We start from the raw sequence: 110,525 nt of genomic DNA, 5'->3' as shown, positions 1-110,525 counted from the left end.
CGCCGGCGTCTCGGCGGCCTTGGACGCCGGCACGTCGCACGGCCGGATCCGCAACTCGCTGAAGAACGTCGACGGCGTGGCCCAGCTGACGATCCACGCGACCACCGCGGCCGGCGACATCACCGCGCGCGGCCTGTGAGGCTCTGCTCGCGAGGGCAGCCGACGCTGCCCGCGTTACCGCCCGGGTGCCGCTGGACCCGGTGATCGGCCCGTGTCACCGTGGGACGATCACCGGGTTCGGCCCCGGGTGGAAAAGCGCGGACGGGCCGCGTGCGCCCCGTCCGGGATGGCGGGTGATCGTGAAAGCCCATCGGCCCGATGACCGCGAGCGGGTGCCCCGCGGCCGCCCGGCGACGCCCGTGCGCCACCCCGAGGTCGCGCAGTTGCTGCGGCTCAACCAGCTGGCCGGCAACGCGGCCGTGACGTCCCTCGTCGTGCAGCGGGTCCGGCTTTCCGGCGCGGACGAGACCCGCATCAAGAGCCTGAAGAAGGCGGACAAGAAGCTGGCCGCCGCCGCCAAGAAGCGGATCAAGGATTTCACCAGCACCGACAGCGGGCTCTGGAACGTGCTGAGCACTTTTCCGGCCGATTCGAAGGTTCCGGCGCCGGTGTGGAACGAGTACCTCGACCAGCTGTACCGGGCGCTCGGGGAAGGTGCGTCGATGGGCGCGCTCACCGATCTCTGGGGGCGGCTGAACGAGAAGTACGGCGAACGACCCCCGGGGAAAGGTGGCTTCGTCCCTTCACTCGACGAGGTCAAAACGGCCCGGGGAAACCTTTCCTCGCAACCCGCCAAGCGCGTTGCCGAGGAGAAAGAGAAGGAGAAGGAGAAAGCGCCGGCGGCGTGGACCGACTTCTCCCCCGACGCCCGGCGCCAGCTGATGGACATGTGGGCGAAGTGGCAGCAAGGGGGAGTCGACGCCAAGACCTTCTACGACGACTTCTACAAGCAGTCCGACGTTAAGCAGGGGATGCCGGCCCCTTCCGCGGGCGAGTACATCGACGCGCTCGACGCCCGGAAGCTGCGCGGGAGCACTTCGGACGAGGACATCAAGAACTCGCGTTCCGGTTACCCCCTGCAGCTCGCCGACAAGGGAAACCTGCCGAGCACCCGCGTCTACCTCAACCCGCACCCGCGGCACATCGCGGAGGTCTACGAGTTCGTCAAGGCACGCATCCACCCGTTGCCGGAGGTCACCTGGGTCAAGCTCGCCGACCACGCGCGGGCCACGACGGTGCGGGACGTCATCGTCGTCTACCTCTCGGCCAAGGACGCGGAGAAGGCGGTGGTCGACCTCCTCGCGGACTACCAGAGGCGGTACCCCGGCCACTTCCTCGACGAGGTGCCCCGCCTGACGCTCCGCCGCCTTCCCGGCGTCGGCGTCGGTGCCGAGCCGCCCACCCCCCACGAGCTGGACAAGATGCTGGACCAGCACTTCGAGGAGATCGGCTACGACGAACGGCAGAAGCACGGTCGTACGTCGCGCCAGTTCTCGTTCTCCACCTACCGCTCCGAGCTCGTCGTGCGGGCCATCCAGGACTCGGGTGGCGTGGTGGCTCGGTTCCAGTCGCTGGTCGCGGACTACTTCGCCCGCGCGGGCATCGATCTCGCGAATCCGGACCGGCAGGGGACGCCCGACCCGAGCGTCCTGCCGTTGCTGGACATGGTCTGGAAGTACGAGAACGTCGACACCTGACGGTAGCGATCGGTGCGTTCCGTAACTGGACTGGACCAGTGAACTGACCTTCGTCCCGGCTGGTCACCCCCCGTTCGGCACGGTAAGTAGTTGTTCTTCCCTAATTGGTCTGGACCACGTACCGTCTTCGCAAAACGGCGCAAAACACCGGCCTGGTCCCCGCCGTCGGTGTTGGTGTCCGCCGTCCCGCACCTGGCTCAAGGGAGAGCAATGTCCAGAAAGAGATGGCACCTCCTCGGTCTGTTCACCGCGGTCGGCGCGATCGCGGTCGGTCTCGTCACCGTGCCGGCGAGTGCCGCCGGCGGTGTCGGCGCCAGCTTCACCAAGGGCTCCGACTGGGGCACCGGGTACGAAGGCAAGTACACGATCAGCAACGGCTCCGGCGCGACGCTGCCGAGCTGGACGGTCGAGTTCGACCTCCCGTCCGGCGCGAAGATCGCCTCCCTCTGGGACGGCAGCTACACCGCCTCCGGGCAGCACGTCACCGTCAAGAACAGCTGGAACGGCAACGTCGGCAACGGCTCGACCGCCAGCTTCGGCTTCAACGTCAGCTACTCCGGCACCTACGCCGCCCCCTCGAACTGCAAGCTGAACGGCGGTTCCTGCGACGCCGGCGGCGGGAACCCGACCACCACGCCGACGACGCCGACGCAGCCGACCACCACCCCCACCACCCCGACCACGCCCACCACGCCGCCGACGACCACCACGCCGCCGCAGCAGGGTGGGCTGAAGAACGTCGGCTACTTCGTGCAGTGGGGTGTCTACGGGCGCAACTACCACGTCAAGAACATCGAGACTTCGGGCTCGGCGAGCAAGCTGACCCACATCAACTACGCGTTCGGCAACGTCAAGAACGGGCAGTGCACCGCGAACGACGACCCGTACGCCGACTACCAGAAGACCTACGACGCCGCGGGCAGCGTGGACGGCGTCGCCGACACCTGGGACCAGCCGGTGGCCGGCAACTTCAACCAGCTGCGCAAGCTGAAGAAGCTGCACCCGGGCCTCAAGATCATCTGGTCGTTCGGCGGCTGGACCTACTCCGGCGGCTTCGGCCAGGCCTCGCAGAACGCCGCCGCGTTCGCGCAGTCCTGCTACAACCTGCTCAAGGACCCGCGCTGGGCGGACATCTGGGACGGCATCGACATCGACTGGGAGTACCCCAACTCGTGCGGCCTCTCCTGTGACACCAGCGGTGCCGCGGCCTACAAGAACCTGATGGGCGCGCTGCGGGCGAAGTTCGGCTCGTCGTTCCTGATCACCTCGGCCATCACCGCCGACGGCAGCAGTGGCGGCAAGCTCGACGTCGCCGACTACGGCGGCGCCGCGCAGTACGTCGACTGGTACAACGTGATGACCTACGACTACTTCGGCGCGTGGGCGGCGCAGGGTCCGACGGCCCCGCACTCGCCGTTGACCAACTTCACCGGCATCCCGACGCCGGGCTTCTACTCCGACGCGGCGATCCAGAAGCTGAAGAGCAAGGGCGTCCCGTCGAGCAAGCTGCTGCTGGGTATCGGGTTCTACGGCCGAGGCTGGACCGGCGTCACGCAGTCGACCCCGGGTGGCACGGCGACCGGCCCCGCGCCGGGTACGTACGAGCAGGGCATCGAGGACTACAAGGTCCTCAAGAACACCTGCCCGTCGACCGGTACCTTCGCCGGCACCGCGTACGCCAAGTGCGGCAGCAACTGGTGGAGCTACGACACCCCGTCGACCATCGGCGGCAAGATGTCCTACGCCAAGCAGCAGGGTCTCGGCGGTGCCTTCTTCTGGGAGCTCACCGGTGACACCACCGGCGGCGAGCTCATCACCGCGATGAAGAACGGCCTGTCGTGACGCGCCGGTGGCTGCCCGCACTCGGGCTGGCGGCCGCGGCCGCCACGATCGGCGCGATGTTCGTGATCGCCCCGGCGAACGCGGCGGGTGGCGTGTCCGCGACCTTCTCGAAGGGCTCCGACTGGGGCACCGGGTACGAGGGCAAGTACACGATCGCCAACGGCTCGGGCTCGACGCTCGCGTCCTGGACCGTCGAGTTCGACCTGCCTTCCGGCGCGAAGATCTCGTCGCTGTGGGACGGCAGCTACACCGCGTCCGGCCAGCACGTCACGGTGAAGAACTCGTGGAACGGCAACGTCGGCAACGGCGCCAGCGCGAGCTTCGGCTTCAACGTGGCGTACTCCGGTTCGTACGTCGCGCCGTCGAACTGCAAGCTGAACGGGGGTTCGTGCGCCGCCGGGGGCACACCACCCACCACGACCACACCGCCGCCTACGACGACGCCCCCGCCCACGACCACCCCGCCGCCGGGCACCGGTGGCAAGGGTGCGCCGTACCTGTACCTGGGCTGGGGCAGCCCGCCGAACCCGCAGACGGTGATGAACGCGACCGGCGTCAAGTGGTTCACCATGGCGTTCATCAACGCCTCCGGTGGCTGCAACCCGGCGTGGGACAGCAGCCGTCCGCTGTCGGGCAGCGCCGACGCCACCGCGATCTCGCAGATCAAGGCGGCGGGTGGCCAGGTCGTCCCGTCGTTCGGCGGCTGGAGCGGTAACAAGCTCGGCCCGAACTGCTCGACGCCGGCCGCGCTGGCCGGCGCGTACCAGCAGGTCATCAACGCCTACGGGCTGAAGGCGATCGACATCGACATCGAGAACTCCGACGAGTTCGAGAACGAGGCCGTGCAGGACCGCATCCTGAACGCGCTGAAGATCGTCAAGCAGAACAACCCGGGGATCCAGACGATCCTGACGTTCGGCACGTCGACGACCGGCCCCAACTACTACGGGAACCGGCTCATCGACCAGTCGAAGGCACTGGGCGCGAACGTGGACGTGTACACGATCATGCCGTTCGACTTCGGCGGCGGCGCGAACATGTACAACAGCACGGTGAGCGCGGCGAACGGCTTGCGCGACAAGCTGAAGTCGACGTTCGGGTGGAACGACGCCACGGCGTACAGCCACCTCGGCATCTCGGGCATGAACGGGCTGTCGGACCAGCAGGAGCTGACGGATCTGTCGACGTGGACCCAGATCACCAACTGGGCCAAGACGAACAAGATCGGCCGCCTGGCGTTCTGGTCCGTCAACCGCGACCGCGGCTGCCCCGGCGGCGGCGTGCAGTCGGCGTGCAGCGGGATCGCGCAGAACGACTGGGACTTCACCAAGGTGACGGCGGGCTTCTGACGTCGTCGTGAACGACGGCCTCCTTGCCGGCTCCCCGGGCCGGCAAGGAGGCCTTCTTCGTTCAGAGCGTCTTGACCGCGTCCCCGATCGCCTGGTCCAGGATGGACACCCCGAGCGAGATCTCCTCCTCGGACGCCGTCAGCGGCGGGGCGATCCGGAACACCCCACCCATCCCCGGCAGCTGCACGATGTTCATGTGCAACCCCAGCTCGAGGCACCGCCGGGTCACGCGGGCGCCCAGCTCGTCCGAGCTGCGCTTGGTTTCGCGGTCCACCACCAGTTCCAGCCCGGCCAGCAGGCCGCGGCCGCGGATGTCGCCGACCACCTCGTGGCGGGCCGCGATCTCCTCCAGACCGCGGCGCAGCAGCGCGCCCAGGGAAAGCGCTCGCGCGTCGAGGCGGTCACGGGCCAGGACGTCCAGGACCGTGTTGCCGACCGCCGCCGGGAGCGGGTCCGACACGTGCGTGGTGAAGAACAGGAAGCCGCGGTCGTGGGCCTCCTGCTCGATTTCGGCGCTCGTCAGCACCGCGGCCAGCGGCAGGCCCGCACCGAGCGTCTTGGACAGCGTCAGGATGTCGGGGACGACGCCGTCGCGCTCGAACGCGTACCAGGTGCCCGTGCGGCAGAGGCCCGTCTGGGCTTCGTCGAGGATCAGCAGCATGCCGCGTTCACGGCACTTCTCGGCCAGCGCGGCGAAGTAGCCCGGTGGCGGCTCGATGACGCCGCCGGAACTCAGGATCGGCTCGGCGAGGAACGCGGCCAGGCTGCCGACCGACTGCGCGTCGATCAGCTCGAAGCCGAAGGCGAGCTGACGCCGCCAGTCCAGGTCACCCGCGGCGTCGGTGAAGTCCGGGCGGTACGCGTTCGGGGCCGGGATGGCGAAGTTGCCGGGTGCGGCCGGGCCGTAGCCGCGGCGGCCGGCGCTGTACGTCGCGCTCGCCGCGGCCTGGGTCATGCCGTGCCACGAGCGGGCGAACGAGACGATCTCGTGCTTGCCGGTGACGAGCTTGGCCAGCCGGACGGCGGCCTCGTTCGACTCGGCGCCGGTGGTCAGCAGCAGGGCCTTTTCCAGCGGTGACGGCAGCGTCTCGGCGAGGCGCCTCGCGAGATCGACGACCGGGCGGCTCAGCATGCCGCTGAACAGGTGGTCCAGCTTCCCGACCTGCCGCCGGACGGTCTCGACGATCTCCGGGTGCGAGTGCCCGAGGATCGCGCTCATCTGGCCGGAGGTGAAGTCGAGGATGCGGCGGCCGTCTTCGGTGAAGACGAAGCTGCCTTCGGCGCGGTCGATGATTTCGGGGGTGAACGTGCCGCCGTACCGCACGAGGTGCCGGTCGGCGTCGTCCCAGAAGGGTGCGGCCATGGCTTCGACGGTAAATCCGTGCCGAGCGCCACGTCCATCTCACGATTCCGGCTTTCCTGTTCGGTTTTGCCGGACAAGGATGGCGGCATGCTGAACCCGTGGCGCCTGCGGCTGCTGAGCAGGCTCGACACCCTGGGCACGGTCCGCGCGGTCGCGCAGGACGCCAACCTGAGCGCGTCGAGCGTGTCGCAGCAGCTTGCGGTGCTCGAAGCGGAAACCCGCACCCAGCTGCTGGAACGCACCGGCCGCCGGGTCCGGCTGACCCCGGCCGGGCTGGTGCTGGCGCGCCGGGCGCGGGCGATCCTCGACCACATGGACACCGTCGAGGCGGAACTGCGCAGCCTCGGCGGCGAGCCGGCCGGCCTGGTCCGGCTGGGCGCGTTCCAGAGCGCGATCCACACCCTCGCCGTGCCGGCGGTGACCCGGCTGGCACACCCGCACCTCGAGGTCCAGCTGCTGGAGCTGGAGCCGCACGAGAGCATCCCGGCCCTGCGCGGCGGCGACGCCGACGTCATCATCACCACGACCGACTTCGTCGAGCAACCGCTCGGCCCGGACCTCGACATCGTCCCGCTGGCGACGGACCCGATCGTGCTGGTGACCCCGTCGGAAGCACCCCGCGGCCCGGCGGTCCTGTCGGCCTACGCGGACGCGCCGTGGGCGCTGGACGTGCCGCAGTCGTACATGGCGAACCTGACGCTGCGGCTGTGCCGCGAGTCGGGGTTCGAGCCGCGGGTGGTGTGCCGCTTCAGCAACTACCTGATGACGCTGCAGCACGTCGAGGCCGGGCTGTCGATCGCGCTCCTGCCGGGCCTGGCGGTCGACCGCCGCTACCGGGTCGCGACGCGCGAGCTGTCGACCCCGGTGACCCGCACGATCACGGCGGTGGTCCGCCGCGGGACGCCGTTGCGCGCGGGGGTGAACGTCGTCCTCGACGCCCTGCGCCAGCCGCCGGACCTGCCGGGACTGGCTGCTTGGGGCGGTGAAGGCGCAGACTGATCGGGTGCGCGTGGCGATCCGGGTCGCCGGGGTGGTGCAGGGCGTCGGGTTCCGGCCGTTCGCCCACCGGCTCGCGCGGCGGTTCGGGCTCGCCGGGTTCGTCGGGAACGACGCGCACGGCGTCTTCGCCGAGGCGCAGGGCGCGCCGGACCTGGTCCGGGCCTTCGTCGCCGCGTTGACGGCCGAAGCGCCGCCCCTGGCCGTCGTCGATCGCGTCGAAGCCCGGGAGATCCCGCCCGCTGACGGCTCCGGGTTCGTCATCGTCGCCAGCCCGGGCGGTAACGCTGCCGACACGCTCGTCTCGGCCGACTCCGCCACCTGCGCCGACTGCCTGCGGGAGCTGCGCGACCCCGTGGACCGGCGGTTCCGGTACCCCTTCGTCAACTGCACGAACTGCGGCCCGCGGTTCACCATCGTGCGGGGGGTGCCCTACGACCGGCCGCTGACCACCATGGCCGCGTTCGCGATGTGCGCCGAGTGCGCGCGGGAGTACGCGGACCCGGCCGACCGGCGCTTCCACGCGCAGCCCGTCTGCTGCCCGGCCTGCGGGCCGTCGCTCCGGTTCGAACCCGGCGGCGGTGACCCGATCTTGGCGACCGCCGAAGCCCTGCGTGCCGGGCAGGTGGTCGCGATCAAGGGGCTCGGTGGCTACCACCTCGCCGTCGGCGCGTGGCACGAGGAAGCGGCGAAAACCCTGCGTGCGCGCAAGCACCGCGAGGACAAGCCGTTCGCGGTCATGGTCGCCGATCTGGACCAGGCCCGGGAACTCGCCGAAGTCGACGCCGTCGCCGCGCGCGTCCTGGCGGGACGGCGACGGCCGATCGTGCTGCTGCCGAAGAAGACCGAGCTCGCCCAGGCCGTCGCGCCGGGGAACCGGCGGATCGGGCTCATGCTGCCCTACACGCCGCTGCACCACCTGCTCCTGCAAGAAACCGGCCCGATCGTGCTGACCAGCGCGAACGTCTCCGACGAGCCGATCGTGTACCGCGACGAGGACCTCGGCCGCCTCGAGGACATCGCCGACGCGTACCTCACCCACGACCGGCCGATCCACGTCCGGACCGACGATTCCGTGGTCCGCATCGTCGGGACGAAACCCCAGCTGCAACGGCGTTCCCGCGGCTACGCCCCTGAGCCGATCCGGCTCGCGACGAAGAAGCACCTCCTCGGCGTCGGTGCCGAACTCAAGAACACCTTCTGCCTCGCCAAGGGCCACCACGCCTTCGTCTCGCACCACATCGGCGACCTCGAGAACTACGAGACGCTCAAGGCGTTCACCGAGGGCATCGAGCACTTCAAGCACCTCTTCGCCATCGATCCCGTGCTCGTCGCGCACGACCTGCACCCCGATTACCTGTCCACGAAGTACGCGCTCGACCTGGACCTCGAGCTGCTCGGCGTGCAGCACCACCACGCCCACATCGCCGCCTGCCTGGCCGACAACGGCGAGGACGGGCCCGTGCTCGGCGTCGCCTTCGACGGCACCGGCTTCGGGCCGGACGGCACCATCTGGGGCGGTGAGGTCCTCCTCGCCGACTTGACGTCCTATCGGCGGCTCTCGCACCTGAAACCGGTCGCGATGCCGGGAGGCACCAGCGCCATCCGCCAGCCCTGGCGGATGGCGGCGTCCTATGTGGACGAACTCGGCCGGCCGGCCCGCGAAGACGTCGTCAAGCTCAAGCGCAGTGGCCTCAACTCACCGTTGACGTCCAGTGCCGGACGCCTCTTCGACGCTGCCGCCGCGTTGCTCGGCGTCCGGGACACCATCACCTACGAAGGCCAGGCCGCCATCGAGCTGGAACAGCTGGCCGATCCGGCCGAAACGACCGCCTACCCCGCCCGGATCGACGACGAGATCCACGGCGAAGACCTCATAGGCGCCCTTCTGGACGACGACGCCACGAAACCGAAGCGAGCCGCGCGGTTCCACAACGGCGTGGCCGACGCCATCGTGCGGACGTGTGACCGGCTGCGGGACCACAGCGGCACCGTGGCGCTCTCCGGTGGCGTGTTCCAGAACGTCCTCTTGCTCGACCGGACCGTCGAAGGCCTGGAAGACCGGGGATTCCGGGTGCTGACCCACCGGAACGTGCCCACCAACGACGGCGGGATCAGCTTCGGGCAGGTCGCCGTAGCCAGTCGTACCAGTCGGTGAGGCCGTCCCCACGGGTGGCGCTGACCTGCAGCAACGCCGCTGACGGGTTCACGCGGCGGACGTCCCGCTCGAACTCGGCGACGTCGAAGTCCACGTACGGCAGCAGGTCGACCTTGTTGAGCAGGACGAGGTCCGTCGCGGCGAACATGTGCGGGTACTTCACCGGCTTCCCGGGTCCCTCGGTGACCGAGAGGATCACCACGCGGGCCGCCTCGCCGAGGTCGAACAGCGCCGGGCAGACCAGGTTGCCGACGTTCTCGATGAACAGCGTCGAGCCGCGCGCCGGGGCCAGCGCGTGCAGCGCCCGGTGCAGCATGGCCGCGTCGAGGTGGCAGCCCGCGCCGGTGTTGATCTGCACCACCGGTGCGCCGGTGGCCTTGATGCGCTCGGCGTCGAGCAGCGTTTCCTGATCGCCCTCGATCACCGCGCAGGGAACACCGAGAGCCCGGATCGTCCGTTCCAGTAACGTCGTCTTCCCGGCACCGGGCGAGCTCATCAGGTTGATCGCGAAGACGTCCGACGCCCGCAGGTGCGCGCGGTTGTGCTCCGCGAGTTCGTCGTTCTTCGCCAGGATGTCCTGCTCCATGACCACCGTGTGGGTGTGGTCGGTGATCCGGACGGCCGAATCGGAGCAACCGCAGGTGTCACACATGGCCGACCTCCACCGAGGCGATGCGCAGCTCTCGGCCCGCGAGGACCGAGACGTCGGCGCTGCCGCACGGGCACAGCAGGATGAAGTCGTCGAGGGTGAACTCGCCGCCGCAGTCGCGGCAGCGTGCCCGGCCGGCCGGTTCGGCGATGTCCAGGCGGGCGCCTTCCAGCGAAGTCCCCGCGCACAGGACGTCGAAGCAGAACCGGACGCTGTCCGGGACCACGCCGGACAGCCGCCCGATCTCGAGCCGGACGCACGTCACCGGCGCCTCGCCGAGGCGGGCGACGATCGCGTCGAGCACCGACTGCGTGATCGCCATTTCGTGCACTAGCAGATCCTCGGCAGCGGGTCGCCGACCAGCAGGTCCACGATCCGGGTGCCGCCGAACGCGGTGTTCAGCAGCACGATCCCGGGTGGGTCGGCGGCGACGCGCCCGATCACGGCGGCGTCCGCGCCCAGCGGGTGGGCGCGCAACGCCGCGAGTGCGTCGGCGGACTGGGCGCCGTCCACGACGACCACGATCCGGCCTTCGCACGCGACGTACAGCGGGTCGATGCCCAGCAGCTCCGACGCGCCGCGGACCGCTTCGCGCACCGGGACGGCCTTCTCGTCGACGACCACGGCCACGTCGGCGGCCTTCGCGATCTCGTTGAGGATCGTCGCGACCCCGCCGCGGGTCGCGTCCCGCATCGCGCGCACGCCGGGCACCGCGGCCAGCAGCCCGGCGACCAGCTCGTGCACCGGCGCGGTGTCGGACACGAGATCGGCGTCGATGTCGAGCTCGCCGCGGGCCAGCATGATCGTGACGCCGTGGTCACCGATCGGCCCGGAAACGAGGACGGCGTCTCCGGGCTTCACGGTGGCCACGCCCAGGCCGGTGCGCGTGAGCACGCCGACCCCGGCGGTGTTGACGTACACGCCGTCGGCCTTGCCGCGCTGGACGACCTTGGTGTCGCCGGTGACGATCCGGACGTCCGCCGCGCGGGCCGCTTCCTTCATCGAGCCGACGATCTTGAGCAGGTCCTCGACCGGGAAGCCTTCCTCGAGGATGAACCCCGCGGTCAGGTACAGCGGCCGCGCGCCGGACACCGCGAGGTCGTTCACCGTGCCGTTCACGGCCAGGTCACCGATGTTCCCGCCGGGGAAGAACAGCGGCGAGACGACGAACGAGTCCGTGGTCAGCGCCAGTTTCGCGTCGCCGATGGTCAGCGTCGCCGCGTCTTCGAGGGGCTCCAGCAGTGGATTGCGGAACGCGTCGAGGAACACCGCCTCGATCAGCGTGTGCGTCGACTTGCCGCCGGCGCCGTGCGACAGCGTGATGCGCTCCTCGCGGACCTTCGCGCGCCGGCGCCGGGCCCGCTCGATGCGGTCGAGGACCTGCTGCTCGCGTTCGGTGGTGGTCATGCGCGGCTCGCCTCCCGGACGCGCTGACGGCTGAAGCGGCCGAAGTTGTAGTACGCCGCGCAGGCGCCTTCCGGTGAGACCATGCACGTCCCGATCGGCGTTTCCGGGGTGCACGCGGTGCCGAACACCTTGCACTCCCAAGGCTTCAGCACGCCCTTGAGCACCTCGCCGCACTGGCACGCCTTCGGGTCGGCGACGCGCAGGCCGGGGATCTCGAAGAGCCGCTCGGCGTCGAACTTCGCGTACTTCGGGCGGATCGCCATCGCCGAGTGCGTGATGAACCCGAGGCCGCGCCATTCGAAGTAGGGCCGCAGCTCCATGACCTCGTTGATGGCCTTCAGCGCGACGACGTTCCCGTCCCACGGCACGACCCGGGAGTACTGGTTTTCGACTTCCGACCGGCCCGAGGCGAGCTGGAGCATCAACAGGTAGATCGACTGCAGGATGTCCAGGGGCTCGAACCCGGCGACCACGACGGGCTTGCCGTAGTCGCGCGCGATGAACTCGTACGGACGGCAGCCGATCACCGTGGAGACGTGGCCGGGGCCGATGAAGCCGTCGAGCCGCAGGTCCGGGGAGTCGAGGATGGCCTTGATGGCCGGGATGATCGTGACGTGGTTGCCGAACACGGAGAAGTTCTCGATGCCTTCGGCGGCCGCGCGCAGGAGCGTCATCGCGGTGGACGGCGTGGTCGTCTCGAACCCGATGGCCATGAACACCACGCGCAGGTCCGGGTTCTGCCGCGCGATCTTCAGCGAGTCCAGCGGCGAGTAGACCATCCGGATGTTGGTGCCTTCGGCGTTCGAGTCGAAGAAGTTCCCGCCGGAGCCGGGCACGCGCATCATGTCGCCGAACGACGTCATGAGCACGCCGGGCTGCCGGGCGATGTGGATGGCGTCGTCGACGCGGCCCATCGGGATCACGCAGACCGGGCAACCCGGCCCGTGCACCAGCGTGATGCTTTCGGGCAGGTAGTCCTCGAGGCCGTGCTTGTAGATGGTGTGCGTGTGCCCGCCGCAGACCTCCATGAACTTGTACCGGCGGCCCGGCTCGCACAACGACGTGATCTTCGCGGACAGCGCCCGCGCCTTGTCCGCGTCGCGGAACTCGTCGACGAAACGCATGACGACCCCTATTCGATCCGAGATTCGAGCAACGCGGCCATTTCGTCTTCGTACGCCTTGCCGATGCTTTCGAGGAACTCCAGCGCGGCCGCGGCCTCGGCTTCGTCTATTTTGGACAGCGCGAACCCGACGTGGATGAGGATCCACTCGCCGGGCACCGGCGGGTCGTCTTCGAGCAGGCCGATGTTGATGGTGCGCTTGACACCGCTCACCGACACCTTCGCGAGGTCCGGGCGCTCCTCGCTGATTTCGATGATCTCGCCCGGGATCCCGAGGCACACGGTTCAGACCTCCGTGGTCTGCAGTTGCGGACTGGTGCCCCAGGCGAGTTCGGTCACCGCGCGGACGGCCGCCGGAACCGCGGCTTCGACCTGCGGTGACAGTCCGATCCCGCCGTCGAGGCACGCCGGCTCGCAGCCGACGAGCAGCACCCGCCCGGCGTCGCCGCCGAGCAGCCGGAGCAACCGGAACACCGCGTCGGGCTGCATGCCGTGTGCGTCGATCGACGACGTAGTGAGGTCGTCGGTGTCGGCCTCGATGAGCGAGAGCGTGCCGGGCGGGCGGCCGTGCGGGGTCGCGTCGAGCAGGATCGTCGTGTCGTAGCCGCCCATCAGGTCGTAGGCGAGGTGCATGCCCGCGATGCCGTAGTCGGCGATCTGCACCCACGGCGGCAGGTCGGCCCGCTCCAGCTCCTTGATGACTTCGACGCCGAAACCGTCGTCGCCGAGGAAGATGTTGCCGATGCCGGCGACCAGTACTCGTGGCCTCATTCCGGGACCTCCAGGGGTTCGATTTCGTCGGGGGAGAAGTACCGGTACCGGCCGTGCGCGTGCTGCAGGTCGGCGCCGGGGTCGTCGTCGAGGGTCACCGCGACGTGCGTCGCACCGTCCACATCGGACAACACGACCCGGACGGTGGCGGTCTTGCCGGTGAGGAACATGTCCTGGGCGTCGGCGCCCCGCAGGTTCGGGCGCAGGCGCACGCGAGACCCTTCGGCGACGCGCACCCCGGCGACGACCACCGACGGCGGGACCGGCCGCACGGACCGGATCGCGCCGTGCAGCCGCTCCAGCAGCTCGGGCGGCATCGCGTCGACGCGGTCCACGATGGCCGCCGCGCGCGGGTCGGTGGCCCGGGCCTCGCGCTTCTCCTCGTCGGTCAGCGCCATCGTGCGCAACGTCAGGATCTCGTCGATCTCGGTGCCGTCGAAGAGCTCACCCGGGCTTTCCGGCGCGATGGCCGGGTCGTCGTAGAGGATGATCGGCGACGCGAGCACCACCGTGCTGCGCGAGGTGTCGCCGATCAGCACCGGCCACAGCCGTTCTTGCCGGCAGGCTTCGACCGCGGGTTTCGCCCACTCCGGCGGGTCCAGCATCGACAGGAAGTGCCCGGTGTCGACGCTGAGCACCAGGTGGGCGGCGAGCAGCGCGTGCCGCAGGGCGTGCTCGCGGACGCCGTCCGAGCGCCACGACGTCGTGTTGTACACCTCGACGCGCAGCCGGGCACCGCCGAACGGCCCGTCGAGCGGGTCGACGCGGGCGGTGAGGACACCGGACAGTCCCCGCCGCGCTTCGAACGGCCGCTCGGCGGGGAGCTCCGAAAACGGCAGCTCGAAGTCGATCTCCTGCTCGTCGGCTTCGTCCCACTCGGGCCGGGTCAGCGTCTGGAGGAATCGCAGCTTGACGCGCAGAATCGTGCGGTCGAGGGGCTCGACGACGCACTCGACGCGGGCGGACGCGTGCTCGCCGATCTCCGCCGACGCGTACGACGGCGGCACCAGCACACCCCACTGCCAGCGCACGCGGTTCTTCGGCGCCGACGCCCGGTACGGGTAGAGGAGGTAGCCCTCGTAGAGCACGGCGTCGCCGACCGCGCGGGCCTGGTCGAGGATGTTCACGGTCCACCGGCCAGCAACTGCTCGACGGCGGCTTCGCAGGTCGGGATCGCGTGCCGCGCCTGGTACTCGAGCAGCGCGTCCACCGTCCGGTGCGGCAGCTTGAGCCACGCGACGTCCGGGAAGTACCGCGCCATCAGCTCGTCCCAGACGGCCACCGGCAGCCGGCACTCGGCCTGCGTGTGCCACGGCACCTGCTCGACCCAGAACCCCGGCCCGCCCTTGCCGAACACCGTCCCGCTGAACAGCAGCACCATCGGCACCACGCCCTCGGAGAGCGCGTGGAAGTACTTGCCGGCCGCGACTTCGAGGTCGTAGGTGCACGGCACCTCGGCGTCGACCTCGGTGGCGCCGCTGAACCCCGGCACCGTCACCGAGACGGTCGCGAACTGGAACGGCTTCAGCGTCTCGCCCCACCGTGACCGCTCGCCGAAGAGGTGGGTGAGCAGCTCCGACTCGCCGTCGGCGTACCGGCGGCGCTGCGGCTCGATGCGGATCTGGACGCGCAGCACCATCGCGTGGACGGGCTGCCCGCTCAGTTCGGAGATCCGCAGCCTGAACGCCAGCGTCGGGGACGCGGCGTAGCGCAGCGGCCGGACGTCGACGCAGTCGAAGGTCAGCTCAGCCATCGCCGCGCTCCCGCAGCCGGGCGAAGAAGCCGTCGATGGCCTCGTGCGCTTCGGTGCCGCCGTCGAAACCGCGCCAGGTCGAGCGGACCAGCCCGACCAGCTCATAGCAGACGTCGATCGGCACGAGGAAGGCCTCGAAACCGTCTTCGAGCTGGTTCACCAGCAGCGCTTCGACGTCGTCGGCGACGTCGGCGAGCAGGTCGTCGCCGGTGCCCAGCGGGAGCAGGGACTCCGTCGCGCCCGCCGGGCTCGGGTAGAAGGCGACCGTGCGGTCCTGCACCGAGTTCCGGAACAGGAACGCCGTCTTGACCGGGATCCCGGCGGACTCCCACAGCGCCGGGCCGGGGCCGAAGCGGGGCAGGTGCCGAACCCGGTCCGGCACCGCCCGGTGCCGCTTCCCGCCCGCGCCGCGGTGGGTGAAGAGCAGGTAACAGCCCCGGCAGGTGCACAGGATGGTCCGGGATTCGAGGTCGATGACGTGCCCGTGCTCCGCGCCGACCGGTTCCGCGCACATCTCGCACTTCTCACCCGGCGCGGCGCGCCGGGCGGGCGTGCGGAACCTGCGCAGGCCACCGGTCACGAGACCTCCACCGGACACAGGGGCAGCAGCGGCCGCCCGGCCGGAGCGGCATCCACCACCCCTTCGACGACGACGTCGGAGATCTCCGGCGCCGCTTCCCGGACCACGCGCTCGATGGCGTGCTTCGCGGTGACCGCCGAGGACGGGCAGCCGTCGCACGAACCCCGCAGCCGCAGCCGCAGGACGCCGTCGTCGATCCCGGCGAACTCGACGTCCCCGGCGTGCGAGCCGAGGTACGGCCGGACCTTGTCGAGTGCCTCGGCGACCCGCTCGTACGTCGACCGCGGGTGCAGGTCGTGCAGCACGAGCAGGCCGCGGACGAGGTCGTCCTCGGCCAGGCGGTCCAGCAAGGGCGGGCCGGCGAGCTCGACGATCCGGGCCAGGCCGGCGCCGTAGAACTCGAGCAGCGTGTGGACGAGGTCCTCGGCGAGCTCGGCGTCCTTCCCGCCGAACTCGCCCAGCAGCTGCTCGATGCGCGCGCCGACCTGGTCGACGCCGGTCATCCGCCGAGCTCCCCGCCGAACGCGTGCGGGGTGTGCAGCCGTTCCAGGACCTTGCCCTTGCCGGTGTACATGTGGACGCCGCACGGCAGGCACGGGTCGAAGCTGCGGACCGCGCGCATGATGTCGATGCCCTTGAAGTTCTCCTGCGTGTTCTCCTCGAAGATCGGCGTGTTCTGCACGGCGTCCTCGTACGGCCCGGGCGTGCCGAAGCTGTCGCGCACGCTGCCGTTCCACGGCGTCGGCGGGTACGGGTGGTAGTTCGCGATCTTGCCGCCCTTGATCACCATGTGGTGCGAGAGCACCCCGCGGACCGCCTCGGTGAAGCCGCAGCTCACGCCCTCGTCGGGGACCTTGAACGGCGCCCACGTCTTGGTGTTGCCCTTGCGGACCTCACCGAGGGCCTGGTCGGCGAAGTGCAGCGCCAGCGCGGCCGAGTACGCCTGGAAGTACGTCCGGGCGCGGTTGCGTTCGAGCGCGTTGCTCCACTGCGGGATCTTCCACTCGAAGGTGACCTCGGGCTTGGTCGCCGTGCGCGGCAGGTTGATCACGACGCTGTGGCCGGTCGACTTCAGGTACGGCGTGTCGACGAGCCCGGCCAGCGCGGTCACCCACAGCCGGGCGATCGGGCCGCCGCCGGTGTCGAGGGCGAGGTGGTCCGTGCCGTCGAACCAGCGCGGCGACATGGTCCACGAGTACTTGCTGTCGAAGTCCCGCTTCGCCGGACGCGGGATGGTGTGCTGGTTCCACGGGTGGCGCTGGTCGACCGGGTTGCCCAGCGGATCCTTCGTGACGAACATCGGCTGGTCGGTCCAGTCCTCGTAGAAGGAGCTGCCGAGCAGGATCCGGATCCCGAGGTTGATGTCGACCAGGCTGGTCGTGACGAGCTTGCCGTCGACGACCACGCCCGGCGTCACGAACATCTTGCGGCCCCAGGCTTCCATGTTCTCGTAGGTGAAGTCGCAGTGCTCGGGATCGTTGAGGCTGCCCCAGCAGCCGAGCAGGACGCGCCGCCGTCCGACCTCTTCGTAGCCGGGGAGGGCTTCGTAGAAGAAGTCGAAGAGGTCGTCGTGCATCGGCAGGCAGCGCTTCATGAACTCGACGTACCGCATGAGCCGGGTCAGGTAGTCGGTGAACAGCTGCACGGTGGCGACCGTGCCGACGCCACCGGGGTACAACGTGGACGGGTGGACGTGCCTGCCCTCCATCAGGCAGAACATCTCGCGCGTGCTGCGCGACACCTGCAGGGCTTCGCGGTAGAACTCGCCTTCGAGCGGGTTCAGCGAGCGCATGATGTCGCCGATGGTGCGGTAGCCGTGGTCGCCCGCGTGCGGTGCCTCGGTGCGGTTCGCCAGCTCGAGGACGCCGGGGTTGGTCTCGGCGACCATCTTCTCGCAGTAGTCGACCCCGACCAGGTTCTCCTGGAAGATGTTGTGGTCGAACATGTATTCGGCGGCCTCGCCGAGGTTGATGATCCACTCGCCGAGGTGCGGCGGGCGGACGCCGTAGGCCATGTTCTGGTTGTAGACCGAGCACGTCGCGTGGTTGTCGCCGCAGATCCCGCAGATCCGGCTGGTGATGAAGTGCGCGTCGCGCGGGTCCTTGCCCTTCATGAAGATGCTGTAGCCGCGGAAGACCGACGACGTGCTGTGGCACTCGACGACCTTCTTCTGCGCCCAGTCGATCTTCGTGTAGATCCCGAGGCTGCCGACGATCCGGGTGATCGGGTCCCACGCCATCTCGACGAGGCCGGTTTTTTCCTTCATCTCGGTCATGACCGCGCCCCCGCCTGGTAGCCGGTGTCGAGCTTCTTGCCCCGGTGCCGCCACTTGGGCTCTTTGTCGAGCTTGCGCTCGGTGATCTTCCGCAGCCGCCGGATCACCGACCCGTACGCGCCGCTGGCCAGCGATGACACCTGCGCGCCCGGCGGCTCGTCCATGAACGGCATGAACTTGTCCGGGAAGCCCGGCATCGTGCAGCCGATGCAGATGCCGCCGACGTTCGGGCAGCCGCCGACGCCGTTGATCCAGCCGCGCTTCGGCACGTTGCACTTCACGACCGGGCCCCAGCAGCCCAGCTTGACCAGGCACTTCGGCGAGCCGTACTCCGTGGCGAACTCGCCTTCCTCGTAGTAGCCGCCACGGTCGCAGCCCTCGTGCACGGTCGCGCCGAAGAGCCACTGCGGCCGCAGGTGGTCGTCGAGCGGGATCATCGGCGCCTGCCCGGCGGCCTGGTAGAGCAGGTAGGTGATGGTCTCGGACAGGTTGTCCGGGTGGGTCGGGCAGCCGGGCACGCAGACGATCGGGATGCCGGCCCCGGACTTCCAGTCCCAGCCGAGGTAGTCCGGCACGCCCATGGCGCCGGTCGGGTTGCCCTCCATCGCGTGGATGCCGCCGTAGGTCGCGCAGGTGCCCGCGGCGAGCACGGCCAGCGCCTTGGGCGCCAGGCGGTCCAGCCACTCGCTGGTCGTCATCGGCTGGCCGGTCTCGGGGTTGTTCCCGAACCCGCACCAGTAGCCCTCCTCCTTGATCGCCTCGTTCGGGATCGAGCCCTCGACGACCAGGACGAACGGCTCCAGTTCGCCGCGATCGGCTTTGTAGAACCATTCGATGAACGTGTCGGCCCCCTTGTCGGGGCCGCATTCGAAGTCGATCAATGGCCAGTGGACCGCGATCTTGGGCAAGCCGGGCAAAGCGCCGAGGACGATTTCCTCGATGCTCGGTTGCGTGGCGGCGGTGAGTGCGACGGAGTCGCCGTCGCACGAGAGGCCCGCGTTGATCCAGAGGATGTGGATGGGCTGTTCTTCGGTCTGTTCTGCGGCGTGCGTCACGGCTGATCACCCCTGGCGAGGTCGTCGAGCGCGCCGAGGGTCAGCTCCCACAGCGCGTGGTAGAGGGTCGTCTGGGCTTCCTGGATGCGGTGCACGGACGGGGACGGGACGACGAAGAGGTGGTCGATGCTGTCCAGCTCGGCCATCTTCCCGCCGTCGTAGCCGGCGATGCCGACGGTCACCATGCCCCGCCGGGCGGCTTCGTCGAAGGCTCGCACCAGGTTCGCGGAGTTCCCGCTGGTGGACAGGCCCACCGCGATGTCGCCGGGCCGCCCGAACGCGGCGATCTGCCGGGCGAACACGACGTCGAACCCGATGTCGTTGGACAGGGCGGTCACCACCGCGATGTCGTTCGTCAACCCGAAGGCGGGCAACGGCTTCGCGTCGCCCGCCGGGCTGAGGAACAGGCTGGCGAGGTCCTGGGCGTCGGTCGAGCTGCCGCCGTTGCCGAAGGCGAGCAGCCGGCCGCCACCGCCGAACGCGCGCGCCACGTCCTGGGCACACGCGAACAACCGGTCGCGGTCGGCCGCGAGGACGTCGCCGCGCAGGGCGACGATCTCGCGCACCTTGTCCACAGTGGACTGCTCGACCTGGCGCAACACGGCCTCGACGTCACCGGCACCCGAATACAGGAACGGGTACAGCGCTTCGAGACCGTCGGCGACGGGGCGTTCCCGCGTCATCACGGTTCTCCCGCGGCTAAGACACTCCCAAGCGTGCGATGGCTTCCCCGGCGTGCACGAGGACGCGGTCGCCGACGCGGGCCTCGACCAGTGCCACACTGACCTCTTCCCGCGTGGATCCGGTGTCCACGACAGCGAGCTCGTGCTCGAGGAGCTCGACCACGGTCACTTCGACCGCGGTGTCGGAGCAGGTGATGCACACCCCGTCGTGGCAGACGGGGCCGGGACCTCTGTCGGCGTCACGGGCGCTCACGACGCCACCTCCGGGGCCAGTACGCCGGGGTGTTCGAAGAAGACGTGCACCAGTTCCCACAGCACGTGGTAGGTGGTCACGTGGACCTCCTTGACCACGCGCGGGTCGGTCGAGCGGGCGACGAGGACGTGGTCGAGCCCGGTCGTCGCGGCGATCGCCCCGCCGTCGCCGCCGGTCAATGCGACGGTGAGCATGCCGGAGTCGCGGGCGGTCTCCAGGGCGCGCCGGACGTTGGCGCAGGCACCGTCGGTGGAGATGCCCAGCGCGATGTCGGCCGGGTCGCCGATGATCCGCAGCTGGTGGGCGAAGACGTCCTCGAGGCCGGCGCGGGCGGCGACGCCGGTGACCGTCGCGACGTCGGCGGTCAGCGAGAGCGCCGGGAGCGCGCGCTTGCCGACGATCACCGGGTGGACGAACTCGACCGCGACGTGCTGGGCGTCGGTGCTGGGGCCGCCGTTGCCGAAGACCACGAGCTTGCCGCCGCGGTGGAAGCGCCGGGCCATGCCGTGGCACGCGGCCGCCACCGTCCTGGCGTCGTCGGCCAGGGCGAGCACAGGCGCCGTCCGTCGCTCGAAGAGGGCGTCGACGGAGTCCGGGTGATTCGGTGACCACGACATCGCGGCACTTCCTCGGGGCAGCTGCTCGGCGGTGGGAGCCCACTCAGGCTAGAGCTGTGAGTTGGATCACACAATAGATCGATGGGGGCCGGTACTACGCCGCGGAGAGTGACCGGCCCACCTGAACAGCCGGTCAGACGTGGTGCTCGCGGTCGTCCTGCAGGTGCTCCGCCCGGGCGAGCCACTGTTCCGCCTCATGACCGGCGCCGCGCGAGCGCAGCATCCGCGCCAGGCTCAGCATGCCCTGGACGTCGCCCGTCTGGGCCGCGCGGCGAAACCACTGCTCGGCCTCCGCGAAGTCCTCGCGGTGCTCGGCGAGGTGGCCGAGGTTGGTGAGCGCCGGGACGCTGCCGTACTCGGCGGCCTTGCGGTACCAAGCGGCGGCCTCGCCCTCGTCGCCGCGGTTGCGGGCCAGCACGCCGAGGTTCGTCATCGCCGCCGGGTCGCCGCGTTCGGCGGCGTCGAGGTACCAGCTCTCCGCTTCTTCGAGGTCGCCGCGGCGGTGCAGGAGCAGGCCGAGGCGGACGATCGCCTCGCCGTGGCCGCCGGTCGCGCCCTGGCGGTACCACGACTCGGCGTCCGCCGGCCTGCCGAGCCGTTCGGCCTGCCTGCCGAGCTGGCAGGTGGCGGCGAGGTCGCCGGCCTGCGCGGCCGAGCGCCACCAGCGGGCGGCTTCCGCGGCCTGGCCGCGGTCGCGCAGCACGATGCCGAGGTCGATCATCGCGCTGGTGGTGCCGGCGTCGGCGGCCTGCCGCAGCCACGACTCGGCCTCCTCGCCCCGGCCCTGTTCGCGGAGCAGGCGCCCGAGCGCGGCGATCGAGGGCAGGTCGCCGGTGCGGGCCGCCTCGCCGTACCAGTGCTGGGCCTCTTCGCGCTTGCCCTGCCGCTCGTAGGAGCGGGCGAGGTTCAGCATCCCGTGGGGGTCACCGGCCAGCGCCGCTTCGTGGTACCAGCGTTCGGCCTCTTCCTGGGCGCCGCGCTCGGCCAGCAGGTGGGCGAGCGACGTCATCGAGACGCGGTCGCCGCCCATGGCGGCCTTCCGGTACCAGGACTCCGCCTCGGCGAGCTCCCCGCGTTCGCGCATGGCCGAGCCCATCCTGGCCATGGCGACGACGTTGCCGCCTTCCGCGGCTTTGCGCTGGAAGAAATCGTCGAACTTCTTGAGCCGACCGGGCATCGGCTGCTCCCTCCGGATGGGTCCTGCTCCGGTAGTCGCAGTTCTGGGGCCCGGTGTGACACCGCAGGGGGTGGGCGAGATCACATTCGCGCCAGGTCGTCGTGTCGACGCGGTTGTCCCAGGCCGGCACGGGTGAGACTACGCCGCGCGCACCCGCAGGTGAGAGGGGAAAATCTTGGCGGCCCGCAGCTTTCGGCTCAGCGTGACGCAACGGATCCTGCTGGTAGTCGCGATCCTCGCGGTCGCGCTCTTCGGGTACTGGGTGACGAGCCGGGGCGCGGGTGCGACCCCGCCCTCCACGGCCGGCCCGGTGCCGGTCAGTGCCGCGGACGCCCAGAAGCAGCTCGACGAGCTGGCCATCGGCGCGCGAACGTCCATGGACGGCTACTCGCGCGAGAAGTTCAAGCACTGGGACAGCCAGGGCGCCGGCTGCGACACCCGCGAGGTCGTCCTCAAGCGCGACGGCAAGAACGTGCAGACCGACAAGGACTGCAAGGCGACGTCGGGGACGTGGACCAGCATCTACGACGGCGAGACGTGGACGAAGCCGACCGACGTCGACATCGACCACATGGTCCCGCTCGGCCAGGCGTGGGCCAGCGGCGCGAAGGCGTGGACGGCCGAGAAGCGCGAGCAGTTCGCCAACGACCTGACCCGGCCGCAGCTGTTCGCCGTCACCGACAACGTCAACCAGCAGAAGAGCGACAAGGCGCCCGACCAGTGGAAACCGCCGCTGGTGTCGTTCTGGTGCACCTACGCGACCGACTGGATCGTGGTGAAGCACCACTACGGCCTGACGATCACGCAGGGCGAGAAAACGGCCTTGACGGACATGTTGCGCCGCTGCTGAGCTGGCCGGCATGACGACTTTCGCGCTGATCCACGGGGGCGGCGGCAGCGGCTGGGACTTCCACCTGCTCGGCCCGGAGCTGGTCGCGCGCGGCCACGACTTCGTCGCGCCGGACCTGCCGATCACCGATCCGGACGCCGGGCTCTCCGACTTCACGGACACGGTGCTGGCGGCGCTGGGCGACGCGTCGGACGTGGCCGTCGTCGGCCATTCGTACGGCGGGTTCACCGCGCCGCTGGTCGCGTCGAAGGTGCCCGCCCGGCTGCTCGTGTACCTGGCCGGGATGATCCCGGCGCCGGCCGAGCCGCCGGGGGAGTGGTGGGGCAACACCGGTTACTCCTCGCTGTCCGGGCTGTCCGAGGCCGAGCAGTTCTTCAACGGCGTCCCGGCCGCGCTGGCCGAGGAGTGCCAGGCGCACGGCCGCGCGCAGGTCAGCAAGGAGGGCGACGAGCCGTGGCCGCTGCCGGCCCACCCGGACGTCCCGACCCGGGTGCTGCTCTGCCGCGACGACCGGTTCTTCGTGCCGGACTTCCAGCGCCGCATCGCTCGCGACCGCCTGGGCATCGAGCCGGACGAGATCGACGGCGGCCACTGCGTCACCCTCAGCCACCCGGCCCAGCTCGCCGACCGCCTGGTGAGTTACCTGTAGCGCCCGGGCGGCGAACCGGCGATCTCCTGCGTGCCGATGACGGCGAGCAACTCGAACAGGCCGGCGCTGTCCGTGCCGACGGCGGGGGTGAACCAGAGCAGCCGCTGCCGGCCGTCCTCGCTGAACAGGGTGAGGCAGTTGACCTCGATCAGCCCGAGTGACGGGTGCACGAGGCGCTTGCGGTCGTCCCGCCGGAACGCCACGTCGTGCTCGGCCCACCGGGCCGCGAACTCGGCGGAGGCGTCGTGCAGCGCACTGATCATCGAGCGGACTTCGGTGTCCCCGGCGTCCCGCCGCGCCGCGGCGGCCCGCAGATCGGCGACGAAGGCACGGGACTGGGTTTCGTGATCGGCTTCGGGGTACAGGCGCCGGGCGTCCGGGTCGGTGAACCACCGGTGGACGAAGCTGGCCCGGCGGCCCCGGAAGCCGGACTGGTCCCCGAGCAGCGCCACCGCGAGCGGGTTCTGCACGAGGGTGACGTGCAAGTCGGTGATGACCTGCGCCGGGGTGGCGGTCAGGCTGTCGAGGAGGTTGAGCATGCCGGGGTGGACGTGTGAGGCGGCGCTGTGCACGGGCACCGGGCGGCCCGCGAGGTGGTAGAGGTAGTCGCGTTCGTCGGCGGTCAGGCGCAACGCCCTCGCCAGCGCGGCGATCATCTGCTCGGACGGCTGGGAGCCTGCTCCGCGTTCGAGTTCGTTGTAGTAGTCCACTGACGCCCCGGCGAGCTGGGCGACCTCTTCCCGGCGCAGGCCGGGCACTCGACGCCGCGGCCCGGCAGGAAGCCCCACGTCGGCCGGGCGGATGCGGTCACGGCGCGAACGCAGAAAAGCGCCCAGCTCGGCGTACCTGGCAGAACCCGCGGAACCCACACCGTCCATTGTGCGCCCGACCGGGCCGGCGACCCACGGGATGACGTCCCCTGGTTGCGCCGGCCCGCGCCCCGCATCGTGGAGGGGCGTGATCCACCGCCTACCCAAGGAGACGCACATGCCTTTCGCCAACTTCAAAGTCCCCGCGGGCACCATCAGCGCCGAGGACAAGCAGAAGATCGTCGAGCGCACCACCGACCTGTATGCGGAGATCTACGGTGAACGCGCCCGCGCCACCACCGTCGTGCTCGTCGACGAAGTCGCCGACGGCGGCTGGGGTGTCGCCGGCAACGTCCTGACTTCCGCCATGCTCAACGGCGGCTGACGATCACCCGCGGCGGCCCGGCACCCGAGGCGGTGTTGGGCCGATCGGGTACCGGGAAACTTAAAGGTCTAGACCTATTGACTGTGTGGTCCAGGCCACTTAACGTCGTTTTCCAGCGGTGAACCCGCTTGCGTCACCTCCACCCCGGTCCCCACCCATGGAGGTTTCCCGTCATGCGCCCAGTCCGGGTCCTCGCGCTGGCGGCGTTCACCGCCGCCGGTCTGCTCGTCGCTCCCGCCGCGCCCGCGTCGGCCGCCGCTTTGCCCGCCTGCCAGCACTTCTACTCCGGCACCATTCCCGACCGGCCGGTCACCGGCGGGCACGGGCCCGGCACGCTCGTCGGCGCCGTCGACGTCGGGAACCGCTTGCCCGCGCCCGGTTCCGTCAGCGGCGGGCTCGGCGCCGACGGCAAGGTCACCTTCACCTTCGCCCGCGTTTCCGGCGCGAAGGCGTACCGCGCGTTCCGCAACGGCCAGGCCCTCCAGTGGATCAGCGACTGGGGCCAGCCGACGCTCACCGTCACCGACGCGAGCCCGTGCCAGAACGCCAACTACCAGCTCTACGCGATGACGGCGGAGGACAACTCGCCCGGCTCGCTCGGCCAGATCTCGACGGCCTACCGCCTCGACGCGGGCAACCGGCTCGCGACCTGGCGCATCCCCGCCGGCACCACGCTGAACTACCGCGTCACGTCCTACAACGACGTCGCCCAGACGGCGCTCGGCTACCAGGCCGGCCCGGGCTTCTGCGCGGTCGACGCCCGGATCGTCCCGTGGGGCACCCGGTTCTCCGTCCCCGGCTACGGCGAGTGCTATGCGGCGGACATCGGCAGCTGGATCAAGGATGACATCGTCGACGTCTGGCTGCCCGGCTCCCAGGCCGACGCCTGGGGCATCCAGCGGCTGACCCTGACCGTCCGCTGATCACCAGCGATCGAGGTGCAGCACCTCTTCCAAGGGCTGGCGCGCCGCCGGCTTGAACGTGTCGCCCGTGTAGAACGCCGTCGGGATCAACGCCGCCTGGTGCACGTTCTTCGGCAGTTCCAGCACCTCCGCCGCTTCCTGCTCGTACGCCAGGTGCAGCGTCGTCCACGCCGTGCCCAGCGTCACCGAGCGGGCCGCCAGCATGTAGCTCCACACCGCCGGCAGCAGCGAGGCCCACAGCCCCGCCTGGTTGCCCGCCGGCAGCTCCGCCGACGGCGTCTCCAGGCACGGCACCACCAGCACCGGGACGTCGCCCATCCGGTCGGCCAGGTACTCGACGCTGCTGCCGACCCGCTGCTGCACCGCGGCCCGCGCGGGGTCGTCGGCGAACAGCTTGCCCGCCGCGCGGTCCGAGGACAGGTACTCGCGGCACGCCCGGCCGTAGATCTCCCCGAGCGCCGCCCGCTGGCCGGCGTCGGTGACCACCAGCCACTGCCAGCGCTGGGTGTTCGAGCCGCTCGGCGCCTGCAGGGCCACCTGCACGCAGTGTTTCACCAGGTCGAGCGGCACGGGCCGGTCGAAGTCCAGTCGCTTGCGCACGGTCCTGGTGGTGGTCAGGAGCTCTTCGGGCGTCATCATCGGCCCATCATGCCGGGCTCACCAGCGATCGTGCACCAGCGGCCGGATCAGCTCGTCGTACGTTTCGCGGACGCCCGCCTGCGCCTCCGCGGACAACGGGGGCAGCGCCGCCGCCGCGGTGTTCGCCGTGGCCTGCTCGGCGTTGCGCGCGCCCGGGATCACCGTGCTCACCCCAGGCTGGTCGATGATCCAGCGCAGCGCGAACTGCGCCAGCGCCTGGCCGTCGGGCACCAGCCCGCGCAGCCGCTCGACGGCGGCCAGTCCGGCCTCGTACGGGACGCCGGAAAAGGTCTCGCCGACGTCGAACGCCTCGCCGTGGCGGTTGAAGTTCCGGTGGTCGTTCTCGGCGAACGTCGTCGAAGCCGTGTAGCGCCCGGACAGCAGGCCCGACGCCAGCGGCACCCGCGCGATGACGCCCGCGCCCGCCTCGGCCGCGACCGGCAGCACGCGCTCCAGCGGCTTGAGCCGCAGGCAGTTCAGGATGATCTGCACCGACGCGACGTGCGGCCGCGCCAACGCCGCCAGCGCCTCTTCGCACGTCTCGACGCTCACGCCGTACGCCTTGATGCGGCCTTCCTCGACCATCGCGTCCAGGGCGTCGTACACCTCGTCGGAGGAGTACACCGGCGTCGGCGGGCAGTGCAGCTGCACCAGGTCGAGCGTGTCGACGCCGAGGTTGCGGCGCGACCGGTCGTTCCACTCGCGGAAGTTCGCGGCGACGTAGTTCTCCGGCACCTGCTCGGCCCGGCGGCCCATCTTGGTCGCCACGAAGACGTCGCCGCGGTCGGCGAGGAACCGGCCGACCAGCCGCTCGCTGCGGCCGTCGCCGTAGACGTCGGCGGTGTCGAAGAAGGTGACACCGTTGTCAGCGGCCGCGTGCAGCACGGCCAGCGCGTCGTTCTCGTCGACCTCGCCCCAGTCGGCGCCGAGCTGCCAGCAGCCGAGCCCGACGACGGACACCTCGCGGCCCAGCCGGGCGATCTTGCGGTTCTCCATGCCGCGATCCAAGCACACCGCCCGCCTATGATCGGCCGTCATGGCCATGACTTCGGGTCCGGACGGACTGGGGACGCGGCTGCGGCACGTCCTCGAGGTCCTCGACGGCGACGTCGCCCGGTTCCTCGCCGACATCGGCCTCGACGGGTACCGGCCGCGCTACTCGCCGGTGGTGCGGGCGCTGCTGGCGCGGGGCCCGCTGGCCATCCGCGACCTCGCCGCGGAGATGCGCGTGACGCACTCGGCGGCCAGTCAGACCGTCGCGCAGATGAACCGCGCCGGGCTCGTGGCGCTCGAACCGGGCGCCGACGCCCGGCAGCGGATCGTGTCGCTCACCGCGAAGGCGCGTGACCTGCTGCCGCTGATCGAAGCGGAGTGGGCGGCGACGACCGAGGCGTCGGAAGCGTTGGAAGCCGAGCTGCCCTACTCGCTGCGCGAGCTGCTCGACGCGATCGTCGAAGCCCTCGACCGGAAGCCGTTCCGGGAGCGGATCGGGGAGACCGAAGCCGCGCGCGAGCTGCGCTGATCAGGCGTCCGAGACCCGGAAGACCGCCCAGACGAACTTGCCGCCGTCGCAGCGTTCGAAGCCCCAGTCCACCGACAGCGCCTGGACCAGCACCAGCCCGCGGCTGCGTGCCTCGGCCGGAGACGGGGCACGCAGCTCGGGCAGCAGGGCGCCGGTGTCGTACACGCGCAGGGTCAGGAGGCCGCCGGCGTACTCGAGCTCCATCCGCTGCGGCCGCTCGCCGTGCTCGAAGGCGTTGGTGACCAGCTCCGACGTCGCCAGCAGGACGTCCTCCTGCCGGCGCTCGCCCACGCCGAGGCCGAGCAACGCCGCCCGGACCTCGTGCCGGGCCCGCGCCGGGGCGGTGACATCGGCCGGGAGGAGCACCCTCAGCGGGGCGGTGGCCGCCGCGGTCTGCTGCGGCATCTTCGACGTCGTCATCCGGTCCCCCTCCCAGTGAGTTCGGTACCGCCCGCGAAGTACCCAGGCGGCTGAGCGGCTAATCAGGTGCCTTCGGCCAGCTCGGATTCGTCCAGGCCCGAACGCAGCTTCTTGAGCGTCGCGGCCAGCAACCGCGATACCTGCATCTGGGAGACCCCGACGCGGCGCGCGATGTCCGATTGGCTCATCCCGGAGCCGAACCGCAGCGCGACGATCTTGCGCTCCCGGTCGGGCAGGCTCTCCAGCATCGGCCGCAGCGCTTCCCGCAGCTCGGCCTGGCCCAGCTCGGCGTCCGGCGCCCCGAACCGGGTGTGCGCCGCGTTCTCCAGGAGGTGGTCGAGCGAAGCGCCGTAGCGGCCCTGACCGGCGCGAAGACCCTCGTAGACGTCTTCGATGGGCACGCCGAGGCGGCCGGCGATCTCACTCGGCTTCGGCGCGCGGGAGAGCTGCACGGTGAGCTCTTCGCGTGCGGCCGAGATGTTCGCGTTCAGCTCCTTGAGCCGCCGCGGCACGCGCACCGACCAGCTGTTGTCGCGGAAGTGGTGCCGCAGCTCACCGGAGATGGTGGGCACCGCGAACGCGAGGAAGTCCGTCCCCTGCCCGGGGTCGAACCGGTCGACGGCGTGGATGAGCCCGACCGTGGCGATCTGGACCAGGTCCTCCATCGCCTCGTCGCGGTTGCGGAACTTGCGGGCCAGGTTGCGCGCGAGCTCCAGGTGGGCTCGCACGAGGGTGTCGCGGATGCGGTCGCGTTCCGGCGAAGTCGCCGGCAGCCCGGCGAGCTGGGCGAACAGCGCGCTGACGTCCGGTTCGTCCCCGCTGCGCTCGGCGGGACCGCTCACGAGTCCGCCACCTGGCTTTCCCGGACCAGGTCGACCCGGGACAGGTAGCGGCCGTCCTCCGGCGTGATGGTGCGCTCGGCCGTCGTCGCGAGCGCGGTCAGCAGCTGCCAGGAAAGTCCGGTGTCGTCCTCGTGGTCCGGGGAGTCCGAAAACACCGAGACCGATACCTCGATGCGCGGCCCGTTCCACGAAAACACGCAGGTGAGTTTTCCGTCCGCGCTGGCGGGGAGCAGCAGCGAGCACGCTTCGTCCACCGCCATCCGGAGGTCCTCGACCGCGTCGAGGTCGAAGTCCTGGCGCATCGCGATGTCGGCCACGATGGTCCGCAGCGTCGGCACGACGTGCGGGATCGCAGCCGTCCGCACCTCGATGACCTGCGCGCCTTCCGGGACGAGCGGGGCGTTGTCCTCCACGTTTGTTCCTTTCTCCGCACTCGCGCTCCAGGGGTCGGCGGTGTCCTGTTCACGCCCGGTCGCGAGATGCCCGTGGGGTGAGCAAACCAAACCCGGGTTTGATCCGCTCCACCGGCGGGCATGTAGCGATCGACGTGCTGATGCCGGGAAAGGCGGGAACGACATGGCTGACGTGAGCCGGCTGCCCAATGTGGTTGCCGAAGAGTGGGAGTGGCAGCTGAACGGCTCGTGCCGCGGCGCGGACAGCAGCCTCTTCTTCCACACGGACAACGAACGGGGTTCGGCGCGGGAGCGACGCGAGTCCCGGGCCAAGGCCATCTGCCAGACCTGCCCCGTGCTGGCTCAGTGCCGCACCCACGCGATGACCGTGCAGGAGCCGTACGGCATCTGGGGTGGCCTCGGTGAGATCGAACGGCGGCAACTGTTCCTCCGCCAGCGACGGGCCGCGCGGAAGGCCGTCGGCGCCCACTGACCAGGCAGGATTCGAACGCACGTGAACAGCTCGTACGAAAGGGCGGCGGCCGTGGCGGGCTCGGCCGCTTCCTGGGTTAGGGTTGGCCCCGGAGTTGCCTTGACCGTGTCCGGCGCGGGGTTCTGCCCCGGGCTGTGGAAGGCACGGTGACACGGTTGCCGCTTGAGACAGCAGGCGCGTACCCGGCGCAGGAGCAGCGCCTGACGAGGAGAAACTGCATGCCCGCAGCCGACCAGAACGCCACCCCGCCCGGGTTCGGCATCACGCTGGACACCGACGCGACGGAGCCCCGGGTGGTGGTCACCGGCGAGCTCGATCTGCTCACCAGCCCGCAGCTGCAGGAGGCCCTGGCGGGGCTGATCGCGGACAAGCGCGCGCAGCGGGTCGTGGCCGATCTGACCGGGGTGACCTTCTTCGATTCCTCCGCGCTGAACGTGGTGCTCCGCGCACAACGCCAGGCCGGCGAGCAGGACGTCGAGCTCGAGGTCGTCCCGAGCCCCGCGGTGAGCCGAGTGATCGAGCTCACCGGCGTGGCCGAACACCTGAGCGTGTCGGAGGACCCCCAAGCCTGACCGCCCGCTACGGTTCCGCGGACCGATTTTTCGGCGTGGACCTGGGGGGCGGCACGATGATGGGGCGGACGCACGCCCTGACCGGCTGGTGCGCGGGCTTGGCCCTGGCGCCCGCGGTCGGGGTGGGCTCGGTGCACCAAGCGGTGGTCTTCGCGGCCACCACGGCGGGCTTCGCCCTGCTGCCCGACCTCGACCACCCGGGCGCGAGCGCGTCCCGCCTCCTCGGCTGGCTGACCGGCGCGTTGTCGTGGCTGCTTCGCCGTGTGTCGGCGGCGTTCTACGCGCTGACGAAAGGCCCGCGCGACGAGAAGGTCACGGGCCAGCACCGCCACCTTTCGCACACGGTCCTGTTCGCGGCCGGCCTGGGCCTGCTGACGTCGTGGGGCACCGAAACCGGCGGCCCGTGGGCGGTCGTCGGCGTGGTGGTCTTCGGGCTGATGCTGGCCGAAGGAGCGTTGGGCGACTGGCTGCTCCCGGTGAGCGGAGCCGCGGTGGCGTGGTGGTTCTTCACCGCCCCACCGGACCGCGCGGGCGAACTGGCGTCCATTTCGGGCTGGCTCGGCATCGCGGTCGCGGCCGGCTGCCTGACACACTGCCTCGGCGACGCGCTCACCGAGTCCGGCTGCCCGTTCCTGTTCCCGATCCCGATCGCGGGCGAGACCTGGTACGAGCTGGGGCCGCCGAAGGCCCTCCGGTTCAAGACCGGCAAGAAGGTCGAGAAGCGGCTGGTCTTCCCGGTGTTCGTGGTGCTCGGCGTGCTCCTGGTGCCGGGCGTGTGGGACTGGACGGTCAGCACGGCCGAGCGGCTGTTCGTCCCGCCGGCGTCCCAGCAGGCGACCACACCCTGACGCGGCCGCGGTGCGAGGCGTCGGAATTTCTCCTGGAAGACTGGACGTTGAATCGGAACGGCGCACCCGTTTGCGCCGATGCGGAGCGACCGTTCCGGTCGTCGACGAGGAGAGCTTGATGGAGAAGATGCGCGCGGACGCACGGCGCAACCGGGCCAAGGTCCTGGCCGCCGCGGAAGAGGCGTTCGCCGTCGACGGGCTGGCGGTGCCCCTCGACGACATCGCGCGGCTGGCCGGCGTCGGGGCCGGCACCGTCTACCGGCACTTCCCCAGCAAGGAAGCGCTCTTCCAGGCGGTCGTCCTCGAGCGCATCCAGCAGTTCGCCGAGGAAGCCCGCGGACTCGCCGAAGCGGACGACCCCGGCGAGGTCTTCTTCGACTACTTCGTCCGCGTCATCGGCCAGGCGTCCCTCAACCGGGCCATCTGCGACGCGCTCGCCGAGTCCAGCGGCCACGCCTTCAAGGCCGGCGCGGGCGACGACTTCCGCGCGGGCTTCGCCAAGCTCCTCGAACGAGCACAGGCGGCCGGCGCCGTCCGCCGCGACATCGACGGCGACGACCTGCGCGCCCTCATCGTCGGCTGCCTCGCCGTGGAGCGGTACGCGCCGGGCAGCGCACACTTGGTCCGCGTGGTCGTCGATGGCCTGCGCACATCAGCCGGTCAGGCTGAGGTCGCGTAGCTTCCGCAGCGGCGAGCACACGAGGATGGCCGCCGACGCGAGCACCCCGGCGGCGGCGATCTGCAGCGTCGTCCGCGTCCCGAACGCGGTGGCGAGTGCACCGCCGAGCAGGCTGCCCAGCGGGACGACGCCGAGGATCAGCGTGTGGGTGATCGAGTTGACCCGGCCCAGCAGCTCCGGGGGCGCGACCGCCTGCTGGAAGCTCATCCCGAACACGTTCAGCACGATGACGCCGTAGGTCGCGAAGAACCCGGCGGTCACGTAGCAGGCGAGCGCCAAGCCGCGGCCGGTGAACGGGTAGAGCTGGTAGGCCAGGCCGTACAGCACCCCGGCGCCCCACAGGGCCCGCGCCTGGCCGATCCACCGGCCGAGCCGTCGCGCGGTGAACCCGGCGGTCAGCGCGCCGGTCAGCGTCGCGGTGCCGAGAAGCCCGATCGCCCAGGCGGAAAGCCCGACGTCGCGGGACAGGAACACGATCACGACCGCCAGGTGCACCGACTGGAAGAGGCTCGACACCGCGCCGTGCGCGCTGATCGCCAGCAGGATGCGGTGGCCGCGCACCACTCGCAGTCCTTCGCCGATCTCGCGCAGCAACCGCCGCGGCCGCGGATCGGGACGCACGTCCGGGGTCTCGATGCGGCGCAGCCACAGCGCCGACGCCAGGTAGCTGACGGCGTCGGCGGCGAGCGCGGTCGCGGCGCCGAGCGCCTGGACGATCAGCCCGGCCAGGCCGGGGCCGGCGACCGCCGCCATCGACAGGTTCGTCTGGAGCCGCGCGTTCGCCTCCGGCAGCTGCTCGCGCGGCACCAGCCGGGGGACGTACGTCTGGTGCGCGATGTCGAAGAACACGCCGAGCAGCCCGGCACCCAGGACCACCAGGAGCAGCTGGGGCAGGCCGAGCACGCCGAACAGGGCCGCGACCGGGACCGTCGCGATCAGCGCCGCGCGCCCGGCGTCGGCGGCGATCAGCAGCGGGCGCTGGCGGATCCGGTCGCACCAGGCGCCGACCTGCAGGCCGAGCACCAGGTAGGGCAGCGTTTCCGCGGTGCGCAGCAGTGAGACCTCGAAGACCGACGCGCCGAGGGTGGAGACGGCCAGCAGCGGTACCGCCAGCACGTCGATCCGGCTGCCGAACTGGCTGGCGAGGTCGGCGAGCCACAGTCGCCGGAAGTCGCGGTTCCCCCGAGTCCCCACGATTCCAACCTGGCACATCGGGTAACACGAAGTAAGATCAACGCGAGTTAGTCCTCGTACCTGCGCTGCGCGTGGCGAGGGGGTGCCCGCATGAGTGGCCGACCTACCTGGGGTTCCGCCGCGGTCACCGGGCTGGCGGGCTTCGCCAGCGGGCTGCTCGTGGCCGCGCTGCTCATCGCCGGCCGGTCGGCGCCCCAGCCCGCCGAAGTCAGTACGCCGCCGCCCAGCACCGTGTCCGCTGTGCCCGTCACCGTGACCGCGTCGGTGCCGCCGTCCACCGTCACCTCGGTCGACACGCCGTCGCCGACGACCACTACGAGCCGGGTGGAGGTCACGGTGACCTCGACGCCGACCTCGGTCACGCCGACCTCGACGTCGCCGGGGCAGCCGCTGACCAGTGGCTGGCGCGACTGACGGTGCAACCGACCGGCCGCCGATCCCGTCTGGCCGTCATGCGAAGGATTCCGTGGATCGCCGTGGTCCTGCTCGCCGCGGCCGGGTGCGGGGCGGAGCCGGAGGTCGCCTGCACGGCGATCGGCACCCCGGTCGGCATCGGCCTGTCCGTCCCCGACCCGGCCGGCATCACCCGCGCCACGCTCGACGCCTGCTGGGGCGGCCAGTGCGTCACGCGCCAGGTCGAGCTCTTCCCCGAGACGGCGGCCGGGGCGACGGCGTGCACCGGGACCGGGCCGGACGCCGCTTGCGGCGCGTCGATGGTCCCGACCGGCGGCCTGCACGGCTTCGCCGACGTCCCGGGCCTGCCCGCCGAGCCGGTGCGGGTCACCGTCCGGTTCGACGACGGCAAGCCGCACGGCGTCGAGGTGACGCCGTCGTTCAGCGAGCCGAACGGCCCCGCCTGCGGGAAGGCGGGGCCGCAAGCCCAGCTCCTGGTGGGAGCCGGCGGCGAACTGCGGGTGCGTTAACCGACGTCCCGGCGCTTCCAGCCGGCCAGCCCGGCCCCCAGCGCGACGGCCGCGACCGCGAGCAGCCAGACGATCGGCGTCGCCGCGAACTCCTGGCCGGGCAGCTTCGGCGGGTGCTGGAACGGCGAGACGTCCAGCACCGCCTGCGGCAGGTTCACCACCGGGCCGAACAGGCTGAGCAGCAGCGCCAGCGCGCCCACCGCCCACGCCGCGGCGGAGTACGCGGGCAGCAGGCCGAAGATCGCCACCGCGAGCGCGACCACCACCCAGGCCGCGGGCAGCTGGACGAGCATCCCGGCGAGGGTGTCGCCGATCGAGCCGCCGACGTCGCCGGTGCGCAGGCCGTTGGCCAGGCCCATGAAGACCCCGCCGACGAGCAGCAGCGACGCCGTGCCGAAGAAGGCGAACACCAGGTGGCTGCCCGCCCAGCGCAGCTTGCCGACGCTGGTGGCCAGCACCGGCTCGAGCCGGATCGCGGTTTCCTCGCCGCGCATCCGCAGCGCCGCCTGGACGCCGTACAGCGACGCGACCATGGCGAACATCCCGGCCATCGCGGCGAGGAACGCCTGCGTCAGCGCGTGGCTGCCGCCGAGCCGCTCGAAGATCTGCTGCGCCTGCGGGCTCGACCCGACGAGGTCGCCGATGCCGCTGGCGATCGACCCGAACACCGCGCCGACCACGGCCACCCCGATGAGCCAGCCGAGCAGCGGGCCGCGGTGCAGCCGCCAGGCGAGCGCGAGCGGCGACCGCAGGCCGGGTGCCGCCCGCGCGGGACCCGGCCGCGGCGGCAGGATGCCGACACCGACGTCGCGGCGGGGTAGCAGCCAGTACCCGAGCGCGCCGACGACGAGCGCGAACGCGACGGGCAGCAGGAGCACCCACCAGCGGTCGCCGGCGAAGGCGCGCACCTGCTGCACCCAGCCGATCGGCGACAGCCACGACAGCCAGCGGGCGTCCACAGTGGAGTCCCCGGCGCCGCGCAGCAGGAAGGCGGCGCCGACCACGGCGGTGCCGATCCCGTTGGCGGTGCGCGAGTACTCGGCGAGCTGGACGGCGACCGCGGCGACGGCCGTGAACACCAGCCCCGCCAAGGCTTCCGCCGCCCCGAAGGCGACCGAACCGGCCGCGGGCAGCCCGGCGCCGGTCAGGCTGCCCGCCTGGACCAGCCCGATCAGCACGCTCGCGCCGCCGGCCACCAGCAGCGCCGACGTCAGCGCCGCGTACCGGCCGACGACCGCGGACGCCAGCAGCTCGGCGCGGCCGGTGTCCTCCTCGGCGCGGGTGTGCCGGGTGACGGTGAAGACCGCCATCAGCCCGGTGAGCAGCGCCAGGAACCCGCACATGCGCCAGGCGATGAACCCGCCGGCCGTGGTCAGGTCGAACGGCGGCCCGTAGAGCAGCGCGTACGACGGGTTGGCGTTGGCGCCCGCCTGCAGCGCGAGCCGGTCGGCCACCGTCGGGTAGAACTGCGTGAACGTGTTGACCGTGCTGGCCGGGACGACGCTGAGCAGCACGATCCAGACCGGCAGGACCACGCGGTCGCGGCGCAGCGCGAGCCGGGTGAGGTGCCAGGTGCCCGCGAGCTCGTGCGCGGGCGCGGTTTCGGCTTCGGCGCGCGCGAGGGTCGCGGTCATTTCGCGCTCGCTTCGGTGGTGTAGTGCCGCAGGAACAGCTCTTCCAGCGTCGGCGGCTGGCTGACCAGGCTGCGCACGCCGACCTCGGTGAGCCGGCGCAGGGCCTCGTCGAGCGAGCGCGTCTCGACGTCGAACCGGACGCGGTTGCCCTCGACCTTGAGGTCGTGGACGTTGGCGAGCTTCGTCAGCCCGTTCGGCGGGCCGGCCAGCTCGGCGGTGATCGACGTCCGCGTCAGGTGGCGCAGTTCGGCGAGCGTGCCGGACTCGACCGTGCGGCCGTTGCGGATGATGCTGACCTTGTCGCAGAGGGCCTCGACCTCGGCGAGGATGTGGCTGGAGAGCAGCACGGTCCGGCCCTGCTCGCGCTCTTCCTGGATGGCGTACTGGAACGTCGCCTCCATCAGCGGGTCGAGCCCGGACGTCGGCTCGTCGAGGATCAGCAGGTCGACCCGCGAGGCGAGAGCGGCGACGATGGCGACCTTCTGCCGGTTGCCCTTCGAGTACGTCCGCCCCTTCTTCTTCGGGTCGAGGTCGAACCGCTCGATCAGGTCGGCGCGGCGCTTCTCGTCGAGCCCGCCGCGCAGGCGCCCGAGCAGGTCGATCACCTCGCCGCCGGAGAGGTTGGGCCAGAGGTTGACGTCGCCGGGCACGTAGGCCAGGCGGCGGTGCAGGCTCGCGGCGTCCTTCCAGGGATCGCCGCCGAGCAGCCGAACTTCCCCCGAGTCCGCGTGGAGCAGGCCGAGCAGCACCCGGACGGTGGTCGACTTCCCGGCGCCGTTCGGGCCGAGGAAGCCGTGCACCTCCCCAGCGGGTACCAGCAGATCAAGGCCGTCCAAGGCCTTAGTCCGGCCGAACGACTTGTGCAGGCCGGTGATCGCGATGGCGTTTTCCATGCTTCGGAAGCTACACTGGTTTCACAAAGTTGTGAAGTTAAGAAAATGTCTAGATTGAGTGATCTTGCTGGGGGCTTACGGGAGGATGGGCCGATGACGACGCCTGACACGAAGCGAGATGAGGACGCCGTCCGCCGGTACGTCGAGAGCCTCGGGCTCGTGCTCTCGCAAATCGGGATGCAGCGCATGCCCGCGCGGGTGTTCGCCGCGCTGATGACCGCCGACGACGCCCGGCTGACCGCCGCCGACCTGGCGTCCCAGCTGTCGGTCAGCCCGGCCGCGATCTCGGGTGCGGTGCGCTTCCTCGAACAGATCGGCCTGGTCGCCAAGGAACGCGAGCCCGGCGAGCGCCGCGACCACTACCGCCTCTACGACGACCTCTGGTACGCCACCTTCCTCAAGCGCGACCGCATGATCATCATGTGGCGCGACGCGGCCGACAACGGCATCGACGCACTCGGCGAAGACACCCCGGCCGGCAAGCGGCTCGCCGAGATGCGCGACTTCCTGTCGTTCATGCTGGTCGAGCTCAATGCCATGTACGAGCGCTGGCACAAGCTGCGCGAAGAGAAGAACGCCTCCTAGCTTCGCTCCGCTGGTCTAATCCCGTCATGGTTCTCATCGCCCAAGCCGTCTACGTCAAGCGGACGACCCCGCGCCTCCCGGGCGCCGCCGGGCCCACCGAAGGGCTCGTCCCCGGTGACGGCGAACCGTTCCGCCTGGCCGTCCTCGGCGAGTCCACCGTGGACGGCGTCGGCGCGGCGGACCACGAGGAAGCGCTCACCGGCTGCCTCGCCCGCGAGCTCGCCCGCGACGGCCGGGCGGTGCGCTGGCAGGCGGTCGGCCGGACCGGCGCCAACGCGAGGACCGTCCGCGCCGAGCTGGTCCCGCTGATCCGCCCGGCCGACCTGGTCGTGGTCGCCCTCGGCGTCAACGACACCATCGAGCTCCGGACCGCCCCGGCCTACCGCCGCGACCTGCTCGCCCTCGTCGTCGAGCTCCGGCGGCGGCTCGGCCCGGTCGACGTCGTCCTGGCCGGGGTGCCGCCGATGTCCCGCTTCCCGGCGCTGCCGCGCCCTCTGCGTGACGTCCTGTCGGCGCGGTCGTCAGCGCTCGACGCCGCCGCCGCGGAGCTCGTCCGCGTCCCCGGCGTCACGCACCTGCCGATGGACCCCGCGCTGCTGGACCCCGCGGCCTTCGCTTCGGACCGCTTCCACCCCGGGCCGGCGGGCTACGCGCGGTGGGCGCAAACGCTTGCTGACCACATTGGGTGATCGCCCGGCGCCGGTCCGTCGATCTTCGAAGAAAATCCCCGATTCGTGTATCTGGCCGTCCTGCCACTGCGTCCTGTGGAGCAGCCGAGGACGGAAGAACACGACAGGGGGTGTCGGGTTCGACGGAAAACGCGGTGACCGGGAGCCGAGGGGGCTGCCGGACACCGTCGGCCGGGTGCCCTTCGGGGGAGGGGACACCTGGCGGGACCCGTTGGGGAGCGGGTCCTTGAGGGAGGGGAGCACCGGCCGGTGCGGGCGCATCCGCGCCGGCCGGTGCCTCCCGCAGCGACCATTGACCGCCAGCGCGAAGTAAGTGACTTGATGTATCCGAGATCCACCTGCACGCTCCTTCCCCCCGAAGGACCCGCGATACTGCCAATGCCGACTCGAAGACTCTTCCGAAGAGGGGCAGATACCGTGACCGACGTGCAAACCACAGAGGTTGACCCACCGTGGGAGGGCCTGACCGGCGCCGAACTGCACGCCGCGTGCATGCAGGCCGCGCGGGACGGTGACCGCCGGGCGATGGATCGCCTCGTCGCCGAGCTCACCCCGCTCGTGTGGCACGTCGCCCGCGCCAACGGCCTCGACCGCTCGGTCGCCGAAGACGTCGTCCAGACCGTCTGGCTGGCCCTCTTCAGCCAGCTCGGCAAGCTCCGGGACCCCAAAGCCCTCGCCGCCTGGCTGATCACCACCACCCGCCGCGAGGCCACCCATCCGTTCGGGCGCCGCATCCAGCCCGTTCCGTTGAGCGACGAAGTCGCCGACGCCATGCCGAGCACCCAACCGGCACCCGAAGACGAAGCCGTCCGCGCCGACCGCGACCGCCGGGTCTGGCGCGCCTTCGTCCGGCTGCCCCACCGCTGTCAGGAACTGCTCCGGCTGACCGTGCTCGCGGGTCGCGCGGAGTACCAGCTCGTCGCCGAGGCGCTGCGCATGCCACGTGGCAGCGTCGGACCGACCCGAGGACGCTGCCTCGACCAGATGCGCGATCTCCTCGCCAGTGAAGGGGGAAGCCGATGAACGACCTCGGAGCGCCGGGTGAGGCCTTTTCCGATGACCTGATCCTGGCCGGTGTCGGCCGCTTCCTCGACGAGCTGGACCCGCCGCCCGGTGACCTGGTGCAGCGGGTCCAATTCGCGCTCGCGCTCGAGGACCTCGACGTCGAGGTGGCCCGGTGGGAGCGGCTCGACGACCTCGCCGGCGTCCGCGGCAGCGGCACGGGCACGATCACGTTCACCGTCAGCGACCTGACGGTGATGATCAACCTGACGAAGATGGGCAAGCTGCACCGCATCGACGGCTGGCTGGTGCCGGCCGGGCAGTACGGGGTCGAGGTGCGCGTCGCCGAGCACGGCACGTCGTCGACGACCGCCGACGAAGGCGGGCGGTTCGTGCTCGACAACGTGCCGCGCGGGACGACGCAGATCCTCGTGCACCTCGGGGACGTCTCGTGCCGCCGGACGGTCGTGACGCCGACCGTGGTGCTCTAACCGAGGAAGTCGGCCAGGGGGACGGGGGTGAGCCCGTCCTTCTTCGCCTGCTCGACGAACGCCGTGTAGTCCTCTTTGAAGGTCTTCCGGAAGTGCATCAGCACGATGTCACCGGGCTTGAGCTTGTCGCCGGCCTGGAACTGGACGTGCCCGTCGTTGACCGCGGCCGTCCACAGCACGGCCGCGCGCATCCCGCACGCGGCCGCCGCGCGCAGCGTGTTCTGGTCGTAGTTGCCGAACGGCGGGCGGAACAGCGACGGCCGGACCCCGAGCGACGCCTGGAAGTCGTCGGCGTCCTCGCAGATCTCCTTGCGCTGGAACTCGTACGGCTTGCCCTTGAGGTTCGGGTGGTCGACCGTGTGGTCGCCGAGCGTCGCGCCGGTGGCGTCGAGGATCTGCTTGAAGTAGGCCTCGTGGCCCTTCACGTACTTCTGGTTCAGGAACAGCACGGGGTGGGTGCCGTTCTGCTGCATCAGCTTCAGCGCTTCCGGGTCCTTGACCGCGCCGTCGTCCATCGTCAGGAAGACGTACGGCTTGTCCGTCGTGATCCGCTTGACCACCGGGACCTGGCCGTTCTCGACCGCCGGAGCCTTCTGCTGGACCGTGCCGAACGGGTACGGGCCCGGTGCCGTCGCGCCGGGGCCACCGCCGGGTGCCGGGTTGGGCTGGCTGGTGCCGAACTCCCGCTGGTCCGGCTCGGCCGCCGAGCACGCCGTCAGCGCCAAGGCCGCCGCGACGGCGATCGCCGCTGCTCGTTTCATCTCGCGTCCCCCTTTCCGCGGTGGTCAAAAGACCACCCGAAAGAGTGACGTGGGACGGCGGCGGGAAGTTGCGCCGGGCGATCTTGGTGTGGCCCGGCGCACCCAGGTCAGCGCCCGGTTTCGGCCGCCTTGACGAGCTTGCCCGAGAACAGCCGGATCACCGCGCGCAGCCCGGCGGCCAGTGCCGGGCCGCTGCCCTTGACCGGCTCGGTGAACGACCCGGTCCACCGCAGGTGCGTACCGCCGTCGGCGGTGGGCGTGAGGAGCACCTCGGCCCGGTAGTCCTTGATCGGGTTGGCGCCGAAGAACGTGTAGACGTGCCGGCGGCCGGGCTCGTACTCGACTGTCTCTTCGCGGATCAGCACCGGCCACAGCCCGACCTCGCGGACGGCGCCGACGCCGGGGCCCGGCCGCTTCCAGCGGGCCTGCACGATGAGTGGCTTTCCCCACTCCGCCCAGCGCGGTCCCTCGGCCTCCCGGGCGAACAGCGCGTCGGGCGGCGCCGTGCTCGTGCGGTTGACCTCGAACGAGTACTTGCGGCCCACCGGAACCTCCCACGTTGTTGACAGGTTGATAATTAAGCCTGCGGGAGAGCGTAGGTCAAGATGGGGGCGTGAGCACGCCGCGTCCCGACCTCGCCGCGCCGCACTGGCTGACCCAGCTCCTGCGCAGCAAGCCGGTCCCGGTGCCGTGGAACATGGTCGCCCGGGCCGTCATCGCACTGGCCGTACCGCTCGCGGTGGGGTACGCGGCCGGCGACATCGCCGTCGGCGCGCTCATCTCGACCGGCGCGCTGCCCGCCGTGCTGTCCGAATCGGCCGGGCCCTACCGCTACCGCGCGCGCCGCCTGGGCGGGGCGGCGCTCGCCGCGACCGCCGGGTACCTGGTCGGGCTGCTCACCGGCGGCGTACCGGCGCTGTCCGTGCCCGCGGTGATCCTGGTCGCCGCGGTGTCCGCGCTGATCAGCGCGGCCGGCAGCAACGCCTCCGTCGCCGGGCTGCAGATGTTCGTCTTCTGCGTGCTCGGCACCGGCCAGCACGCGACCGGCGTGCGCGCCGAAGTCCTCTTCGGTTTCTTCTGCATCGGCGCCGCCTGGAGCTTCCTGGTCGCGCTGGTCAGCTGGACGTTCCGGGCGACCAGCCCGGAACGCACCGCCGTCGCGCACGTCTACGTCGAGCTGGCCGCGATGCTGTCCGCCACCGGCGAAGAGGTCTCGCGGGTGGCCCGCCACCGGCTGACCACGGCCATGAACACCGCCTACGACCAGCTGCTCACCGCGCGCTCGTGGCTGTCCGGCCGCGATGCCGCCTACCGGCAGCTGCTCAACCTGCTTTCGGCCACGACACCCGCGGTCGAAGCGTCGGTGGCGCTGGTCCACGTCGGCCGCCGCCCGCCGCGGGAGGTCATCGACCACTTCGTCGCCCTGTCGGCGTCCGTCCTGGCCAGCCAGCCGCTGCCGGCACCGCCGCCGATGCCGCCGGGGGAAAGCGATCCGCGGCTCGCCGCCCTGTACGCGGGCCTGGTCCGGATCGGCAAGGGCGACGACCGCAAGCGCCGCGAGCCGACGCCCTGGTACCGGCGCCTGCGGACGTGGGCGGGTTCGCTCGCGTCCGGCCCGCTGACCTGGATCGCCGCGCTGCGGCTGACCCTGTGCGTCGCGATCGCCGAGGTCGTCGGCCTGCTGGTGCCGTTCGAGCGGTCCTACTGGATCACGCTGACCGTCGGGATCGTGCTCAAGCCCGACTTCGGCTCGGTCTTCGGCCGCGCGGTGCTGCGCGGCATCGGCACGCTGGCGGGCGTCGGGATCGGGGCCGTGGTGCTCGCCGCCGGCGGCCGCGGCTGGGTGCTGGTCGCGCTGATCGCGATCTTCGCCGGCGGCGTCGCGGTCGGAAAGGTGCGCAACTACGGCATCCTCAGCGCGTTCGTGACGCCGTTGATCATCCTGCAGATGGACCTGGCCAACACCGGCAGCTGGAACGTCGTGGTGGCGCGGCTGATCGACACCGCGCTCGGCTGCCTGATCGTGCTGGTCTTCGGCTACCTGCTGTGGCCGGGCAGCCGCCGTCCCCAGGTCGGCGGGCGGCTGGCCGACGGCCTCGGCGCCGTCTCGAAGTACGTCTCGCACGCGCTGGTCGAGGCGTCCTCGGGGGAGGCGCGGCTGGCGCGGTCGCGGGCCCGGCGGGGCGCCTACCGGGCGCTGGCGGACCTGCGGACGGCGTTCCAGCAGGTCGTCGTCGAGCCGTCGGCGAACGGCCGCCAGGCGGTGGCGTGGTGGCCGGTGATCGCGGCGCAGGAACGCGTCGCGGACGCGGTCACCGAGGTCGGCGTGACGATCGGGCGCGGAGCCCCGCCGCCGGACTCGGCCGACGTCGAGCTGCTCACGGCCGCGCTGGACGAGCTGGCGTCGTCGATCCGCGAGCAGCGCGAACCGCGGTCGATGCCGCTGCCGGACCACGAACAGCTCGCCGGCGTGGTCGACCAGCTGGAGTCGGCGTTCGACGCCGTCCGAGGCCCCGACCTGGCGGAACGCACCCCGCCGCGGCTCGTCCGGCGGTTCCTGCCCTACCACAGGCGCACGTGACGTCCGTGCTGTTCAATTGCCCCATGGGAATCGACTTCGACGCGTTGAAGGGCAAGGCCGAAGAGGCCCTGCGCGAGCACAACGACAAGATCGAGCAAGGCCTGGACAAGGCCGCGGACTTCGCGAAGTCCAAGTTCGCCGGCCACGACTCGCAGATCGACGGCGGCGTCGAGAAGGCCAAGGACTTCCTCAACAAGTTCGACGACACGCCCGACAACCCGCCGGCGCGGTAGCTACTGCACCTCGCCGGTGGCGATCCCGTCGGACAGCCCGGTGATCCGGCCGCCGCGCTCGCCGAGCGCGATCAGGCCCTGCCGGGCGTCCGGCGCCGCCAGGCTGATCCGGACGCCCGCGCGCTCGGCGTCCAGGTTGGCGGCGAGGGCCTGCGCGCCTTCGTAACCCGCGTTGATCGTGGCCGCCAGCCCGCCGGTCGACGCGAGCGAGCCGCGCGCGGCACCGAGCCGGCCGAGCGCGTCGTCGACGATCGGCAGCAGCGCGTCCCGGTTGCCCTCGGTCATCGCGCGGACGAGGTGCGGGTTCGAGCCCGCGACCCGCGTGCCGTCGCGGTACGACCCGGCCGCCAGCGACATCGCGAGCGGGCCGCCCTCGGCGCCGATCGTGGCCAGGATGGCCGCGAACAGGTGCGGCAGGTGCGAGATCCGGGCGACGGCCTCGTCGTGCGACTCCGCCGGCAGCGGGACGACGTGCGCGCCGACGTCGAGCACGAGCGTCGCCACCTCGGCCCAGGCGTCGAGGTCGGTGTCCTCCTCGACCGCGACGACCCAGGCGGCGCCCTGGAACAGGGTGGCCTCCCCGGCCAGCCAGCCCGAGTTCGACGTCCCGGCCATCGGGTGCCCCCCGACGTACCGCGTGTACGGCACGCGGCGGCGGACCGCGTCCAGCACCGGCGCTTTCACACTGGTCACGTCGGTGAGCAGGCAGTGCGACGCGTGCTGGTTGACCAGGCGCAGCAGGTCTTCGACGGCCGGGAGCGGCACGGCGAGCACGACCAGCGCGTCGTCGGCGGCGGCCCGGTGCAGCGCGGCTTCGACGTCGGTCGTGACGTCGTAACCCGCTCTGCTGGCCGCGTCGGCGTCCCCTTCGGAAACCGCGGCGCCGAACGCCGTGCGGCCGCTGGCGGCCGCCGCGCGCAACAGCGAACCGCCGATCAGCCCGAGCCCGATCACGCATACGTCTCGCACGGGCCCCATCCTGCCAGTGCCGGACACTTATCGGGCTACAGCGCGGCGGCGAGCCTCGTTCCCTGGTCGATCGCGCGTTTCGCGTCGAGTTCCGCGGCGACGTCGGCCCCGCCGATCAGGTGCACCGGCAGCCCGGCCGCGCGCAGTTCGTCGGCGAGGTCCCGCACGGGCTCCTGACCGGCGCAGACGACGACCGTGTCGACTTCCAAGAGGCGCGGGGCGCCGTCGACGGTGATGTGCAGGCCGTCGTCGTCGACCCGTTCGTAGCCGACGCCGGGGATCTGTTCGACGCGTTTGGCCTTCAGCGCGGCCCGGTGCACCCAGCCCGAGGTCTTGCCGAGCCCGGAACCGATCCCGGTCTTCTTGCGCTGCAGCAGGTACACCTGCCGCGGCGACGGCTCCGGCTTCGGCTGCCCGAGCCCGCCCGCCGCCTCCTCCGGGTCGGTGACCCCCCACTCGGCCATCCACGCGTCGCGGTCCAGCGCGGGCGAAGCCGCGTGCGTCAGGAATTCGCTGACGTCGACGCCGATGCCGCCGGCCCCGATCACCGCGACCCGCGCGCCGACCGGCTTGCCGTGCTTCACGACGTCGACGTAGGACAGCACCTTCGGGTGGTCGATCCCGGGCAGCGACGGCACGCGCGGCGCGACGCCGGTGGCGAGCACGACCTCGTCGAAGCCGGTCAGGTCGGTGGCCTTCGCGCGCGTCCCGAGGTGCAGCTTCACCCCGGTGACTTCGAGGCGCCGCCGGTAGTAGCGGATGGTCTCGGCGAACTCCTCCTTGCCGGGGATCTTCCGCGCGATGCCGAACTGGCCGCCGATCTCGTCGTCGGCCTCGAACAGCTCGACGCGGTGGCCGCGTTCCGCCAGCGCGGTCGCGGCGGAGAGCCCGGCGGGCCCGGCCCCGACGACGGCGACGTGCTTCACCCGCCGCGTCGGGGCGAGGGTCAGCTTCGTCTCGTGCCCCGCGCGCGGGTTGACCATGCAGGACACGAGCTTGCGCTTGAACGCGTGGTCGAGGCAGGCCTGGTTGCAGGCGATGCAGGTGTTGATCTCGTCCTCGCGGCCGCTCTCGGCCTTCCGGATCCACTCCGGGTCGGCGAGGAACGGCCGCGCCATCGACACGAGATCGGCGTCGCCGCTGCTCAACGCCTCTTCGGCGACCTGCGGCATGTTGATCCGGTTCGACGTGACGACCGGGATCCCGACGTGCGGCTTGAGCTTCCCGGTCACCCAGGTGAACGCGGCGCGCGGCACCGACGTGACGATCGTCGGCACCCGGGCCTCGTGCCAGCCGATGCCGGTGTTGATGATCGTCGCCCCGGCGGCCTCGACGTCCTTGGCGAGCGCGACGACGTCCTCCCAGCGCTGGCCGCCCGGGACGAGGTCGAGCATCGAGAGCCGGTAGACGATGATGAAGTCGGCGCCGACCTTTTCCCTGGTGCGCTTGACGATCTCGACGGCGAACCGGCGGCGCTTCTCCGGCGTGCCGCCCCAGGCGTCGGTGCGTTTGTTGGTGCGCTCGGCCAGGAACTGGTTGATCAGGTAGCCCTCGGAGCCCATGATCTCGACGCCGTCGTAGCCCGCTTCGCGCGCGAGGGCGGCGCACTCGGCGAAGGCGTCGATCTGCTTGCGGACGCCGTAGCCGGTCAGCGCGCGCGGCCGGAACGGGTTGATCGGCGCCTTGATGCTCGACGCGGACACGCTCAGCGGATGGTAGGCGTACCGGCCCGCGTGCAGGACCTGCAGCGCGATCTTGCCGCCGGCTTCGTGGACGGGCGCGGTGAGCTGCCGGTGTTCGCGCGCCTCGGCCGACGTCGTCAGCTTGGAGGCGAGCGGTAGCAGCCACCCGGTTTTGTTCGGCGCGAACCCGCCGGTGACGATCAGGCCGACGCCGCCGCGGGCGCGTTCGGCGTAGTACTCGGCGAGCTCGGGGAAGTGCGCGGCCTTGTCTTCGAGGCCGGTGTGCATCGACCCCATCAGGACGCGGTTGCGCAGCGTCGTGAAGCCGAGGTCCAGCGGGGCGAGCAGGTTCGGGTACGGGCTCATCGGGCGTCCTTGGGGTGGTGGAGGGCGGCGAGGACTTCGTCGAACCACTCGACCTGGCCTTCTTCGACGCGGATGCCGCCGCGCAGGACCAGGTACTGGTGCAGGTGCCGGCCGTGGAGGGCCGCGGGCGCGGGGAAGTCGCGCTTCTCGATCTGGCGGTAGACGTCGAGGCGCTCGGCGTGCTGCGCGCGGTGCCGGACGATCTCTTCGGCGACCTTCGCGGGATCGCCGAAGGTCGCGCCGCGGATCTTCACGGCCAGCTCGACCGGCCCGGCCGACGGGTCCGGCTCGGCCAGCCAGCGGACGAGTTCGGCGCGCCCGCTTTCGCTGACCGTGTAGACCTTCTTGTCCGGCCGCCCCGACTGCGCGACGACGTCGACGGCCACCCAGCCGGCCTCTTCCATCCGCTTCAGCACGCGGTAGATCTGCTGGTGGGTGGCGCTCCAGAACAGCCCGATCGACTTCTCGAAGCGGCGCGTGAGCTCGTAGCCCGAGCCGGCGCGCTCGGACAGCGAGACGAGGATCGCGTGCTCCAGTGCCATCCCTGGAGGGTCCTATGCAACGAGTTGCAGTGCAACGAGGCACACATCACTTCACCCCTTGAGGGGGATAAATCGGGTCGACTGAACGCAGGAAATGACCAGGATGGAGAGAGTGCACCCGGTACTCGAACTGATCTCCGAACGGCTGGCGACGGGCAGCGTCCCGGGCGAACGCACCGACGGCCGGCGCCTCGCGCTCGCCATCGAAGGCGGCAGCAGCCGCGGCACCTACTCGAGCGGCATGGCACTGGCGCTGGACGAACTCGGCGCCGTCCCGGTGTTCGACGCCGTCTACGGCTCGTCGGCCGGCGCGCTGAACGGCGCCTGGCTGCTCAGCGGCTGTTCGTCGACCGGCGTGCGCACCTGGTGGAACCCGGTCGTCATGCGCCGCATCATCAACCCGCTGCACACCCTGCGCGGCCGCGCGGTGATCGACCTCGAATACCTCGTCCACCAGGTCTATTCGGTGCTGGAGCCGATGGACTTCCCGGCGATACTGGCCAACCCGGTGACGTTCCACCCGCTGGCCACCGACGCCGACACGGGGGAGTCGACCGACCTGCACCCGTTCCTCGACGACGTCGACGCGATCAAGGTCGCGCTCGCGGCGTCGTCCTGCATGCCGGTACTGGCCGGGCCCCCGATCCCGATGGCGGGCCGCCGGTTCGTGGACGCGGGCGTCGCCGAACCGATCCCGTACCGGACGGCGCTGGCCCAGGACGCGACCGACGTCCTCGTGCTCCGCACCCGCCGCGCCGACGAGCTACCGCTGCCGCCGCCGCGTGCTTACGACGTCGTCGTGCCGAGGTTCCTGCGCCGCCAGGCGCCGGGCGCGATCCCCGCGTGGCGCGACACCTACCGCCGCGACGTCGAGGACGAAGAAGTGCTGGCGTCCGACCCGCGGATCCTCAGCATCCGGCCGCCGGCGGGCTCGCCGGACGTGGCTGTCCTCGAACGCGACCCCGAGGTGCTGCGCAAGGCCGTCGAGCTGGGCAAGAGCGCGGTCCTCGACGTGCTGGAAAGCCTGCGCGAAGCGTCTTAAGGCTTGCGCGCGACCCCGCCGATCACCCGGGATTCGGACGGCGACCCGGCGAACACGGTCCGCTCGTCGGGGTGCCACGAGGGCGCGTAGACGAGCCCGGGCGGCAGCATCGGCCAGCCGCCGAAGAAGCGTTCGAACTCGGCCATCGGCCGCAGGAAACCCGGGTTCGTCGTGGTCTCGTAGTACTCGAGCAGGTCGACCAGCGCCTGCCGCTCGTCGTCGTTGACCGGGTTCTCGTTGGTCATCTGCGACAGCACCAGCAGCGAGCCGGACGGCAGCCGGTCGCGGTAGAAGTCGAGCAGGTAGTCCGGGTTCTGCTCGTCCTTGACGAAGTGCATGACGGCGTTGACCACCAGCGCCATCGGCTCCCGGACGTCGATGACGTCGGACGCGGTGACCCGGTCCCAGAGGTCCTCCGGCTGCAGGAAGTCCGCGGCGATGGCGTGGTGGCGCTCGGGGTCGGCGGTGTCGGCGAGCAGCAACGTCGAGTGCGCGAGCGCGATCGGCTCGTTGTCGATGTAGAGCACCCGCGTGTCCAGCTGCGCACTGGTGTCATCTGCGACCTCGTGGACGTTGCCCGCGGTCGGCAGGCCGGAGCCGATGTCGACGAACTGCCGGATGCCCTCGCGGACGCACTGGCGGACCGCGCGTCCGAGGAACTGACGGCTCGTCAGGCAGTACTCACCCATCAGCGGCAGCCGGGCGCGGACCTTCTCCGCGAACTCGCGGTCGATCGCGTAGTGCGTGTTCCCGCCGATGAAGTAGTCGTAGATCCGGGCCGCCGAGGGGCGGTCCAAGCTGCTTTCGACGGCTTTCAGCGCGTCGTCGTGGTTGATCATGCCGGTGCCAGAGCCTCCCGATAGGCGTTCACCGACTCTGTCAGGCGGTCGAGCTCGGCCCGCAGCCGGGCCACGCCCGCGTCGTCCAGGCTCATCGCGGTGCCGATCACGTCGGGGATGCTCTCCGCCTTCTCGCGCAACGCTTTCCCGGTGTCGCTGAGGCTGACGCGGACCGACCGCTCGTCGTCGGCCTGCCGGTTCCGGACCACCAGTCCCGCGGTCTGCAGCCGCTTGAGCAGCGGCGAGAGCGTGCCCGAGTCGAGGTTGAGCTCGGCGCCGAGTTCCTTCACCAGGCGGTGGTCCTGTTCCCAGAGCGCCAGCATGACCAGGTACTGGGGGTAGGTCAGGTCGAGGTCGTCCAGGACGACCCGGTACAGCGACGTCACCGCGCGCGACGCCGAGTACAGCCCGAAGCAGAGCTGGTCGTCCAGCCGCAGCGATGCCATGGCGCCTCCTCTCGTGACTCTCCATGCTCCCCGACATCAGGCTGCGCGGCAACTGAAGTGCCCTGCATCTCATTGGGTGTCATTTGGTTGTGCACAACTCAGTTGAGAGCTACCTTCATGGCATCAGCTCGCTTCACCCCGAGGAGGACGACATGACCGCCAACCCGCACAACTTGGCCCTCGAACCGGCCGCGCAGGCGTTCGCCGAGGCCACCGACACCCCGCCGTACCTGTTCCAGCTGCCGCCCGCGGAAGGGCGCAAGGCCGTCGACGGCGTCCAGGACGGCGACGTCGCCATGGCCGCCGCGTCGATCGAGGTCATCAAGGTGCCGGGTGGCCCGACCGGCGAGGTCGAGACCCGGATCGTCCGCCCCGAAGGCGTCGAAGGTCCGCTGCCGGTGATCGTCTACATCCACGGCGCGGGCTGGGTGTTCGGCGACTTCCACACCCACGAGCGGCTGGTGCGCGAACTCGCGGCCGGCGTCGGTGCCGCCGTCGTGTTCCCCGAGTACGACCGTTCGCCGGAGGCGCGCTACCCGGTCGCCATCGAGCAGAGCTACGCCGTGGCGAAGTGGGTTGCTTCCGACGGTGCTTCGCACGGGCTGGACACTTCGCGCATCGCGATCGCGGGCGACTCCGTCGGCGGCAACATGACCGCGGCGCTGACCCTGCTCGCCAAGCAGCGCGGCGACGTCACCTTCAAGCAGCAGGTGCTCTTCTACCCGGTCACCGACGCGAACTTCGACACCGAGTCGTACCTGCAGTTCGCCGAGGGCTACTTCCTCGGGCGCGAAGGCATGAAGTGGTTCTGGGACCAGTACACGACCGACCCCGCCCAGCGCGCGGAGATCACCGCGTCGCCGCTGCGCGCGTCGCTCGACGAGCTCGCCGGCCTGCCCCCGGCCCTCGTGATCACCGGCGAGGCCGACGTCCTCCGCGACGAAGGCGAGGCCTACGCGGCGAAGCTGCGCCAGGCCGGCGTGCCCGTCACGGCCGTCCGGTACCAGGGGATCATCCACGACTTCGTGATGGTCAACGCGCTGCGCGAGACCCACGCCGCCGAGGCCGCGATCACGCAGGCCATCACCGTGCTGACCCGCGCTTTGGGGAAATAACTGAGAAATCGCTGAGTCCGGCGCACGTTGCGGCCCTATGACAGAAGTCACAGGGCCGCAACTTGTCCGTGGGCTCAAACGTGATATATACGCGAGTCCCGGGGGGTTCCGGGTGCGCATTCACTGCCCGCCCGGAAGGACCGACCCATGAGCTTGAGCAGCATCCGGCTGGATTCGCCGGTCAACATGGTTGTGGTCGTCGTGCTCACGCTGCTCGCGATCATCGCGGTCCCGTGGTTCTGGGACCGCTGGAAGCGCAAGCGCCTGTGGCGCAGCGCCACGATCCTGCTCGCGGTCGTCCTGCTGGTCTTGACCACCGGCATGGCGGGCAACATGATCGGCGGCTTCTTCCCGACGGTCGGCTCGCTGATCGGCACCGGCGTGTACTCCGGCCAGGGCACCGACGCCGAGGCGGCGCAGAACGGCGAGGACCTCGAGAAGCTGCGCGACACGGGGGTGGCGCACGCGAAGGAGGGCAAGGGCACCGTCGTCCACATGAAGGTGACGGGCCGCCGCACCAAGCTGACCCGCGACGTCACGGTCTACCTGCCCCCGCAGTACTTCGACGCGGCGTACAAGGAACTCCGGTTCCCGGCGATCGAGTGGATCCCGAACTACCCGTCCGGCCCCGAGGTCTTCGCCGTCTACGGCATGCCCCAGCAACTCGACGCGGCGATCGCGCGCAAGGCGCTGCCGCCGACGGTGGTGATCGTCCCCGACCCGACGGGCGTCCCGAAGGTCGGCCACGACACCGAATGCGTCGACGAGGTCAACGGCACGGCGAACGACACGTACCTGACGGCCGACCTGCGCGACTGGGCCCTGCAGAAGCTGGGCGTCGCCCCGAACCGCCAGGCGTGGACCATCGCGGGCTGGTCGTCCGGCGGTTACTGCGCGATGAACCTGGTGACCCGCCACCCGCAGTGGTACGGGCAGGCGGTCAGCGTCAGCGGCTACGACAAGGCCCAGATCGACGCCGAGACCGAGGACCTGTTCCACGGCCGTCAGGACATCAACGACGCCAACAACGTCCGGGTCAACGTCCGCCTCCACCCGTCGCCGGTGCAGATCCTCGCCGTTTCGGGCGAGAAGGAGAGCTACGAGAGCTACGCGATCGACCAGATCCGCGCCGCGGCCCGGCCGCCGCTGCAGTTCACGTCGTGGCGCATCCCGGACGCGGGCCACAACATGAACACCTTCAAGTCCCAGATCCCGGACCTGCTGGCCTGGATCGGCGCCCACACGGCGGGCCCGGCCCCGGCCGGCCGCCAGGCGGAGACGACGGGTGGCGTCCTGCCCTGGCCGTTGCCGCGTTCCGGCGCGCACGGAGCCCTGGCCGACACGGACCAGTAGCTTCAGCCGAGGAGCGCGGTGACGATCGCCGTCACCCGCTTCGAGCCGGCCGCGTAGTCGACCGAAGCGGGGTGCTCGCTGAGCACGACCACGATGTAGCGGTCCCCGTCGCCGACCACGCCGGAGGTGTGCAGCACCCGCGTCGGCCGGCAGCACGACCAGCCCTGCTTGACCGCCCACGGCCGTCCCCCGGCGGCGTCCGGGATGCCGAAGTACTGCCGGAACCCGTCCGACCCCCGCTCGGTCGCGTCCCGCAGGGCGGCCATGATCGCGCCGGGCGCGTGCTCCAGCAGGTACTGGTAGATCCGCACGACGTCCCGCGCGGTGATCCGCGTGTCACCCCAGCGCCCGGGATCCGCGGGCGGCCGCGTCCCGGTGAGCCCGAGCTTGGTGGCCCAGCGCGTCACGATCGCCGGCCCGCCGTAGGCCGACCAGAACCGGCTCGCGAGCTCGTCGTCGCTGCGGGACAACATCTTCTGCACCGACGCGGTGGGCCCGCCCCCGTCGAGCACGGCGAGCGCGATCAGCAGCTTCACCAGCGACGCCGACGTGTACCCGCGCTCCGCCCGCACCGAAGCGGTCGTCGCGCCGCTCTGCCGGTCGAACACGACGGCGCTGGCGGTCCCGCTCGGCATCAGCCGGTCCAGTTCGGCGGTCTCCACCTTCGGCGCGCTCTCGGGCGCGGCGCTCTTGCTGGGCGTGGCGCTCTTGCCGGGTGTCGGCGTCGGCGTGTTCACCGGCGAATCCGACATCGTTGTCAGCGGTTCCGCGACCGCGAGTGGCGCGGGCGCCGCCGGGACGTCGTGACGCGCGGTGATCACCACCGCGCCGACCGCCCCCAGGCACAGTCCCACCAGGAAGATCCCGCTCAGCTTGCGCATGCTCCGGATTGCCGGGAGCACCGCGCGCTGTTCGCCGAAACGGGTGAATCTGTGGGATAGCTCTCGCCGCGCACCGATTCCGCGAACGCGCAGGCGGCCCGCGGGCAAGCACCGTCGTTTCGCTCACCGTGTTCGCGGGGTACCTGAGGGCGGTGACGATCGTCACCACCCGCTGGGAAGGACTGGAGTCATGGTTAACGCGAAAGGCGCACGCATCCGGGTTCGCGGCCTGCAGCCGGCGCAGGTGCTGGCCGGACTGGCCGGGATCGCGTTCCTCGTCGTCGGCATCATCGGATTGACCAGGACGGGCTTCGGCAATTTCGCCGGCCACCACGACGCGGGGTTCTGGCGGTTCTCCGCCAACCCGCTCATGAGCCTGGTCCGCGTCGTGACCGGCGTGGTCGGCCTGCTGCTGGCGTTCGGCTCGTTCCGGGCCCGGACGTTCGGCTGGCTGCTCTTCATCGGTTACGGCCTGCTGTTCGTGTGGGGCCTGATGATCGACGGCCTCATCTCGAACAACCCCTTCGCCACCGCCGGCAACCCGATGGACATGGGCCCCGCCGACACGTGGCTGCACCTCGGCGTCGCGGCGCTCGGCCTGCTGATCGCGGTTCTCCCCGCCCGCCGCACCATCCTCCTGCCCGAGGACGAGACGGCCGGCGAGCCGGCGATCGCCGAGCAGCGCACCGAGATCATCGACCGCGACCGCACCGACGACGTCGCCGCCCAGCCGCGCCGCCGGTCGTTCCTGCGCCGCAACCACGACGAGCGAGGCCCGGAGGCCGCTCGTGAAGAGCGTCCGCCGGGCCTCGCCCACTAAGCAGTTCGTGGTGGTTCAGTAGGTGGTGCCACCGGAGCCGGAGTTGCTGCTCCCAGCACCGCTGTCAGCCGGAGCCTGGTTGGCGGCGGAGCTGGGGGTGGTCCCGACCTTGCAGCCGTTGGGCTCGATCACGAACCACGTGCCGTTGACGCCCATGCCGTTCGCGTCGCCCGGCTTCAGGTCCTTCGCGAAGGTGTAGACCGGCCAGCCGCCGATGGTGACCTGCTCGGTGCCGTCCGCGCGCTTGATGCTGCCGAGCAGCTTCGAGTCGATGCCCTGCAGTTCGACCTTGCCGTTGTTCGAGAGGACCGCGGGCCACGTCTTGGCGCAGTCACCGTTGCAGGCGGACGTCTTGGCCTTCTTGGTGTCCTTCGTGAAGAGGTAGAGCGTCATCCCCTTCTGGTCGACGATCGCGTCCCCGAGCCCGTCGATCTTGCTCGCGCTGAGCTTGACGACGCCGGCTTCGGCCGCGGCCTGCCCGGCCTTCCCGCCCTTGGCGTTCGCGGCGTACCAGGCGCCACCGACACCCTGCCCGGTCGCGTCCCCGGCCTTGGTGTCCTTGGCGTAGCGGTAGAGCGCCCACCCGCCGACGGTGATCTGCTCGGTGCCGTCGGACCGCGTCACCTTGCCGACGAGGCTCTTGTCGACACCCTCGACCTGCACGTCCCCGGTCGACAGCACCGGCGGCCAAGCCTTGGCGCAGTCACCGTCGCAATTGGACTTCGGCGGCTTCGCCGTGTCCTTGTCGAACCGGTAGAGCGTCATCCCGTTCTGGTCGGTGATCACCTGTCCGACGCTGGCGACGTCCGCGACGACGAGTTTCGACTCGTTCGACGCGGGGGCGGCGTTGCCGACCTGGCCGTTGGCGAGCTGGCCGCCGCCGGTGCCCCCGGCCGCTGCGGGGGCGATGACCGGCTGAGCAGTTTCGGCACCCGAGCAAGCGGTGAGCACTGCCAGCCCGGCTGCCGCCGCGGCGACGGAGACGGCGATGCGCGTGCGAAGCATGGAAGTTCTCCTTGTGTCCGTTGGGTTTTCCCGCCGCTCGGTGCGGCCTGATACCCACTACACGGACACCCGCCGGAGCCGGTTCAAAGTTTTTTCGCCGGCTCCTGAGCTGCGGGTCCTGACCCGAGCGCGCGGTCGACCAGTACCCCCGCGGCCCCGGTGTACCCAGCGGGATCGAGCAGCCCGTCGAGCGCGGCCGGCGTCAGCACCCCGGTGACGGCGGGCAGCTCGTCCAGCACCTCCCGCAGCGGCCGGTCTTCGCGCACCGCCCGCTGGGAAGCCTCACCCAGCAGCTCCTTGGCCTTGGCCTTCCCGAGCAGCGGCGCGAGCACGGCGGAGAGCCGCTCGGAGACGATCAGCCCGTGCGTCGACGCCACGTTCGCCCGCATCCGCGCCGGCTGAGCGCTGAGCCCCCGCGCCAGCTCGACGGCGGTGTGCGCGGCCCCACCGGTCAGCCGCAGGCACTCACGCACGAGCTGCCACTCGGCATGCCAGACCCCGGCCGACCGTTCGTCCTCGGCCAGCATCGACTGCGTGACCCCGGCGGCCAGCACCGGAACCTGCAGCGCGGCCGACCGGATCAGCGTCGCGAGCACGGGGTTCCGCTTGTGCGGCATCGCCGACGACCCACCCCGCCCACCGGCGGCCGGCTCGACGACCTCACCCAGCTCGGTCCGCGTCAACGTGGCCACGTCGACGGCCACCTTCCCCAGCGCACCGGCGACGAACGCGAGCGCACCGGCGAGGTCGGCGACCGGCGTCCGCAGCGAATGCCACGGCAGCACCGGCACGGCCAGCCCGGTCTCCTCGGCGAACGCGGCCACGAGCCGCTCGGCGTAGTCATCGCCGACGCCGCGCTCGTCCGCCAGGCGGGCGTACTCCACGTACGCCGCCAGCGTCCCCGCCGCCCCGCCGAGTGAGACCGGCAGCCCGCCGTCGAGCAGCCGCCGGATCCGGACGGCCGCGTCCAGCACCAGCTGCCGCCAGCCCGCGGCCTTGAGCCCGAACGTCGTCGGCACCGCGTGCGCGGTCAGCGTGCGCCCGGCCATGGTCGTGTCCCGGTGCGCGCGCGCCAGCTCGGCCAGCGCCTCGGCGGTGGCGTCGAGGTCGGCGGCGAGCGGCCGCAGCGTCCGGTCGGCGACCAGCATCATCGCGGTGTCGAAGATGTCCTGGCTCGTCGAACCGCGGTGCACGTACTCGCCCGCGCTCCCGCCGACCGCCGCGGTCAGCGCCTTCACCAGGCCGACGACCGGGTTCGCGGTCGCCCGCGACCCCCGCGCCAGCTCGACGACGTCGATCCGCGCACTGCCCGCCGCTTCCGTGATCGCGTCCGCGGCCTCGGGCGGTACCGTCCCGAGCCGCGCCTGCGCCCTCGCCAGCGCCGCCTCGGCGTCGAGCAGGGCGCGCAGCCAAGCCTCGTCGCCGGTCGATGTTTCGGCCGGCGTACCGGCCCGTACCGGGGACAGCAGTCCGGAGTCGGGGTCGACGGTCATGACGTCAGCATCGCACGCGCCCGGCCTCGGCGACCGTCGCGCGGTGCGCGTCTGGCACCCTCACCTGCCATGACCAGCGCTCCGTCCACCGAGGACACCGCCGACGCCGAACCCCGGGGCTTCGCCGCCGAGCGGCTGACCTTCTTTTCGGACGCCGTCGTCGCCATCGCGATCACGTTGCTGGCGCTCGAGCTGCCGCTGCCGGAGGGCGCCACCGGCGCCGAACTGCTGCGTTCACTCGGCCATCACCAGTCCGAATACGTCTCCTTCCTGATCAGTTTCGTCGTGATCGGCGGCCACTGGCGCGCCCACCACCGGCTGTTCGACCACGTCAAGACCCTCGACGGCGGGCTCGTCCGGCTCAGCTTCGGCTGGCTGCTGACGCAGGTGGTCATGCCCTTCGCCACGAAGGTGATCGCCGAAGACGGCGGGTTCGAATTCCGCTTCGTCTTCTACGCGCTCGTCCAGGTCGTCGCGCTGACGCTGTTCCTCCTCATGGCCCGGCGCATCCAGCTGAACCACCACTACCGCGCGGACACCCCGCCTGAACTCTTCGGCAAGGTCTACCGCGGGGTCGGCACGATGGCCGCCGCCTTCGCCGTCTCGATCCCGGTCGCCTTCTTCACGCACTGGGCCTACGCGTGCTGGATCGTCGTTCCGCTCGTGGTCAACCTCCTCTTCCGCCTCCGCCGTCGCGCGGATGCCGCCTGAGCCGCTACTCGCCCGTCACGCCGTCGATCCGCTCGCGGACCAGGTCGGCCTGGCCGCAGTGCCGCGCGTACTCGCCGATCATGCGCAGCATCAGCCAGCGCAGGGCGAACGGTTCGCCCGTGCTGCGGCGGATCCCGGTCTGGTCCATCGAGCTCGCCGCGACGATCTCCCGCGACCGCGCGCACTCGGCGTGCCACAGGGCGAAGGCCTCGTCCACATCGCCGTCGAGCGAGGTGAAGTCCTGCTCCGGGTCGTCGTCGGAGTAGTACAGGTTCGGGAGGTCCTCGCCGGCGAACTGGATCCGGAACCACCAGCGTTCGACGCCGGTGAGGTGCCGCAGCAGCCCGTGCAGGGTCAGCGTCGACGGTGGTACCGAGCGCTCGGCCAGCTGTGCGGGGTCCAGCTCGGCGCACTTCAGCTCGAAAGTGCGCCGGTAGTAGTCGAGGGTCTCGGTGAGGGCCTGCCGCTCGTCGGCGACGGGTGTCAGGTCCTCTCGCGGCCCGGTCAACCGGGCCGGCGCCGCGACGGGGGTGGTGTGTTCGGTCATGCGCGGAGCGTGCCACAGGGGTCCGACAATTTTCGGGGCGCCCGGGCGTCCGGTGACCGGGCAACGAGCGGGAAACCCCAGTTCAGACACGGTTTCGAGAACCCGGTAACGAATTTCGGGGACGGCCGATCTGATCTTCGTCACCCCCGCTGCGCACACCGGTTCCCCACGGTCGGAGCGGCACCCCTCGGTTCGGAACCAGGAGATCAAGACGATGCAGCGAACCGGACGAAGAACCGCAGTACTGGCCGCGCTGACGACCGCGGCCCTGATCGCGGCCCCCGCCGTCGCGTCCGCGGCGCCCCCGCCCAGCTCGATCGACGTCAGCGCGACCACCGTGCACGCGGGTGACACGCTCACGGTCACGGAGCAGCTGTACAACCCGACGGACTTCACGGTCACCGGCGCGAAGGCGGCGCTCTACGCCAAGGAGAAGCCGGTCGTCGACGTGCTGGACCTGGTCTCCTGCACCGGCGCGATCGCGTGCTCGCCGTACCTCAGCAGCTTCCGCGGCGGCGTCGGCGACCTGGGTGCGGGCGAGAGCAAGACCGTGACGTTCACCTTCCGCGTGAAGGAGGACGCCGACCCCGGGCAGTTCACCCTGCAGCACCAGTTCGCCGGCGACAACTACGCGTTCGGCATCGAGGACGGCCCGGTCGTCACGATCGCCGCGCCGAACGAGGCCGACGTCAAGGTCGCGCTGACCGGGACCGCCCGCGCCGGCCTGGTCGCCCGCGTCGACTACGTGATCACGGTGTCGAACACCGGCCCGGCGACCGCGACCGGCGTCCGCGTGACGGCCAACGCGGGCTCGGGCCGCACGGTCACCGCCCTGACCGGCTGCACCCGCGCCGGCACGGCCCTGACCTGCACGATCGGCAACCTCGCCCCGGGCGCCTCGGCCACGGCGAAGTTCAGCTCCGAAGGCGGCATCTTCGCCTGGGGCGCGTTCACGGCCACGGCCCAGCGAGCGGCCAGCACCCCGGCCGACCCGGCGGCGGCCAACGACAAGGCGTCGAAGAAGTGCACGGCCTACACCGGCCTGTTCGTGCAGTGCTGAAGCTCGTCCACTGAGGAGCGTCACAACCTGAAGGCCGCCGAGCGGGCGCGTTGCCGCACCGCTTCGGCGGTTTCTTCAATCGTCTGGTCCGTCGTGTCCATGACGTTCCGTTCGAGCTCACCCAGCCCGCTGAACGCCGCGTGCATCCCGGTGAGCGGCTCGACGTCGGTGAGTTCGGGCGCACTCCGCGCGGTCCCGCGCGCGAGGGTGGCTCGCAGGTCCGGCCGCAGAACGACGTAGAAGAGGTCCAGACCGGAGCGCTTCGCAGCCTCGCGGAACGGCTCCAGCGCCCACGGCCCGACGACACCGTCGAGAACGACGTCGTAGCCACCCCGCGCGTACCCGCACGCGGCCTCGGCGATCACCCCGAGCACGACCTCGTTCTGCCGAGCGGCCTCGGGCAGGTACGGCGCCACGAACCCGGTCCGGATCCACACGTAGAAGCTGTCGGTGTGCAGGTGCACGGTGTCCTGCGCCGCCCCGTCGGCAACGAGCCGCGCAACGGTCGACTTCCCGGCCCCGGGCGGCCCGGTGAGGATCAGCAGCGAACCCAGCATCCCCGCATCATGGGCGGCCCACCGGCCGAGAACCAGTCTTGACCTTCCGGAGGACCTCAGCCGCACCCCGGCCTGCAGGCGGCGCACCAGGGCCTGGCTAAACTGAGGGCGCGGGCCGTTAGCTCAATTGGTAGAGCTGCGGACTTTTAATCCGTAGGTTCTGGGTTCGAGCCCCAGGCGGCCCACTTCTCACCTCGGCCAGCTCCACCGCAGGCCGCGGATACCCGGCGGCGCGCCGGCCGTGAACACGTGCGCCGGCGAAACCGGGGACACTTCGGTGACGTCCCGCTCCGGACCGCCGGAAGAATCCAGTCGATACGCGTGGCAGGTCACCGGCACCGCACCCGGCGCGAAGTGGACCTCGAGCAAGTGCTCGGTTCCCGGGTGGCGGAAGCGGCGGTCGTAGCTGGTGTCCGGGACGCCGTCGCAGTACTCGAACTCGTACTCCAGGATCGCCGTCTCGCCGATGGCGAGCGCCCGGTGGGGTACCAGCTCGCTGACCACGAATCCGGGCTCGGCCTGCACCTCCGTGCGCACCGCGTGGCAATACCGCGTCGAGACCAGCCGCGGTGGGCGGCCCGGCGTGCAGCCGCGCAGGACCACCACCTTGGCCTGCACCGGCTCCGTGACCGCGCGGACGACTTCGCGGACGCGCAGCCGGGTCAACGCGCGGGTCGCGTCGACGTGCAGGGCTTCGTGGAGGCTGAGCACGACCAGCGACGTCTCATCCGCCGCGTCGAAGGAGTGCAGCACGGACAGAACACGCGCGCGGGGCTCCCACAGGCGCTCCCAGCCCACCGCTCCCGAAACCCCGGGTCCCGCGTCGAACGGGCGGGCCAGCAGGTCGGTCAGCGCGTCCGCGGGCAGGCCGAGGACGCTTTCCAGCACCGAAACCGCGCGCAGCGACTCGGGACGTTCGGGCCGGGTGCGGCCGGTGCGCCAGTAGCTCAACGTCGTCGTGCTGACGGGCACGCCGGCGGCGGCGAGCCGCCCCTTGAGGCGGGCCAGTCCGAGCCCGCTGTGGTCGATGGCCAGCGTCAGCGCCCGGCTGAACGGGCCGGTGGCGAGCGCGTGCGCCAGCTCCCGCCCGGCTGGCTCGGGTACCGCGAACAACGGCATCCAGCTTCCTCAAGCGTCGATGCGGCCGAGGGTTCGCCCGGCGGGTCGCGGCGGATCGCGCCTGGCCGGCGACGGGCGTTCCCTCGGGTTTAACAGCCGCGGTGGGCCGGTGTCACCCGACGAACGTCGGCTGTGTGGATCAAGCGGACGCCGCCGGAAAGCGCAACCCGCCGAAGGAACCGTCCTGTTCCGTTGATCGGTTCGGGACTTCCAGCGGATTACCGGAAACGCAGTGCCCGCTTACGTTCGGTGAGTCCCCTCCGGTCCCCCAAGGAGTCCCGAAATGCGTGAAAACCCCGGCCGGTTCGTCCGCGCCGCCGCCGTGCTCGCCGGTTCCTGCGCCGTTCTGACGACGCTCGCCGCCGCACCCGCGTCGGCCGCCCCCGTCACGCCGCTCTCGCCCGACGCGCAGCCGTCGATCATCGGCGGCAGCACGGCGCAGAACCCCGGCTACATCACCCGGTTCAACGGCCACGCCAACGGTTACACGTTCTTCTGCACCAGCACGCTGATCGGCGCGCGCTGGGTCCTGACCGCCAAGCACTGCATGTACGACAACAACGGGCAGCGCCTCTCCGACATCGACCTCTACGTCGGCTCGAACAGCGCTTCCGGTGGCGTGCACGCGAAAGCGGCGTCGACCTACCTGTACTCGGGTGGCGACCTGGCCCTGATCAAGCTGAACACCAACGGCGGCAGCACGTTCGCCCGGCTCGCGGCCAGCTCGTCGGACGCGAACGAGGGCGACACCGCCCGCGTCTACGGCTGGGGCGCGACCCAGTCCACCGACGAGGGAAGCCACCAGTCGAACGTACTGAAGCAGGCGTCGGTGCAGATCTCCGACACCGGTGCCAGCGACTACTTCGGCGGTCCGGCGATCGAGGCCTCGACCCCCAACGGCGCGGTCGCCGGCGGCGACTCGGGTGGCCCGATGCTCGATGGCGGTGTCCAGGTCGGTGTGTGCTCGACCAGCGACCGCTCCAGCACCACCACCTACGGCAGCGTCGCGGCGGGCCGAAGCTGGATCCGCCAGGTCAGCGGGGTCTGAGCGATCATGCGGACACTGCCGACCCGTACCAGGCAGCAGGCCGGGTCCTGATCCGCGAGCCCGTGGTCACCCGGTGGCCACGGGCTCGTTAGGCTCGGTCGATGGACGAAACCCGGTGGCTCGTCGTCGTCCGTCACGCCAAGTCGGACTGGTCGGAAGATCTCCCCGACCACGAACGCCCCTTGGCGCCGCGCGGGATTCGGGCCGCGCCCAAGCTCGGCCGCTGGCTCGTCGAAGCCGGCCACGTCCCCGAACTCGCCCACTGCTCCACCGCCCGCCGCACGCGCGAAACGTGGCAGCTCATCGCCGGAGAGCTCCCCACCACACCGCCCGTGACCTTCGACGAAGACCTCTACGGCGCCGACGTACCCGAACTGCTGAACGCCGCGAGCCGGACGCCGCCCGAAATCACCACCGTCGCCCTCGTCGGGCACGAGCCCGGCGTCAGCGAGCTGACCCTGCACCTCGCCGGACACGGTGAGGAAACCCGCGATGTCCAGGCGAAGTTCCCCACCGGGGCCGCCGCCGTGCTCGCGACCACCGATCCCTGGGACGAGCTCGCCACCGCGAAGCTCGTCGCCTTCTTCCGGCCCCGCGACGCCTGAAAATCGTCCGTCCGTAGGACGCGCGCTCCGTGTCGGAAGTGGCACCGTGAGTACTCGTGGCGGGATTGATCGGGGCGCGGGTGCGCCGCACGGAAGACCTTCGGCTGCTCACCGGCCGCGGGCAGTTCGTCGATGACGTCGAGCTGCCGCGGATGCTCGAGGCCGCCGTGCTGCGGTGTCCGCTGCCGCACGCCCGGATCACGCGGATCGACACCCGCGCCGCCGCGCGGCAGGCGACCGTGCTCACCGGGGCCGAGGTCAAGGCCGCCGTCGAAGCTCCGCAGCCGGTGATCTGGCGGAACGTCCCCGACATGCGCCTCACCGACGCCTACCCGCTCGCCGTCGATCGCGTCCGGTACCCCGGGCAGGGCGTCGCCGTCGTCGCCGCGGGAGATCGGGCCGCCGCCGAGGACGCGCTCGAGCTCATCGACGTCGAGTACGAGGAACTGCCGGCCGTCAGCACCCTGGAAGAGGCGCTCGCCGAAGGCGCGCCGCGGCTCTACGACGACTGGTCCGACAACGTCTGCGCACGCACGACCGTCGCGACCGGGGACGTCGCCGCCGCGTTCGCCGAGGCCGACGTCGTGCTCGCGGAATCCTTCCGGTTCGCGCGTCAGATGGGCGCGCCGCTGGAGACGCGGGGCGTGGTCGCGAACTGGGATCCCTTCACCGGGAAGCTCGACGTCTGGCTCGCGACTCAGGCGCCCAACCTCGCCCGTGAACTCCTCGCCGAGGTCCTCGGTCTGCCCGCGGGCAAGATCCGCGTGCGGACACCGGACGTCGGCGGCGGGTTCGGCACCAAGTTCGACTTCTACGGCGACGAAGTACTGGCCGCCCTGCTCTCGCACCGCACCGGGCGGCCGGTGAAGCTGATCGAGGACCGCGTCGAGAGCTTCGCCGCCACTGTGCACGCCCGCGAGCAGAAGATCGACGTCGAGTACGCCGCGAAGGCCGACGGCACCATCACCGGCGTGCGCGGCACCGTCCACGGCGTGCTCGGCGCCGAACTCGGCACGATCGCGTTCGGCCCCTGCTTCACGGCCGCGGCGTGCCTCACCGGCCCGTACGCGATCCCGGCGGTCGAAATGGACGTCGTCGCCGTCATGACCAACCGGACGCCGTACGGCTCCTACCGCGGCTGGGGCCTGCCGAAGGCGAACTTCGTGCAGGAGCGCATGGTCGAGCTGCTCGCCGCGCGCCTCGACCTCGACGCGCACACGGTGCGGCGCAAGAACTTCGTTCCCCCGGAAGCGTTTCCGTACCAGAGCCCGGTGTTCGTCTACGACAGCGGGCGCTACGCCGACTGCCTCGACCTGTGCCTCGAAGCCGTCGGGGAAGCGGCCTGGGCGGAACGCGTCGCCGAGGCCAGGGCGCGCGGTGCGTGCGTGGGGATCGGGTACTCGTTCCACAACGAGATCACCGCGTTCGGTCCCAGCCGGATCGTGAACCTCAGCGGGCTGCGGCACTCCGGGTTCGACGAAGAGGTCGTGCGGATCGACGCCACCGGCCACGTGACCGTCCACACCGGACAGTCGGCGATGGGGCAGGGGCTGCACACCGCGCTGGCGCAGATCGCCGGCCACGCGCTCGGCGTCCCGCTCGACCACGTCACCGTCGTCTCCGGCGACACGGAATCCTGTCCCTACACCGGGTACGGCACCGGCGCGAGCCGCGCGGCCGCGGTCGGTGGCGCCGCCGTGCTCACCGCGGCGACGCGGCTCAAAGCGAAGGTGCTGCGGATCGCCGCGAGCCTCCTCGAAGCCTCGCCGGACGACCTCGTCGTCGACAACGGCCGGATCTTCGTCGGCGGCGTCCCGCACCGGTCCGTCGGCCTGGCCGACGTCGGCGACGCGGCCTACCGGCGGCTGGAAGGACGGCTGCCCGAGGACGAATCGCCGACGCTGCAAGAGCGCGAGGTCTACGACCCGGTCAACGTCGCCACGGCGTTCGGCTGCACCGCCGTGCTCGCCGAAGTCGATCCCGAAACCGGCGTCGTGACCCTGCTCGGCTACCTCATCGCGCACGACTGCGGCACGGTGATCAACCCGCTGATCGTCGACGGCCAGCTGCACGGCGGCGCGGCGCAGGCCATCGGTGGCGCGCTGTACGAGGAGCTCGCTTTCGACGACGGCGGCCACCTGCTGACCCGGACCTTCCGCGATTACCTGGTTCCTTCGGCGACCGAGATCCCGCCGTTCACCCTCGCGCACATGACCACGCCCGCCGACCACATCCCCGGCGGCTTCAAGGGAATGGGCGAGGCCGGGGTGATCGGCGGCGGCGCCGCGATCGCGCACGCGGTCGAGGACGCGTTGCGCGACTACGACGTCAAGATCACCGCGTTGCCGATCACGCCACCCGGGCTGCTGGCCGCGATCAAGCAGGGCGCGCGGTGAAGGCCGCCGCGTTCGAGTACGTCCGGGCGGAATCGGTGACGGACGCGATCGCCGCACTCGCCACCGGCGGCTCGCAGGTGCTGGCCGGCGGGCAGAGCCTGGTGCCGTTGCTGAACATGCGGCTCGCGCGGCCGTCGCTGCTCGTCGACATCAACGCTCTCGACGAGCTCGCGTACGTCCGCCGCGACGGTGAGCACGTCGAGATCGGTGCGCTGACCAGGCAACGCGCTGTCGAGACCTCGGAGGTCGTGCGGCGGGACGTGCCGCTGCTCGCCCAGGCGCTGCGGCACGTCGGCCACGTCGCGACGCGCAACCGGGGCACGCTCGGCGGCAGCCTCGCGCACGCCGACCCGGCGGCCGAACTGCCCGCCGTCGCGGTCGCCCTCGACGCGGAAATCCTGGTCCGCGGGCCGGGCGGCGAACGCGTGATCGGCGCGCGCGAGTTCTTCGAGGGTCCATTCAGGACGGTGCTGACGCCGGGCGAGCTGCTGACCGCGGTCCGGTTCCCGGTGCGGCGGGCGGAGTGCGCGATCGAAGAACTTTCCCGGCGCAGCAAGGATCTGGCGCTGGTCGCGGTGTTCGTCACGGTGGAACAGGCGGACGGCCGGTGCGCCCGCGCGCGGATCGCCGTCGCGGGGGCCGGGCCGACGCCGATCCGGGCGGTCGCGGCCGAGGAACTGCTGCACGGCCGAATCCTCGACGACGCCGTGCTCGCCGAAGCCGCGCAGGAGATCGCGGCCGCCACCGATCCACCGTCCGACCTGCACGCGCCGGCCGCCTACCGCCGTGAAATGGCGGCGGTGCTCGGGCGGCGGGCTCTCACGAAGGCGGTCCGATGAAGGTCACCCTGACGGTCAACGGCCAGCCGTGCAGCGCCGACTGCGAACCGCGCCGGACGCTGGCCGACTTCCTGCGGCACGACCTGGGCTTCACCGGCGTGCACGTCGGCTGCGAACACGGGGTGTGCGGTGCGTGCACGATCACCCTCGACGGCGCGACCGCGCGGGCGTGCTGCCTGCTCGCCGTGCAGGCCGAGGGCGCCGACGTCACGACGGTCGAGGGCCTGGCCACCGGTGGCGAGCTGCACCCGCTGCAGGAGGCGTTCCGCGAGCACCACGGGCTGCAGTGCGGTTTCTGCACGCCCGGGGTGCTGGCGACGGCCGCCGAGCTGCTCGCGACCAACCCGGACCCGTCCGAGGCGGAGGTCCGGGAGGCGCTCGCCGGCCACCTCTGCCGGTGCACCGGCTACCAGTTCATCGTGGACGCCGTCCGCGCGGCCGCGGTGAAGCCGGCCTGACTTCGGGGGATTGCCTCCGCGATGTTCACATGCGTACCCTCCATTCACTCACAGGTCTGATGTTCATATTTGTGAATGGAGCGGACATGGTTTTCCGCCACACCGTCGTGGCCGCGCTCGCCGCGCTCGGCCTCGTCGCCACGTCCTTCGCCGCGCCGGCGGAGGCCTCGCCACGAAGCTGCAGCGTCCCGGTCATCGGGCCGATCTGCGCTCCCGACACCGCCGTCCTCGACGGCGCCCAGCTGCTCCGGACGAAGTTCGCCGCGCTCGTCGGCGAAAAGACGTCCCGCACGGCGTTGAACAACCTCCTCGCCGCGGCGAAGACGGACCTGACCGCGGGGCCGTGGAGCGTGACTTCGAAGAAGCAGGTCCCGCCCAGCGGTGACAAGCACGACTACCTGAGCCTCGCGCCCTACTGGTGGCCGACCACCGAGCCGACCGCCGAAAACCCGTGGGGCTGCCCGTTCGTGCAGAAGGACGGCCAGCGCAACCCGATCGTCGACGAGATCACCGACCACGCCTACCGCGGCGACGCGTTCGCCGCGATCTACCGGCTCGCGCTGGCCTGGTACTACACCGGGGACGCGCGCTACGCCCAGCGCGCGGCACTCGACCTGCGCACGTGGTTCCTCGACAGCGCCACGAAGATGAACCCGAACATGAACTACGCGCAGGGCATCCCGTGCAAGGTCGACGGGCGGGGCATCGGCATCATCGAGTTCTCCTACACGCTGACCCAGGTCGTCGACGCCACCGCGATCCTGGCGACGGGCGCACCGGGCTGGACGAAGAGCGACCAGTCCGGCATGACCGGCTGGTACACGCAGTTCCTCGACTGGCTCCGCACCAGCAAGAACGGCACCGACGAGGCCAAGGCCCAGAACAACCACGGCAGCTTCTACGACATGCTCGCCGCCGCGCTCGCCCTCGGCACCGGGCAGCGTGACCTGGCCAAGACGATCACGCAGAACGCCGGACCCGGGCGGGTCGCACCGCAGATCCAGGCGGACGGCTACCAGCCGCAGGAAGCGAGCCGGACCCGGAGCTGGCACTACTCGAACTTCAACCTGGTCGCGCTGACGCGGCTCGCCCAGATCGGCAAGCACGTCGGCGTCGACCTGTGGCACTACACCGCACCCAGCGGCGCGACGCTGTTCAAGGCGGTCGACTTCCTGATTCCGGGCGCCACGCAGGGCCAGCCGGCGTGGCCGTACCCGGAAATGGACTTCCGGTCGTACGCGGCGCTGGACGTCCTGCACGCGGCGGCCGACGCGGGCGATCGCGCGGCGCGCACGGCGTTGCCGAAGGTGCCGGTGCAGCCGGGCGGCGACCTCTACCCGGTCCGGCCGGCCGCCGAACAGCTCGACGACATTTCCACTTCCTGACACGGGAAAGGGGCCCGGTCGCGACCGGGCCCCTTTCCCCGGGAATCAGACCCCGGCGACCTGGGAAATCCAGCTGCGGTACCGCGTGATGTTCGTGTACGCGGTGTTGTTCGACCGGTCGCTGGTCGACGCGACACCGACCTGGCGGCCGGAGGCGAACATCGGGCCGCCCGAGTCGCCGCCGGCGGTGATGCCGTTTACGCGGTTCGCGCACACCGCGACGCCGCCGGTGTAGTCGCTGCAGCCGATCGAGTTGACCCGGACCGTCGCGACCTTCAGGTACCGCGACTGGCAGTTGATCTCGGAGCCGCACTGGCTGGTAGCGCCCCAGCCGTAGACCGAGACGTTCTGCCCGACCGCGACGTCACCGACGCTGCCCAGCGGCGAGTACGTCGCGCTGACCGACGTCGTGAGCTTGACGATCGCCAGGTCGGCGGAGCCCGGGTAGCGCGTGATGGTGGAGCCGGTGGCCGTCGTGCCGCCACTGGTCTGGTCCAGGCTGCCGATCCGGAACGTGTACGTGCCGGAGCTGCTGACGCAGTGCTTGGCGGTGAGGATGTACTGCGGCGCGATGATCGTCGCGGTGCAGTTCTGCTGGCCGTTCACGAACAGCCGGGCCGCCCAGGGGCCGCTCGTGGCGTTGCTGCCGCCGATGATCGACGGCTGGGCCTGCGGGGTGCTCTCGGCGGACGCGGGGCCGCCGAGGCCGACCACGGCCAGTGCGGTGCTCGCGGCCAGCAGGACGAACTTGCCGAATTTCACGCTCACTCCTTTCACGCGGGGGAGAGCCGCGTGGGGGGAAAGCCGGTGGGGACCGAACGACAAGAGTGTCCGAGTTTCAGGGGAATGTCCGGAACCGACGAAAGTCGCCGGTGGAATCCGTATTTATTTCCCCGCGGGGACTACGTGCAGTTCCCGTACTGTTATGCCGCGACCTCGGCCGGCGCGGTCTTGCGCAGCCAGTACAGGCCGATGACCGGCAGGACGAGCGGGATGAACAGGTAGCCCTCGCCGTAGACCGACCAGACGGTCGGGTGGCGGAACGCGGCCGCGTCGACCAGGCTCAGCGTGCCGATGGTGAGCACGCCCAGCAGCTCGATCGAGCAGGCCACGAGGGCCACGCGCCACCAGCCGTCACCGCGGCGGGCCAGCGCGATCGTCGCGACGATGTAGACGACGGCGGCGAACGCCGAGAGCAGGTAGGCGAGCGGCGCTTCGTGGAACTTCGTGCCGATCTGGACGCCGGCCCGCGACGTCGCGGCCAGCGCGAAGATCGCGTACACGGCGACGAGCACGCGTCCGGGGCCGGTGGCCGTCCTACGCCGTTGCTCCACTCCACACCTCGTTCAGTCGCAGCACCATCACCGGGATGGCCAGGCAGGCGATGCCCAGCACCGCCGTGCTCGAGCGGCTCCGCTCGGCCAGCGCCCAGACGGCGCCGACCGGCAGCACGACCAGGCTGCCGATCAGGTAGGCCAGGTAGGTCGCGAGGCTGCCGGGGCGGTCACCGCCGGCGAGCAGCACGATGCCGATCACCAGCTGGGCGACCAGCAGCAGCTCGAGGACCGCGAGCGCGATCAGGAGCGGGTTGTCCGGCAGCTTGTTGCGCGCCGACTGGACGAAGCTCCAGAGCGCGACGAGCGTGGCGGCCACGGCGACCGTCACGGCGAACCCGAAGATCACCCGTTCCTCCTTCCGCTCGCCGGGCGCCAACTTACTCCGTGGTACCGGCGGCGCCGCCCGCCGAGGTGCCGCGGCGTGGCGCGGGCCACGTCACGCTCCACTGTGGACAATTTGCGCTCACGTGACCTGGGGCTACCGGGTCAATTGATCACCGGCTCGCCTTGATGGCATTCTGCCAATTCGACGCCGTTGTTCCGATCGGCTCTTGTGTGGACCTGCGGGAATGAGATAAAAAGCTTCGTGTTACTCCACTACGGAGTGGTTGTCCGCCGGGTGAAAATCACCCTCAGTCCCGGTACCGACTGGTAAGTGCTCTTTTTGCCTACCTCGGATAGCCCAGTTGAACCCCCGGGTTGGCGGATTGGCGCGGGGCCGTTCAGCATGGGGGAATATTCCTCGTCCCGGCGCTGCGGTGGCCTGGGGGATCGCACGGAGAGGTATCCGGGATGGACCTGCGCTACGAAGCATATTGCTTCGCCGACCCGTTGTTCTACGACGAACAACCGGAAATCGGCGCGCCGGTCGACGAATTCGCTTCGGCGCTGCAGGCGCCGGCCGGCTGGGCCGTCACCGACCGCGGCGTCTGGCGCGTGCTGCACCCGCGGGGCCGGGTTCTCCCTGGCCAGGGCTGGAAAATCCACGTCTCCGCCGGTCTGGACAATGCTCGCCGGGTCCTCGAGCAGGTGCACGAGTACTGCCTCGAGCACCGCGTCTCGTACAAGCACCTCCGCTCGATGCTGACCCTGCTCGCCCGGAATTCGAAATACGCGCCGCGGGACGGCAGCGCCAAGCTGGTGACGATTTACCCGGTGGACGAGAGGCAGCTCGAGCGGGTTCTCGAAGACCTCTCGGCACGGCTCGAAGGCGAGCACGGGGCCTATATCCTGAGCGACCTCCGATACGGCGACGGTCCACTCTACGTGCGTTACGGCGGATTCGCCGAACAGTGGGTCGAACACGACGGCAACCGCGTTCTGGCGATCCGCAAGCCGGACGGACGGCTCGTACCGGATAAGCGGGAGCCGACGTTCTCGGTGCCCGACTGGGTGAAGATTCCGGCCTGTTTGCGGAACAGCGTTGCCGCGCGTAAGTCCGGCGACCCGAGTCAATTCCACTACCGGGTGACGAGTTCGCTGCACTTCTCGAACGGCGGCGGCGTCTACGTAGCCGACCCCAAGGCGGGTGGCGATCCGGTCGTCCTCAAGGAGGCTCGCCCGCACGCCGGCCTCGACAAGGCGCGGATCGACGCCGTCGAACGGCTCCGCCACGAGCACGACGTCCTCGACCGGCTGGCCGGCGTCCCGGGGGTGCCGAGGGTCTTCGAACGGTTCACCGTCTGGGAGCACCACTACCTGGCCATGGAATACCTGCCGGGCACCTCGCTGGGCAACTGGCTGGCCCGCAACTACCCGCTGACCAGGCGCGGCACGACGGACGCCGACCTCGCCGACTACGCCCGGCGCGCGCTCGACGTCATCGAAGGCGTCGAGAAGGCGATCCAGGCCATCCACGCCCGCGGCGTCGTCTTCGGCGACCTGCACCCGCTGAACATCCTGATCGACGACGACGACCGGATCTCCCTGATCGACTTCGAAATGGCCTTCGACGTCGAATCCGGCGACCGCCCGGCCCTGGGCGCCCCCGGCTTCCGCGCCCCGGCCGACCGCACCGGCTTCGAGATCGACGAGCACGCGCTCGCCGCGTTGCGGCTCTGGCTGTTCCTGCCGCTCTCCCAGTTGACGGAGCTCGCCCCGCCGAAGCTGCCCGGCATCGCGGAGTTCGTCGAACGCCGGTTCGCGCTCCCCGCGGGCTACGCCGACGCCGCGGTCGCGGTGCTGGCCCCCGCGGTGCCCGCCCCGGTCCACACCGAGCTCGACCAGGAGAAACCCGACTGGCCGCTGGTCCGCAAGCAGATCGCCGAGGCGATCCTGGCCAGCGCGACCCCGGCGCGCCAGGACCGGCTGTTCCCCGGCGACATCGAGCAGTTCCGGGTCGGCGGCGCCTGCTTCGGCGTCGGCGCCGCGGGCGTGCTGCACGCCCTCGACGTCACCGGCGCCGGCCGGTTCCCCGAGCACGAGCGCTGGCTGATCGATGCGGTCCGCCGCGACCCGCCGACCCGCCCGGGTTTTTACGACGGCAGCTACGGCATCGCCTACGTCCTGGAGAACTTCGGCCACCACGACGAGGCCACGAAGCTGCTGTCGTCGTCCGCGCGCCTGGTCGAGCAGACGACCGACCACGCGCTCGAGAGCGGCCTCGCCGGCATCGGCCTCGCGATGCTGCACTTCGCGGCGGTCCGCCAGGACAACGAGTTCGGCCGCCAGGCGCTGACCACGGCCGTCCGGCTGGCCGAGGCGCTGGAGACGGCGGCGCCGCCCGGCAACTTCGCCCGCGCCGGCCTGCTGTCCGGCTGGACCGGGCCCGCGCTGCTGTTCATCCGGCTCTTCGAGCGCACCGGCGAGCCCGCCTGGCTCTCGTTCGCCGACCAGGCGCTGACCCGCGACCTCGAGGAGTGCGTCGCGACCGACGACGGCTCACTGCAGGTCCGCGACGGCGCGTCCCGCACCCTGCCGTACGCCGGCGTCGGCAGTGCCGGAATCCTCCTGGTCGCCGAGCAGCTGGCGCGCCACCGCCCGGACGCCGACGCCTGCGAGAGCCTCCCCGCCCTGCGCGAGTCCTGCCGCGGCGAGTTCGTCATCCACCCGGGCCTGCTCTACGGCCGCTGCGGGCTGGCGGTCGCACTGGGCATGGACCCGGACCCATCACCGTCGATCCGCGCGGCGATCGACCTCCACCTGGCTCGGCTGTCCTGGTACGCGGTCCCGTTCAAGGGCGGCCTCGCGTTCCCCGGCAACCAGCTGCTGCGCCTGTCGATGGACGTCAAGACCGGCGGCGCGGGAATCCTCCTCGCCCTCACCGCCCTCCTGGACGGCAAGGAGGTGCTGCCCCTCCTGGGCCGCACGCCGTCCCCCCAGACCTCCGGTCGCTGACCGGCGGATCCCGAAGGAACAGAAAGGAACATCGATGGAACTCGTTCTGGAGCTGCAGGCCATGGAGACCCCCGAGGTGCTCGACGGCGGCCACGGCGGCGGCCACGGCCACGGCGGCGCGTCGAACCTGAGCCTGCTCGCCTCCTGCGCCAACAGCACGCTCAGCCTCCTGACCTGCTACTGACCCGACGGATCGCCGGCACCTAGCGCCGAGGTGAACTGGTGCGGGAGCGGCACAGGCCAAGTGCGCCGCTCCCGCACGTTCATTCTGACCCCGGTTCCGCCCCGGCGGTACCTGTCCGAAGGAGTGAGATGCGCGGCCCCGCCGATCGGCTGCTGGTCAAGGTGGCCGCCCTCGACCGCCTCCGCCTGACGGCCGTGGTGGGCATCGCGCTGATCGCCACCGCGGCCGGCCTCCTCCTCCCCGGCGCGCTCGCGGCCGCGGTGGACGCCGTGGTCGCGGGCCGCCCGAGCTGGCCCGAGGTCTCTTGGCTGCTGCTGGTCGGCGGCGCGGAGATCGCCGCCGACGTCCTCGGCGGAATCCTGACAACTCACCTGACCGCGACGGCGTCCGCCTGGCTGCGCCGCACCCTCTCGGACAAGCTGTTCGCGCTGGGCGCCACCCGTTCCCGCTTCGCGGAGGGCGACGCGATCAGCCGCCTCACCGGCGACTGCACCGGCGCGGGCGGCATCGCCGCGATCGTCGTCCAGTGCGCCTCGATGCTGGTCATCTCCTCCGGCGCGATCGTCCTCCTCGCCTTAATCGACTGGCGGCTGGCGCTGGTCTTCCTGGGCAGCATCCCGTTCGCCTTGCTGCTCGCGCGGAGCCATTTGCGCCGCACCGCCGACGACGTCCTCACCTACCAGCAGGTGTCCGGCGAGCTCGCGGCCCGCATGGTCGACGCGGTCGCCGGCCTCCGCACGATCGCGGCGTCCGGCACGGCTGATCGCGAAGCCGAGCGAGTCCTGCGCCCGCTGTTTCAGCTGACGCTCGCCGGCCAGCGCCTGTGGCGTACCCAGGCCCGGATGGTCTGGCGCGCGGGCTTGCTGACCCCGGCGGTCGAGCTGTCCGTGCTGGCCGCCGCCGGCTTCGGGGTGCTGAGTGGCCGGCTGAGCATCGGCGACGTCGTGGCCACGCTCGGCTACGTCGCCCTCGGCCTCGGTCTGGTCACCCAGATCCCGATGCTCACCATGCTGTCCCGGGCGCGCGGCTGCGCCGAACGGCTCGTCGACGTCCTCGACGAGCCCGCCCCCGTGCCCGGCAAGCTCCCGCTCCTACCCGGCGACGGCACTCTCGAGGTCCGCCACGTCAGCGTCACCGGCGCGCTGGCGGAGATCGACCTACGCATCGACGGCGGCACGTTTCTGGCGGTCGTCGGCCGTTCTGGCTCGGGCAAATCCGCGCTGGCCGCCGTTATCGGCGGGCTGCTCACGCCCGACGAGGGTCAGGTCGTCCTCGACGGCCGTCCGCTGGAGTGCATCCGCCCGGAGGAGCTACGCGCGGTCGTCGGCTACGCCTTCGAGCGTCCGGTCCTGCTCGGCACCACAGTCGCCGACGCGGTCGGCTACGGCTCATGGGCCGGCGAGTCCGCAATCCGCGGCGCTTGCCGGACCGCGCAAGTCGACGAGGTGATCGTCCGGCTGCCCGAGGGCTACCGGACGCCGCTGACCGAGACGCCCCTGTCGGGAGGAGAAGCCCAGCGGCTCGGACTCGCCCGGGCGATCGTGCACAACCCGCGCGTCCTGATCTTCGACGACGCCACCGCCAGCCTCGACACGGTCACCGAGGCAGCGGTCGAGCGCGCCTTGGCCGGGGCGCTGCCGGGCCGCACGCGGGTCGTCGTGACCCATCGGGCCGGCACCGCCGCCCGCGCTGACCTGGTCGTCTGGCTCGAGGACGGCCGGATCCGCGCGGTCGCCCCACACGCCGCCCTTTGGCGAGAACCCGCCTACCGCGGTGTCTTCACAGAGGACGACGAGTGAGCCTGCGCCGGTTGTACTGGTCCGCCCTCGCCGGGCAGTGGCGCGGCGGCGTCGTGCTGCTGGTGTGCTCGCTGCTCGAAGGCATACCCGCGTTCTTCTCGGGACGGCTGGTCGAGCTGTCCGTGGACCGCGGCTTCGTGGTCGGCAACCCGGCAGGCGGCCTCGGCTGGCTGACGTTGTTCGGCGCGGCCGCCGTGCTCGGCGCGTTCGGCGCGCGGATGGTCTGGCACCAGCTCGGCAAAGTCGTCGAACCCCTGCGCGACGCGCTCGTGACGGCCGTCGTCCGAGGCGTGCTGCACGACGACTCCCTGCCCCGCAACCAGCCGGACTCCAGCGGCGTCGCGCGGATCACCCAGCACGTCGAGGTCGTGCGCGACGCGACCGCGGGCCTGCTTGTGCAGGCCCGCGGAATGCTGGTGACGACGACGTCGGCGCTCGCCGGCCTCGTGACCGTCGCCGGCGCGCTCGTGGTGCCGGTCGCGCTACCCGTGGTCGCCGCGCTGGTGATCTTCGGCTGCCTCCTGCCATCGCTGGCTCGCCGCCAGCGTGCGCTGGCGCTGGCCGACGAGCACACGGCGTCGACGGCCGGTGCCTCGCTGTCCGGCATGCGGGACATCGTGGCCTGCGGTGCGCAGCCGGTCGCCGCGCTGGCGATGTACGACGCCGTCGATGCTCAGGCCAGCGCCGCGATCCGCGTGGCGCGCTCGAGCGCCCTCCGGGCGTTGGTGATCTCGCTCGGCGGGTTCGTTCCCCTGCTCCTTGCGCTCGCACTGGCCCCGGGCCTGGTGGTCAGCGGTGAGCTGACCGCGGGCGCGGCCTTGGGCGCGCTCGTCTACCTGGCCACGACGATGCAACCGGCCCTACGCGGCCTGGCGGCCACAGCCGGCACCGTCGTGCTGCGGCTGCTCGTCGCCCTTCGCCGGTTGGCGGAAACCGCCGAGCTGCCCGCTGTCGTCGATGGCACGGCGACTCCGCGCGGCGTCGACATCCGGGTGCACGGTCTGACGTTCAGCTGGGGTGCGGCAGCCGAACCCGTGGTCCGAGGTCTGGACCTGGGGCTGCGGCCGGGAGAGCACCTCGCCGTCGTCGGGCCGAGTGGCATCGGCAAGTCGACATTGGCTGGCCTGCTCACGGGGATGCTCGAGCCGCAGGAAGGCCAGGTGCTGCTCGGCGGTGTCCCGGTCCGGGACGTGCCGGCGGCCGTGCGCCACGAGCTGGTGGCGCTGATCCCGCAGGAGGCGTACGTCTTCGCGGGAACGGTGCGGGACAACGTGAGCGTGTTTGCCCCGTCGGCTTCGGACGACGACCTGTCGTCCGCTGCGGACGCGGTGGGCGCGGGCGCGCTACTGCGGCGCCTGGGCGGCCTCGACGCCGAGATCGGTCACGGCGGCGAAGGCGTCTCCGCGGGCGAAGCGCAGCTGCTCGCGTTGGCCAGGGTGTACGCCAGTGCGGCGCAACTGGTGATCCTCGATGAAGCGACCTCCCATCTCGACCCGGTGGCGGAAGCCCGCGCGGAGCGGGCCTTCGCCGCGCGGGGTGGTGTTCTTGTCGTGATCGCGCACCGGCTTTCTTCGGCGCTGCGCGCGGACCGCGTGCTTGTCGTGGACGGACGCGAAACCGCAGTGGGCAGCCACGCCGAACTGGTGGCCAGGTCGGCGCGGTACGCGGAACTCATGCAGGCCTGGGCGACACCGGTGCCCGACCATGCGGCCACCGGTGCCCGCCCGACTGCTGGTGCAGCTGGTGAACCGACGGGTACCTCGACCGGTTCGCCTGTGGGCGGTGGTGTGGCCGTTGGCGGGGCGCCTTCCGGCAACGGCCACACCACACTGAGTCCCTCCGTGGACGGTGGAGCCGCGACCACCGGCGGGGCGCCTGCCGGCGGCGGTTCTGCGGCCACCGTGGGGCCGTCGGTCGAACACGATTCCCGGTGCCACCGGATCGACGCCTAGGTCGCCATCCGTGTCGCGAGCCGCACGTGTTCAGTCGAGGGCAGGTCCACTGTGGACTGATCTCCTGTGCTTTCAGCTTATCGCCGTCGGAGGGTTGGGGAAGCCCTCGTGGGAAATCTGTGGACAACTCGGCGATGTTCGAGCGGCCTGTGGACAACTTGCGCCGATCGAGCGGTTCTGTCGGTGCCGTCGGGCATGATCGGAAGTACTGGAAGCAGGGCGGTGTGCATCAGCTGGGCTGCAGTGCCTCCAGTGCCTCACGAAGCTTGCCCGAGAGCGGGGTCGGCCGGCGTGACTCGCGGTCCACGAAAACGTGCACGAAGTGGCCTTCCGCGACCAGGGTCTCGTCGGCGGCGTACATCCCGATCTCGTAGCGCACGCTGGACTTCCCGAGGTGCGCCACCCGCAAACCCACCTTCAGCGAACCAGGAAAGGACACCGATGAGTGATACCCGCAGTGCGACTCGACGCACAGCCCGATCACCTCCCCGGTCTCGATGTCGAGACCGCCCTGCTCGATCAGCCAGGTGTTGATCACGGTGTCCATCAGCGAGTAGTGGACGACGTTGTTGACGTGACCGTAGACGTCGTTGTCCTTCCAGCGCAGCGGAACCGTCTGCCAGTGGGGGTACCCGTTCACCACAGCGACACCGACTCGCGCAGGATGTCCGACAGGTCTTCCGCGGAAGCCTCGCGCGGAGCGGTGGCCAGGAGCCGTTGCTGCTTCAGCGTTCCCTCGACCAGTGAGTCCACGTCGGACTCCGTGTAGCCGACGGCGCCGATGCCGTCCGGGATGCCGATCTGGCGCATCAGGTCGATCAGCACCGCGGGCAGGTGGTCGGCGAAGTCGCCGGGCCACTCGAAGTCGGGCGCCAGCAGGCGCGCGACGCGCAGGTGGCGGTCCGGGGCCGCGTCGAAGGTGAAGCGGAACGCGGCGGGCGCCGTCAAGGACACGGCCATGCCGTGCGGCACCATGGGTTCTTCGCCCGGGTAGCCGTCGGGGTGGAAGTTCCTGACCTGGCCGGCGATCGGGTACGCGTTCGCGTGCGGGATGTGCACGCCGGCGTTGCCGAACCCGAGTCCGGCGAACGTCGCGGCCAAGGCCATGGCTTCGCGGGCCTTGAGGTCGGAACCGTCGCGCACGGCGGCGGGGAGGGCCCACGACAGCAGCCGGAGGGACTGCTCGGCGAACATGTCGGCCAGCGGGTTGGCTCCGCAGTACGGCACCCTTTGCTCCGGGCGCTTGCGCTCGAACTCGGTGTACGGCTTCGCGGTGTAGCTCTCGGCGGCGTGGCAAAGGATGTCCATGCCGCTGGCCGCCGTCACGCCGGCGGGCTGGCTGACCGTGAGCCGGGGGTCGACGACGGCGAGGGTCGGGCGCAGCCGCAGGTGGCTGATTCCGCTCTTGACGCGCAGGGACAGCACGTCGAGGACGCAGACCGTGGTGCTCTCGGAGCCCGTGCCGGTCGTGGTCGGTACCGCCACCAGCGGCTTCAGCGGGTGCTCCGGTGCGCGGCCGCCGCCGACGGGGGCGTTGACGTAGTCCATCAGGTCGCCGTCGTTGCTGGTGAGCAGGTTCGCCGCTTTCGCGGTGTCGATGGCGGAGCCGCCGCCGACGGCGACGAAGGCGTCGTACGGCCCGGTTCCGCGGGCGAAGTCAACCGCCTTCTGCATGCTGACATCGGTGGGCTCGACGTGTACGCCGTCGAAGATCTCGGTCTCGATGCCGTAGCCGGCGATGCCGTCGGCGATGCGGCGCGGCCAGCCGGTCGCGGCCACTTGCGGGTCGGTCAGGACGAGCACGCGGTGGGCGCCGTACTGCGTCAGGTCGTAGCCGATCTCGTCGCTGGCGCCGGTTCCGTACTTCAACGCCGGTGCGCCATAAGTAAAAACGGTTTCATGTTCGGTTGCGGCCAAGACTGCGGTCCTCGCTCCCTTGATCGGCTAACAGTCGGTCAAAGCGGACATTCGGCCCATCCTTGCCGGGTTTCGGCGAAGATCACTTGACTGCACTGAACGGTGCCCGCCTAAGCTCTCCTCATTAGATACCAACTGGGAGCGACCGTCGCCCAGACGGCCGTGCGGATCCTGACCGAGGCGCGTGTCCGCCGCGTTTACGCGGTGGTCGGTGAGTCCTTCCTGGAACTGCTCGACGCACTGCAACGCGAGCGGGAGATCACGCTGGTCTCGGCGCGCCACGACGCGGGTGCGGCCTTCATGGCGGAGGCGGAGGGCAAGCTCACCGAGCGTCCCGCCGTGCTGCTCGCCAGCCGGGGGCCGAGTGCGGCGAGCTTGGCTATCGGCGTCCAAACGGCGTACCAGGACGAGACGCCGATGGTCGTGCTGCTGGAGACGCCGGCGACGGAACCGATGCCTTCGTCGTCCGGGGAGCTGCCGACGTCGGACTTGACCGCGATGTTCGAGTCGATCGCCAAGTCGACATTGCGGGTGACCGACCCGGACAGCCTGCCCGGGCTGCTGGCGCACGCGCTGACCACGTCCCAAGAGGGACGGCCGGGGCCGGTCGTGCTCGGTGTGCCCTGTGACGTCTGGGGCATGCCCTACGACGCGGCGAAGCCGATGGCGCGGGTGCGGCCGCCGGCGTCCGGGACGCTGGGCCGTTCGGCTGACGCCGTCGCCCAGCTGGTGGACGAGGCCAAGTACCCCGTGGTCATCGTCGGCGGGCGGGCGCGGTCGGCGCGGGACGAGCTGATCGCCGTGGCCGACGAGCTCGCGCTGCCCGTCTACAACGCCTTCCGGCGGCAGGACGCCTTCCCCGAGAACCACGCCCGCTACGCCGGGCACCTCGGGCTCGGCATCCCGGCCCGGCAGCTGGACGCGCTCGAGCGGGCCGACCTCGTCGTCGCGCTGGGCACGCAGCTCGACGAGGTGACGACGCAGGCGTACCGCTACCCGACGCCGCAGCAGACGCTGGTGATGGTCGGGACCGGGATCGATGTCAGCCCGAAGCGGCGGGGGCTCACGTTCCGGGTCGACTCCGAGGTCGAGCCGTTCCTGCGGGAGCTGCGGGCGGTGGCGTCGCCGCGGACCCGGCGCGCCTCGGCGGCGAACGCGGCCGTGCACACCTTCATGACCCCGCCCGACACCAGCGGGAACACGCGGGTGCACCCGGTGGACGTCGTCCGGGCGCTGCGGAAGCTGGCGCCCGAGGACACCATCGTGACCAGCGATGCCGGCAACTTCGCGCAGTTCATGCACCGCTACTGGTGCTTCACCGCGCCGCGCAGCCAGCTCGGGCCGAGCAACGCCGCGATGGGGTACGCCGTGCCGGCCGCTGTGGCGGCGAAGCTCGCCGAGCCTCGGCGAACCGTCGTGGCCATGGTGGGGGACGCCGGTACGCTGATGACGGGGCAGGAGATCGAAACCGCGGTGCGGTACCGGGCGCCGGTGATGGTCGTCGTCTTCCAGAACGGCGTTCACGGCGCGCTGGCGATGCACCAGGCGCGCACGCACGGGCGGCTGTCCGGGGTGTCGATCCCGCTCACCGATTTCGCATCGTGGGCGCGTGGACTGGGCGCGGCTGGGTACACGGTGGACGATCGGGAAGAACTCGAACCGATCATCGCCAGTGCGCTGGTGCGGCAGCGGCCGTGCGTCATCGACGTGCGGACGGACCCCGATGTGGTGACTCCGGACGTCCGGCTTTCGTCGCTGCTCGGACAAGCGCGCCCGCAACCTCCCGCCCAGTAACGGTTTCACTCGGTTTCATTACGGGAAACGCCGGGAAAGTTGTGTGGTAGCACGACGAAGGCTCAGGTAGCCTGACGGTGTTCCGGCGGTGGTTCGCCGCCGAACCTTCCCGGCCGGGTCCCGGCGGGAGACAACGGTTTCTGTCGGTGCCGCCTGGCACCATCACGGTCATCACCCGCGCCGCAGCGGGCAGGGAACGAGGGGAGTTTCGACGTGACCGATCACCAGCACGCATCCGAACCAGCGCGGAAGTCCTCCGGCGTCGTACCGGTGCTGTTCAGCGCCTCCGCCGAGGCCCACGACGACGCCGTGGTCGCGGGGGAGCGCGACACGGCCTGGCGTTCGCCGTTCACCACGGAGGGGCTGCGCCCGGCGAGTGGCGAATAGCTCACCCCTCCCGGGTGAAGACCGCTTGTCCGCCCAGGTCGAGGTGTGCTTTACTGCAGAAGGTCTCGATTTTTGTGTTCGTGATGAGTCACGCTCGCAGAACTCAGCGGGCGTAGTGTCTCCTCGCCGAGGAAGCAAACCGTTCGGGCGTTGACCCGGGTCGCCGAAGTGGCTTCCTGTTTTTGGTGTTACACATGGAGATTTTTGATGACTCAGGGCACTGTGAAGTGGTTCAACTCCGAGAAGGGGTTCGGCTTCATCACCCCCGACAACGGTGGCGGCGACGTCTTCGTTCACTACAGCGAGATCCAGGGTAGCGGCTTCAAGAGCCTCGAGGAGAACGCTCGCGTCGAGTTCGAGATCGGCCAGGGCCAGAAGGGCCCGCAGGCCACGTCGGTCACCGTGATCTGACTTTGATCTTGGGGAAGGGCCGTCACCCGTTCGGGGTGGCGGCCCTTTTCGTATGCTGCGCACCATGATCGAGCACGGCTACACCGTCTCCGGGATGAGCTGCGGCCACTGCGCGCAGTCGGTCACCGACGAAATCACCGCGCTGGCCGGAGTGACCGAAGTGGACGTCGACGTCGCGACCGGCCGGGTCGTCGTGCGCGCCGAAGCCGCGCTGGCCGAGGACGACGTCCGGGGCGCGGTCGAAGAGGCCGGGTACACCTACCAGGGCGTCGTCAGCCTCGTTCCGTAGCTCCGCGCCGGCGCCGGGAGAGCGCCCGGGTGTCGTTCGACGCTTCGTGGGTGCCGCTCGGCAGTGCAACGGCCTGCAACCCTTCCTTCCGCGCCGCCCGCGGAGTCTCCTGTTCTCCGGTGACGAATCGGGAGGTCAGGTGGGTGAAACGGTGGCGGGGATCGTCGCGAACCCGGCTTCGGGGCGGGACATCCGCCGGCTGGTCGCGCAAGCTTCGGTGTTCCCCACCGCGGAGAAGGCGAACATGGTCCAGCGGCTGCTGGCGGCGTTCGCCGTGACCGGGCTCGACCGGGCCCTCGTCTCGACCGACCTCGGCGGGATCTCCGCCGCGGTCCTGCGGGCGCTCGGCCGCGGCGGGACCTGGCCCCAGGTCGACTTCTGCGAGGACGACCCGCTCACCGGCACCGCGGCCGACACGACCAACGCCGTGCGGCGGATGGTCGACGCCGGGGCCGGGGTCATCGTCGTCCTCGGCGGGGACGGGACCGCCCGGGTCGCCGCCGCGGCCTGCGAAGACGTGCCGATCATCGCGCTCTCGACCGGGACCAACAACGCGTTCCCGCAGATGCGGGAAGCCACCGTCGCCGGGCTGGCCGCCGGGCTGATCGCGACCGGGCAGATCGACCCCGACCTCGTCACGCACCGGGTCAGCGTGCTGGAGGTCGTCACGAAGGCACGTCGCGAGATCGCGCTCATCGACGTCTGCGTGTCCACGAGCAAGCACATCGGGGCGCGGGCGGTGTGGGACCCGTCGACACTCACCGAGCTGTACTGCACCTTCGCCGAGCCGGACGGCATCGGCCTCTCGAGCGTTCCAGGCCAGCTCTGTCCCAGCCCGCGATCCAGCCCGGACGGCGTCGCGCTGCAGCTCGGGCCGGTCGGGGAGACCCCGTACGTCGTGCAGGCGCCGATCGCGCCCGGGCTCGTGCGGCCCGTCGGCGTGCGCGGGTGGGGCGTCCTGCGGCCCGGTGTGCGGGTCGAGCTGGCCGCGGCCGGCGGGGTCATCGCGCTCGACGGTGAGCGTGAACTCGAACTGAAGACGGGGGAGAGCGCGTTCGTCGAGCTCAAACCGGATGGGCCGTGGTGCGTCGACGTCCGGGCGGCGATGGCGGAAGCGGCGACGAAAGGGCTGTTGCGCACGGAAACCGAGCAAGGGAAGGAGCGTCGAAGATGACGGACACCCTGCGGGAGGCGTATCGCGTGATGCGCACCATCCGGGCCTTCGAAGAGCGTGTGCACGAGGAGTTCGCGACCGGCGAAATCCCCGGGTTCGTGCACCTCTACGCCGGTGAGGAGGCCTCGGCCACCGGGGTGTGCCTCCACCTCGACGACCGTGACGCGATCGCCAGCACCCACCGCGGCCACGGCCACTGCATCGCCAAGGGCGTCGACGTCCACGCCATGATGGCCGAGATCTACGGCCGCAAGACCGGGGCCTGCCGCGGCAAGGGCGGCTCGATGCACATCGCCGACCTCGCCAAGGGCATGCTCGGCGCGAACGGCATCGTCGGCGGCGGCCCGCCGCTCATCTGCGGCACCGCGCTCGCCGCCAAACAGCAGAACACCGGCGGCGTCGGCGTCGCGTTCTTCGGCGACGGCGCCAGCAACCAGGGGACGACGCTGGAGGCGCTGAACCTCGCGTCCGTCTGGAACCTCCCCGCGATCTTCGTCGCGGAGAACAACGGCTACGCAGAAGCGACGTCGAGCGCCTGGTCCGTCGCGTCGGACAACATCGCCGACCGGGCCGCCGGGTTCGGGATGCCGGGCGTGATCGTCGACGGGTTCGACTTCTTCGCCGTCCACGAAGCCGCCGGTGAGGCCGTCGAGCGCGCCCGCGAAGGCGGCGGCCCGACGCTGATCGAGGTCAAGTTCACCCGCTACTTCGGGCACTTCGAGGGCGACCAGCAGACCTACCGGGCCGGCGAAGTCGCCCACGCCCGCGCGACCCTCGACTGCCTCAAGCGGTTCCGCGACCGCGTCACCGACAGCGGTGAGCTGGACGGACCGCTCCTCGACGACATCGACGCCGAAGTCGCGAAGCTCATCGAGGACGCCGTCTCGGCGGCCAAGGCGGCGCCGAAACCCACGAAGGAAGACCTGGAGACCGACGTCTACGTGTCGTACTGAGGAGCGCACGCCATGGCCAGGACGATCAGCTACCGCGAGGCGATCAACGAGGCGCTCGCGCAGGAGATGGCCCGGGACGAGTCGGTCATCGTCATGGGCGAGGACAACGCGGGCGGCGCCGGCAGCCCCGGTGAGGACGACGCCTGGGGCGGGGTCCTCGGCGTCACCAAGGGCCTCTTCCACAAGTTCCCCGGCCGGGTGCTCGACACGCCGATCTCCGAGTCGGCGTTCGTGGGCGCGGCGATCGGTGCCGCGACGCGCGGGCAGCGGCCGGTCGCGGAACTCATGTTCATCGACTTCATGGGCGTCTGCTTCGACCAGATCTTCAACCAGGCCGTCAAGTTCCGGTACATGTTCGGCGGCAACGCCCGCACGCCGGTCGTCATCCGCACGATGTACGGCGCCGGGCTGCGGGCCGCCGCGCAGCATTCGCAGTGCCTGTACCCGATCTTCACGCACATCCCCGGGCTGAAGGTCGTCGTCCCGTCGAACCCGTACGAGGCGAAGGGCCTGCTCATCCAGTCGATCCGGGACGACGACCCGGTGATCTTCTGCGAGCACAAGGCGCTCTACGACACCAGCGGCGAGGTCCCGGAGGACAGCTACACGATCCCGTTCGGCGAAGCGAACGTCGTGCGCGACGGCGACGACGTCACGATCGTCGCGATCGGCCGCATGGTCGCCATGGCCGAAGGGGCCGCGAACGACCTCGCGGCCTCCGGCATCGAAGCCGAGGTCATCGACCCGCGCACGACCAGCCCGCTCGACACCGAGACGATCCTGGAGAGCGTCGAGAAGACCGGACGGCTGGTCGTCGTCGACGAAGCGTCGCCGCGGTGCAACCTCGCCACGGACATCTCGGCGCTCGTCGCGAAGGAGGCGTTCGGCTCGCTGCGGGCCCCGATCGAGATGGTGACGCCGCCGCACACGCCGGTGCCCTTCTCCGACGCGCTCGAGGACCTCTACATCCCGGACGCGCAGAAGGTCCTCAACGCGGCGAAGGCGGTCGTGGAGTACCGGCGATGATCCGGCCGGTCACGATGCCCAAGTGGGGCCTCTCGATGGAACGCGGCCGGATCACCGCCTGGCTCGCGGCCGACGGCGACGAGGTCGTGACCGGTGACGACCTCGCCGAAATCGACACCGACAAGATCGCGGGCACCCTGGAGTCCCCAGGAAGCGGCGTGCTGCGGTGCGTGGTCGCAGCGGCCGGTGAGGACGTGCCGGTCGGTGGCACGATCGCGCTCCTGGCTGATCCTGAGACGCCTGCCGAAGAACTCGACGAGGCCGCGCGGCAAGCCCGCCAGGAGATCGACGCTGGGGCAATCGCGGGGGACGAAGGCCCGGTCACCGGCACCGTCGAGGTCGACGGCCGTTCGCTCGCCTACGCCACGCTGGGCACGGAGGGCGACGTCGTCGTGCTGGTGCACGGCTACGGCGGTGACAAGAACTCCTGGCTGTTCGTCCAGGAGCCGCTCGCCGAACACCGGATCGTGCACGCGCTCGACCTGCCCGGGCACGGCGAATCGACCAAGGACGTCGGGGACGGCTCGCTCGGCACGCTGGCCGACGCGGTCCTCGGCTTCCTCGACGCGCTGGGCGTCGAGCGAGCGCACCTGGTCGGGCACTCGCTGGGCGGCGCGGTCGTCGTGGCGGCGGCCGCGAAAGCACCGCACCGGGTCGAGAAGCTGACGCTGCTCGCCCCGGCCGGGTTCGGCGGGCCCGTCAACGCCCGTTACCTGCGTGGATTCGCCACCGCGACGTCCCGGCGGGAACTCAAACCGCACCTGGCCGCACTGTTCGCGGACCCGGACCTCGTCACCCGCCGGCTGGCCGACGACCTGCTCCGGTACAAGCGGCTGGACGGCGTCGACCGGGTCCTCACGACCCTGCTCGGCACCCTCCTCGACGGCGACGCGCAAGCCATCGACGCAGCTCGACTGCTGTCCACAGTGGACGTACCCGTCACCTTCGTCTGGGGCCGCGAGGACGCCGTGCTGCCGCCGGGAACCACCCGGCCGGACGTCGAACACGTCGACGGCGCCGGGCACCTGGTGCACCTGGAAGCCCCCGGCGCCGTCGTCGCCGCGATCACCCGCTGACCCGGAGCGAGATTGTCGCCACCTTCCGATCACCGGAACGAAAAGGCAGACTGAGGAGGCAGAGCGCAAGGAGTGGCGGTTGGGTCAGCGAGACCTCGAGGCAGCGTTGCCGGCCGGGGCGGACCCCCGGCGGCACGCGCGTGTCCTCGCGCAGGTGCACGAGGCGGCGCTGGCCGGAAAAGCCCTGCCCAGCCGCCCGCGGTCCGTCATCGGCGCGTCCTGGCAACGGATGCGCCGGCTCGGCGTCGACCCGGACGGCCGCGCCCCCGCGCCCGTCCTGACCGTCGAAGAACTGGAAAGCCGCCGCCGCACGAGCGGGCTGGCCGAGGCGCTGCCGACCCTGCGCGGCGGCCTGCTGACCCTCGCCGAGCAGGCCGCGCACATCATGGTGATCGTCGACGCCGGCGGCAAGGTGCTCTGGCGCGAGGGCAGCGCCGCGGTCCGCCGCCGCGCCGACGGGCTCGGGTTCGTCGAAGGCGTCGACTGGCAGGAAGCGTCCGTCGGCACCAACGCGATCGGCACCGCACTGGTCGCGCGCCGCCCGGTGCAGGTCTACTCCGCCGAGCACTACGTCCGCGCCCAGCACTCCTGGACGTGCGCCGCCGCGCCGCTGCACGACCCGCGGGACGGCAAGCTCCTCGGCGTCGTCGACCTCTCCGGCCCGGCCATGACCGTCCACGCGACGACGTTGGCGCTGGTCGACGCCGTGACACGGCTCGCGCAGGCGCAGCTGCGCACCGCCCACCTCACCGAGCTCGAGCGCCTGCGTGGCTTCGCCGCCCCGGTGCTCGGCCGGGTCGGCGGGCCGGCCGTCGTGGCCGACGAACACGGCTGGGTCGCCGCGGCCGCCGGCCTCGCCCCGGTCGACCGGATCGCGCTGCCCACCGGCCTCAAGCCCGGCCGCGTCTGGCTGCCCGCGTACGGCAACTGCGCCGTCGAGCCGGTGCCCGGCGGCTGGCTGATCCGGCCGGCCGGCGACGAGGGCGCGCCGCCCACCCGGGTCGTGCTCGACGTCCGGTCGCCGCGCGAGCCCGAGCTGACCGTGGCCGGCGCGACCGGCACCTGGACGCACCGGCTCAGCCCGCGCCACGCCGAGATGCTGTACGTGCTGGCCAGCCACCGCGACGGCCGGTCGGCCTCCGAGCTGTCGGCCGACCTCTTCGGCGACGCCGGTCGCGCGGTCACCGTCCGCGCCGAGATGTCCCGGCTCCGACGGCACTTCGGCGGCATCCTCGACGCGAAGCCGTACCGCTTCGCCGACGACGTCGAGGTGCTGGTCCGGCGGCCGCCGACCGCCGAAGCCGTCCTCCCGCACTCCCTGGCTCCGGCGATCCGCGGCTGATCCGGCCAAGATGGGGGCGTGCCGAAACGTCCTCTGCTGCCGGACACCATCGCGCCGAGCTGGCTCGTGGTGCAGCTGCTCGGCACGCTCTTCTTCGCCGTGACGCTGCTCACCGCCCGCGAGTCCGACCCGGGCGTCTGGGCTGGCTACGGCGTCGCGAGCGCCGGCTGGCTCGGGTTCGTCGTCCTCGCGCCGAGGCTGCCGAAGACGGCCGCCGCGCTGCTCGCCGTCGCGAGCGCGGTGCCGGCGGCGCTCGTCGGCCGGGCCGGGGACTCCTCGGCGATCATCCTGTCCGCCATCGCGCTCGGCAGGCTCGCCACGCTCACCACGGTCGGCGTCGGCGTGATCCTCGGGGTCGGCTTGCTCGACATCGCCCTCGCGGTGACGTCGCACCTGCTCGCCGGGCGGAGCCTCGGCCAGGCGCTCGCCGAACCCGCCGTGCTGCTCCTGCTCGTCCTGGTCGGGCTCAACCGCCGCCAGTACGAGGTGCAGGCGAAGCAGGCCGAGGCACTGCTCGAACAGACGAAGCTCGCGCAGGCCGAGCACGCGCGGGCCGCCGCGCTCGACGAACGCACCCGGATCGCCCGCGAACTCCACGACGTCCTCGCGCATTCGCTGGGCGCGCTGGGGGTTCAGCTCGAACTCGCCGAGGCGCTGCTCGAAGAGAAGTCCGATGTGGACGGTGCGCTGCGGTCGGTCAAGCGGTCGCGCCGGCTCGCCGCCGACGGGCTCGCCGAAGCGCGTGACGCCGTCGCGGCGCTGCGCCGGGATGTCCCGCCGCTCGCCGACGTGCTCGCCGCGGTCGCCGCCGCGCACGCCCGCGACCACGGCGTGTCCGTCACCTTCGACACGGAGGGCGAACCGCGGCCGCTGCCGTCCGCGGTGGTCGTCGCGCTCGCCGGCTGCGCGCGGGAAGCGCTGACGAACGCGGGGAAGCACGCGCCGGGGGAGGACGTCGAAGTGTGGCTGCGCTACCTGTCCGAGGCCGTCCGGCTCGACGTCCGCAATGCCCTCGGTGTCACTCGAACAGGTGAAGGTTTCGGGCTCGCCGGGATGCGGGAGCGGCTCGCGCTGGCCGGTGGCACTCTGGAAGCTGGTCCCGGCGGTGGTCAGTGGCGCGTCCTGGCGGAAGTTCCGGCGTGAGATCACGTGCTGGTGACAGCGGGCGGTGCCAGTGCCCGTGCGTGCGGCGACTCGGCTACCTTCTGCGGGTACCGCTTCACAGCGCTTTTCGGGGGTTCCGGGTGGCGAAGCCCCCGGCTGGGGGCGGAGCCCCCGGATGACAGGGGAGGAATCGGGGATGACCAGCACTGCGACGGCCCCGGGTCCGACGGCGCCCGCGCCGGGACCCCCGCCGCCGCCACCGGACGGCGGGGGACGCAACGGGCTGCTGGGGCTGCTGGACCTGCCGGGACAGGGTGTCCGCGCGGTCGTCCGGTCCGCCGCGACGACTCCCGGCCGCCTCACCGTCATCGCCGTCGGGCTGGTGCTGCTGTCCCTCCTCGCCGGGCTGGCCGCGACGCTGTCGGTGCAGGACCGCGACGACACCATCACCGGCGTCATCGACCACCGCGAGCCGCTCGCCGCCGCCGCGCAGCAGGTCTACCGCTCGCTCTCGGACGCCGACGCGACCGCCGCGAGCGCGTTCCTCTCCATCGGCACCGAACCGCCGGAGCTTCGCCAGCGCTACGAGCGCGACGTCGCCGAAGCCGGCGCCGCGCTCGCGAAGGCCGCCTCGGACGCTTCCGACGTCGCCGCCGCGGCCACCCCGGTCGACGTCCTCAACCAGTCGCTGCCCGTCTACACCGGGCTCGTCGAGACGGCCCGCACGAACAACCGCCTCGGCTACCCGGTCGGCGCGTCCTACCTCCGCGAGGCCTCCGAGCTGATGCGGGCGAAGATCCTGCCCGCCGCGCAGGACCTCTACCGCGTCGACACCGAGCGGCTGATCGACGAACAGGACAGCGCCACCGGGTTCCCGTGGCTCGCCACGATCCTGGTGGTCGCGCTGCTGGCCGCGCTCATCGCCGCGCAGGTGTACCTGACCCGGCGCACGAACCGGCTGCTCAACGTCGGGCTCGTCGTCGCGACGGCCGCCGTCGTGGTCTCGCTGCTGTGGGGCGCGGTCGCGCTGGTCGTGCAGGGCAGCCTGGTCGGCAGCGGCCAGGACGACGGCTCACACCGCGTCGACGTGCTGGTCCGCGCGCGCATCGCCGCGCTGCAGGCCCGTGCCGACGAAACGCTGACGCTGGTCGCCCGCGGCGACGGCGCCGCCTACGAGAAGGACTTCGGCACCAACGCGGCCCAGCTCGTCGGCCCGGACGGCCAGGGCGGGCTGCTCGGCGAAGCCCGCGGTCTCATCCAGGACGGCGAAGGCGCCGCGAAGGTCGCCGACGCGACGAAGGCCGCGAACGACTGGCTGAAGGCGCACAAGGAAGTCCGCGCACAGGACGACGCCGGCCAGTACCAGGAAGCCGTCGACTTCGCCGTGCTGGAGGACAAGACCGACGGCTCGGCCCCGGCGTTCCGGCGGCTCGACGACAGCCTTCAGGCGGCCATCGACGTCGGCAGGCAGGAATTCCTCGACGACACCCACAGCGGCGACCGCGCGCTGACGATGCTGGCCCCCGGCCTGGCCGTGCTCGCGATCGTCGCCGCGGCGGGTGTCACCATGGGGATCCGGGAGCGACTGAGGGAGTACCGGTGAGCAGGCGGCGGAACACGGTCCGGGCGGGCGTGCTGGCGGTCGTCGCGCTGCTGGCGGCGTCCTGCGGCAGCCCCGGGAAACCGGTCGACCCGGCCCCGGTCGGCAACGCGGCCTGGCCGCAGCCCGCGCACGTCGGCGGTCCGGACGCGGCGGCCGGCGGTGGCAGCGACACCAGCTGCAACCCGCTGGCCAGCCTGCAGCCGGACCGGGGCACGTCGGTCTTCGACGGCTCGACCATGGCGAAGATCAAGGAACGCGGCAAGCTCATCGCCGGCGTCGACCAGACCACCTACCTGTTCGGCTTCCGCAACCCCACCTCGGGCAACCTCGAGGGCTTCGACATCGACCTCGTCAACGAGATCGCCCGCTCGATTTTCGGCGCGCCCGAAGGCCGCGTTCAGTTCCGCGCGATCACGTCGGGGCAGCGCCAAGACGTGCTGATGCAGCACCAGGTCGACATCGTCGTGCGGACCTACAGCATCACCTGCGCGCGTAAGAAGGACGTCCAGTTCTCTTCCGTCTACTACGTCTCCGGGCAGCGGCTGCTGGTGACGAAGGAGTCGAAGGCGACCAAGCTGGCCGACCTGAGCGGCAAGAAGGTGTGCGCGGCGAAGAAGTCGACGTCGCTGGCGAAGATCGCGACGGACCCCGCCAAGCCGGTGGCGATCTCGGTCGACAACTGGTCGGACTGCCTGGTGATGCTCCAGCAGGGCCAGGTCGACGCGGTTTCGACCGACGACACCATCCTCGCCGGGATGGCCGCGCAGGACCCGACACTGCAGGTCGTCGGCGACCAGTTCACGCAGGAGAACTACGGCATCGGCGTGCCGAAGGACAACGAGGACATGGTCAAGTTCGTCAACGCCGTGCTCGAGAACGTCCGCAACAGCGGTGCCTGGCAGAACAGCTACCGCCACTGGGTCGAGTCGTCGCTGGGGCCGGCTTCACCGCCGCAGGCGCAGTACCAGTGAGCGGACCGCGACTAGGATCGGTTCCCGCACGTCGCCGGGGATCTGGGAGGTAGCAGTGTCGGAGGAACCGCGCCGTCCTCGGCACGCCGCGCCGGACGACGAAAAGCAGCCGGCCACGCCGGGCAGCAGCTGGCAGCCGCCGCCACCGGTGCGGTGGGAGACGCCGGAGCCGTCGATCTCCGGCCGCCTCGACGACGGCGAGCCGTCCCGGGGCGAGCCGTCCCGCGGCGAAGAGACCGTCTTTCACGCACCCGTGCGCCGTCCGCCGACCCCGCCGCGCGGCGCGCCGATCCCGGGTGCGGACGACCCGACCAAGCCGCCGGGCAGCATGAACCCCGTCGTGCCGCCGGTCCAGCCGGCGCGGACGCCGTCCGTCCGACCGCCGCAGCCCGACGAGCCGCAGCTGACGAGCGTGCTCGCGTCCCCGGCGCCGGAAACCCAGAGCATCATGCCGCCGGCACCGCGGCCCGACACCGGCCCCGGCACGCCGCTGCCCGACCCGGGCACCGAAAGCGTGCTGCCCGAACGCAGCAGCGAAGGACGGCACACCGGAACCGGCACCGGCACGGGAACCGGCAGCGGCTCGGACTCGCGGTCCGGCTCGTTCCCCGGCACCTCGCGGCGGACGTCCTCGCGGACATCGCGGTCGCGCCGCGGCCGGCTCGGCGCCGGGCTGGTCGAGGTTCCGCCGGTGCCCGCGCGCGACCCCGCGTCGGCGGTGCTGACGAACCCCGTGGTGTCGGAGGAAAAGCGCTTCTGCGGCAACTGCGGCGCGAAGGTCGGCCGCGGCAAGGACGGCAAACCCGGTTCGCCGGAAGGGAAGTGCGAGAACTGCGCCACGCCGTTCTCGTTCCTCCCGAAGCTGCAGCCGAACGAACTCGTCGGCGGCCAGTACGAAGTGCTCGGCGCCATCGCCTACGGCGGGCTCGGCTGGATCTACCTGGCGCAGGACCACAACGTCAGCGACCGCTGGGTCGTCCTCAAAGGACTGATCGACACCGGTGACGCGACGGCGATGGCGGCCGCGGCCAACGAGCAGCGGTTCCTCGCCGAGGTCGAGCACCCGAACATCGTCAAGATCCACAACTTCGTGCAGCACCCGGACGCGCACAGCGGCACGACCGTCGGCTACATCGTCATGGAGTACGTCGGCGGCCAGTCGCTGCGGCAGCTCGCGCTGGCGCACCACCGGGAAAGCCGCCGCCCGGAGCCGTTGCCGATCGGCCAGGTCATCGCGTACGGGCTGGAAATCCTGCCCGCCATGGGCTATCTGCACAGCCAGGGCCTGCTCTACTGCGACCTCAAGCCGGACAACGTCATCCAGACCAACGAGCAGCTGAAGCTGATCGACCTGGGCGCGGTCCGCCGCACCGACGACTACGAGAGCCCGCTGTTCTTCACCACCGGTTACAGCGCACCGGAACTGCCGACGCAGGGCGCCTCGGTCGCGTCGGACCTGTTCACCGTCGGGCGCACGCTCGCCGTGCTCAGCTTCGAGTTCACCGGCTACACCACCAAGTTCAAGACGACGCTGCCCGGCCCGGACGCGGTCCCGCTGTTCGCGCTCTTCGGTTCCTACCACCGGTTCCTGCGACGCGCGACGCACGCCGACCCGGACCGGCGGTTCCTCACCGCCGAGGAGATGGCCGACCAGCTCACCGGGGTGCTGCGAGAGATCATGGCGCTCGGCACCGGCAAGCCGCGGCCCGGCGCGTCCACCGTGTTCGGCCCGGAGACCCGCACGTTCGGCGTCCAGCTGGTCGTGCCGGAGGCCGGCGCCAGCGTGCCGCTGCCCGGGGCCGACGAGGTCGTCGCCGGCCTGCCGATCCCGCAGGTCGACACGGACGACCCGGCCGCCGGCGTGCTCGCCACGACCACCACGCTCGAACCGCGCGGCGCCATCGAGGCCCTCTCGGGCGCGCCGCGGGAGTCGATCGAGGTCCGGCTCCGGATCGTGCGCGCCCGGATCGAGCTGGGCGAGCTGGCGGAGGCGCAGCGGCAGCTGCAGGCCGCGCAGTACCTGGCGATCAAGAACGGGTTCCCGCACGACTGGCGGATCGACTGGTACCGCGGCCTGATCGAGCTGGCCGGCGGCCGCTCGCGGGTCGCGCACGTCGCGTTCGAAGCGGTGTACGACGACCTGCCCGGCGAGGCCGCACCGAAGCTCGCGCTCGGGGTCAGCGCCGAAGGCGTCGGCGACTACTTCGCCGCCGCGCGGTTCTACGAGCTGGTCTGGCGGACCGACCGCACCTACGTCAGCGCCGCGTTCGGCCTCGCCCGCGTGTACCTGGCGCAGGGGGCCCGCTCGAGCGCGGTCGAGGTGCTCGAGACCGTGCCGCCGTCGTCCACCCACTACGTCGACGCGCAGGTCGCCGCGATCAAGATCAAGACGACGGTGACCAAGGCCAAGGGCCGCGAGACCCCGGTGACCGAGCACGACCTGCTCGACGCGTCGGCCCGGCTCGAACGGCTCCGCCTGGACATCGAGCGCCGCACCCGGCTCACCGCGAACGTGCTCGAAGCCGCGCACGAATGGCTCAAGGGAGGACGGCCGACGCCGGGCGCGCGGGTCCTGGGCTGCGCGCTCGAGGAGCGTGAGCTGCGGTTCGGCCTGGAGCGGTGCTACCGGGCCCTGGCGCGGCTGGCCGGCACGGTCGAGCAGCGCGTCGAGCTGGTCGACCGGGCCAACGCGATCCGCCCCCGCACCCTCACCTGAGCGTCACTTTCGGTACGAAAGTGACGCTCAGGGGTTGATCTCCCAGTCGCGTTCCGCGCGTTCGCGCTGGTTCTTCTCGTGCTGCGCGGCCAGCTTCTCCAGCGCCTCGGGGTCGCCGTGGGTGCTGAAGTGCTCGAAGCCGACGACGACGAACAGCGCGCGGGCGCTGACCGCGATCCGGCCGTCCTCGGCGTCGAGGCGGCCGTCCGCGCTGACGTAGATCTTGCGGCCGGCGATGCCGTCCAGCCGGGTCTCGATGTACAGCGTCGAACCGACCGGGACCGGACGGCGGAAGTCCGTCTCGAGCTTCCCGGTCACCGCCGGGCGGCGCATCAGGTTGCCGACCGCCGAGCCGAGGGCCTCGTCGAACGCGCAGGCCAGCAGGCCGCCGTGGGCGAGGCCGGGCGCGCCCTGGTGGGCGGCGGTGACGGTGAACCGCGAGCGCACGACCTGGCCTTCGCCGACGGTCGAGCGCAGGTGCAGCCCCGCGTCGGCCTCGTCGCCGCACCCGAAGCATTCCGCGAAGTGGACACCGAGCTCGGTGCCCGGCGCCGGCGCCTTGGGGTGCGGGACCGCGGGCTCCACCGCCACCGGCGGCCAGGGTTGAGAAACACGACTCATGCGCTGACGTTAACCGGCGAGTAGGCCGGGGTCGCGTCCGGCCCGGCCGGGGTACCGGGGACCTACATCTCTCAGTAGCCGGAAAGTTCCCCACCGTAGAAGATTGGCGGCTCAGACTGCCGACCTGCGAAACCCGGTCAAGACTGGGCCGATGAGCTCGAACGGCCCAGTGGGCACTGTGCGGAGGAGGACGTCGCCGGCATGAGCGAACCAGCAGCAACGACGGACAAACCGACAGCGGACGAGAGAACCGTCAAACGGGCCGTCTGGGCTTCGGCCATGGGCAACGCGACCGAGTGGTACGACTACGGCGTCTTCACCTCGGGCGCGATCGCCACCAGCATCGGCACGCTGTTCTTCCCCGGGGAAGGCAACGCGGTCCTCAAGTCGCTGGCCCTGCTCGCGGTCGGGTTCATCGTGCGGCCGTTCGGCGGGGCGTTCTTCGGCCCGCTCGGCGACAAGCTCGGCCGCAAGCGGGTCCTCGCCATCACGATCCTGCTGATGTCGGGCTGCACCTTCCTGGTCGGCGTCCTGCCGACGTACTCCGGCGGCTACAGCATGGGCATCGCGGCCCCGATCGCGATCCTGCTGCTCCGGATCATCCAGGGCTTCTCGACCGGTGGTGAATACGGCGGAGCGGCGACGTTCATCGCCGAGTACTCACCGACGAAACGCCGTGGCTTCTTCGGCAGCTTCCTCGAACTCGGCACGCTGGCCGGCTACGTGCTCGGCAACCTGGTGGTGCTGTCGGTGACGCTGTCCTTGTCGGCCGACCAGGTCGACGCCTGGGGCTGGCGGATCCCGTTCTTCGTCGCGCTGCCGCTCGGCCTGATCGGGCTCTACCTGCGGAACAAGCTCGAGGACACCCCCGAGTTCCGCCGGATGGAGGCCGCGGGCGAAGCCCCGAAGAAGGCGCCGCTGAAGGAGATCTTCGTCCGCAACTGGCGGATGATCCTCAACCTGATCGGCATCGTGCTGCTGCTGAACGTCGCGGACTACCTGCTGTTGACGACGATGCCGACGTACTTCACGGACACGCTGAAGATCAACGACAACACGTCGACGCTGATCATCATCGCCGTCGAAGTCATCCAGATGGCGATCATCATCCCGCTCGGCGCGCTGTCCGACCGGATCGGCCGGAAACCGCTGCTGCTCACCGCGGCCATCGGGTTCCTGGTGCTGAGCTGGCCGAGCTTGAAGCTGATGCAGTCCGGGAGCATCTTCTGGCTCTTCGTCGGCTTCCTGATCGTGGCGCTCCTGCTGGTGCTCATGCTCGCCGTGATCGGCTCGACGTTCCCGGCGATGTTCCCGACGCGGGTGCGCTACGGCTCGTTCGCGATCGGCTACAACATCTCGACGTCGCTGTTCGGTGGTACGTGCGGTGTCATCGTGACGGCGTTGATCAAGAGCACCGGCAACGAGGACTGGCCGGCGTACTACCTGATGGCGGCGGCGCTGATCGCGATCATCCCGATCATCAAGATCCCGGAGACCTCGCAGGTGCCGATGGAACAGATCGACACCGAAGACAACACGGGAAAGCTGACCTCCGCGGCCGCTCAGCGCTGAACGACCGCCGGACAGACGTGTGCCCCGCCCGGATCACCGGGCGGGGCACACGTGTGCGCTGGGGTCAGTTCGCTTCGTTCCGAGGAGTGAAGCGCTTGCGGGACCAAGCGGCGAGCGAGCCCGCGATGACGACAGCGATTCCGGTTTCGACGATCAATGCGGCGAGCACCATGTGCTTCCTCCTCGGTTTCTCGGGCCGGCGGCGAAGCGTCCGGCTGAGCAGTTGTCCGGCGTCCGATCGGAACACCACAGGGCATATCGCCACGGGCAGCTCGGGTATTTCGTCGGAAACCCACCATCGCGCGGTGATCTGCGCCACGTGCCCTGAGCTGCGGAAACGCTAGCGGGACGTGCTCGCCACCGGCGGTTGCGGGACCGTTTCGGTCGGCTCCGAGGAGGGACGGGTGGTGCTCGGCGCCGACCGCTGCGTCGCCCGGCCCGCCGACGGCGGCTGCGGGGCCCGCGTGGCGCGCGCCGGCGTGCGGCCCGGCTCGGCCGTGGGCGGCCCGATCGACGTCGGCGGGGCGACCTCGGGCGACGGCGCGGGGGAGCTGGTGCCGATCGTGGACAGTCCCGGGCCGGCGGGCTGCACCGGCTCCGGCGGCCCGGCGCGGTGACCGGCCAGGAAACCGGCCACCGCCAGGACGACCGCCGTCGCGGCCGAGGTGCTCGCCACGGCGAGCCGCTTGCGCCGCCGCCGGACCCGGCCGCCGCGCTCGATCACGTCGGCGGCTTCGAGGCGCATCGGCGGCTGCGCGCCACCGGCCGCGCCGGTCAGGTACGCGCGGACGTCGTCTTCGGGGTCCATGTTCGTCACCTCCCCTCTGTGGTCGCGCTGAAGGTCAGCGCGTAGTGCGGGCCGAGCCGGTTGCGCAGCGTCGCCAGGCCGCGGGAGGCCTGGCTCTTCACCGTGCCGGTGCTGCAGCCGAGCGCCTTCGCCGTCTCCTCGACGCTCAGGTCCTCGAAGTACCGCAGCACCAGCACGGCGCGCTGCTTCGGAGCCAGTACGGCCAGAGCCTGCCGGACGAGTTCGTCCTGGTCGCTCGCGGCCGGTCCCGCCGGGAGCTCCGGCGGGGTGTCGGTGAGCCGCTCCCGCTTCCACCTGCTGCGCCGGTGCTCGGCGAGGAACGTGCGGAGCACGACCTTGCGGGCGTAGGCGTCCAAGGCGTCGTGGCGCGACAGCCTCGGCCAGGCGAGGTACAGCTTGAGCAGCGCGGCCTGCGTGAGGTCCTCGGCCTGGTGCCAGTCCCCGCAGAGCAGGAAGGCGGTCGACCGCAGGCTGTGCGCGCGCTCGCCGAAGTACCGGGCGAACTCGCCGTCCCACGGCGAGCCCGGCCCGGTCGACGGACGGGAGCGGGAGATCACCTGGTTACCGGGCCACCTCGATGGCCGGCAGGTGCAGGTCACCGGTCGGGCCGGCGGGCACGGCACGCGGAACGCGCGGCGCCTGCGCCGGGCGGGCGGCCCGGGTCGTCTCACGCGGCGCCGGAGCGGCGGACGGCGGCTGCGGGGCGCGGGTGGCCGTCGGGACCGCGGACGGGGCCTCAGTGGGCCGCGCGGTGGTCGGGGGCGCCTGGTCGGCCAGCGCGATGCCACCGGACAGGGCACCACCGGCGAGCACGAGCGCGCCGAGGGTCAGGGCGATGCGGATACGCAAGACAGCTCCTCTTCTCGCGGACGCGACCGGGATCGTCGCGCCTCTGCCCGTACTCATGCGGTGGGTGCGCGCCGGGGTTGCATCGGATTCTGGGGAAAACACCGCGGCGAAACACGAACGGCCGGGAAGCCCGCGATGGACTTCCCGGCCGCCCGGTCCTCCTCAGTGGCTTCAGCCGGCGAGGGCCGACAGCTTCTGCCAGCTCGCCCAGTCGTAGGTCCAGTCGCTGTAGTCGCCGTCCTTGGCGGTCAGCGTCTGCGTGCTGCCGGTGATCTCCACCGGGTCACCGGTGAGCACGCCGTCGTAGTACTCCTTCGCCCGCGCCGGCGACAGGTTCAGGCAGCCGTGCGAGACGTTCTTCTTGCCCTGCGCCCAGACCGACGCCGCCAGGCCGTGGATGAACTCGCCGTTGTTGGAGATCCGGACCGCCCACGGCACCACGACGTTCTCGTAGTGGTACTTCGGGTTGCTCATCGCGTACGTGGCCTGCTTGCCCATCACGACGTGGACGCCGCTGTGCGTCACGCGGCCCGGGTCGGAGTCGAGGCCGTAGCTCACCGGGTAGTCGGCGATCTGCTGGCCGTCGCGGATCACCTGCATGGTGTGCTGCGTGGTGTTGCCCTTGACGATCTGCGAGCGGCCGATCGCGAAGGTGGCCGACACGTCCTGCTTGCCGTAGGTGCCCTCGCCGATCTTGACGCCGTAGATCTTGGCGTTGACCTTCACCTGCGTGTTCGGCTTGAAGTACTCCTTCGGCCGCCAGTGCACCGAAGTGTCGCCGTTCAGCCAGGCCCACGAGCCCTCGGTCTTCGGTGTCGTCTCGACCGACAGCGCCTTCTCGACGGACGCCTTGTCGGTGACGCGGCTCGGGAAGGTCAGCGCGATCGGCATCGCGATGCCGTACGTCTGGCCGTCCCCGACGTTCAGGCTCGCCGACATCTGGCGCTTCGGCTTGACGGTGGTGAACGCGCCCCCGATGGCGACGTTCTTGCCGTCGGCGCCCTGCACCTGGCCGGACCAGGTGTAGGTCTTGCCGTAACCGAGCTGCTCGGTGGTGTTCCAGCTCTTCTTGTCCGCCGACGCCTGGCCCTGGACCTGCTTGCCGTCCGGGTTCGTCAGCGTGACCGACAGGATGGTGCCGTCGGCGACCTGGACCCCCACCGGCTCGCCGGGCGCCACGTCCTGCGCGCCACCGGCCGGCGTCACCGTCAGCTTCGCGGGCTGCGCGGAGGGCGCGGGAGAAGCCGTCGGGCCCCCGCCCGACGAGCCGCTCGCCGACACCGTCGGTTCGCTGCTGCACGCCCCCAGCGCGAGCACCGCGACCAAGCCCAGAACCACTGCCGCGCCCCGGCGCCGCGTGGAAGTCCTCACCGTCACACCCATTCCCCTTTGCCCCATTTGGTGCCTCCCCCCTTCGAGACGCCTCGCGGACCACCGACGTTGAGCAAGAGTCACGTGACGAGGGTCACAATGGTCGGCGCGGGCTTTCACGGAGGGGGCACGGGCGACTCCGAGCCGTATCCGGTGATCACGGTGTCGCCGCGCTGCGCCAGACTAGCCGGTGGGTCCGACAGAACCGGGCGCGAGCCCTACGACGTTCCGGTGACCTTGGTGCGCAGAGCCGGTTTTCGCCTCGATCACGGGGTTCAACTTTGGCCAGATCCCGGTAGTCTGCTCTCAGGCCGTCGTTTTGCGTGTTCGTGGCTTCACACTCGCGGAACTTCTGACGCGAGCCATGGAGCCGAACCGCTCTTGACTCGTCTCGTTGGAACCGCCCGGGACGGTCGGGGTGCCGCTTCGGTGGCATTCGAAGCGGATCTGTGTAACGAGGAGTACAGCGGTGGCGCAAGGCACTGTGAAGTGGTTCAACGCGGAGAAGGGCTTCGGCTTCATCGCGCAGGACGGCGGCGAAGGCGACGTGTTCGTTCACTACTCGGAGATCGAGGGGCGTGGCTTCCGCACCCTCGAAGAGAACCAGCGAGTGGAGTTCGAGGTCGGCCAGGGTCAGAAGGGCCCGCAGGCCCAGAAGGTCCGCGCGATCTGACAAACAGGCCCTCTGCGTTCCAAGGCCTGAGTGAAGGGCCCCTGGCGATTCGTCGCCGGGGGCCCTTTCTCATGGGTGCCGCGTGGTTCAGCGGCGCCCGAGGGCTGGCGCTTCGAAGGCGTCGGCGGGGAAGTGGAACTCGTCGGTGAGGTCGGTGAGGTCACCGGTCTGCTGGCGCTGGTCCTGCAGCGAGGACGCCTGGCCTTCCCAGTTGAGCCGCTCGAGGATCCACTCCTGAGCGAGCGCCTGGGGCGAGATGTCCCGCTCGGCGGCGATGTCCTTCAGCTGCTGGTTGGCGATGAGGCTCATCCGGAGCTGGATGACCTGCGCCTCGCCGAAGCGCTTGCCGGTCCCGGTGCTCTCGTTGTCGGCATCGGGCGCCAGCGCGGCGAGGTAGGAGGTGAGTTCCTTGTCCTCGACGACACCGTCGTCCGCCGGCTTGGCGGCACCACGGTGGCGTCCGGAGGACGCGGCTTTGAGGTTCGTCCGGCTGCTCAAGCGGCCAAGGGAGGGAAGAGGCACGTCAGCCACGATAACGGTTAGGTCTCGCCACACAAACCACTGTGAGCCACGACACGCCCCCGAATTTCCCCAATCAGACCAACCGCCCCCCATTCAGCCCAGTCAAAGAGAGTCGATTCGAGACAGAGCGCAATACCCCAATAACGCAACGAATCGATCAAGAAAAACCACGGCGATCTGAAGGGGGCGAGGGCGCCCAGCGCCCGAGGCGGACCACGCCGCCAAGCCGAGCCGAGGGCACCGTGGGGGCTCCGGGGGCTCGGCCCCCGGGCAATACAACGGAATGAACGGGCCCGCGGAAGGCGGAGCCTGAGCAGGGCCCGGAAATGGAGGACCCCCGCGCCAGGGGGAGGAACGCGGGGGTCGGAGGGGATCTCCACAGGCGCTGACCGGGGGTGTGTCAGCACCTCGATTGTTGCACGACTTGCTGGCCGGGGCGAGTGGAGAGCGGGAAATTTCCGCGTGAGGTGTCACTTCGCGGTGGGTGACGTTCGTTCGGGTGGTGCTGTTCTCCGGCCTTGCCGATTGCGCTGCGTTGAGCGGAGCGTGGCCTCAGGTTCACTCTCCGGGGGGCTGTGTGTGGCGGCCGGCGCTGGTTAGCCTCGCGGCCAAGCTGTTGTGAGCCGTGTGGAGGAGCTATGAGCGGGTCTGTTGAAGTGCGGCAGTTCCTCCTTCGGTACGAAGGTGCCGATGGGGGGAGTGCTCCGTTCGCCGGGGCGTTGCCGGCGCAGCGCAGTGGGTCCGGTGACGCGCAGCGAGTGTCCGACGATCAGGTTCGGCGGGCGCGGCTGGCGGTCGCGGCCGGGGCGTTGGACGTGGACGACTGTGTTCAGTTGCTGGAGATGCTGGGGCTGAACCTCGATGACGACGGGCAGGCGCCGGTTCAGCGGTGAGCCGGTGGGTCCGGTGTCGGCGCCGGGCCCTTCCCGTGATGTTCTCGCAGGTTGAACGTCTTTCTGGGGATTAATTGGCAGGTCTTTCCCCGTTCTTTGACGCAGGTTTCGTAACAGTGTTACGTTAGCTGGGTCGAAAGGGGACGGACATGACGACGGCGAACCGGATCAGGCCGGTGGTGCAGGTGCTCGGGGGCGCGTTCATGACCTCGCCGGAGCTGGCGGCGGTCGAGGCGGAGGCCGGGCTGCCGCCGCGGTCGCTGTACCTGCGGGGGCGGTCGGCGGTGCTCGGGGACGTGCCGCCGAAGGTGGCCGCGGAGCTGTTCGGGATCTTCCCGCACTGGCTGTTCGACTTCGTCCTGCCGGCGGCGACGGCGACCGTCGACGCGCCTGCCGCCGTCCGCGCCTACGCGGAGTCATCGGCTCGGTGGTCGCGCGTCAACCTTTCGGCCGTACCGGAACCCGGCCGCCTGGCCGAGTTGTTGTTCCGCGTCGTCGACGCCGCGGACGCCAGCGGGCTGGCGCTCTTCGCCGGCTGGAAGAACGCCGACCGGCCCGAGGGGGACGTCGAGCGCCTCGGCTTCGCGCTGATGGTCTTCCGCGAGCTGCGCGGCGGGCTGCACTTCGCGGCGCTGCGGGCGCTGGGCGTGACGGTGCCCGAGGCGGTCGTCGCCGACCCCGAGGGCGGGCGCGCGCGGCTGCTGCGCACCGCGTGGCCGGAGGACGCCGCCGACGCCCTCGTCGCCGCGGCTGCGCGCAAGCCGGACCTCCGTGACCGGTGGCGCGCCGCCGAGGCGCTCACCGACGAGCGGATCGACGAACTGCTCGGGTCCGCGCTGTCCGAAGGGGAGCTGGCCGAGTTCGAGCGGCGATTGACGGAACTCGCGGCGTTTGCGCAGGTCCCAGCCTCGGCGAGGGCTTAAGGAACCCCCTGTGCAAAGCGGTGGTGGCGTGCCCTATGCTTGTAATCGCTCCCAGGGGGACCTGAGAGCGCGGTCGGTCGGTCACCCGAAACCGACCGGGCTCCCATCGTTCAGTGGCCTAGGACTCCGCCCTTTCAAGGCGGCAACGCGGGTTCGAATCCCGTTGGGAGTACGCAGTATAGTAGTAATGCAAGGCCCTGTGGCGCAGTTGGTTAGCGCGTCGCCCTGTCACGGCGAAGGTCGCGGGTTCGAGTCCCGTCAGGGTCGCAAGATCGTTCGGCTCCTTGCCGGCGTTCCCGGCCAGGTAGCTCAGTTGGTACGAGCGTCCGCCTGAAAAGCGGAAGGTCGCCGGTTCGACCCCGGCCCTGGCCACCGTTCGAAGAAGCCGTCTTGACTCCGGTCAAGGCGGCTTTCTTGTGTTTGACGAACAGCCGGGCGCTAGGCTGGAAGCTCGCTGCGTGCAGCGACGTCCCCGGCGGCCGCGAGCCGGCCGGGGAACAACCTCGTGCGTGGGGGATGTCCTCATGTGGAGGCAAGTGCAGGAGACGGCCGTGGTGCCGTCGCCGGTTGGTGCTGGTGACGGACGTGACGGGGCGAGGGACCCGGCGGTGCTCCGGGTCCGGCCCTCCGGTCTCTTCCTGGGCGGCGATCCCCATTACGTTCGACGAGGGGATCGTTCTGCCCTAAGCTCGGGCCGTCGGGGGGAAACGATTTCATGCTCGTCGTCGTGCAACTGCCGCTGGTCGATCTCCGGTTGCTGGCTTCGTTTCCCACTGGGCGGCTCACTTCTCCGCATTGGCCGGATCCGGTCAGCGACGACGAGTTCGTGCGCGACGCCGGCCCGATCCGGGATCGGCGGCGCGGGGGCATTTCCGACTGGTCCGGGGAAAGGGCCTTCTGCGACGCGAGGAACTTCGCCCGGTTCGTCGCCGCGGAGCCGCCGTCGCTGCGGGACGGCACGCGGATCACCCCGGTGTTCCGCCGGCTCTACTCCTCCGGTGTCTCCGCCCGGCTCGACTTCGGGTTCGACGTCGACGAGCGCCGCCGCGCCCGGCTGACCGCGGAAGCCCTGCGGGACATCGCGCTGGACTGCCTGTCCGTGAAGGTGCGCTGTGCTCCCGCCGGCGCCGGACGCGCGCTGGGCGACAGCGGGAAACCCCTGGCCCGGCGGTTCATCGAGGTCTCCACGACCAAATCCTTCAGCGCGCCGGGCGACCTGGTGGTCGGCGGGCTCCCCGCGGTGCTGGCGGAACCTTCCGCGAGCGTGCACCCGGACGTGCGGAGCCGGCGCTTCGACAGCACTTCCGTCAACGGGTACCAGGTGGAGTCCGGCGCGAAGATCATCCCCGTCTGGTCGGTGGTCACCGGCGCCGTCGCGGACCGGGCGCGCGCCCGGCAGATCCGCGGCAACCTCTGGCGGTTGCACGCCGAACGGGAATCGCTGCGCGGGGTCATCCGGGCCTGGAACAGCGCACCGGAAACGTTCTCGGAAGAAAAGCTGAAGAGCTTCCTCGCCGCCCAACTGAAAATCCTGGTACCGAGGCAGCGGGGCGGGTTCGACCAGTCTTCCGCATTGGCCTTCGCCGAAAACTGCGAAGAACTGGCCTCCCCGGCCGTCCTGCGCGGCCTGCGGTCGGAACTGCTGGGGCAGAGCAAAGGCATCCTCAAAAGCCTTGACCTGCTGATCGAGCGAACCGCGCGGCTCCCGGAAAGCGCGACCGGCAGGCACATCAGGATCACCTACGTCGACAAGAGGGTCATCGACATGAGCAGCAACGACAAGTACGAGATCAGCGCGCCGGTGTCGAACAGCGTGATCGGCCGGGACAACAAGGTCGAAGGCAACACCTGGACGGTCGGCGGGAAGGACGACGCGCTCCGCGAGCTCGCCGAGGCGATCGAGCTGATGAAACCCCGGCTCGACGCGGAAGAGGCGGCGGAGGTCGACGAAGCGCACGCGGTGATCGCCGACGGCAAGAGCGAGCCGGGCCTCCTCAAGAAGGCGGCGAAGAAGATCCTGGGTGTGGCCACCTTCGCGGGCGAGGTCGGCGCGCCGGTCGTCGAGGCGGTGCGGAAGGTGCTGGCCGCCCTCGGTCTCGCCTGATTAGGCCGAACGAGTGAACCGCGAAGAGCCATGTCCGGACTCGGGAGCCGGCCACGACCCACCGGCGAAGGCAGCCCACCGGGGGCCGCCACCCGAACCGGGGAGCTGACATGCGCTACCTCCTGACCCTCCACATGAACCCCACCCTCTGGGCCACCCTCACCGACGAGCAGAAGAACGGCGTCTACGAAGGACACGGCGACTTCATCAAGCTCGTCACCGAGTCCGGCGAGATGGTCGAGACCAAAGCCCTCGCCGAAGCGGCCGACACCAAGACGGTCACCGTCCGGGACGGCAAGGCGCACACCGCGGACGGCGGGTTCGTCGCGTCCGAAGCGTTCCTCTGCGGCTACTACGTCGTCGACGTCGACAGCGAGGCGCGCGCGGTCGAGCTGGCCGCCAAGATCCCGGACGCGCAGTACACCGCCGTCGAGGTCCGGAAGGTCGTGCACGAGGGTTGACCTCGATCGAGGTCGAGGGTGCACGCTGGACCCATGACCGATGAATGGGGCATCGACGCCGTCGATCTCGACGCCTACCTGGCGCGCACCGGGCAGCAGCGCCGCCCGCCGTCCGAAGCGGCGTTGCGGGAACTCATGCGGGGGCACGTCGGCGCGATCCCGTTCGAGAACGTCGACGTCGTTCTCGGGCAGCACCAAGGGATTTCACTCGACGTCGTGAGCGCCAAGCTCGTCGGGCGGCGGCGGGGCGGCTACTGCTACGAACAGAGCGGCCTCTTCGCCGCCGTCCTCGAGCGGCTCGGCTACACCGTGCACCGGCTTTCCGCACGCGTCCAGCCGCGGCGGCCCGGGCCGTACACGCACATGACGCTCGTCGTGGACGTCGACGGCCGGAGCTTCCTCGCCGACGTCGGGTACGGGGCCGGGATCCTCGACCCGATGCCGCTCGTGGACGGCGCCGAAGTCGACCAAGCCGGCTGGCCGCAGCGGCTCAAGCACGAAGCCGGCTGGTGGACGCTGCAAAAGGACGGCGAGGACATCCTCGAGTTCCGGCTCAACGGGATGCACCCCATCGACTACGAGGTCTTCCACCACTACACGTCGACGCACCCGAAGTCACCGTTCACCGGACGGCTCGTGATCATGACGCTCGAACCGGGCGTCAGCCGGCGGCTCCTCGGCCGCGAACTCACCGTCGAAAAACCCGGTGGCCACCGCGAAACCACCACCGTCGCACCCGGCGAGCTCGACGCCACCCTCAAGGACCTCGGCATCGAGCTCACCGCGGCCGAACTCGAGCGGCTGCTGGAGACCTACTGACCGAACAGTTCGGCCGCCGCGACCGGGCGGCCGAGGTGGTAGCCCTGGGCCTGGTCGCAGCCCAGGGAGCGGAGCAGGTCCACCTGCTCCGCGGACTCCACGCCTTCGGCGATCACCGTCAGGTCGACGGCGTGGGCCATCGCGATGATGCTCGTGACGATCGCCGCCGCGTCGCGGGATTCGGCGATGCCGGTGATGAACGAGCGGTCGATCTTGAGGGTGTCCAGGGTCAGCCGCCGCAGCTGGGCCAGTGACGAATAGCCGGTGCCGAAGTCGTCGATCGCCAGGAGCACGCCCAGCGATCGGAGGGAGGCCAGCACTTCCGCGGCCGCTTCCTGGTCGCGCATCAACGCGCTTTCGGTGACCTCCAGGCACAGCGCGCCGGCCGGCAGGCCGGTGCTCGCCAGCGCGTCCTGGACCGCCGGCACCAGGTGCGGGTCGTCGAGCTGGCGGGCCGACAGGTTCACCTTCAGCGTCAGGTCCAGACCATCGCAGGTGCGCCGCGCGGCGAGCTCGCGGGTCGTCGCGCGCAGCATCGCCTTGCCGATCACGTTGATCAGGTCGCTCTCCTCGGCGAGCGGGATGAACTCCACCGGCGAGATCGCGCCCTGCCGGGGGTGCGTCCAGCGCAGCAGGGCCTCGACCGCGACCATCTCGCCGGTCTTCAGGTCGACCACCGGCTGGTAGGCGGGCCAGAGCTGGCCGTCGTGGACCGCGTCGCGCAGGTCCTGCTCCATCCGCAGCCGCCGCTGCATGCGCTCGCGCAGGCCGACGTCGAAGAAGTGGTGCCGGCCCCGGCCGAGCGTCTTCGCCTGGTACATCGCGATGTCCGCGTCGCGCAGCAGGTCCTCCGCGCTGCGGTCGTCGGCGCCGCCGACGAGGACGACGCCGATGCTGGCGTCGAGGTGCAGCTGCCTGCCGAGCACGCCGATCGGCTCGGCCAGCGCGGCCCGCAGGTGCTCGGCCAGCGCGCGGACTTCGGCGGGCTCGGTGACTTCGCCGGTGACCACGACGAACTCGTCGCCGCCGAGCCTGCCGACCAGGTCCTCGCGCCCGGAGCTGCGGCGCAGGCGCTCGCCGACGATCCGCAGCACCTGGTCGCCGACCGGGTGCCCGAGCGAGTCGTTGATGACCTTGAACTTGTCCAGGTCGAGGAACAGCACCGTGAGCGCGCCGCGGCCGCGGACGTCGAGCCGGTCGAGGACCAGGGTCCGGTTCGCCAGCCGGGTGAGCGGGTCGTGGGTCGCGTCGTGGGCCAGCCGCGCGCTGATCGCGCGGGTCTCGGTGATGTCGGTGAACGTCGTGACGACGGCCCGCGCCGTCGGGTCGTCCGGGTCGAGCAGCCGCGACGTCAGCGACACCCAGACGTCCCGCCCGTCCGGCCGGCGCAGGCGCACGACCAGGCCGTTGTGCGTGACGCCGGTCCGCCGCGACTGCACCGACGGCATCTCGTCCGGCGGGATCCAGTGCCCGGACTCGGTGAACAGCACCAGCGTGTGGCACGGGACGCCGATCAGGTCGGGCTCGGGCACGCCGAGGATCCGGCACGCGGCCGGGTTCGCCGCCTCGATCAGCCCGGTCGAGCCCATCACCAGCACGCCTTCGTCGAGCGACGCGACGACCGTGCGGTAGTTCTGCTCGGCCCGCCGCCGCGCGGTCTCGTCGGAGCAGACGAGCACGTAGCCGTCTTTCATCTCAGCTGCCGAAACGCGGACCGTGAGGGGAGCGCCGTCCCGCCGCCGGTGCACCGCCTCGGCGACGCCGCCGCCGCGCCGGATGGCCGCCAGGTCCAGCGACGCGCCGACCAGCTCGCTCGCGCGCCGCCCGACGGCCTCGGCCGCGGTCCAGCCGTACACCGCTTCGGCGGCCGGGTTCCAGCTGGTCACGACGCCTTCGCCGGTGGTCGCGATCAGGGCGTCGCTGACGTGCGACACCAGCGCGGCCTGGTAGCGGAGTGCGTCCGCGGCCGCCTTCTTCGCCGTGATGTCCCGCATGACGACCTGGTACGCGGCGGTGCCCCGCAGGCGCACCACGACCGTCTCGACGGCGAACTTGCTCCCGTCCAGCCGGGACATCAGCGCTTCGACGGGCTCGCTCGCCTGCCCGGGCTCGGTTAGTCCTTCGAGCTTCCCGGCCAGCTCGGCCTGCGAATCCTCGGCGACGAAATCGGCGAACCGCCGCCCGACGACCTCGGCGGTGCCGCGCGCGGCGAACGTCTCGAGGGCGGCCCGGTTGGCGTAGGTGAGGACACCGTGCTCGTGGACGCAGATCGCGTCCGGACTCAGCTCGACCAGCTCGGTGAGCGAGTCAGCCTCCATGAGCGTCCGTCCGTCCCCCGTGCATCGCGGCTGTGGCCCGTCGATTACACCACCGACTCCGACGCCTGCCTACCCGCCGCGGCGCGCAGCCGCGGACCCCAGAACAGCAGTCCGAAGTGCGCCGCGAACGCGTGGCCGAGCAGCGTGACGACCGAATCGAGGCTCGCCGGGTCGTCGCCGAGCCAGATCACCGCGATGAACGCCTCCACCGTCGCCAGCGCGACGAGCCGCGCCCGGCCACGCAGCAGGAACACCAGCGCGCCGGCTGTGGTGAAGAAGCCGTAGCTGACGCCGATGTCGAGCCAGTGCCCGGCCGAGTCCGGCAGGACGTGCGCGCTGATCAGCGCCATCACCGGCAGCTCGGTGACCAGGGTGGCCAGCACGTGCCCGGAGAAGAACACGGTCGCCGCGCGGCGGGCGCCGAACCGGCGTTCCAGCGGGGCGACGGCGATCGCGAAGATCACGACGTAGGCGAGCCAGCCTTCGTCGGAGAGCCAGAGCGCGCTGGTCAGCAGCGAGGTCAGCGGCCGCCGCCAGAGGTTGTGGGCGTCGGTGCTGGACAGCCGGAGCAGCCGCTCGGTCAGCGCCGGGTCGGCGAACTTGAGCACCAGCGTCGTGCCGAGCAGCAGGGTCAAGTAGCCGAAGGTGAACGGCGTCGCCTTCGGATTCGGGATGAACCGGACGAATCGCCGCACGCTGAAGCGGTGGGAGACGGCGATCGCGGGGAGCGGCCGTCCGGCTTTCAGCAGCATGGACTGAGCTTCGCCGGTCATGCTGGGAGTATCACGAGTGCCAGCTTAGAAAACGCTGTGGTTGTCACTCACCGTCAGATCACGCGACGGGAAAGAGATTTTTACCAGTTCCTCACCCATTTGGGTGTCTTGTGCGGTAAAAATACGGCCACGATGTCGGCCGAAAGGCCTCTCGGGAAGGTCTGTCGGGGTGAACGACGAGATATCGGTCGCCGAGCTGCTCGTGCGCGAGGGCTGGGGCGAGCGGGCGGGACCGGGGCAGTCGCGGTGGCGAGTGCTCGCGGTGATGCTCGCCGTCGTCATCGGCTGCGGAGCCGCCGCGGTGCTGGTCGGGCTCGGCGGCAAGAGCACGCCGGACGCGTCGGCGGTCGATCAGATCCAGGTCATCCCGTTCCCCCAGCGCACCACCGGGCTGGGCGGCGCCGACCAGGCCACGGACTCGCCCCCGGAGGGCGGCACCGGCGGTGGCGACGTCGTCCCCGGCGTCGGCGTGCCCCGGGAGACCGTCACCGAGGTACCCGGCAGTTCCCCGACCAGCGAGACCAGCGCGGATTCGACGACGCCGACCACCACGCCGACCAGCGGCGACCCGTCCGGCTCGGCCAGCGCGACCACGACGACCCCGCCGGGCGGTCAGCCGTCGACTCGCCCGAAGCCCCCGGCGCCGCCGAAGCCGTCGACGTGCCTGCTGATCATCTGCTGGTGATCACGGTGCTTCCAGCAGGTCCGGCTCCGCGCGCCGGCCGAGGTGGTTGAACAGCAGGTTCAGCGCGAACGCCAGCACCGCCGCCACCGTGATCGAGCTGCCGCAGATCGTCTGCAGCCAGGCCGGGAAGTGCTGGAAGATCTTCGGGGCGAACGCCGGCAGCAGGCCGACGCCGAGAGCGACCGCGACGATGAAGGTGTTGTGGTTCCCCGAGAACTCCACCTTCTTCAGGTTCTGCGCGCCGACCGCGGCGACCATCGCGAACATCACCACCGCGACGCCGCCGACCACCGGCTGCGGGATCGCCGCGATGAACGCGCCGATCTTCGGCACCAGGCCCATCAGCACCAGGATCCCGCCGGTCACCGCGACCACCCAGCGGCTGCGCACGCCGGTCATCCGCACCAGTCCGACGTTCTGCGCGAACGCCGTGTCGGGGAAGGAGTTCAGCACGCCGCCGAGCACGGCCGAGAAGCCGTCGGTGGCCAGGCCGCGCGCGAGGTCGGAGTCGGTCGGGGGCCGGCCGGTGATCTCGCCGACGGCGATCATGTCCGCGGTCGACTCGGTGAACGTCACCAGCATGACCACGCACATCGACAGGACCGCGGCGACCGGGAACGTCGGCGCCCCGAAGTGGAACGGCGACGCGAGCCCGAACCAGCTCGCCGCGCCGAGTCCGTCCCAGTGCACCAGCCCCATCGGGATCGCCACCACCAGGCCGATCGCCAGCGCGAGCAGCGGCCCGATCTGGTTGGCGAACCCGCGCAGCACCCGTGTGAACAGCACGAGCAGGGCGAGGACGCCGAACGCGAGCAGGAGGTGCGACAGGGCCGCGTAATCCGGTGCGGTCGGGTCGTTGCCCGCGATCAGGCCGGCGCCCGGGCCGAGCAGCGAGACGCCGATGACGAGCAGCAGCGTCCCGGTGACCAGCGGCGGGAAGAACCGGATCAGCTTCGCGAACGGCTTCGCGATGAGCAGCCCGAAGACACCGGACGCCAGCATCGCGCCGTAGACCGCGGTCAGGCCGTACTGCGACGCGATCAGGATCATCGGGTTGACGACGCTGAACGTCGCGCCCGCCACCACCGGCAGCCGGATGCCGAGCAGTTTCCCGATGCCGACCGCCTGGATCAGCGTCGCGATGCCCGCGACGAGCAGGTCGGCGTTGACCAGCAACCCGATCGTCGCCGGATCCAGCTTGAGCGCGCTGCCGACGATCAGCGGCACCGCGACCGCCCCGGCGTACATGATCGACATGTGCTGGAGACCGAGCAGCGCGAGCCGTCCGGCCGGCAGGACCTCGTCTACCGGGTGTTTCGTCATGCACAGCCCCTTTCCGCGGGAGACAGCCAACGCGGTGCGCGTGACGGTAGCAAGACCCCGACGTCATGATCTTGTTTCCGGGGGCGGCGCGACGGCCCGGAATGTGTGACCATCGGTGCATGACTTCGGGCGGCATTCCCCAGGTGGGCCCGCCGTTCCGCGCCGATCACGTCGGGAGCCTCCTGCGGCCCCCGGTGCTGCGTGACGCGCGGCGGCGGCACGAATCCGGTGAGATCGGCGCGGAGCAGCTCCGCGCGGTCGAAGACGACGCGATCCGCGACGTGATCAAGATGCAGAAGGCGGCCGGGCTGAGTTCGGCCACCGACGGCGAATTCCGCCGCGCCTCGTGGCACATGGACTTCATCTACGCGCTGGGCGGCATCTCCAAGAGCGACGAGCGGCTGCACGTCAAGTTCCACAACCTGGCCGGGGACCTCGAGTTCAGCCCGCCGGGCCTGCAGGTCGACGGCAAGGTGCGGCTCGACGAGCCGATCTTCGCCTCGCACTTCGAGTTCCTCAAGTCCCATGTGGACGACGGGGTGACACCGAAGCTGACCATCCCGTCGCCGAGCATGGTCTACTACCGCGGCGGCCGGGCCGCGGTCAGTGAGAGCGTTTACCCGGACCTCGAAGAGTTCTTCACCGACCTGAGCGCCGCGTATTCGGCGCAGGTCTCCGCCGTGCACGGCCTCGGCTGCCGGTACCTCCAGCTCGACGACACCAGCCTCGCCTACCTCAACGACCCGGCGCAGCGGGAGCTCGTCGCGCGGATGGGCGGCGACCCGGACACCCAGCACCTGCGCAACATCGCGACGATGAACGCGGCGCTGGCCGGCCGTCCCGAGGACCTCACCGTCACGACCCACCTGTGCCGCGGCAACTTCCGGTCGTCGTGGGTCGCGTCCGGGAGCTACGAGTTCGTCGCGGAAGCGCTCTTCGGCGACCTCGCCGTCGACGGGTTCTTCCTGGAGTTCGACGACGAACGCTCCGGCGGCTTCGAGCCGCTGCGGTTCGTGCCGAAGAACAAGAAGGTCGTCCTCGGCCTGGTCACGACGAAGCGGCCGGAGCTGGAGGACGCCGACGTCCTGGTGCGGCGCATCGAAGAAGCGTCCCAGTACGTCGACGTCGACCAGCTCTGCCTGTCGCCGCAGTGCGGGTTCTCATCGACCGAAGAGGGCAACGACCTGACGACGGACGACCAGCTGCGGAAGCTGGAGCTGCTCGTGACGACGGCCGACCGCGTCTGGGGCGGCCACTGATGATCACGTGCGTCGTCGACTACGTCATCGACCCCGCGAAGCTCCCCGACTTCGAACGCTTCGCCGCCGCGTGGATGCGGCTGGTGAACCGCGAAGGCGGCATCCACCACGGCTACTTCCTGCCGTCGGAAGGGGCGAGCGACGAAGCGCGGGCGCTGTTCAGCTTCGAGAGCCTCGCCGCGTACGAGCGCTACCGGACGCTGTTCGGCGTCGACCCGGACTTCATCGAGGCCGACAAGATCCGCGAGGAAAGCGGCTGCGTGCTCCGGTACCGGCGGACGTTCATGCGCCCGCTGCTGCCGGGTGACGACGAAGACTGAGCCGGTGCGGCACAGCGCGAAGCGGCCGCCGTCGGTCGTGGACCGCGTCCTCGACCTGCTGGGCGCCTTCACCGCCGAGCGGCCGCGGCTCACGCTGTCCGAGCTCAGCCGCCGCGTCGGGCTGCCGCTGTCGACCACCCACCGGCTGGCCGGCGAGCTGACCCGGCGCGGGGCGCTCGTCCGCGACGAAGCGGGCGTGTACCGCGTCGGGTTATGGCTGTGGGAGGTCGCTTCGCTCGCGCCGCACGGCGCCGAGCTGCGGGAAAGCGCGATGCCGTTCCTGGAGGACCTCTACGAGGCCACCCACCAGAACGTGCAGCTCGCGGTGCTCGACGGGGCCGAGGTCGTCTACGTCGAGCGCATTTCCGGCCGCGGCGCGGTCAACGTCCTGACGCGGGTGGGTGGCCGGCTGCCCGCGCACGCCACCGGCGTCGGGCAGGTGCTGCTCGCGCACGCGCCCGCCGAGGCGCAGGAGGAGGTCCTGGCCGGGCCGCTCAAGACGTTCACGCCGAAGACGATCGGCTCGCCCGGGCAGCTGCGGCGCGTCCTCGCCGATGTCCGGCGGGACGGCTACGCGATCAGCGACGGCCAGATCGAGCTGATCGCGTTGTCCGTGGCGGCCCCGGTCTTCGACGCCACCGACGAAGTGGCGGCGGCGATCTCCGTGGTCGTCCCCGCGGAAGGGACGGACCCGCGGACGCTGGTCCCGGCCGTCCGGGCCGCGGCGCGGGGGATCTCGCGGGTGCTCGGGGCCCCGCGCGCCCTGCGGTCGAGTGGTGGTTCCTCGACGGTTTGAGCCACTTGTGATCGGATGGCGGTCATGGG

Annotated in this window: 118 protein-coding genes and 4 tRNA genes (2 of these 122 cut by a window edge); 68 read left to right on the top strand and 54 right to left on the bottom strand. The window is 71.0% G+C overall.

What is annotated here, in order from left to right:
- The 4 genes from SD460_RS04575 to SD460_RS04560 all read left to right on the top strand — a co-directional run.
- Positions 1-139, top strand: the 3' portion of a protein-coding gene (locus SD460_RS04575; RefSeq protein ID WP_290050563.1) for a DUF4097 family beta strand repeat-containing protein. 521 nt of this gene lie to the left of the window's left edge; the window shows 139 of its 660 coding nt (coding positions 522-660); its start codon lies beyond the left edge, outside the window; its stop codon occupies positions 137-139.
- Between the two features lie 154 nt (positions 140-293).
- A complete protein-coding gene (locus SD460_RS04570) occupies positions 294-1,697 on the top strand; it encodes a T3SS effector HopA1 family protein (RefSeq protein WP_290050565.1) in 1,404 nt (467 codons plus the stop codon).
- A 210-nt stretch (positions 1,698-1,907) separates the two neighbouring features.
- The gene (locus SD460_RS04565) at positions 1,908-3,539 is read left to right on the top strand and encodes a glycosyl hydrolase family 18 protein (protein ID WP_290050566.1); all 1,632 of its coding nucleotides are present in this window, start codon (positions 1,908-1,910) and stop codon (positions 3,537-3,539) included.
- Between the two features lie 56 nt (positions 3,540-3,595).
- Entirely contained in the window at positions 3,596-4,888 is a 1,293-nt protein-coding gene (locus SD460_RS04560; RefSeq protein WP_438860547.1) for a cellulose binding domain-containing protein, read from the top strand.
- Positions 4,889-4,949: 61 nt separating this feature from the next.
- On the opposite strand, the gene SD460_RS04555 is transcribed toward SD460_RS04560, so the two are convergent.
- Positions 4,950-6,251, bottom strand: a complete 1,302-nt coding sequence (locus SD460_RS04555; protein ID WP_290050570.1) for an aspartate aminotransferase family protein — start codon at positions 6,249-6,251, stop codon at positions 4,950-4,952.
- A gap of 87 nt (positions 6,252-6,338) precedes the next feature.
- On the opposite strand from SD460_RS04555, the gene SD460_RS04550 reads away from it, so the two are divergent.
- Both SD460_RS04550 and hypF read left to right on the top strand, forming a co-directional pair.
- Positions 6,339-7,250, top strand: a complete 912-nt coding sequence (locus SD460_RS04550) for a LysR family transcriptional regulator (protein ID WP_290050572.1) — start codon at positions 6,339-6,341, stop codon at positions 7,248-7,250.
- Positions 7,251-7,254: 4 nt separating this feature from the next.
- Positions 7,255-9,405, top strand: a complete 2,151-nt coding sequence (hypF, locus tag SD460_RS04545) for a carbamoyltransferase HypF (protein ID WP_318305940.1) — start codon at positions 7,255-7,257, stop codon at positions 9,403-9,405.
- On the opposite strand, the gene hypB is transcribed toward hypF, so the two are convergent.
- The 16 genes from hypB to SD460_RS04465 all read right to left on the bottom strand — a co-directional run bounded on the left by hypB (position 9,362) and on the right by SD460_RS04465 (position 21,748).
- A complete protein-coding gene (hypB, locus tag SD460_RS04540; protein WP_290050574.1) occupies positions 9,362-10,057 on the bottom strand; it encodes a hydrogenase nickel incorporation protein HypB in 696 nt (231 codons plus the stop codon). The genes hypF and hypB overlap by 44 nt on opposite strands.
- On the bottom strand, positions 10,050-10,385 hold the full coding sequence (locus SD460_RS04535) for a hydrogenase maturation nickel metallochaperone HypA/HybF (protein ID WP_290050576.1): 336 nt from the start codon (positions 10,383-10,385) through the stop codon (positions 10,050-10,052). Before SD460_RS04535 ends, hypB begins: the two co-directional genes overlap by 8 nt.
- On the bottom strand, positions 10,385-11,461 hold the full coding sequence (hypE, locus tag SD460_RS04530; protein ID WP_290050578.1) for a hydrogenase expression/formation protein HypE: 1,077 nt from the start codon (positions 11,459-11,461) through the stop codon (positions 10,385-10,387). Before hypE ends, SD460_RS04535 begins: the two co-directional genes overlap by 1 nt.
- Positions 11,458-12,585: a hydrogenase formation protein HypD gene (hypD, locus tag SD460_RS04525; protein ID WP_290050580.1), complete on the bottom strand. Its 1,128-nt coding sequence runs from the start codon at positions 12,583-12,585 to the stop codon at positions 11,458-11,460. Before hypD ends, hypE begins: the two co-directional genes overlap by 4 nt.
- 8 nt (positions 12,586-12,593) lie before the next feature.
- Positions 12,594-12,866, bottom strand: coding sequence for a HypC/HybG/HupF family hydrogenase formation chaperone (locus SD460_RS04520; RefSeq protein ID WP_290050582.1), 273 nt, complete (start codon positions 12,864-12,866; stop codon positions 12,594-12,596).
- Positions 12,867-12,869: 3 nt separating this feature from the next.
- Positions 12,870-13,355: a hydrogenase maturation protease gene (locus SD460_RS04515; RefSeq protein WP_290050583.1), complete on the bottom strand. Its 486-nt coding sequence runs from the start codon at positions 13,353-13,355 to the stop codon at positions 12,870-12,872.
- Positions 13,352-14,482: a hypothetical protein gene (locus SD460_RS04510; protein WP_290050585.1), complete on the bottom strand. Its 1,131-nt coding sequence runs from the start codon at positions 14,480-14,482 to the stop codon at positions 13,352-13,354. Before SD460_RS04510 ends, SD460_RS04515 begins: the two co-directional genes overlap by 4 nt.
- Positions 14,479-15,108 (bottom strand): DUF6084 family protein, encoded by a 630-nt coding sequence (locus tag SD460_RS04505; RefSeq protein ID WP_290050586.1) that lies wholly within the window; start codon positions 15,106-15,108, stop codon positions 14,479-14,481. Before SD460_RS04505 ends, SD460_RS04510 begins: the two co-directional genes overlap by 4 nt.
- The gene (locus tag SD460_RS04500) at positions 15,101-15,688 is read right to left on the bottom strand and encodes a DUF5947 family protein (protein ID WP_290050587.1); all 588 of its coding nucleotides are present in this window, start codon (positions 15,686-15,688) and stop codon (positions 15,101-15,103) included. Before SD460_RS04500 ends, SD460_RS04505 begins: the two co-directional genes overlap by 8 nt.
- Positions 15,685-16,191 (bottom strand): NifU family protein, encoded by a 507-nt coding sequence (locus SD460_RS04495; protein ID WP_290050588.1) that lies wholly within the window; start codon positions 16,189-16,191, stop codon positions 15,685-15,687. Before SD460_RS04495 ends, SD460_RS04500 begins: the two co-directional genes overlap by 4 nt.
- Entirely contained in the window at positions 16,188-17,963 is a 1,776-nt protein-coding gene (locus SD460_RS04490; protein WP_290050589.1) for a nickel-dependent hydrogenase large subunit, read from the bottom strand. The genes SD460_RS04495 and SD460_RS04490 overlap by 4 nt, the downstream gene beginning before the upstream one ends.
- Positions 17,960-19,018: an NADH-quinone oxidoreductase subunit B family protein gene (locus SD460_RS04485; protein WP_290050591.1), complete on the bottom strand. Its 1,059-nt coding sequence runs from the start codon at positions 19,016-19,018 to the stop codon at positions 17,960-17,962. The genes SD460_RS04490 and SD460_RS04485 overlap by 4 nt, the downstream gene beginning before the upstream one ends.
- Positions 19,015-19,701, bottom strand: a complete 687-nt coding sequence (locus SD460_RS04480; RefSeq protein WP_290050593.1) for a D-sedoheptulose-7-phosphate isomerase — start codon at positions 19,699-19,701, stop codon at positions 19,015-19,017. The genes SD460_RS04485 and SD460_RS04480 overlap by 4 nt, the downstream gene beginning before the upstream one ends.
- 16 nt (positions 19,702-19,717) lie before the next feature.
- Positions 19,718-19,903: a HypC/HybG/HupF family hydrogenase formation chaperone gene (locus SD460_RS04475; protein WP_318306540.1), complete on the bottom strand. Its 186-nt coding sequence runs from the start codon at positions 19,901-19,903 to the stop codon at positions 19,718-19,720.
- A 47-nt stretch (positions 19,904-19,950) separates the two neighbouring features.
- Positions 19,951-20,571, bottom strand: a complete 621-nt coding sequence (locus SD460_RS04470; protein ID WP_290050595.1) for a D-sedoheptulose-7-phosphate isomerase — start codon at positions 20,569-20,571, stop codon at positions 19,951-19,953.
- Positions 20,572-20,704: 133 nt separating this feature from the next.
- Positions 20,705-21,748, bottom strand: coding sequence for a tetratricopeptide repeat protein (locus SD460_RS04465; RefSeq protein WP_290050596.1), 1,044 nt, complete (start codon positions 21,746-21,748; stop codon positions 20,705-20,707).
- A gap of 175 nt (positions 21,749-21,923) precedes the next feature.
- On the opposite strand from SD460_RS04465, the gene SD460_RS04460 reads away from it, so the two are divergent.
- The gene (locus SD460_RS04460) at positions 21,924-22,598 is read left to right on the top strand and encodes an HNH endonuclease family protein (RefSeq protein WP_290050598.1); all 675 of its coding nucleotides are present in this window, start codon (positions 21,924-21,926) and stop codon (positions 22,596-22,598) included.
- Between the two features lie 10 nt (positions 22,599-22,608).
- Positions 22,609-23,247 carry an alpha/beta fold hydrolase gene (locus tag SD460_RS04455; protein ID WP_290050600.1) on the top strand — a complete coding sequence of 213 codons (639 nt, stop codon included), beginning with the start codon at positions 22,609-22,611 and terminating at the stop codon, positions 23,245-23,247.
- On the opposite strand, the gene SD460_RS04450 is transcribed toward SD460_RS04455, so the two are convergent.
- Positions 23,238-24,125: a helix-turn-helix transcriptional regulator gene (locus SD460_RS04450; protein WP_318305939.1), complete on the bottom strand. Its 888-nt coding sequence runs from the start codon at positions 24,123-24,125 to the stop codon at positions 23,238-23,240. The two genes, SD460_RS04455 and SD460_RS04450, sit on opposite strands and share 10 nt — an antisense overlap.
- Before the next feature lie 109 nt (positions 24,126-24,234).
- On the opposite strand from SD460_RS04450, the gene SD460_RS04445 reads away from it, so the two are divergent.
- Positions 24,235-24,441, top strand: a complete 207-nt coding sequence (locus SD460_RS04445; RefSeq protein ID WP_290050604.1) for a 4-oxalocrotonate tautomerase family protein — start codon at positions 24,235-24,237, stop codon at positions 24,439-24,441.
- Between the two features lie 173 nt (positions 24,442-24,614).
- Positions 24,615-25,364, top strand: a complete 750-nt coding sequence (locus SD460_RS04440) for a 3D domain-containing protein (protein ID WP_290050605.1) — start codon at positions 24,615-24,617, stop codon at positions 25,362-25,364.
- Here the strand turns inward: SD460_RS04440 and SD460_RS04435 are convergent, their stop codons facing one another.
- Both SD460_RS04435 and SD460_RS04430 read right to left on the bottom strand, forming a co-directional pair.
- Complete coding sequence (locus SD460_RS04435; protein WP_290050607.1) at positions 25,365-26,003, bottom strand: nitroreductase family protein; 639 nt, start codon at positions 26,001-26,003, stop codon at positions 25,365-25,367.
- 18 nt (positions 26,004-26,021) lie between these two features.
- Positions 26,022-26,999, bottom strand: a complete 978-nt coding sequence (locus tag SD460_RS04430; protein WP_290050610.1) for an aldo/keto reductase — start codon at positions 26,997-26,999, stop codon at positions 26,022-26,024.
- A gap of 46 nt (positions 27,000-27,045) precedes the next feature.
- On the opposite strand from SD460_RS04430, the gene SD460_RS04425 reads away from it, so the two are divergent.
- Positions 27,046-27,525 carry a MarR family winged helix-turn-helix transcriptional regulator gene (locus tag SD460_RS04425; protein WP_438860548.1) on the top strand — a complete coding sequence of 160 codons (480 nt, stop codon included), beginning with the start codon at positions 27,046-27,048 and terminating at the stop codon, positions 27,523-27,525.
- Here the strand turns inward: SD460_RS04425 and SD460_RS04420 are convergent, their stop codons facing one another.
- From SD460_RS04420 to SD460_RS04410, 3 genes are all read right to left on the bottom strand, one after another.
- Positions 27,526-27,945: an ATP-binding protein gene (locus SD460_RS04420; RefSeq protein ID WP_290050613.1), complete on the bottom strand. Its 420-nt coding sequence runs from the start codon at positions 27,943-27,945 to the stop codon at positions 27,526-27,528.
- 62 nt (positions 27,946-28,007) lie between these two features.
- A complete protein-coding gene (locus tag SD460_RS04415) occupies positions 28,008-28,787 on the bottom strand; it encodes a SigB/SigF/SigG family RNA polymerase sigma factor (protein WP_318305938.1) in 780 nt (259 codons plus the stop codon).
- Positions 28,784-29,200: an ATP-binding protein gene (locus SD460_RS04410; RefSeq protein ID WP_086862298.1), complete on the bottom strand. Its 417-nt coding sequence runs from the start codon at positions 29,198-29,200 to the stop codon at positions 28,784-28,786. The genes SD460_RS04415 and SD460_RS04410 overlap by 4 nt, the downstream gene beginning before the upstream one ends.
- Positions 29,201-29,363: 163 nt before the next feature.
- Between SD460_RS04410 and SD460_RS04405 the strand changes: the two genes are divergently transcribed.
- The 4 genes from SD460_RS04405 (at position 29,364) to SD460_RS04390 (ending at position 31,771) form a co-directional block, all read left to right on the top strand.
- Complete coding sequence (locus SD460_RS04405) at positions 29,364-29,672, top strand: WhiB family transcriptional regulator (RefSeq protein ID WP_290050617.1); 309 nt, start codon at positions 29,364-29,366, stop codon at positions 29,670-29,672.
- A gap of 218 nt (positions 29,673-29,890) precedes the next feature.
- Positions 29,891-30,244, top strand: a complete 354-nt coding sequence (locus tag SD460_RS04400; protein ID WP_086862300.1) for an STAS domain-containing protein — start codon at positions 29,891-29,893, stop codon at positions 30,242-30,244.
- Positions 30,245-30,303: 59 nt separating this feature from the next.
- The gene (locus SD460_RS04395; RefSeq protein ID WP_290050712.1) at positions 30,304-31,092 is read left to right on the top strand and encodes a metal-dependent hydrolase; all 789 of its coding nucleotides are present in this window, start codon (positions 30,304-30,306) and stop codon (positions 31,090-31,092) included.
- 118 nt (positions 31,093-31,210) lie between these two features.
- Positions 31,211-31,771, top strand: a complete 561-nt coding sequence (locus SD460_RS04390) for a TetR/AcrR family transcriptional regulator (RefSeq protein ID WP_290050620.1) — start codon at positions 31,211-31,213, stop codon at positions 31,769-31,771.
- Here SD460_RS04390 and SD460_RS04385 read toward each other — a convergent pair.
- Entirely contained in the window at positions 31,745-32,965 is a 1,221-nt protein-coding gene (locus SD460_RS04385; protein ID WP_290050621.1) for an MFS transporter, read from the bottom strand. The genes SD460_RS04390 and SD460_RS04385 overlap by 27 nt on opposite strands.
- Before the next feature lie 90 nt (positions 32,966-33,055).
- Here SD460_RS04385 and SD460_RS04380 point away from each other — a divergent pair, with 90 nt between their 5' ends.
- Positions 33,056-33,379: a hypothetical protein gene (locus SD460_RS04380; RefSeq protein WP_290050622.1), complete on the top strand. Its 324-nt coding sequence runs from the start codon at positions 33,056-33,058 to the stop codon at positions 33,377-33,379.
- Positions 33,380-33,417: 38 nt separating this feature from the next.
- The gene (locus SD460_RS04375; protein ID WP_290050624.1) at positions 33,418-33,888 is read left to right on the top strand and encodes a hypothetical protein; all 471 of its coding nucleotides are present in this window, start codon (positions 33,418-33,420) and stop codon (positions 33,886-33,888) included.
- Here SD460_RS04375 and SD460_RS04370 read toward each other — a convergent pair.
- Both SD460_RS04370 and SD460_RS04365 read right to left on the bottom strand, forming a co-directional pair.
- The gene (locus SD460_RS04370) at positions 33,885-35,522 is read right to left on the bottom strand and encodes an ABC transporter permease (RefSeq protein ID WP_318305937.1); all 1,638 of its coding nucleotides are present in this window, start codon (positions 35,520-35,522) and stop codon (positions 33,885-33,887) included. The two genes, SD460_RS04375 and SD460_RS04370, sit on opposite strands and share 4 nt — an antisense overlap.
- On the bottom strand, positions 35,519-36,415 hold the full coding sequence (locus tag SD460_RS04365) for an ABC transporter ATP-binding protein (RefSeq protein WP_290050627.1): 897 nt from the start codon (positions 36,413-36,415) through the stop codon (positions 35,519-35,521). Before SD460_RS04365 ends, SD460_RS04370 begins: the two co-directional genes overlap by 4 nt.
- A 93-nt stretch (positions 36,416-36,508) precedes the next feature.
- Between SD460_RS04365 and SD460_RS04360 the strand changes: the two genes are divergently transcribed.
- The 4 genes from SD460_RS04360 to SD460_RS04345 all read left to right on the top strand — a co-directional run bounded on the left by SD460_RS04360 (position 36,509) and on the right by SD460_RS04345 (position 39,182).
- The gene (locus tag SD460_RS04360; protein ID WP_290050630.1) at positions 36,509-37,000 is read left to right on the top strand and encodes a GbsR/MarR family transcriptional regulator; all 492 of its coding nucleotides are present in this window, start codon (positions 36,509-36,511) and stop codon (positions 36,998-37,000) included.
- A gap of 26 nt (positions 37,001-37,026) precedes the next feature.
- A complete protein-coding gene (locus tag SD460_RS04355) occupies positions 37,027-37,689 on the top strand; it encodes an SGNH/GDSL hydrolase family protein (RefSeq protein WP_290050631.1) in 663 nt (220 codons plus the stop codon).
- Between the two features lie 417 nt (positions 37,690-38,106).
- Positions 38,107-38,712 (top strand): RNA polymerase sigma factor, encoded by a 606-nt coding sequence (locus tag SD460_RS04350; protein WP_290050632.1) that lies wholly within the window; start codon positions 38,107-38,109, stop codon positions 38,710-38,712.
- Positions 38,709-39,182: a carboxypeptidase regulatory-like domain-containing protein gene (locus SD460_RS04345; RefSeq protein WP_290050634.1), complete on the top strand. Its 474-nt coding sequence runs from the start codon at positions 38,709-38,711 to the stop codon at positions 39,180-39,182. Before SD460_RS04350 ends, SD460_RS04345 begins: the two co-directional genes overlap by 4 nt.
- On the opposite strand, the gene SD460_RS04340 is transcribed toward SD460_RS04345, so the two are convergent.
- On the bottom strand, positions 39,179-39,925 hold the full coding sequence (locus tag SD460_RS04340) for a polysaccharide deacetylase family protein (RefSeq protein ID WP_438860549.1): 747 nt from the start codon (positions 39,923-39,925) through the stop codon (positions 39,179-39,181). The two genes, SD460_RS04345 and SD460_RS04340, sit on opposite strands and share 4 nt — an antisense overlap.
- Before the next feature lie 125 nt (positions 39,926-40,050).
- Positions 40,051-40,488, bottom strand: a complete 438-nt coding sequence (locus tag SD460_RS04335) for an SRPBCC family protein (RefSeq protein WP_290050637.1) — start codon at positions 40,486-40,488, stop codon at positions 40,051-40,053.
- A gap of 68 nt (positions 40,489-40,556) precedes the next feature.
- On the opposite strand from SD460_RS04335, the gene SD460_RS04330 reads away from it, so the two are divergent.
- Together SD460_RS04330 and SD460_RS04325 are read left to right on the top strand one after the other, a co-directional pair.
- Positions 40,557-42,524 (top strand): FUSC family protein, encoded by a 1,968-nt coding sequence (locus SD460_RS04330; RefSeq protein WP_318305936.1) that lies wholly within the window; start codon positions 40,557-40,559, stop codon positions 42,522-42,524.
- A gap of 23 nt (positions 42,525-42,547) precedes the next feature.
- Positions 42,548-42,757, top strand: coding sequence for an antitoxin (locus tag SD460_RS04325; protein ID WP_290050640.1), 210 nt, complete (start codon positions 42,548-42,550; stop codon positions 42,755-42,757).
- Here SD460_RS04325 and SD460_RS04320 read toward each other — a convergent pair whose 3' ends face one another.
- The 3 genes from SD460_RS04320 to SD460_RS04310 are packed head-to-tail and all read right to left on the bottom strand — an operon-like array spanning position 42,758 to position 46,316.
- Positions 42,758-43,711, bottom strand: coding sequence for a prephenate dehydrogenase (locus SD460_RS04320; RefSeq protein ID WP_290050713.1), 954 nt, complete (start codon positions 43,709-43,711; stop codon positions 42,758-42,760).
- Positions 43,712-43,761: 50 nt separating this feature from the next.
- The gene (locus SD460_RS04315; RefSeq protein ID WP_318305935.1) at positions 43,762-45,774 is read right to left on the bottom strand and encodes an FAD-dependent oxidoreductase; all 2,013 of its coding nucleotides are present in this window, start codon (positions 45,772-45,774) and stop codon (positions 43,762-43,764) included.
- Positions 45,771-46,316: a PadR family transcriptional regulator gene (locus tag SD460_RS04310; RefSeq protein WP_290050643.1), complete on the bottom strand. Its 546-nt coding sequence runs from the start codon at positions 46,314-46,316 to the stop codon at positions 45,771-45,773. Before SD460_RS04310 ends, SD460_RS04315 begins: the two co-directional genes overlap by 4 nt.
- A gap of 103 nt (positions 46,317-46,419) precedes the next feature.
- Here SD460_RS04310 and SD460_RS04305 point away from each other — a divergent pair, with 103 nt between their 5' ends.
- Positions 46,420-47,358, top strand: coding sequence for a patatin-like phospholipase family protein (locus SD460_RS04305; RefSeq protein WP_290050644.1), 939 nt, complete (start codon positions 46,420-46,422; stop codon positions 47,356-47,358).
- On the opposite strand, the gene SD460_RS04300 is transcribed toward SD460_RS04305, so the two are convergent.
- Positions 47,355-48,197 (bottom strand): SAM-dependent methyltransferase, encoded by an 843-nt coding sequence (locus SD460_RS04300; protein ID WP_290050645.1) that lies wholly within the window; start codon positions 48,195-48,197, stop codon positions 47,355-47,357. The genes SD460_RS04305 and SD460_RS04300 overlap by 4 nt on opposite strands.
- Positions 48,194-48,643, bottom strand: coding sequence for a MarR family winged helix-turn-helix transcriptional regulator (locus SD460_RS04295; protein WP_290050646.1), 450 nt, complete (start codon positions 48,641-48,643; stop codon positions 48,194-48,196). The genes SD460_RS04300 and SD460_RS04295 overlap by 4 nt, the downstream gene beginning before the upstream one ends.
- Positions 48,644-48,795: 152 nt before the next feature.
- Here SD460_RS04295 and SD460_RS04290 point away from each other — a divergent pair, with 152 nt between their 5' ends.
- Both SD460_RS04290 and SD460_RS04285 read left to right on the top strand, forming a co-directional pair.
- Positions 48,796-49,758 (top strand): alpha/beta hydrolase, encoded by a 963-nt coding sequence (locus SD460_RS04290; protein ID WP_290050648.1) that lies wholly within the window; start codon positions 48,796-48,798, stop codon positions 49,756-49,758.
- Positions 49,759-49,905: 147 nt separating this feature from the next.
- Positions 49,906-51,111 carry an alpha/beta hydrolase gene (locus SD460_RS04285; protein ID WP_290050650.1) on the top strand — a complete coding sequence of 402 codons (1,206 nt, stop codon included), beginning with the start codon at positions 49,906-49,908 and terminating at the stop codon, positions 51,109-51,111.
- A gap of 2 nt (positions 51,112-51,113) precedes the next feature.
- Here SD460_RS04285 and SD460_RS04280 read toward each other — a convergent pair whose 3' ends face one another.
- Positions 51,114-51,992 carry a serine hydrolase gene (locus SD460_RS04280; RefSeq protein WP_318305933.1) on the bottom strand — a complete coding sequence of 293 codons (879 nt, stop codon included), beginning with the start codon at positions 51,990-51,992 and terminating at the stop codon, positions 51,114-51,116.
- Between the two features lie 190 nt (positions 51,993-52,182).
- Between SD460_RS04280 and SD460_RS04275 the strand changes: the two genes are divergently transcribed.
- Entirely contained in the window at positions 52,183-52,812 is a 630-nt protein-coding gene (locus tag SD460_RS04275; protein ID WP_290050652.1) for a DUF4383 domain-containing protein, read from the top strand.
- Positions 52,813-52,827: 15 nt separating this feature from the next.
- Here the strand turns inward: SD460_RS04275 and SD460_RS04270 are convergent, their stop codons facing one another.
- Positions 52,828-53,817 (bottom strand): SCO0930 family lipoprotein, encoded by a 990-nt coding sequence (locus SD460_RS04270; protein ID WP_290050654.1) that lies wholly within the window; start codon positions 53,815-53,817, stop codon positions 52,828-52,830.
- Between the two features lie 83 nt (positions 53,818-53,900).
- Positions 53,901-55,310, bottom strand: coding sequence for a nitrosuccinate lyase (locus SD460_RS04265; RefSeq protein ID WP_318305932.1), 1,410 nt, complete (start codon positions 55,308-55,310; stop codon positions 53,901-53,903).
- A 69-nt stretch (positions 55,311-55,379) separates the two neighbouring features.
- Between SD460_RS04265 and SD460_RS04260 the strand changes: the two genes are divergently transcribed.
- Positions 55,380-56,021, top strand: a complete 642-nt coding sequence (locus tag SD460_RS04260) for a TMEM175 family protein (protein ID WP_290050657.1) — start codon at positions 55,380-55,382, stop codon at positions 56,019-56,021.
- A 4-nt stretch (positions 56,022-56,025) separates the two neighbouring features.
- Here the strand turns inward: SD460_RS04260 and SD460_RS04255 are convergent, their stop codons facing one another.
- Entirely contained in the window at positions 56,026-56,568 is a 543-nt protein-coding gene (locus SD460_RS04255) for a DinB family protein (RefSeq protein WP_290050658.1), read from the bottom strand.
- Between the two features lie 214 nt (positions 56,569-56,782).
- On the opposite strand from SD460_RS04255, the gene SD460_RS04250 reads away from it, so the two are divergent.
- A complete protein-coding gene (locus SD460_RS04250; RefSeq protein ID WP_290050659.1) occupies positions 56,783-57,628 on the top strand; it encodes a COG1361 family protein in 846 nt (281 codons plus the stop codon).
- 20 nt (positions 57,629-57,648) lie between these two features.
- Here SD460_RS04250 and SD460_RS04245 read toward each other — a convergent pair whose 3' ends face one another.
- Positions 57,649-58,185 carry an AAA family ATPase gene (locus SD460_RS04245; RefSeq protein ID WP_290050660.1) on the bottom strand — a complete coding sequence of 179 codons (537 nt, stop codon included), beginning with the start codon at positions 58,183-58,185 and terminating at the stop codon, positions 57,649-57,651.
- Positions 58,186-58,297: 112 nt separating this feature from the next.
- Here SD460_RS04245 and SD460_RS04240 point away from each other — a divergent pair.
- Positions 58,298-58,370 (top strand) — tRNA-Lys (locus SD460_RS04240).
- Positions 58,371-58,374: 4 nt separating this feature from the next.
- On the opposite strand, the gene SD460_RS04235 is transcribed toward SD460_RS04240, so the two are convergent.
- Positions 58,375-59,304 (bottom strand): hypothetical protein, encoded by a 930-nt coding sequence (locus SD460_RS04235; protein ID WP_290050661.1) that lies wholly within the window; start codon positions 59,302-59,304, stop codon positions 58,375-58,377.
- Between the two features lie 283 nt (positions 59,305-59,587).
- Here SD460_RS04235 and SD460_RS04230 point away from each other — a divergent pair, with 283 nt between their 5' ends.
- The 6 genes from SD460_RS04230 (at position 59,588) to SD460_RS04205 (ending at position 66,035) form a co-directional block, all read left to right on the top strand.
- Positions 59,588-60,352 carry a S1 family peptidase gene (locus tag SD460_RS04230; RefSeq protein WP_290050663.1) on the top strand — a complete coding sequence of 255 codons (765 nt, stop codon included), beginning with the start codon at positions 59,588-59,590 and terminating at the stop codon, positions 60,350-60,352.
- Between the two features lie 101 nt (positions 60,353-60,453).
- Positions 60,454-60,957 carry a SixA phosphatase family protein gene (locus tag SD460_RS04225; RefSeq protein ID WP_290050665.1) on the top strand — a complete coding sequence of 168 codons (504 nt, stop codon included), beginning with the start codon at positions 60,454-60,456 and terminating at the stop codon, positions 60,955-60,957.
- Positions 60,958-61,013: 56 nt separating this feature from the next.
- On the top strand, positions 61,014-63,353 hold the full coding sequence (locus SD460_RS04220; RefSeq protein ID WP_318305931.1) for a xanthine dehydrogenase family protein molybdopterin-binding subunit: 2,340 nt from the start codon (positions 61,014-61,016) through the stop codon (positions 63,351-63,353).
- The gene (locus tag SD460_RS04215) at positions 63,350-64,192 is read left to right on the top strand and encodes an FAD binding domain-containing protein (protein ID WP_290050671.1); all 843 of its coding nucleotides are present in this window, start codon (positions 63,350-63,352) and stop codon (positions 64,190-64,192) included. Before SD460_RS04220 ends, SD460_RS04215 begins: the two co-directional genes overlap by 4 nt.
- Positions 64,189-64,650, top strand: coding sequence for a (2Fe-2S)-binding protein (locus SD460_RS04210; RefSeq protein WP_290050672.1), 462 nt, complete (start codon positions 64,189-64,191; stop codon positions 64,648-64,650). Before SD460_RS04215 ends, SD460_RS04210 begins: the two co-directional genes overlap by 4 nt.
- Before the next feature lie 86 nt (positions 64,651-64,736).
- Positions 64,737-66,035 carry an alginate lyase family protein gene (locus SD460_RS04205; RefSeq protein ID WP_290050674.1) on the top strand — a complete coding sequence of 433 codons (1,299 nt, stop codon included), beginning with the start codon at positions 64,737-64,739 and terminating at the stop codon, positions 66,033-66,035.
- Positions 66,036-66,080: 45 nt separating this feature from the next.
- Here SD460_RS04205 and SD460_RS04200 read toward each other — a convergent pair whose 3' ends face one another.
- The 3 genes from SD460_RS04200 to SD460_RS04190 all read right to left on the bottom strand — a co-directional run bounded on the left by SD460_RS04200 (position 66,081) and on the right by SD460_RS04190 (position 67,718).
- Positions 66,081-66,797 carry a S1 family peptidase gene (locus SD460_RS04200; protein WP_290050675.1) on the bottom strand — a complete coding sequence of 239 codons (717 nt, stop codon included), beginning with the start codon at positions 66,795-66,797 and terminating at the stop codon, positions 66,081-66,083.
- Positions 66,798-66,958: 161 nt separating this feature from the next.
- Positions 66,959-67,330, bottom strand: coding sequence for a hypothetical protein (locus tag SD460_RS04195; RefSeq protein ID WP_290050714.1), 372 nt, complete (start codon positions 67,328-67,330; stop codon positions 66,959-66,961).
- A gap of 22 nt (positions 67,331-67,352) precedes the next feature.
- Positions 67,353-67,718, bottom strand: a complete 366-nt coding sequence (locus tag SD460_RS04190; protein WP_290050677.1) for a hypothetical protein — start codon at positions 67,716-67,718, stop codon at positions 67,353-67,355.
- Between the two features lie 446 nt (positions 67,719-68,164).
- On the opposite strand from SD460_RS04190, the gene lanKC reads away from it, so the two are divergent.
- From lanKC to SD460_RS04170, 4 genes are all read left to right on the top strand, one after another.
- Positions 68,165-70,708, top strand: a complete 2,544-nt coding sequence (gene lanKC / locus SD460_RS04185) for a class III lanthionine synthetase LanKC (protein WP_290050679.1) — start codon at positions 68,165-68,167, stop codon at positions 70,706-70,708.
- Positions 70,709-70,742: 34 nt separating this feature from the next.
- Entirely contained in the window at positions 70,743-70,892 is a 150-nt protein-coding gene (locus SD460_RS04180) for a SapB/AmfS family lanthipeptide (RefSeq protein ID WP_290050681.1), read from the top strand.
- Positions 70,893-71,020: 128 nt separating this feature from the next.
- Complete coding sequence (locus SD460_RS04175) at positions 71,021-72,691, top strand: ABC transporter ATP-binding protein (protein ID WP_290050682.1); 1,671 nt, start codon at positions 71,021-71,023, stop codon at positions 72,689-72,691.
- Positions 72,688-74,643 carry an ABC transporter ATP-binding protein gene (locus SD460_RS04170; RefSeq protein WP_318305930.1) on the top strand — a complete coding sequence of 652 codons (1,956 nt, stop codon included), beginning with the start codon at positions 72,688-72,690 and terminating at the stop codon, positions 74,641-74,643. The genes SD460_RS04175 and SD460_RS04170 overlap by 4 nt, the downstream gene beginning before the upstream one ends.
- Positions 74,644-74,872: 229 nt before the next feature.
- On the opposite strand, the gene SD460_RS04165 is transcribed toward SD460_RS04170, so the two are convergent.
- Entirely contained in the window at positions 74,873-75,286 is a 414-nt protein-coding gene (locus SD460_RS04165) for an acyl-CoA thioesterase (protein WP_290050685.1), read from the bottom strand.
- The gene (locus SD460_RS04160) at positions 75,280-76,512 is read right to left on the bottom strand and encodes a hydroxyacid-oxoacid transhydrogenase (protein WP_438860546.1); all 1,233 of its coding nucleotides are present in this window, start codon (positions 76,510-76,512) and stop codon (positions 75,280-75,282) included. Before SD460_RS04160 ends, SD460_RS04165 begins: the two co-directional genes overlap by 7 nt.
- A gap of 183 nt (positions 76,513-76,695) precedes the next feature.
- On the opposite strand from SD460_RS04160, the gene SD460_RS04155 reads away from it, so the two are divergent.
- The 13 genes from SD460_RS04155 (at position 76,696) to SD460_RS04095 (ending at position 91,406) form a co-directional block, all read left to right on the top strand.
- Positions 76,696-78,354, top strand: a complete 1,659-nt coding sequence (locus SD460_RS04155) for a thiamine pyrophosphate-binding protein (protein WP_318306539.1) — start codon at positions 76,696-76,698, stop codon at positions 78,352-78,354.
- A 213-nt stretch (positions 78,355-78,567) separates the two neighbouring features.
- Positions 78,568-78,741 (top strand): hypothetical protein, encoded by a 174-nt coding sequence (locus SD460_RS04150; protein ID WP_290050687.1) that lies wholly within the window; start codon positions 78,568-78,570, stop codon positions 78,739-78,741.
- 207 nt (positions 78,742-78,948) lie between these two features.
- On the top strand, positions 78,949-79,152 hold the full coding sequence (locus SD460_RS04145) for a cold-shock protein (RefSeq protein ID WP_086855961.1): 204 nt from the start codon (positions 78,949-78,951) through the stop codon (positions 79,150-79,152).
- Between the two features lie 64 nt (positions 79,153-79,216).
- A complete protein-coding gene (locus SD460_RS04140; protein WP_290050689.1) occupies positions 79,217-79,441 on the top strand; it encodes a heavy-metal-associated domain-containing protein in 225 nt (74 codons plus the stop codon).
- A gap of 139 nt (positions 79,442-79,580) precedes the next feature.
- Positions 79,581-80,615 carry an ATP-NAD kinase family protein gene (locus SD460_RS04135; protein WP_290050691.1) on the top strand — a complete coding sequence of 345 codons (1,035 nt, stop codon included), beginning with the start codon at positions 79,581-79,583 and terminating at the stop codon, positions 80,613-80,615.
- Positions 80,612-81,568 carry a thiamine pyrophosphate-dependent dehydrogenase E1 component subunit alpha gene (locus tag SD460_RS04130; protein ID WP_290050693.1) on the top strand — a complete coding sequence of 319 codons (957 nt, stop codon included), beginning with the start codon at positions 80,612-80,614 and terminating at the stop codon, positions 81,566-81,568. Before SD460_RS04135 ends, SD460_RS04130 begins: the two co-directional genes overlap by 4 nt.
- A gap of 12 nt (positions 81,569-81,580) precedes the next feature.
- Positions 81,581-82,594 carry an alpha-ketoacid dehydrogenase subunit beta gene (locus SD460_RS04125; RefSeq protein WP_290050695.1) on the top strand — a complete coding sequence of 338 codons (1,014 nt, stop codon included), beginning with the start codon at positions 81,581-81,583 and terminating at the stop codon, positions 82,592-82,594.
- Positions 82,591-83,670: an acetoin dehydrogenase dihydrolipoyllysine-residue acetyltransferase subunit gene (locus SD460_RS04120; protein WP_290050696.1), complete on the top strand. Its 1,080-nt coding sequence runs from the start codon at positions 82,591-82,593 to the stop codon at positions 83,668-83,670. The genes SD460_RS04125 and SD460_RS04120 overlap by 4 nt, the downstream gene beginning before the upstream one ends.
- 79 nt (positions 83,671-83,749) lie before the next feature.
- Complete coding sequence (locus SD460_RS04115) at positions 83,750-85,012, top strand: helix-turn-helix domain-containing protein (protein ID WP_290050698.1); 1,263 nt, start codon at positions 83,750-83,752, stop codon at positions 85,010-85,012.
- Positions 85,013-85,030: 18 nt separating this feature from the next.
- On the top strand, positions 85,031-86,155 hold the full coding sequence (locus tag SD460_RS04110; protein ID WP_290050700.1) for a sensor histidine kinase: 1,125 nt from the start codon (positions 85,031-85,033) through the stop codon (positions 86,153-86,155).
- Positions 86,156-86,312: 157 nt separating this feature from the next.
- Positions 86,313-87,719 (top strand): GlnX family signal transduction membrane protein, encoded by a 1,407-nt coding sequence (locus SD460_RS04105; protein WP_290050702.1) that lies wholly within the window; start codon positions 86,313-86,315, stop codon positions 87,717-87,719.
- On the top strand, positions 87,716-88,690 hold the full coding sequence (locus SD460_RS04100) for a glutamate ABC transporter substrate-binding protein (RefSeq protein WP_290050704.1): 975 nt from the start codon (positions 87,716-87,718) through the stop codon (positions 88,688-88,690). The genes SD460_RS04105 and SD460_RS04100 overlap by 4 nt, the downstream gene beginning before the upstream one ends.
- Positions 88,691-88,745: 55 nt before the next feature.
- A complete protein-coding gene (locus SD460_RS04095; protein WP_290050706.1) occupies positions 88,746-91,406 on the top strand; it encodes a serine/threonine-protein kinase in 2,661 nt (886 codons plus the stop codon).
- 27 nt (positions 91,407-91,433) lie between these two features.
- Here SD460_RS04095 and SD460_RS04090 read toward each other — a convergent pair whose 3' ends face one another.
- Positions 91,434-92,027 carry a PaaI family thioesterase gene (locus SD460_RS04090; protein WP_290050708.1) on the bottom strand — a complete coding sequence of 198 codons (594 nt, stop codon included), beginning with the start codon at positions 92,025-92,027 and terminating at the stop codon, positions 91,434-91,436.
- A 279-nt stretch (positions 92,028-92,306) separates the two neighbouring features.
- Between SD460_RS04090 and SD460_RS04085 the strand changes: the two genes are divergently transcribed.
- A complete protein-coding gene (locus tag SD460_RS04085) occupies positions 92,307-93,599 on the top strand; it encodes an MFS transporter (protein ID WP_290050709.1) in 1,293 nt (430 codons plus the stop codon).
- A 64-nt stretch (positions 93,600-93,663) separates the two neighbouring features.
- On the opposite strand, the gene SD460_RS04080 is transcribed toward SD460_RS04085, so the two are convergent.
- The 5 genes from SD460_RS04080 to SD460_RS04060 form a co-directional block, all read right to left on the bottom strand.
- Positions 93,664-93,918, bottom strand: coding sequence for a hypothetical protein (locus SD460_RS04080; RefSeq protein WP_290050711.1), 255 nt, complete (start codon positions 93,916-93,918; stop codon positions 93,664-93,666).
- A gap of 21 nt (positions 93,919-93,939) precedes the next feature.
- Entirely contained in the window at positions 93,940-94,407 is a 468-nt protein-coding gene (locus SD460_RS04075) for a hypothetical protein (protein ID WP_318305929.1), read from the bottom strand.
- A 5-nt stretch (positions 94,408-94,412) separates the two neighbouring features.
- Entirely contained in the window at positions 94,413-94,964 is a 552-nt protein-coding gene (locus SD460_RS04070) for a SigE family RNA polymerase sigma factor (RefSeq protein WP_318305928.1), read from the bottom strand.
- Between the two features lie 4 nt (positions 94,965-94,968).
- A complete protein-coding gene (locus SD460_RS04065; RefSeq protein WP_290062664.1) occupies positions 94,969-95,256 on the bottom strand; it encodes a hypothetical protein in 288 nt (95 codons plus the stop codon).
- Between the two features lie 171 nt (positions 95,257-95,427).
- Positions 95,428-96,639, bottom strand: coding sequence for a L,D-transpeptidase (locus tag SD460_RS04060; protein WP_318305927.1), 1,212 nt, complete (start codon positions 96,637-96,639; stop codon positions 95,428-95,430).
- Between the two features lie 457 nt (positions 96,640-97,096).
- On the opposite strand from SD460_RS04060, the gene SD460_RS04055 reads away from it, so the two are divergent.
- Entirely contained in the window at positions 97,097-97,300 is a 204-nt protein-coding gene (locus tag SD460_RS04055; protein ID WP_003097368.1) for a cold-shock protein, read from the top strand.
- Between the two features lie 87 nt (positions 97,301-97,387).
- On the opposite strand, the gene SD460_RS04050 is transcribed toward SD460_RS04055, so the two are convergent.
- Positions 97,388-97,822 carry a hypothetical protein gene (locus tag SD460_RS04050; RefSeq protein WP_169734784.1) on the bottom strand — a complete coding sequence of 145 codons (435 nt, stop codon included), beginning with the start codon at positions 97,820-97,822 and terminating at the stop codon, positions 97,388-97,390.
- 638 nt (positions 97,823-98,460) lie between these two features.
- On the opposite strand from SD460_RS04050, the gene SD460_RS04045 reads away from it, so the two are divergent.
- The 8 genes from SD460_RS04045 to SD460_RS04010 all read left to right on the top strand — a co-directional run bounded on the left by SD460_RS04045 (position 98,461) and on the right by SD460_RS04010 (position 103,022).
- Positions 98,461-98,715, top strand: a complete 255-nt coding sequence (locus SD460_RS04045) for a hypothetical protein (RefSeq protein ID WP_290062670.1) — start codon at positions 98,461-98,463, stop codon at positions 98,713-98,715.
- Positions 98,716-98,864: 149 nt separating this feature from the next.
- Positions 98,865-99,638, top strand: a complete 774-nt coding sequence (locus SD460_RS04040; protein ID WP_318305926.1) for an SCO6745 family protein — start codon at positions 98,865-98,867, stop codon at positions 99,636-99,638.
- Positions 99,639-99,737: 99 nt separating this feature from the next.
- Positions 99,738-99,810, top strand: a tRNA-Glu gene (locus SD460_RS04035).
- Between the two features lie 21 nt (positions 99,811-99,831).
- A tRNA-Asp gene (locus SD460_RS04030) sits at positions 99,832-99,905 on the top strand.
- Positions 99,906-99,936: 31 nt separating this feature from the next.
- Positions 99,937-100,010: transfer RNA gene (locus SD460_RS04025), tRNA-Phe, on the top strand.
- A 343-nt stretch (positions 100,011-100,353) separates the two neighbouring features.
- Positions 100,354-101,742 carry a hypothetical protein gene (locus tag SD460_RS04020; protein WP_318305925.1) on the top strand — a complete coding sequence of 463 codons (1,389 nt, stop codon included), beginning with the start codon at positions 100,354-100,356 and terminating at the stop codon, positions 101,740-101,742.
- Positions 101,743-101,852: 110 nt separating this feature from the next.
- Positions 101,853-102,203 carry a YciI family protein gene (locus tag SD460_RS04015; RefSeq protein WP_290057524.1) on the top strand — a complete coding sequence of 117 codons (351 nt, stop codon included), beginning with the start codon at positions 101,853-101,855 and terminating at the stop codon, positions 102,201-102,203.
- Between the two features lie 33 nt (positions 102,204-102,236).
- Positions 102,237-103,022: an arylamine N-acetyltransferase family protein gene (locus SD460_RS04010; RefSeq protein ID WP_290057523.1), complete on the top strand. Its 786-nt coding sequence runs from the start codon at positions 102,237-102,239 to the stop codon at positions 103,020-103,022.
- On the opposite strand, the gene SD460_RS04005 is transcribed toward SD460_RS04010, so the two are convergent.
- The gene (locus tag SD460_RS04005) at positions 103,016-105,340 is read right to left on the bottom strand and encodes a sensor domain-containing protein (protein WP_290057522.1); all 2,325 of its coding nucleotides are present in this window, start codon (positions 105,338-105,340) and stop codon (positions 103,016-103,018) included. The genes SD460_RS04010 and SD460_RS04005 overlap by 7 nt on opposite strands.
- 44 nt (positions 105,341-105,384) lie before the next feature.
- Positions 105,385-106,113, bottom strand: coding sequence for a rhomboid-like protein (locus tag SD460_RS04000; protein WP_290057521.1), 729 nt, complete (start codon positions 106,111-106,113; stop codon positions 105,385-105,387).
- 169 nt (positions 106,114-106,282) lie between these two features.
- Here SD460_RS04000 and SD460_RS03995 point away from each other — a divergent pair, with 169 nt between their 5' ends.
- Positions 106,283-106,798, top strand: coding sequence for a hypothetical protein (locus tag SD460_RS03995; protein ID WP_290057520.1), 516 nt, complete (start codon positions 106,283-106,285; stop codon positions 106,796-106,798).
- On the opposite strand, the gene SD460_RS03990 is transcribed toward SD460_RS03995, so the two are convergent.
- A complete protein-coding gene (locus SD460_RS03990) occupies positions 106,799-108,121 on the bottom strand; it encodes a nucleobase:cation symporter-2 family protein (protein ID WP_290057519.1) in 1,323 nt (440 codons plus the stop codon).
- Between the two features lie 119 nt (positions 108,122-108,240).
- Between SD460_RS03990 and SD460_RS03985 the strand changes: the two genes are divergently transcribed.
- The 4 genes in view from SD460_RS03985 to SD460_RS03970 are tightly spaced (at most 24 nt apart) and all read left to right on the top strand, a layout consistent with a single transcriptional unit that may run on beyond the window.
- Positions 108,241-109,380 (top strand): 5-methyltetrahydropteroyltriglutamate--homocysteine S-methyltransferase, encoded by a 1,140-nt coding sequence (locus tag SD460_RS03985; protein ID WP_290057518.1) that lies wholly within the window; start codon positions 108,241-108,243, stop codon positions 109,378-109,380.
- Positions 109,380-109,700 (top strand): NIPSNAP family protein, encoded by a 321-nt coding sequence (locus tag SD460_RS03980; RefSeq protein ID WP_290057517.1) that lies wholly within the window; start codon positions 109,380-109,382, stop codon positions 109,698-109,700. Before SD460_RS03985 ends, SD460_RS03980 begins: the two co-directional genes overlap by 1 nt.
- A 4-nt stretch (positions 109,701-109,704) precedes the next feature.
- A complete protein-coding gene (locus SD460_RS03975; RefSeq protein ID WP_318306538.1) occupies positions 109,705-110,496 on the top strand; it encodes an IclR family transcriptional regulator in 792 nt (263 codons plus the stop codon).
- A 24-nt stretch (positions 110,497-110,520) separates the two neighbouring features.
- Positions 110,521-110,525: the 5' end (the start) of an NAD(P)/FAD-dependent oxidoreductase gene (locus SD460_RS03970; protein WP_290057516.1), read on the top strand. It continues 1,219 nt past the right edge of the window; the window shows 5 of its 1,224 coding nt (coding positions 1-5); its start codon is at positions 110,521-110,523; the stop codon falls past the right edge of the window.

Source organism: Amycolatopsis solani, assembly GCF_033441515.1.
Taxonomy (GTDB): Bacteria; Actinomycetota; Actinomycetes; order Mycobacteriales; family Pseudonocardiaceae; genus Amycolatopsis; species Amycolatopsis solani.
This window is presented reverse-complemented; position numbering and strand designations above follow the sequence as displayed.

What these genes read in the sequence shown, in the direction of transcription:
- hypE (WP_290050578.1), bottom strand. Translation starts at nt 11,461, where the DNA reads ATGACCACCACCGAACGCGAGCAGCAGGTCCTCGACCGCATCGAGCGG.
- hypB (WP_290050574.1), bottom strand. Translation starts at nt 10,057, where the DNA reads ATGTGTGACACCTGCGGTTGCTCCGATTCGGCCGTCCGGATCACCGAC.
- SD460_RS04430 (WP_290050610.1), bottom strand. Translation starts at nt 26,999, where the DNA reads ATGGAGAACCGCAAGATCGCCCGGCTGGGCCGCGAGGTGTCCGTCGTC.
- SD460_RS04315 (WP_318305935.1), bottom strand. Translation starts at nt 45,774, where the DNA reads ATGAGCCCGTACCCGAACCTGCTCGCCCCGCTGGACCTCGGCTTCACG.
- SD460_RS04325 (WP_290050640.1), top strand. Translation starts at nt 42,548, where the DNA reads ATGGGAATCGACTTCGACGCGTTGAAGGGCAAGGCCGAAGAGGCCCTG.
- SD460_RS04265 (WP_318305932.1), bottom strand. Translation starts at nt 55,310, where the DNA reads ATGACCGTCGACCCCGACTCCGGACTGCTGTCCCCGGTACGGGCCGGT.
- SD460_RS04555 (WP_290050570.1), bottom strand. Translation starts at nt 6,251, where the DNA reads ATGGCCGCACCCTTCTGGGACGACGCCGACCGGCACCTCGTGCGGTAC.
- SD460_RS04140 (WP_290050689.1), top strand. Translation starts at nt 79,217, where the DNA reads ATGATCGAGCACGGCTACACCGTCTCCGGGATGAGCTGCGGCCACTGC.
- SD460_RS04355 (WP_290050631.1), top strand. Translation starts at nt 37,027, where the DNA reads ATGGTTCTCATCGCCCAAGCCGTCTACGTCAAGCGGACGACCCCGCGC.
- SD460_RS04290 (WP_290050648.1), top strand. Translation starts at nt 48,796, where the DNA reads ATGACCGCCAACCCGCACAACTTGGCCCTCGAACCGGCCGCGCAGGCG.
- SD460_RS04175 (WP_290050682.1), top strand. Translation starts at nt 71,021, where the DNA reads ATGCGCGGCCCCGCCGATCGGCTGCTGGTCAAGGTGGCCGCCCTCGAC.
- SD460_RS04400 (WP_086862300.1), top strand. Translation starts at nt 29,891, where the DNA reads ATGCCCGCAGCCGACCAGAACGCCACCCCGCCCGGGTTCGGCATCACG.
- SD460_RS04445 (WP_290050604.1), top strand. Translation starts at nt 24,235, where the DNA reads ATGCCTTTCGCCAACTTCAAAGTCCCCGCGGGCACCATCAGCGCCGAG.
- SD460_RS04260 (WP_290050657.1), top strand. Translation starts at nt 55,380, where the DNA reads ATGACCAGCGCTCCGTCCACCGAGGACACCGCCGACGCCGAACCCCGG.
- SD460_RS04305 (WP_290050644.1), top strand. Translation starts at nt 46,420, where the DNA reads ATGGAGAGAGTGCACCCGGTACTCGAACTGATCTCCGAACGGCTGGCG.
- SD460_RS04370 (WP_318305937.1), bottom strand. Translation starts at nt 35,522, where the DNA reads ATGACCGCGACCCTCGCGCGCGCCGAAGCCGAAACCGCGCCCGCGCAC.
- SD460_RS03980 (WP_290057517.1), top strand. Translation starts at nt 109,380, where the DNA reads ATGATCACGTGCGTCGTCGACTACGTCATCGACCCCGCGAAGCTCCCC.
- SD460_RS04125 (WP_290050695.1), top strand. Translation starts at nt 81,581, where the DNA reads ATGGCCAGGACGATCAGCTACCGCGAGGCGATCAACGAGGCGCTCGCG.
- SD460_RS04300 (WP_290050645.1), bottom strand. Translation starts at nt 48,197, where the DNA reads ATGATCAACCACGACGACGCGCTGAAAGCCGTCGAAAGCAGCTTGGAC.
- SD460_RS04005 (WP_290057522.1), bottom strand. Translation starts at nt 105,340, where the DNA reads ATGGAGGCTGACTCGCTCACCGAGCTGGTCGAGCTGAGTCCGGACGCG.
- SD460_RS04235 (WP_290050661.1), bottom strand. Translation starts at nt 59,304, where the DNA reads ATGCCGTTGTTCGCGGTACCCGAGCCAGCCGGGCGGGAGCTGGCGCAC.
- SD460_RS04550 (WP_290050572.1), top strand. Translation starts at nt 6,339, where the DNA reads ATGCTGAACCCGTGGCGCCTGCGGCTGCTGAGCAGGCTCGACACCCTG.
- SD460_RS04505 (WP_290050586.1), bottom strand. Translation starts at nt 15,108, where the DNA reads ATGGCTGAGCTGACCTTCGACTGCGTCGACGTCCGGCCGCTGCGCTAC.
- SD460_RS03990 (WP_290057519.1), bottom strand. Translation starts at nt 108,121, where the DNA reads ATGACGAAACACCCGGTAGACGAGGTCCTGCCGGCCGGACGGCTCGCG.
- SD460_RS04075 (WP_318305929.1), bottom strand. Translation starts at nt 94,407, where the DNA reads ATGGACCCCGAAGACGACGTCCGCGCGTACCTGACCGGCGCGGCCGGT.
- SD460_RS04420 (WP_290050613.1), bottom strand. Translation starts at nt 27,945, where the DNA reads ATGACGACGTCGAAGATGCCGCAGCAGACCGCGGCGGCCACCGCCCCG.
- SD460_RS04425 (WP_438860548.1), top strand. Translation starts at nt 27,046, where the DNA reads ATGACTTCGGGTCCGGACGGACTGGGGACGCGGCTGCGGCACGTCCTC.
- SD460_RS04455 (WP_290050600.1), top strand. Translation starts at nt 22,609, where the DNA reads ATGACGACTTTCGCGCTGATCCACGGGGGCGGCGGCAGCGGCTGGGAC.
- SD460_RS04405 (WP_290050617.1), top strand. Translation starts at nt 29,364, where the DNA reads ATGGCTGACGTGAGCCGGCTGCCCAATGTGGTTGCCGAAGAGTGGGAG.
- SD460_RS04205 (WP_290050674.1), top strand. Translation starts at nt 64,737, where the DNA reads ATGGTTTTCCGCCACACCGTCGTGGCCGCGCTCGCCGCGCTCGGCCTC.
- SD460_RS04275 (WP_290050652.1), top strand. Translation starts at nt 52,183, where the DNA reads ATGGTTAACGCGAAAGGCGCACGCATCCGGGTTCGCGGCCTGCAGCCG.
- SD460_RS04180 (WP_290050681.1), top strand. Translation starts at nt 70,743, where the DNA reads ATGGAACTCGTTCTGGAGCTGCAGGCCATGGAGACCCCCGAGGTGCTC.
- SD460_RS04295 (WP_290050646.1), bottom strand. Translation starts at nt 48,643, where the DNA reads ATGGCATCGCTGCGGCTGGACGACCAGCTCTGCTTCGGGCTGTACTCG.
- SD460_RS04345 (WP_290050634.1), top strand. Translation starts at nt 38,709, where the DNA reads ATGAACGACCTCGGAGCGCCGGGTGAGGCCTTTTCCGATGACCTGATC.
- SD460_RS04060 (WP_318305927.1), bottom strand. Translation starts at nt 96,639, where the DNA reads ATGGGTGTGACGGTGAGGACTTCCACGCGGCGCCGGGGCGCGGCAGTG.
- SD460_RS04010 (WP_290057523.1), top strand. Translation starts at nt 102,237, where the DNA reads ATGACCGATGAATGGGGCATCGACGCCGTCGATCTCGACGCCTACCTG.
- SD460_RS04225 (WP_290050665.1), top strand. Translation starts at nt 60,454, where the DNA reads ATGGACGAAACCCGGTGGCTCGTCGTCGTCCGTCACGCCAAGTCGGAC.
- SD460_RS04230 (WP_290050663.1), top strand. Translation starts at nt 59,588, where the DNA reads ATGCGTGAAAACCCCGGCCGGTTCGTCCGCGCCGCCGCCGTGCTCGCC.
- SD460_RS04360 (WP_290050630.1), top strand. Translation starts at nt 36,509, where the DNA reads ATGACGACGCCTGACACGAAGCGAGATGAGGACGCCGTCCGCCGGTAC.
- SD460_RS04395 (WP_290050712.1), top strand. Translation starts at nt 30,304, where the DNA reads ATGGGGCGGACGCACGCCCTGACCGGCTGGTGCGCGGGCTTGGCCCTG.
- SD460_RS04105 (WP_290050702.1), top strand. Translation starts at nt 86,313, where the DNA reads ATGACCAGCACTGCGACGGCCCCGGGTCCGACGGCGCCCGCGCCGGGA.
- SD460_RS04365 (WP_290050627.1), bottom strand. Translation starts at nt 36,415, where the DNA reads ATGGAAAACGCCATCGCGATCACCGGCCTGCACAAGTCGTTCGGCCGG.
- SD460_RS04310 (WP_290050643.1), bottom strand. Translation starts at nt 46,316, where the DNA reads ATGGCACTGGAGCACGCGATCCTCGTCTCGCTGTCCGAGCGCGCCGGC.
- SD460_RS04515 (WP_290050583.1), bottom strand. Translation starts at nt 13,355, where the DNA reads ATGAGGCCACGAGTACTGGTCGCCGGCATCGGCAACATCTTCCTCGGC.
- SD460_RS04375 (WP_290050624.1), top strand. Translation starts at nt 33,418, where the DNA reads ATGCGAAGGATTCCGTGGATCGCCGTGGTCCTGCTCGCCGCGGCCGGG.
- SD460_RS04000 (WP_290057521.1), bottom strand. Translation starts at nt 106,113, where the DNA reads ATGACCGGCGAAGCTCAGTCCATGCTGCTGAAAGCCGGACGGCCGCTC.
- SD460_RS04120 (WP_290050696.1), top strand. Translation starts at nt 82,591, where the DNA reads ATGATCCGGCCGGTCACGATGCCCAAGTGGGGCCTCTCGATGGAACGC.
- SD460_RS04450 (WP_318305939.1), bottom strand. Translation starts at nt 24,125, where the DNA reads ATGGACGGTGTGGGTTCCGCGGGTTCTGCCAGGTACGCCGAGCTGGGC.
- SD460_RS04435 (WP_290050607.1), bottom strand. Translation starts at nt 26,003, where the DNA reads ATGATGACGCCCGAAGAGCTCCTGACCACCACCAGGACCGTGCGCAAG.
- SD460_RS04085 (WP_290050709.1), top strand. Translation starts at nt 92,307, where the DNA reads ATGGGCAACGCGACCGAGTGGTACGACTACGGCGTCTTCACCTCGGGC.
- SD460_RS04250 (WP_290050659.1), top strand. Translation starts at nt 56,783, where the DNA reads ATGCAGCGAACCGGACGAAGAACCGCAGTACTGGCCGCGCTGACGACC.
- SD460_RS04045 (WP_290062670.1), top strand. Translation starts at nt 98,461, where the DNA reads ATGAGCGGGTCTGTTGAAGTGCGGCAGTTCCTCCTTCGGTACGAAGGT.
- SD460_RS04285 (WP_290050650.1), top strand. Translation starts at nt 49,906, where the DNA reads ATGAGCTTGAGCAGCATCCGGCTGGATTCGCCGGTCAACATGGTTGTG.
- SD460_RS04390 (WP_290050620.1), top strand. Translation starts at nt 31,211, where the DNA reads ATGGAGAAGATGCGCGCGGACGCACGGCGCAACCGGGCCAAGGTCCTG.
- SD460_RS04480 (WP_290050593.1), bottom strand. Translation starts at nt 19,701, where the DNA reads ATGACGCGGGAACGCCCCGTCGCCGACGGTCTCGAAGCGCTGTACCCG.
- SD460_RS03985 (WP_290057518.1), top strand. Translation starts at nt 108,241, where the DNA reads ATGACTTCGGGCGGCATTCCCCAGGTGGGCCCGCCGTTCCGCGCCGAT.
- SD460_RS04270 (WP_290050654.1), bottom strand. Translation starts at nt 53,817, where the DNA reads ATGCTTCGCACGCGCATCGCCGTCTCCGTCGCCGCGGCGGCAGCCGGG.
- SD460_RS04440 (WP_290050605.1), top strand. Translation starts at nt 24,615, where the DNA reads ATGCGCCCAGTCCGGGTCCTCGCGCTGGCGGCGTTCACCGCCGCCGGT.
- SD460_RS04015 (WP_290057524.1), top strand. Translation starts at nt 101,853, where the DNA reads ATGCGCTACCTCCTGACCCTCCACATGAACCCCACCCTCTGGGCCACC.
- SD460_RS04210 (WP_290050672.1), top strand. Translation starts at nt 64,189, where the DNA reads ATGAAGGTCACCCTGACGGTCAACGGCCAGCCGTGCAGCGCCGACTGC.
- SD460_RS04565 (WP_290050566.1), top strand. Translation starts at nt 1,908, where the DNA reads ATGTCCAGAAAGAGATGGCACCTCCTCGGTCTGTTCACCGCGGTCGGC.
- lanKC (WP_290050679.1), top strand. Translation starts at nt 68,165, where the DNA reads ATGGACCTGCGCTACGAAGCATATTGCTTCGCCGACCCGTTGTTCTAC.
- SD460_RS04020 (WP_318305925.1), top strand. Translation starts at nt 100,354, where the DNA reads ATGCTCGTCGTCGTGCAACTGCCGCTGGTCGATCTCCGGTTGCTGGCT.
- SD460_RS04245 (WP_290050660.1), bottom strand. Translation starts at nt 58,185, where the DNA reads ATGCTGGGTTCGCTGCTGATCCTCACCGGGCCGCCCGGGGCCGGGAAG.
- SD460_RS04495 (WP_290050588.1), bottom strand. Translation starts at nt 16,191, where the DNA reads ATGACCGGCGTCGACCAGGTCGGCGCGCGCATCGAGCAGCTGCTGGGC.
- SD460_RS04470 (WP_290050595.1), bottom strand. Translation starts at nt 20,571, where the DNA reads ATGTCGTGGTCACCGAATCACCCGGACTCCGTCGACGCCCTCTTCGAG.
- SD460_RS04465 (WP_290050596.1), bottom strand. Translation starts at nt 21,748, where the DNA reads ATGCCCGGTCGGCTCAAGAAGTTCGACGATTTCTTCCAGCGCAAAGCC.
- SD460_RS04280 (WP_318305933.1), bottom strand. Translation starts at nt 51,992, where the DNA reads ATGCGCAAGCTGAGCGGGATCTTCCTGGTGGGACTGTGCCTGGGGGCG.
- SD460_RS04560 (WP_438860547.1), top strand. Translation starts at nt 3,596, where the DNA reads ATGTTCGTGATCGCCCCGGCGAACGCGGCGGGTGGCGTGTCCGCGACC.
- SD460_RS04255 (WP_290050658.1), bottom strand. Translation starts at nt 56,568, where the DNA reads ATGACCGAACACACCACCCCCGTCGCGGCGCCGGCCCGGTTGACCGGG.
- hypD (WP_290050580.1), bottom strand. Translation starts at nt 12,585, where the DNA reads ATGCGTTTCGTCGACGAGTTCCGCGACGCGGACAAGGCGCGGGCGCTG.
- SD460_RS04090 (WP_290050708.1), bottom strand. Translation starts at nt 92,027, where the DNA reads ATGAGTCGTGTTTCTCAACCCTGGCCGCCGGTGGCGGTGGAGCCCGCG.
- SD460_RS04380 (WP_290050622.1), top strand. Translation starts at nt 33,056, where the DNA reads ATGAGTGGCCGACCTACCTGGGGTTCCGCCGCGGTCACCGGGCTGGCG.
- SD460_RS04490 (WP_290050589.1), bottom strand. Translation starts at nt 17,963, where the DNA reads ATGACCGAGATGAAGGAAAAAACCGGCCTCGTCGAGATGGCGTGGGAC.
- SD460_RS04040 (WP_318305926.1), top strand. Translation starts at nt 98,865, where the DNA reads ATGACGACGGCGAACCGGATCAGGCCGGTGGTGCAGGTGCTCGGGGGC.
- SD460_RS04130 (WP_290050693.1), top strand. Translation starts at nt 80,612, where the DNA reads ATGACGGACACCCTGCGGGAGGCGTATCGCGTGATGCGCACCATCCGG.
- SD460_RS04145 (WP_086855961.1), top strand. Translation starts at nt 78,949, where the DNA reads ATGACTCAGGGCACTGTGAAGTGGTTCAACTCCGAGAAGGGGTTCGGC.